Annotated in this window: 90 protein-coding genes, 1 tRNA gene and 8 pseudogenes; 42 read left to right on the top strand and 57 right to left on the bottom strand. The window is 60.3% G+C overall.

Annotated features, from left to right (window positions below; genetic code table 11):
- Window positions 1-143: 143 nt before the first annotated feature.
- The 12 genes and pseudogenes from RFM40_RS20615 to RFM40_RS20560 form a co-directional block, all read right to left on the bottom strand.
- A complete protein-coding gene (locus RFM40_RS20615) occupies window positions 144-2,441 on the bottom strand; it encodes a mannose-1-phosphate guanylyltransferase/mannose-6-phosphate isomerase (RefSeq protein WP_320278127.1) in 2,298 nt (765 codons plus the stop codon).
- Window positions 2,442-2,454: 13 nt separating this feature from the next.
- Window positions 2,455-3,039 (bottom strand): annotated as a pseudogene (locus RFM40_RS20610) (phosphomannomutase/phosphoglucomutase); the annotation flags it as partial.
- Between the two features lie 539 nt (window positions 3,040-3,578).
- The gene (locus RFM40_RS20605) at window positions 3,579-4,799 is read right to left on the bottom strand and encodes a glycoside hydrolase family 16 protein (protein WP_320278126.1); all 1,221 of its coding nucleotides are present in this window, start codon (window positions 4,797-4,799) and stop codon (window positions 3,579-3,581) included.
- A 242-nt stretch (window positions 4,800-5,041) separates the two neighbouring features.
- The gene (locus tag RFM40_RS20600; protein ID WP_320227014.1) at window positions 5,042-5,257 is read right to left on the bottom strand and encodes a hypothetical protein; all 216 of its coding nucleotides are present in this window, start codon (window positions 5,255-5,257) and stop codon (window positions 5,042-5,044) included.
- Between the two features lie 13 nt (window positions 5,258-5,270).
- Window positions 5,271-5,975: an SIS domain-containing protein gene (locus RFM40_RS20595; protein ID WP_320227015.1), complete on the bottom strand. Its 705-nt coding sequence runs from the start codon at window positions 5,973-5,975 to the stop codon at window positions 5,271-5,273.
- On the bottom strand, window positions 5,972-6,973 hold the full coding sequence (locus tag RFM40_RS20590; RefSeq protein WP_320278125.1) for a GHMP family kinase ATP-binding protein: 1,002 nt from the start codon (window positions 6,971-6,973) through the stop codon (window positions 5,972-5,974). The genes RFM40_RS20595 and RFM40_RS20590 overlap by 4 nt, the downstream gene beginning before the upstream one ends.
- Complete coding sequence (locus RFM40_RS20585) at window positions 6,970-8,898, bottom strand: HAD-IIIA family hydrolase (protein ID WP_320278124.1); 1,929 nt, start codon at window positions 8,896-8,898, stop codon at window positions 6,970-6,972. Before RFM40_RS20585 ends, RFM40_RS20590 begins: the two co-directional genes overlap by 4 nt.
- Entirely contained in the window at window positions 8,898-9,875 is a 978-nt protein-coding gene (locus RFM40_RS20580) for an NAD-dependent epimerase/dehydratase family protein (RefSeq protein ID WP_320278123.1), read from the bottom strand. The genes RFM40_RS20585 and RFM40_RS20580 overlap by 1 nt, the downstream gene beginning before the upstream one ends.
- Before the next feature lie 422 nt (window positions 9,876-10,297).
- Window positions 10,298-11,197 carry an NAD-dependent epimerase/dehydratase family protein gene (locus tag RFM40_RS20575; protein WP_320278122.1) on the bottom strand — a complete coding sequence of 300 codons (900 nt, stop codon included), beginning with the start codon at window positions 11,195-11,197 and terminating at the stop codon, window positions 10,298-10,300.
- A 7-nt stretch (window positions 11,198-11,204) separates the two neighbouring features.
- A complete protein-coding gene (locus RFM40_RS20570; RefSeq protein WP_320278121.1) occupies window positions 11,205-12,821 on the bottom strand; it encodes a Rossmann-fold NAD(P)-binding domain-containing protein in 1,617 nt (538 codons plus the stop codon).
- The gene (locus tag RFM40_RS20565; protein ID WP_320278120.1) at window positions 12,822-13,982 is read right to left on the bottom strand and encodes a glycosyltransferase family 2 protein; all 1,161 of its coding nucleotides are present in this window, start codon (window positions 13,980-13,982) and stop codon (window positions 12,822-12,824) included. It lies immediately after the preceding gene.
- 309 nt (window positions 13,983-14,291) lie between these two features.
- Window positions 14,292-15,533 carry a glycoside hydrolase 5 family protein gene (locus tag RFM40_RS20560; RefSeq protein ID WP_320278119.1) on the bottom strand — a complete coding sequence of 414 codons (1,242 nt, stop codon included), beginning with the start codon at window positions 15,531-15,533 and terminating at the stop codon, window positions 14,292-14,294.
- 108 nt (window positions 15,534-15,641) lie between these two features.
- Here RFM40_RS20560 and RFM40_RS20555 point away from each other — a divergent pair, with 108 nt between their 5' ends.
- The 7 genes from RFM40_RS20555 (at window position 15,642) to RFM40_RS20525 (ending at window position 25,237) form a co-directional block, all read left to right on the top strand.
- Window positions 15,642-17,327: a glucosamine inositolphosphorylceramide transferase family protein gene (locus tag RFM40_RS20555; RefSeq protein WP_430691715.1), complete on the top strand. Its 1,686-nt coding sequence runs from the start codon at window positions 15,642-15,644 to the stop codon at window positions 17,325-17,327.
- A 602-nt stretch (window positions 17,328-17,929) separates the two neighbouring features.
- A complete protein-coding gene (locus RFM40_RS20550; protein ID WP_320278117.1) occupies window positions 17,930-18,730 on the top strand; it encodes a glycosyltransferase family 2 protein in 801 nt (266 codons plus the stop codon).
- A 5-nt stretch (window positions 18,731-18,735) separates the two neighbouring features.
- Window positions 18,736-19,881 carry a glycosyltransferase family 4 protein gene (locus RFM40_RS20545; protein ID WP_320278116.1) on the top strand — a complete coding sequence of 382 codons (1,146 nt, stop codon included), beginning with the start codon at window positions 18,736-18,738 and terminating at the stop codon, window positions 19,879-19,881.
- Window positions 19,881-21,857: a hypothetical protein gene (locus RFM40_RS20540; protein WP_320278115.1), complete on the top strand. Its 1,977-nt coding sequence runs from the start codon at window positions 19,881-19,883 to the stop codon at window positions 21,855-21,857. Before RFM40_RS20545 ends, RFM40_RS20540 begins: the two co-directional genes overlap by 1 nt.
- A complete protein-coding gene (locus tag RFM40_RS20535) occupies window positions 21,844-22,617 on the top strand; it encodes a hypothetical protein (protein ID WP_320278114.1) in 774 nt (257 codons plus the stop codon). Before RFM40_RS20540 ends, RFM40_RS20535 begins: the two co-directional genes overlap by 14 nt.
- Window positions 22,614-23,894 (top strand): glycosyltransferase family 4 protein, encoded by a 1,281-nt coding sequence (locus tag RFM40_RS20530; protein WP_320278113.1) that lies wholly within the window; start codon window positions 22,614-22,616, stop codon window positions 23,892-23,894. Before RFM40_RS20535 ends, RFM40_RS20530 begins: the two co-directional genes overlap by 4 nt.
- Window positions 23,885-25,237, top strand: coding sequence for a lipopolysaccharide biosynthesis protein (locus RFM40_RS20525; protein WP_320278112.1), 1,353 nt, complete (start codon window positions 23,885-23,887; stop codon window positions 25,235-25,237). Before RFM40_RS20530 ends, RFM40_RS20525 begins: the two co-directional genes overlap by 10 nt.
- 326 nt (window positions 25,238-25,563) lie before the next feature.
- Here the strand turns inward: RFM40_RS20525 and RFM40_RS20520 are convergent, their stop codons facing one another.
- The 7 genes from RFM40_RS20520 to RFM40_RS20490 form a co-directional block, all read right to left on the bottom strand.
- On the bottom strand, window positions 25,564-26,733 hold the full coding sequence (locus tag RFM40_RS20520) for an acyl-CoA dehydrogenase family protein (protein WP_320278111.1): 1,170 nt from the start codon (window positions 26,731-26,733) through the stop codon (window positions 25,564-25,566).
- 84 nt (window positions 26,734-26,817) lie between these two features.
- On the bottom strand, window positions 26,818-28,839 hold the full coding sequence (locus RFM40_RS20515; RefSeq protein WP_320278110.1) for a non-ribosomal peptide synthetase: 2,022 nt from the start codon (window positions 28,837-28,839) through the stop codon (window positions 26,818-26,820).
- 42 nt (window positions 28,840-28,881) lie between these two features.
- A complete protein-coding gene (locus RFM40_RS20510) occupies window positions 28,882-29,922 on the bottom strand; it encodes a thioesterase domain-containing protein (RefSeq protein WP_320227032.1) in 1,041 nt (346 codons plus the stop codon).
- A 228-nt stretch (window positions 29,923-30,150) separates the two neighbouring features.
- On the bottom strand, window positions 30,151-31,026 hold the full coding sequence (locus RFM40_RS20505; protein ID WP_320227033.1) for a 4'-phosphopantetheinyl transferase family protein: 876 nt from the start codon (window positions 31,024-31,026) through the stop codon (window positions 30,151-30,153).
- 304 nt (window positions 31,027-31,330) lie between these two features.
- Window positions 31,331-31,415: transfer RNA gene (locus RFM40_RS20500), tRNA-Asn, on the bottom strand.
- A 22-nt stretch (window positions 31,416-31,437) separates the two neighbouring features.
- Window positions 31,438-32,793 (bottom strand): GNAT family N-acetyltransferase, encoded by a 1,356-nt coding sequence (locus tag RFM40_RS20495; protein ID WP_320227034.1) that lies wholly within the window; start codon window positions 32,791-32,793, stop codon window positions 31,438-31,440.
- Window positions 32,794-32,956: 163 nt separating this feature from the next.
- Window positions 32,957-34,813: a polysaccharide biosynthesis/export family protein gene (locus RFM40_RS20490; protein WP_320227035.1), complete on the bottom strand. Its 1,857-nt coding sequence runs from the start codon at window positions 34,811-34,813 to the stop codon at window positions 32,957-32,959.
- Between the two features lie 608 nt (window positions 34,814-35,421).
- Here RFM40_RS20490 and RFM40_RS20485 point away from each other — a divergent pair.
- Window positions 35,422-36,213, top strand: coding sequence for a response regulator transcription factor (locus RFM40_RS20485; protein ID WP_320227036.1), 792 nt, complete (start codon window positions 35,422-35,424; stop codon window positions 36,211-36,213).
- 73 nt (window positions 36,214-36,286) lie between these two features.
- A pseudogene (locus RFM40_RS20480) lies at window positions 36,287-36,430 on the top strand (carbohydrate ABC transporter permease); the annotation flags it as partial.
- A gap of 37 nt (window positions 36,431-36,467) precedes the next feature.
- Here the strand turns inward: RFM40_RS20480 and RFM40_RS20475 are convergent.
- From RFM40_RS20475 to RFM40_RS20460, 4 genes and pseudogenes are all read right to left on the bottom strand, one after another.
- Window positions 36,468-36,590: pseudogene (locus RFM40_RS20475) on the bottom strand (carbohydrate ABC transporter permease); the annotation flags it as partial.
- A 64-nt stretch (window positions 36,591-36,654) separates the two neighbouring features.
- Window positions 36,655-37,401: a response regulator transcription factor gene (locus tag RFM40_RS20470; protein WP_320227037.1), complete on the bottom strand. Its 747-nt coding sequence runs from the start codon at window positions 37,399-37,401 to the stop codon at window positions 36,655-36,657.
- Between the two features lie 271 nt (window positions 37,402-37,672).
- Complete coding sequence (locus RFM40_RS20465; RefSeq protein ID WP_320278109.1) at window positions 37,673-38,374, bottom strand: Crp/Fnr family transcriptional regulator; 702 nt, start codon at window positions 38,372-38,374, stop codon at window positions 37,673-37,675.
- A gap of 290 nt (window positions 38,375-38,664) precedes the next feature.
- Window positions 38,665-38,889 (bottom strand): hypothetical protein, encoded by a 225-nt coding sequence (locus tag RFM40_RS20460; RefSeq protein WP_320278108.1) that lies wholly within the window; start codon window positions 38,887-38,889, stop codon window positions 38,665-38,667.
- 700 nt (window positions 38,890-39,589) lie between these two features.
- On the opposite strand from RFM40_RS20460, the gene RFM40_RS20455 reads away from it, so the two are divergent.
- Entirely contained in the window at window positions 39,590-39,799 is a 210-nt protein-coding gene (locus RFM40_RS20455) for a beta-barrel domain-containing protein (RefSeq protein WP_320227039.1), read from the top strand.
- Between the two features lie 463 nt (window positions 39,800-40,262).
- Here RFM40_RS20455 and RFM40_RS20450 read toward each other — a convergent pair.
- Together RFM40_RS20450 and RFM40_RS20445 are read right to left on the bottom strand one after the other, a co-directional pair.
- Window positions 40,263-41,171 (bottom strand): annotated as a pseudogene (locus RFM40_RS20450) (2-hydroxyacid dehydrogenase).
- A gap of 34 nt (window positions 41,172-41,205) precedes the next feature.
- A complete protein-coding gene (locus RFM40_RS20445) occupies window positions 41,206-41,796 on the bottom strand; it encodes an amino acid synthesis family protein (protein WP_320227040.1) in 591 nt (196 codons plus the stop codon).
- A 166-nt stretch (window positions 41,797-41,962) separates the two neighbouring features.
- Here RFM40_RS20445 and RFM40_RS20440 point away from each other — a divergent pair, with 166 nt between their 5' ends.
- The 10 genes from RFM40_RS20440 to RFM40_RS20395 all read left to right on the top strand — a co-directional run bounded on the left by RFM40_RS20440 (window position 41,963) and on the right by RFM40_RS20395 (window position 52,720).
- The gene (locus tag RFM40_RS20440; protein WP_320227041.1) at window positions 41,963-43,777 is read left to right on the top strand and encodes a helix-turn-helix domain-containing protein; all 1,815 of its coding nucleotides are present in this window, start codon (window positions 41,963-41,965) and stop codon (window positions 43,775-43,777) included.
- A gap of 145 nt (window positions 43,778-43,922) precedes the next feature.
- A complete protein-coding gene (locus RFM40_RS20435; RefSeq protein WP_320227042.1) occupies window positions 43,923-44,909 on the top strand; it encodes a flavin reductase in 987 nt (328 codons plus the stop codon).
- A gap of 20 nt (window positions 44,910-44,929) precedes the next feature.
- Window positions 44,930-46,441 carry an aldehyde dehydrogenase gene (locus RFM40_RS20430; protein WP_320227043.1) on the top strand — a complete coding sequence of 504 codons (1,512 nt, stop codon included), beginning with the start codon at window positions 44,930-44,932 and terminating at the stop codon, window positions 46,439-46,441.
- A gap of 41 nt (window positions 46,442-46,482) precedes the next feature.
- The gene (locus RFM40_RS20425; RefSeq protein ID WP_320227044.1) at window positions 46,483-47,562 is read left to right on the top strand and encodes an LLM class flavin-dependent oxidoreductase; all 1,080 of its coding nucleotides are present in this window, start codon (window positions 46,483-46,485) and stop codon (window positions 47,560-47,562) included.
- 1 nt (window position 47,563) lies between these two features.
- Window positions 47,564-48,373, top strand: a complete 810-nt coding sequence (locus RFM40_RS20420; protein WP_320227103.1) for an alpha/beta fold hydrolase — start codon at window positions 47,564-47,566, stop codon at window positions 48,371-48,373.
- The gene (locus tag RFM40_RS20415; protein ID WP_320227045.1) at window positions 48,370-48,684 is read left to right on the top strand and encodes an NIPSNAP family protein; all 315 of its coding nucleotides are present in this window, start codon (window positions 48,370-48,372) and stop codon (window positions 48,682-48,684) included. Before RFM40_RS20420 ends, RFM40_RS20415 begins: the two co-directional genes overlap by 4 nt.
- A 271-nt stretch (window positions 48,685-48,955) precedes the next feature.
- The gene (locus tag RFM40_RS20410; protein WP_095781397.1) at window positions 48,956-50,098 is read left to right on the top strand and encodes a quaternary amine ABC transporter ATP-binding protein; all 1,143 of its coding nucleotides are present in this window, start codon (window positions 48,956-48,958) and stop codon (window positions 50,096-50,098) included.
- Window positions 50,091-51,029: an ABC transporter permease gene (locus RFM40_RS20405; protein ID WP_320227046.1), complete on the top strand. Its 939-nt coding sequence runs from the start codon at window positions 50,091-50,093 to the stop codon at window positions 51,027-51,029. The genes RFM40_RS20410 and RFM40_RS20405 overlap by 8 nt, the downstream gene beginning before the upstream one ends.
- A complete protein-coding gene (gene proX / locus RFM40_RS20400) occupies window positions 50,977-52,224 on the top strand; it encodes a glycine betaine/L-proline ABC transporter substrate-binding protein ProX (RefSeq protein ID WP_320227047.1) in 1,248 nt (415 codons plus the stop codon). Before RFM40_RS20405 ends, proX begins: the two co-directional genes overlap by 53 nt.
- A 205-nt stretch (window positions 52,225-52,429) precedes the next feature.
- Complete coding sequence (locus RFM40_RS20395) at window positions 52,430-52,720, top strand: hypothetical protein (RefSeq protein WP_210213105.1); 291 nt, start codon at window positions 52,430-52,432, stop codon at window positions 52,718-52,720.
- 352 nt (window positions 52,721-53,072) lie between these two features.
- Here RFM40_RS20395 and RFM40_RS20390 read toward each other — a convergent pair whose 3' ends face one another.
- The 12 genes from RFM40_RS20390 to RFM40_RS20335 form a co-directional block, all read right to left on the bottom strand.
- Window positions 53,073-54,056 carry a beta-ketoacyl-ACP synthase III gene (locus RFM40_RS20390; protein ID WP_320227048.1) on the bottom strand — a complete coding sequence of 328 codons (984 nt, stop codon included), beginning with the start codon at window positions 54,054-54,056 and terminating at the stop codon, window positions 53,073-53,075.
- The gene (locus tag RFM40_RS20385) at window positions 54,053-55,318 is read right to left on the bottom strand and encodes an adenosylmethionine--8-amino-7-oxononanoate transaminase (protein WP_320227049.1); all 1,266 of its coding nucleotides are present in this window, start codon (window positions 55,316-55,318) and stop codon (window positions 54,053-54,055) included. The genes RFM40_RS20390 and RFM40_RS20385 overlap by 4 nt, the downstream gene beginning before the upstream one ends.
- Entirely contained in the window at window positions 55,315-55,953 is a 639-nt protein-coding gene (gene bioD, locus RFM40_RS20380) for a dethiobiotin synthase (protein ID WP_320227050.1), read from the bottom strand. Before bioD ends, RFM40_RS20385 begins: the two co-directional genes overlap by 4 nt.
- The gene (locus tag RFM40_RS20375) at window positions 55,950-57,092 is read right to left on the bottom strand and encodes an 8-amino-7-oxononanoate synthase (protein WP_320278107.1); all 1,143 of its coding nucleotides are present in this window, start codon (window positions 57,090-57,092) and stop codon (window positions 55,950-55,952) included. Before RFM40_RS20375 ends, bioD begins: the two co-directional genes overlap by 4 nt.
- Window positions 57,089-58,084 (bottom strand): biotin synthase BioB, encoded by a 996-nt coding sequence (gene bioB, locus RFM40_RS20370; protein WP_320227052.1) that lies wholly within the window; start codon window positions 58,082-58,084, stop codon window positions 57,089-57,091. The genes RFM40_RS20375 and bioB overlap by 4 nt, the downstream gene beginning before the upstream one ends.
- Before the next feature lie 143 nt (window positions 58,085-58,227).
- Window positions 58,228-59,076, bottom strand: a complete 849-nt coding sequence (nadC, locus tag RFM40_RS20365; protein WP_320227053.1) for a carboxylating nicotinate-nucleotide diphosphorylase — start codon at window positions 59,074-59,076, stop codon at window positions 58,228-58,230.
- Between the two features lie 2 nt (window positions 59,077-59,078).
- Complete coding sequence (locus RFM40_RS20360; RefSeq protein WP_320278106.1) at window positions 59,079-60,632, bottom strand: L-aspartate oxidase; 1,554 nt, start codon at window positions 60,630-60,632, stop codon at window positions 59,079-59,081.
- The gene (nadA, locus tag RFM40_RS20355; RefSeq protein ID WP_320227054.1) at window positions 60,629-61,603 is read right to left on the bottom strand and encodes a quinolinate synthase NadA; all 975 of its coding nucleotides are present in this window, start codon (window positions 61,601-61,603) and stop codon (window positions 60,629-60,631) included. The genes RFM40_RS20360 and nadA overlap by 4 nt, the downstream gene beginning before the upstream one ends.
- A gap of 66 nt (window positions 61,604-61,669) precedes the next feature.
- On the bottom strand, window positions 61,670-62,596 hold the full coding sequence (locus RFM40_RS20350; RefSeq protein WP_320227055.1) for an NUDIX hydrolase: 927 nt from the start codon (window positions 62,594-62,596) through the stop codon (window positions 61,670-61,672).
- A 380-nt stretch (window positions 62,597-62,976) separates the two neighbouring features.
- Window positions 62,977-63,831, bottom strand: coding sequence for a carbohydrate ABC transporter permease (locus tag RFM40_RS20345; RefSeq protein ID WP_292375152.1), 855 nt, complete (start codon window positions 63,829-63,831; stop codon window positions 62,977-62,979).
- A gap of 17 nt (window positions 63,832-63,848) precedes the next feature.
- Entirely contained in the window at window positions 63,849-64,733 is an 885-nt protein-coding gene (locus RFM40_RS20340) for a carbohydrate ABC transporter permease (RefSeq protein WP_320227056.1), read from the bottom strand.
- A gap of 146 nt (window positions 64,734-64,879) precedes the next feature.
- The gene (locus RFM40_RS20335) at window positions 64,880-66,523 is read right to left on the bottom strand and encodes an ABC transporter substrate-binding protein (RefSeq protein ID WP_320227057.1); all 1,644 of its coding nucleotides are present in this window, start codon (window positions 66,521-66,523) and stop codon (window positions 64,880-64,882) included.
- A 336-nt stretch (window positions 66,524-66,859) separates the two neighbouring features.
- On the opposite strand from RFM40_RS20335, the gene RFM40_RS20330 reads away from it, so the two are divergent.
- Entirely contained in the window at window positions 66,860-67,966 is a 1,107-nt protein-coding gene (locus tag RFM40_RS20330; RefSeq protein ID WP_320227058.1) for an ABC transporter ATP-binding protein, read from the top strand.
- 165 nt (window positions 67,967-68,131) lie between these two features.
- On the opposite strand, the gene RFM40_RS20325 is transcribed toward RFM40_RS20330, so the two are convergent.
- Both RFM40_RS20325 and RFM40_RS20320 read right to left on the bottom strand, forming a co-directional pair.
- Complete coding sequence (locus RFM40_RS20325; RefSeq protein ID WP_320227059.1) at window positions 68,132-68,506, bottom strand: hypothetical protein; 375 nt, start codon at window positions 68,504-68,506, stop codon at window positions 68,132-68,134.
- 650 nt (window positions 68,507-69,156) lie between these two features.
- Window positions 69,157-69,423 carry a hypothetical protein gene (locus RFM40_RS20320; protein WP_320227060.1) on the bottom strand — a complete coding sequence of 89 codons (267 nt, stop codon included), beginning with the start codon at window positions 69,421-69,423 and terminating at the stop codon, window positions 69,157-69,159.
- A 621-nt stretch (window positions 69,424-70,044) separates the two neighbouring features.
- Between RFM40_RS20320 and RFM40_RS20315 the strand changes: the two genes are divergently transcribed.
- The 3 genes from RFM40_RS20315 to RFM40_RS20305 all read left to right on the top strand — a co-directional run bounded on the left by RFM40_RS20315 (window position 70,045) and on the right by RFM40_RS20305 (window position 73,826).
- On the top strand, window positions 70,045-70,500 hold the full coding sequence (locus RFM40_RS20315) for a YybH family protein (RefSeq protein WP_320227061.1): 456 nt from the start codon (window positions 70,045-70,047) through the stop codon (window positions 70,498-70,500).
- A 331-nt stretch (window positions 70,501-70,831) separates the two neighbouring features.
- Window positions 70,832-72,583, top strand: coding sequence for an adenylate/guanylate cyclase domain-containing protein (locus tag RFM40_RS20310; RefSeq protein ID WP_320227062.1), 1,752 nt, complete (start codon window positions 70,832-70,834; stop codon window positions 72,581-72,583).
- A 1,042-nt stretch (window positions 72,584-73,625) separates the two neighbouring features.
- Window positions 73,626-73,826 carry a hypothetical protein gene (locus tag RFM40_RS20305; RefSeq protein ID WP_320227063.1) on the top strand — a complete coding sequence of 67 codons (201 nt, stop codon included), beginning with the start codon at window positions 73,626-73,628 and terminating at the stop codon, window positions 73,824-73,826.
- Window positions 73,827-74,323: 497 nt separating this feature from the next.
- Here RFM40_RS20305 and RFM40_RS20300 read toward each other — a convergent pair whose 3' ends face one another.
- The 10 genes from RFM40_RS20300 to RFM40_RS20255 form a co-directional block, all read right to left on the bottom strand.
- Window positions 74,324-76,069: a GMC family oxidoreductase gene (locus RFM40_RS20300; protein WP_320227104.1), complete on the bottom strand. Its 1,746-nt coding sequence runs from the start codon at window positions 76,067-76,069 to the stop codon at window positions 74,324-74,326.
- Window positions 76,070-76,072: 3 nt separating this feature from the next.
- Entirely contained in the window at window positions 76,073-76,801 is a 729-nt protein-coding gene (locus RFM40_RS20295) for an SDR family oxidoreductase (protein ID WP_320227064.1), read from the bottom strand.
- A 163-nt stretch (window positions 76,802-76,964) separates the two neighbouring features.
- A complete protein-coding gene (locus RFM40_RS20290) occupies window positions 76,965-77,696 on the bottom strand; it encodes an SDR family oxidoreductase (protein WP_320227065.1) in 732 nt (243 codons plus the stop codon).
- Between the two features lie 54 nt (window positions 77,697-77,750).
- The gene (locus tag RFM40_RS20285) at window positions 77,751-78,479 is read right to left on the bottom strand and encodes an SDR family oxidoreductase (protein WP_320227066.1); all 729 of its coding nucleotides are present in this window, start codon (window positions 78,477-78,479) and stop codon (window positions 77,751-77,753) included.
- A gap of 47 nt (window positions 78,480-78,526) precedes the next feature.
- Window positions 78,527-79,285: an SDR family NAD(P)-dependent oxidoreductase gene (locus tag RFM40_RS20280; RefSeq protein WP_320227067.1), complete on the bottom strand. Its 759-nt coding sequence runs from the start codon at window positions 79,283-79,285 to the stop codon at window positions 78,527-78,529.
- 20 nt (window positions 79,286-79,305) lie between these two features.
- Window positions 79,306-80,574: a D-tagatose-bisphosphate aldolase, class II, non-catalytic subunit gene (locus tag RFM40_RS20275; protein WP_320227068.1), complete on the bottom strand. Its 1,269-nt coding sequence runs from the start codon at window positions 80,572-80,574 to the stop codon at window positions 79,306-79,308.
- A complete protein-coding gene (locus tag RFM40_RS20270; protein ID WP_320227069.1) occupies window positions 80,574-81,560 on the bottom strand; it encodes a tagatose kinase in 987 nt (328 codons plus the stop codon). Before RFM40_RS20270 ends, RFM40_RS20275 begins: the two co-directional genes overlap by 1 nt.
- A 39-nt stretch (window positions 81,561-81,599) precedes the next feature.
- On the bottom strand, window positions 81,600-82,817 hold the full coding sequence (locus RFM40_RS20265; RefSeq protein WP_320227070.1) for an ROK family transcriptional regulator: 1,218 nt from the start codon (window positions 82,815-82,817) through the stop codon (window positions 81,600-81,602).
- A gap of 144 nt (window positions 82,818-82,961) precedes the next feature.
- The gene (locus tag RFM40_RS20260; RefSeq protein ID WP_320227071.1) at window positions 82,962-83,489 is read right to left on the bottom strand and encodes a substrate-binding domain-containing protein; all 528 of its coding nucleotides are present in this window, start codon (window positions 83,487-83,489) and stop codon (window positions 82,962-82,964) included.
- A 64-nt stretch (window positions 83,490-83,553) separates the two neighbouring features.
- Window positions 83,554-84,441, bottom strand: a complete 888-nt coding sequence (locus RFM40_RS20255; RefSeq protein WP_320278105.1) for a sugar phosphate isomerase/epimerase family protein — start codon at window positions 84,439-84,441, stop codon at window positions 83,554-83,556.
- A 348-nt stretch (window positions 84,442-84,789) separates the two neighbouring features.
- Here RFM40_RS20255 and RFM40_RS20250 point away from each other — a divergent pair, with 348 nt between their 5' ends.
- The 7 genes from RFM40_RS20250 (at window position 84,790) to RFM40_RS20220 (ending at window position 91,126) form a co-directional block, all read left to right on the top strand.
- Window positions 84,790-86,178: an extracellular solute-binding protein gene (locus RFM40_RS20250; RefSeq protein WP_430691714.1), complete on the top strand. Its 1,389-nt coding sequence runs from the start codon at window positions 84,790-84,792 to the stop codon at window positions 86,176-86,178.
- Window positions 86,179-86,297: 119 nt separating this feature from the next.
- The gene (locus tag RFM40_RS20245) at window positions 86,298-87,176 is read left to right on the top strand and encodes a carbohydrate ABC transporter permease (protein ID WP_320227074.1); all 879 of its coding nucleotides are present in this window, start codon (window positions 86,298-86,300) and stop codon (window positions 87,174-87,176) included.
- A 5-nt stretch (window positions 87,177-87,181) separates the two neighbouring features.
- Window positions 87,182-88,018 carry a carbohydrate ABC transporter permease gene (locus tag RFM40_RS20240; protein ID WP_320227075.1) on the top strand — a complete coding sequence of 279 codons (837 nt, stop codon included), beginning with the start codon at window positions 87,182-87,184 and terminating at the stop codon, window positions 88,016-88,018.
- Between the two features lie 16 nt (window positions 88,019-88,034).
- The gene (locus tag RFM40_RS20235) at window positions 88,035-88,274 is read left to right on the top strand and encodes a DUF2160 family membrane protein (protein ID WP_320227105.1); all 240 of its coding nucleotides are present in this window, start codon (window positions 88,035-88,037) and stop codon (window positions 88,272-88,274) included.
- Between the two features lie 5 nt (window positions 88,275-88,279).
- Window positions 88,280-89,329, top strand: coding sequence for an NAD(P)-dependent alcohol dehydrogenase (locus RFM40_RS20230; RefSeq protein WP_320227076.1), 1,050 nt, complete (start codon window positions 88,280-88,282; stop codon window positions 89,327-89,329).
- Window positions 89,330-89,348: 19 nt separating this feature from the next.
- Window positions 89,349-90,410 (top strand): ABC transporter ATP-binding protein, encoded by a 1,062-nt coding sequence (locus tag RFM40_RS20225; RefSeq protein WP_320278104.1) that lies wholly within the window; start codon window positions 89,349-89,351, stop codon window positions 90,408-90,410.
- A gap of 14 nt (window positions 90,411-90,424) precedes the next feature.
- Window positions 90,425-91,126, top strand: coding sequence for an HAD family hydrolase (locus tag RFM40_RS20220; RefSeq protein ID WP_320227078.1), 702 nt, complete (start codon window positions 90,425-90,427; stop codon window positions 91,124-91,126).
- A gap of 375 nt (window positions 91,127-91,501) precedes the next feature.
- Here RFM40_RS20220 and RFM40_RS20215 read toward each other — a convergent pair whose 3' ends face one another.
- Window positions 91,502-91,807: a hypothetical protein gene (locus RFM40_RS20215; protein ID WP_320227079.1), complete on the bottom strand. Its 306-nt coding sequence runs from the start codon at window positions 91,805-91,807 to the stop codon at window positions 91,502-91,504.
- Window positions 91,808-92,327: 520 nt separating this feature from the next.
- Here RFM40_RS20215 and RFM40_RS20210 point away from each other — a divergent pair.
- A pseudogene (locus RFM40_RS20210) lies at window positions 92,328-92,718 on the top strand (ABC transporter substrate-binding protein); the annotation flags it as partial.
- Window positions 92,719-93,267: 549 nt separating this feature from the next.
- Here the strand turns inward: RFM40_RS20210 and RFM40_RS20205 are convergent.
- The 6 genes from RFM40_RS20205 to RFM40_RS20180 form a co-directional block, all read right to left on the bottom strand.
- Window positions 93,268-94,287 carry a ScyD/ScyE family protein gene (locus tag RFM40_RS20205; protein WP_320227080.1) on the bottom strand — a complete coding sequence of 340 codons (1,020 nt, stop codon included), beginning with the start codon at window positions 94,285-94,287 and terminating at the stop codon, window positions 93,268-93,270.
- Window positions 94,266-95,039, bottom strand: a complete 774-nt coding sequence (locus RFM40_RS20200) for a formylglycine-generating enzyme family protein (RefSeq protein ID WP_320278103.1) — start codon at window positions 95,037-95,039, stop codon at window positions 94,266-94,268. The genes RFM40_RS20205 and RFM40_RS20200 overlap by 22 nt, the downstream gene beginning before the upstream one ends.
- Entirely contained in the window at window positions 95,005-96,069 is a 1,065-nt protein-coding gene (locus RFM40_RS20195; RefSeq protein WP_320227082.1) for an ABC transporter ATP-binding protein, read from the bottom strand. The genes RFM40_RS20200 and RFM40_RS20195 overlap by 35 nt, the downstream gene beginning before the upstream one ends.
- Window positions 96,070-96,072: 3 nt before the next feature.
- Window positions 96,073-96,921, bottom strand: coding sequence for a carbohydrate ABC transporter permease (locus tag RFM40_RS20190; protein WP_320227083.1), 849 nt, complete (start codon window positions 96,919-96,921; stop codon window positions 96,073-96,075).
- A gap of 7 nt (window positions 96,922-96,928) precedes the next feature.
- Window positions 96,929-97,747, bottom strand: coding sequence for a carbohydrate ABC transporter permease (locus RFM40_RS20185; RefSeq protein WP_430691713.1), 819 nt, complete (start codon window positions 97,745-97,747; stop codon window positions 96,929-96,931).
- 237 nt (window positions 97,748-97,984) lie between these two features.
- Window positions 97,985-99,241 carry an ABC transporter substrate-binding protein gene (locus RFM40_RS20180; protein ID WP_320227085.1) on the bottom strand — a complete coding sequence of 419 codons (1,257 nt, stop codon included), beginning with the start codon at window positions 99,239-99,241 and terminating at the stop codon, window positions 97,985-97,987.
- 283 nt (window positions 99,242-99,524) lie between these two features.
- On the opposite strand from RFM40_RS20180, the gene RFM40_RS20175 reads away from it, so the two are divergent.
- Together RFM40_RS20175 and RFM40_RS20170 are read left to right on the top strand one after the other, a co-directional pair.
- Window positions 99,525-99,794, top strand: a complete 270-nt coding sequence (locus tag RFM40_RS20175) for a hypothetical protein (protein WP_320227086.1) — start codon at window positions 99,525-99,527, stop codon at window positions 99,792-99,794.
- A gap of 215 nt (window positions 99,795-100,009) precedes the next feature.
- Window positions 100,010-100,480: a phasin gene (locus RFM40_RS20170; RefSeq protein ID WP_320227087.1), complete on the top strand. Its 471-nt coding sequence runs from the start codon at window positions 100,010-100,012 to the stop codon at window positions 100,478-100,480.
- Between the two features lie 138 nt (window positions 100,481-100,618).
- Here the strand turns inward: RFM40_RS20170 and RFM40_RS20165 are convergent, their stop codons facing one another.
- Complete coding sequence (locus tag RFM40_RS20165; protein ID WP_125007292.1) at window positions 100,619-101,041, bottom strand: CBS domain-containing protein; 423 nt, start codon at window positions 101,039-101,041, stop codon at window positions 100,619-100,621.
- 477 nt (window positions 101,042-101,518) lie between these two features.
- Here RFM40_RS20165 and RFM40_RS20160 point away from each other — a divergent pair, with 477 nt between their 5' ends.
- The 8 genes and pseudogenes from RFM40_RS20160 to RFM40_RS20125 all read left to right on the top strand — a co-directional run.
- Window positions 101,519-102,034 (top strand): hypothetical protein, encoded by a 516-nt coding sequence (locus RFM40_RS20160; protein ID WP_320278102.1) that lies wholly within the window; start codon window positions 101,519-101,521, stop codon window positions 102,032-102,034.
- A gap of 42 nt (window positions 102,035-102,076) precedes the next feature.
- A pseudogene (locus RFM40_RS20155) lies at window positions 102,077-103,203 on the top strand (site-specific integrase).
- A 257-nt stretch (window positions 103,204-103,460) separates the two neighbouring features.
- Window positions 103,461-103,655, top strand: coding sequence for a DUF6494 family protein (locus RFM40_RS20150; RefSeq protein WP_127241541.1), 195 nt, complete (start codon window positions 103,461-103,463; stop codon window positions 103,653-103,655).
- Window positions 103,656-103,728: 73 nt separating this feature from the next.
- The gene (locus RFM40_RS20145) at window positions 103,729-104,229 is read left to right on the top strand and encodes a transposase (RefSeq protein ID WP_320278101.1); all 501 of its coding nucleotides are present in this window, start codon (window positions 103,729-103,731) and stop codon (window positions 104,227-104,229) included.
- Between the two features lie 287 nt (window positions 104,230-104,516).
- Window positions 104,517-104,735, top strand: a pseudogene (locus tag RFM40_RS20140) (methyltransferase family protein); the annotation flags it as partial.
- A gap of 1,124 nt (window positions 104,736-105,859) precedes the next feature.
- Window positions 105,860-106,534: a helix-turn-helix domain-containing protein gene (locus RFM40_RS20135; RefSeq protein ID WP_320227106.1), complete on the top strand. Its 675-nt coding sequence runs from the start codon at window positions 105,860-105,862 to the stop codon at window positions 106,532-106,534.
- 299 nt (window positions 106,535-106,833) lie between these two features.
- Window positions 106,834-107,730: a class II glutamine amidotransferase gene (locus RFM40_RS20130; RefSeq protein WP_320227092.1), complete on the top strand. Its 897-nt coding sequence runs from the start codon at window positions 106,834-106,836 to the stop codon at window positions 107,728-107,730.
- Window positions 107,731-107,735: 5 nt separating this feature from the next.
- Window positions 107,736-108,198: pseudogene (locus tag RFM40_RS20125) on the top strand (protein GlxC); the annotation flags it as partial.

Genomic DNA, 108,198 nt, shown 5'->3' with positions numbered 1-108,198 from the left:
AAAGCGGCCCGCATCTGACCCTGCCTCTGTCAACCAAGGACAGCCGTGCGGTGCTCGTGACGCTTACAATACATCAGAGCCGACCTAGCAATCTTGATTGTCGCGGCCAAGCTAGCAGTCGCGTTCCACGTGGCGACGGGCAGTCAGGCACGGACCTGCCTGAGAGACGTGCCTATCTCCGAAACTGGCAGCGGGAAAGCTTCGACCTGTCCCGCAGTCTTGTCCAAATACTGCATCAACGCCGTGACCAGATGGTAGAAGATGCTCGCCGGGACCTCCGTAGCCACTGACCTTCCGCGCTCATCAATCCTGTCGACCCATAAGCCGAGCGGTGCGGGATCAATATGCCATCTGAAGAGCCGGGCGACGCGCGCTTCGATCTCGGGTTTCAGATCAGGTCCGCCAATACCATCCAGGGCGACCGCCGCTTTGATCGCCTCGCACTGCGGCCAGCTTCGCGAAAGCCGGGCGAGGGGCAGCCCATGGCGCGACACGGCTGCATAAGCGAGACCGGTGGCTCGGTTCAGACCGCTTGCGACCGCCGAGGAATAGAGCTTTCTCGCGTATGCAACTAAGTCCTTCTGGCCGCTGGTCCGCGCGAAGTCGACGAGGAGGGACGCCCATTCGAAATGGTGCCCTGGTTCAGTCCACTGTCCCTCATCCCCTGGCAACGGCTGCCAATCGCCGTCGAAGCGCTCTCCTAGTGTCCAGCTTTCCTCGTCGAAGAAATGGCATCGAAAGAGATCGATGACGCGCGCCGCACGACGCAGATATACGCGGTCGCCCGTGACCCCATGCCAGGCAAGGAAGGATTCAAGCATATGCATGTGGGGGTTCGAGAACCGCACCCCGTTCCAAAGGGGGCTCTCGAGGAAGCCATTGAGACTGCCGGCCTCCAGATGCGTGTCGATGAAATGAAATGTCTCTTGCGCAAGGCGCAGGGCATCTTGGTGGCCGCATCGATGAGCATGTGCAAGCGCCAGCAGCACGCAGGCGTGGTCGTAAGCGTCCTCCGCCGGGTCAGCTACGCTGCCGTTGCAATTCATGGAGCGCACCCAGCCGCCGCGATCGGTGCGGCCGTATTTCGCGATGAAGTCGATCCCGTGGTTGATAAGGTCGTCGGCGGGTCCGGTCCAACCGCGTTCCTTGGCCACCGCGAATGCGTAGATCTGTCGAGCCATCGTCCGCATGCGCTTCGGCTTGCGTAAGGGTCTGGCGTCAAATCCGAGCGACTCATGAAATCCGCCGTACACGTCGTCGACGCCTGCAGTCGACCATACCGGCAGGGTTTCGTCGAAAAGCCAGTGCTCGACGCGCTTGCGCCACGACCCGCTGACGATGACCTGGTCTTCCGACGCTGTGAACTTGGTCTCGAGCCGTCCGCTTTTCTCCAACTGTTCGACAACCTTCTTAACGTTCTGGCTGTGGCTGACTGGAGCGATGAATACCGCGTCCGAGGTTGCCACCACGGCTACATCCTTCATTCCAATGACGGTCAGCAGCCTGCCCTGGCTTCGAAGATAGGAACTGCCGCAGTCCATCGCCACGACGTCGCCCATCACGACATTGCCGTCGCTGTCGGTCGGGCTGGCTTCGAGCAGCGATTGCCACGATCCAAGGTCATTCCAGTGGAAGGATGCCGTAACCATCGCGATGTCCTGGGCATGCTCCATGACTGCGTAATCGATCGAGGTTGACGGGACAGCTGAGTAGAAACTCGGGGGCAGGTAAATTCCCGAAACGTCGTGCCGTGCGGTCTTATGGGCCCGTTCGCAGCTGACCCAGATGTCTGGCCGGAACTCGAGAAATGCTTGGCGCATCGTGTCTGCGCGAAACAGGAAGATGCCGGCGTTCCAATAGAACCTTCCCGAAGACACATATTGGCGAGCTGTGTCGGCATCGGGCTTCTCGACAAATCGCGCAACGGTGGCCACGTCGTCGGCACTTGCCGCTACCTCGATGTAACCGTACCCGGTTTCGGGGTGTATCGGCTTGATGCCAAATATGACAAGTCTGCCTGACTCGGCGACCGGGCGGCCTATTTCGACCGTTTCCCAGAATTGCGCGTCGGTTGATATCTCATGATCGGAGGGAACCACGAGCACAAGCGCGTCGGCGCCATACTCGACGATCGTCTGCAGGGTGGCTATTGCGACCGCCGCGGCGGTATTGCGGCCAACTGGCTCAAAAATCGATCTGCCGCCGTCCAAGCCGAGGGGACTAATGTCGGAGACAACGCGATCGGCATGCCGCTCGGACGCTATCAGGTAAATTGGGGTACCACCTTCGGGCCGGGCCTTGAGGCGCCGGACGGTCTTCGCAAGCATGGATCCGTCGCCGTAAAGGTCATGGAATTGCTTGGGATTGTCTTCGCGCGAAAGCGGCCAAAGCCGTGAGCCCACGCCCCCACTCATGACAAAACATACGATGCGGCCCGGCATGGTCCAGTTCCTCTCAGAATGTCTGATTGTACGCGCCAACTTCCGGATTGCGGCGCAGGACAGCATCCAGAGCCAGGAACATCTCCCGACGGCGCTCAGACGAGACGGGGCTTTCCACCACCACGACGATTTCCGGTTTGTTCGACGAGGCTCTGACCAGGCCCCAGGTACCGTCTTGGGCGACCACACGCACGCCATTGACGGTGACCAGATCAGCAAGTGGCTGGCCAGCGAACTCCATCCCATCGCTCTTCATTTTCAGGAATTCCCGGACAACGTTGGCAACCACACTGTATTTCTCCTCATCGGGGCAGTGTGGTGACATCGTCGGGGTACCGTACGTCACCGGCAGATAGCGGTAGAGGTCGGCGAGCGTCTTGCCCGGGTTGCGGTCGAGCATCTCGCAAATGGCAATCGCCGTAACGAGCGCGTCGTCGTAGCCCCGTCCGATCGGGGGGTTGAAGAAGAAATGGCCCGATTTCTCGAAGCCGGCCATGGCATGGAGTTCGGCAACGCGCCTCTTGATGTAGGAGTGCCCGGTCTTCCAGCAGTCGATCAAGGCATGGTTCTGCGCCAGCGCCAAGCCGATGTCCTTGACGCGCGCCCCGGCCGCCATCATGCCGGCGACGAGCGCCATCTTGACGGCCATGGAAACTTCGGAAGTCATGGCCGGTGACGATGTCAGGGTCCATACCCATTCGACGGATCAGGGTGCCGAGCGCCATACCGAGCACCTGTACTCCCAGCAAATTGAGCTCGGGCTCTTTCTCGGAGCCTGGATGCCCGAACCACCAGCGTGCGTCGTATTCGCGGAAGCCAGTGGCCTTGATGAGAGGACTGGTTTCAAAGAGGAGTGTATTCGGCTTGGCCTGACCGACTATGTTGAGCGTCACAGTTTCGTCCCACAATTGCGCGGCACAATCCTAGCACGCTGTTGGGTCCACGCCGCTTCATGATTGGGGGTAGCCCTTACGCTCCGGTTCGCATCTCATCGTCCGCCAGGAGCATACTTGCCGATCGGTTGAAGAGCACGTTCTCTTGCAAAACGACGCGCGGTCGACGATGCCGGGCCGGTTGGGGTTGGCTGTGAAGCCGGGGGGTTTGGCGAAGATGCCGCGTCGGTTGAAGTTGGCGACGTCAATCGCCCATCGTCGATGACGTCGGATCGACCTGCAGACCGGGGAACGTATCTACCGCGCCGTCCAGATCCGCTGCCACACCGCTCGCGTCCTTGATACTCGCGCCGCTCGGAAGATTGACCCCGGTAATAGCCAGCGCCGAGGTATTCGTGTCCGTCGACGCGACGGTGGTGCGGAAGGTGAGCGCGTTCGTGCCGGAGCCACCGACATAGCTGGCCGTTCCGCCATCATTGAGCGACAGTGCAGGCGTACCGGTGACAGTCACGGCGCTGTTAAAGTCAACTCTCAATGTGATGACATCGCCGGTATGCTCGGTTCCCGTTGCCGGTGAAGTGGCGACGTGCGTAACTGCCGGCTGGATCGTGGACACCGCCGAGGGAGTGACGTTGGCACCCCTGACTGTGTCGCCGCTGCCCGCCTTTTGATAGAGGTGAATCTGGTCGATCTGCATCTGCAGTGACGAAGGGGTCGAGCTATCGAGAGCTGTATGCCACCCGGCCGCGTTTGAATTCGCGACCGCATTGTTCATGATCAATTGCATCGGTTCATCCGGGATCACGACCTGTGCGCTGGTCACTTGCGCCATCTGCTTCCCGTCCAGATACCAAGTGATCGATTTACCAGGATCCCAGTAGATGCCGTACGTGTGGAATCCGGCCGTGAGGTCAATGCCGCTGTCGATGGTGTCGCCGACCCACCCTGACGGCCCGTGCAGGTGCCAGGAAAAATTCTGGTCCGCCGGCCCAGAACCGGTAAATCCACCCTCCTGCATGTCGAGCTCGAAATTGTCGCCGCTGCTGCCCGCGCCTTCTCCGGGCATCAGCCAAAGGCCCGGCCATGCGCCACCGCCGCTCGGCGCCTTCATGCTAATCTGAAGGTAGCCGCCGTTGAATTCGAAGTTGCCATAGCTGCTGACAGCTCCGGACGTGACCGGGAATGTCTGTGCCGTTCCCCCCTGATTCGTGCCGCTGATGGACTGTCGGATCGCCGTCAGATCTAAGGTCCCGTTGCTCACAGAAACTTGGCTCGCCCCATCGTACTCGGCATTGTAAGGGCCGCCCGGGGTACTTCCTCCCGAGCCATCGGTATTCCATGGCCCGCCCTTGGCCGCATTGCTTGTGACGTAGGCGTGCCAATCACTGCCGAGCGTCGTACCGGAGAAATTCTCCTCGTAGACGAGGTCGCTAGAAGTGAACCCTGCGGGCGCGGAAAGAGCCATTCCGTGATCCTTCTGTGGCGTTGAAAACAGGGAATCCCACCGCTCCGCATCGCCAAGTGCGCGGCATGCCGCAGGCTCACAGTCCTAGGAAACGCGAGCCCGTTTCAAGCTCGCAGCTAGGCGACCCGAACTGATTTCAAACTCGCAGTTAGGCAACGCGAACTGATAACAAAATAGCGGATGTTTGGATATCATCGCGCCAGACATTATTGTCGCGCGAGCTCAACGTTAAACCCACCATTCTAGCGTGTGCCTGCATCAGGATGATATTTCTCAAGACCAGAACAGCGCGGATTGTCAAACTTCAACCGCGCAACCAGTCGCCAAAGCTCCACCTCGTGGCCGTCTGCTAACCGCCTGGCCTGCTCTTCCGCAGCAACGTCGTCTGTGCAGGCAAGGTTGATCCCGCCCATGAACTGGCCGCGTTCGTCAAGAACGTAGAGCCGATACTGCTGCATCGCTTGTTCTCGATCAGGATCGCAAACCCGGCTCGACGCCAGCTCCATTTGCACCGAGGCCCCCAGCGGCGCTGCGCTGTTGACGCCGATCGCTCCACTCTTGTGTACTTGCCAAACAAAGACGCTGCATAACGACATGCCCGAACATAGAATGAATGTCTTCAGCTAGTTGCATGTCATTCACATTGACCCAGACAACGTGTTGGGCAATCTGTCTGAGCGTTCCCCCGCCATATCCACAAAGACCTAACGTGACTGCGCCGTGATTGTTAGCGTATCGAACAGCACGCAAAACGTTTTCCGAGTTTCCGCTTCCCGAAATGGCAATGACCAAGTCGCCATCGTTGAGGATGTTCTTCAGCTGCTCGACGAATACGTCTTGGAATGAAACGTCGTTCGCGTACGCAAATGTAAGGCCAACATTGTCCACCAGCGTCCGGCCACGAAAGGGGCGTTTCGTAGAGAGGTAGATGCTCTTATTCCAGTCCGTGATGAAATGGAGCGCCGTAAGTGAACTCCCACCATTGCCCAGCGTGATTACCTGCTTGCCGTCTCTTTGTGCCTCTGCGACCAGCGCAACTGCACTGTCAAAGCTTTGGTGATCTAAAGAAGCCAGCACTGTCTCAAGTTTCTTGAAATAAGCTTGAGCACTGCCGCCAGGTGTTATTGTGCGGACACCGACCTCGGTTGAGTGAGCACTGCCGCTAAAGTGTTTCATTGAGCAATCTCCGATGTCGGTTGGTAATGAACTATGCGGCTCCCGGCGAAATCAAACTTCACAGGGAAGTGCTTTAGCACCCCGAGAGCCAATTTGATTGCGTCGTGGCGGTCGGGAGGTGCGAAGAACATGAGAAAACCTCCTGCGCCGGCTCCGAGCAGCTTCCCGCCCGTGGCGCCTGCCCGTAACGCAGCCCGGTACCAGCCATCGATCGCATCGTTCGAGATTTCTTCGGAAAGGCTCCTCTTTAAGAGCCAGTTCTCGTGGAGGATTTCGCCAAAGGCGTTGAGATTGCATCGATGCAGTTCATCGCGGAGATGATACGTGAGCTCGACCATCCGCCTGAGCGCCTTGCGTTTGTCCGGTGCTTTAGCGATGCCTTCCGACTGTCGGACGAGAATGTCCGACGCACTGCGCGTCATGCCGGTGTAGAAGACAAGAACTTGCTTCTCGATCGCAGCGATAAATTCACGTGGACATATGAGCGGCGACACCGAGACGCTATCATCGGAGTGAAACTCGATAAGATTCAGCCCACCGAAGGCGGCGGCGTATTGATCTTGTCTTCCGATGGGTGCGCCACAACGCTCAATCTCAATGCAGCAACTATCTGCACCGAGCTTTGCCTTCGAGACATACTGCCCTCGAAACGCGTTCAGCGCGTGCAGAAGACCAACCGTAAAGGCGCTTGAAGATCCAAGACCCGTTCCCTTAGATGGAATGTCAGCAATGGTCGTTATCTCAACGCCGCCGCAGATTCCGAGGTATTCCATCGTTGCTTTCACTATAGGGTGCTGGATATTCTCGACAGTCTCTACCTCTTCCGTTTTGGAGTAAGCGATTCGAGTACCGTTATCGAACTTACGGTTCACATTCACGTACACGTATTTGTCGATAGCAACGCTCAGGACGGCGCCACCTTCCTCCCGATAGAAGGCAGGAAGATCGCTGCCACCTCCCACGAAGCTGACGCGAAGCGGCGTCTGACTGATAATCATGCGGCCGCCTCAATCAGCTCGATCGCCCGCAATCGAATGCAACGATCAGCAATCGCCCGCGATGCCAGCACAATCGGTGCCTCATCCTCTTGGCGAGAACTGTAGATACGCGCTGCAGCCTCCCGATCCAATCCGCGCAGCGAGTATTCTCGCGCTACTCGGTACCTCCTCAATTCCTCATCAATATCAACGAAGAACGTGTGTGCCCGGCCGCGCAAAACCACATCGGACAGCGAAAGCGCGACGGCTCCTTCCACGATCAGGACGGTTTCCGGAGAGATGGTCATCTTTTCTGATCCTGGATGGGATACCCGGCTCAGCTTTTCGTAATAGGGAAGATCGTGCGTCTCGCGAGAACGAACGCCCACCAAGCGGGTTAGAACCGTCCTGATCTCGTTCAGGTCGTAGCGACCCATCACCGTTGGTCCGCGATCAGCGGCGGACCGTATCCAGCGATCAAGAGCAACGACTTGCGCATCAAAGCCGCGCCCGCGAAGGGCCTCCCCGATTGCGCTGGAAAGAACACTCTTTCCACTTCGTGAGAGCCCTCCCACAAAACAAACGTCACCCGGCTTCACATGCGCGACCAGGTCAGACGCTGTTTCTATCAAGTTCGGATGAACGGTGAGAATGAAATTGGCAGCCGCGAACAAGTCTGGGACGGTATAGTCAGGCATGACATGAAACTTGCTATCCAACCCGCCTGCACCCGTCTCGACCAGGATCGATCTGATCCCAGACCGTTTTGCGAGTGCCATGTCCGTAGAAGAATCGCCGATGATCCAAGATTGACCTCGATCGATATTGAACGCTCGCACTGCATCATCAACCAACCCGCTAGAAGGCTTGCGGCATTCACACCGGACCTTCAGCGCTTCCACCTCACCGGCAAAGCCGCGATCTGGATGATGTGGGCAGAAATAGATGGCATCGACAAAAGCTCCGCGGTGCCCAAGCTCAGTTTCCATCTTGTTATGGATCATCCGCAAGTCTCGTACGGAGCAATCGCCTCTCGCCACAACGGGTTGATTAGTGACGACGATTGACCGGTATTCGGCCCTGTTGAAACGTCCGATCGCGGCCGCGGCCCCCTCGATCAGTTCGAAGCGTTCGGGACGATCGATGTGTCCATAGTCAGCATTGATGCACCCATCCCTGTCCAAAAAGACTGCTTTCTGCGGAAAGGCGAGTGAAGCCCGATCTATGCGGCCGGATTCAAAATCGGCGCAAACCTTGTCAAGTCTCGCCGGGGTTCCAGCATCTTTTATGTACTCGTGGCTACTGTAGCTTCTGATTTCCGTGCCATCCAGAAGCATTGCAGGGAACAAGTGCTTGCCAAAGTCGATGGGAGTTACTGCTGAGCGCCACCGAAGAAGCGCTTGTTTTCGAATATAATAAAGGGCCGCGCTAACTTTGTTGGGATAATAGGAACCCGGCTCGTGTGGATAGGGATGGAACGCGGCAACCATGCCGTCTTCTGACACTTCTATCAGATCGGAATCATGCGGGTGATCATTCGGGTGGGTGAAAACTGTTGCCGCTGCCGCCTTGTGCTTGTCATGGAAGCTCTTGAAGCGGGTCAGATCGATGTTGAGCATCGTGTCGCCATAGATCGTAAGGCAGTCGTCATCGAGCAGATCCAAAACGGCCAAAACTGCCCCAGCTGTCCCGAGAGGCGCACCGTCATTCACGCAACGAACGTCAATCCCCCAGTTTTTGCGCTGATTGCAAAATTCCACAATTTGCTCGGACGCGTGGTTCACCAGGATCAAGATCCTCTCGATCCCGTGTTGCTTAGCGAGGAGGATTTGATGCTCAAGAAGTGGCTTGCCACAGATGTTGGCCAATGACTTAGGCAGATCACCTATACGGCCCCTGAGCCGCGTCCCTCGACCACCCGCAAGTACAACGGCCTGCGCCTGCATCACAGGTGTCCTTCCTGCTGCACGATTTCTACGACGGCTTTTCGAACAGCGTCAGCCGAACCAAGTTGGGGCCGCCAACCGAGCGCACGCAGTTTTGCTATATCGTATGAAAATCGGGGAACATCCCCAGTCCAACCGCGATCTTCAAGTCCGTATTCAATCCCTGCGCCCGGCGCGACAGCCTCGACAGTCGTTTCCGCTATGAAGCTAACGGTTACCCCTTTGTCCTCCGGGCCGACATTGTAGCAGCCAAACCGCTCTGATGCGTTTGCGCGCAAGTAGACAATCGCATCGATCAGATCATTGACATGAAGATATGCCTTCCGTTGCCGCCCCGATCCCAAAACATTCAGCTTGGTTGGTGAAGCCGTTAACTTTCGGACGAAATCCAAAATGACACCATGCGTTGCCGGAACGCCGATCACGTTCGGAAAGCGAAAAATCAAGGCCCGGGATAACCAGTTCTCGACGGCAGCGCTGATTAGCGCCTCCGATGCGAGCTTCATCGCACCGTAATTGGAAATAGGCAGCAGCGGCCCGATATCCTCTCTAATCGGAGCCTCTCCCAAATCGCCGTACACGGCTGAGCTGGATGCAAAAGCTAGTAACGGGACTCCCGCCTCCTTCATTGCGTCCAACAGGTTGAACGTCGATAGAAAGGTATCGCGTAGATCAACAGAGGCATCGGCGATTCCTGCAGGAATGTCCGAATTAGCAGCCATGTGCCAGACTTCGGAAATCGGAATGCGCCTGTGACAATTCATAAAGCGGCTTCTCAGCTCACCCGCGTCCGAGAGATCCACTTTCTCAAAAATGAACCTCTCATGCGTGAGAAGCCCGTTCAGGTTTTCCCGAGAACCTCGCGACAGGTTGTCAAAGCCAAAGACTGGAAATCCACGATCGACAAAGATCCTTGCAAGCCTGCTTCCTACGAAGCCCGCAGCTCCCGATACAAAAATGGCGTGCTGTTCACCCAACGGGATTGCGCCTTCCTCTTGTGCGCAAGCTTTTGCGTCTCAAGTCATCCGGATGCTGCAATGCCAACTTCAGTTTTCAAGCCTTCACCGCTGGAGGGGCGGGAGTCGACCGAGCTGGGCGTCAAGCTGTACTCTCGTCGCTAAGATCATGCGTTTCATACGTCTTTCTGAATCATCGCATGGTTTTCTCCGATCCGCGATTGTTCCTCAGGGGGTAGCCCCTTTTTGCAGATGAGGACCGAATTGCGCCACGCGATGCGACGACGCCCACGACAATCCCCAGGATGGTCAAGGCGCGCGGCAGGTTCTTCGAAGGGCTTGCGCGACGATACGGCAGGTGTGGATACCGCCGCGAGTCCTTGGGATCATGCCGGCCGCACACCTCGCCGTTTGCGTCTCTGGCGCATCGAGCTGGTCTTCGACTAAGAATATTGACCCAACGTCCCGGATGATGGTCGATCGCCGTTCAGCGAGAAGGTCCGAAATCCGATTCCGAGTTGCTTGAGCGGCTCTGCACCGGGAACCTCTGCGGCCGGGTGCACGAGCCCAAGGATGGAGTCCGATCGGAACGGTAGCGGGACATGCAGGGCCTCGGTCGCCTTGAGGACGCCACTTACAAGTTGCCAGGGCACAGAGACGGCGCGCTGTGTTCTGCCTTGTGATGCGGCGATCTCTTTCATGAGCCGTCGGAACGGAACCGGTTCGGGGTTGGCCAGGCCTACCGGTTCCGACAGGGGCATGTCCGACTCGGCAATTCGCACCATCGCGGCTGCCATGTCCGCTTCATGCACGGTGAACTGGTAGGAGCCCGCCCCGATCAGAGGTGTGACCGGCAGTTTGGTCAGCCTGCGGAGCGCGCCTGCCATCCCGCCCCAACCGGGGCCGTATACCAATCCGAGGCGCGTTGAAACCGCTCCCAGACTGCTGGCGGTGTGCTCGCAGGCAAGTTTCGCCTGACCGTACAACTGTCGTGTTCCTTTGTAGGCGGACATTGAGGAGATAAAAATGACCCGGCGAACCCCCGCGTCGACGACATTGCGGAGGAGGTGCTGCGAGCCCGATACATTGACGTCCCAAACATCGCCGGCGCTGACGAGGGTCAGGTCCCAGGCACCGTGGATGAGCACATCTAGGTCGCTGAATGCGGCCCGTGACGGCGGGCGCTTGATCTCGAATGGGCGCCATTCGGCGCCACCCAAGGCAGATTCGGAGGTCATCCGGTTCGAACGGGCGAAGGCGATTACCTCATGCCCTTTTTCGGCGAAGGCGGCACGCAGGATGGTCCCGACATATCCATTGGCCCCGGTGATACCGACCCGCATTGAATGCTCAACCCGTCAACTGCATCGCTTCGCAGGCGATGCGATGGGAATTGGCCATCACTGTCAGGGTAAAGGTGGTAGCTGGAATACTTGGGAAAACCGATCCATCGATGAGATGGATTCGGTCCCAGCGCGCCAGCCGCCCAAGGCGGTCTGTCGTCGAACGTCCACAGTCCGGTTCAACGGCGTGGGGAAAGCTGCCGCCAAAATGGTAGCTTTTGGCGCCGCCCGACCATAGCATTTGCGGCGTGACTGGCCACAAGTCAAGGTAAGGTGCCGCCTTGCGGATCCGCTTTATTGCGTCCGACAGCATCGGAGGCACCTGCTTGCCCCGAACCTTGGCATCGCTGAAGCCCTCCGAAGTTAGGGTGATCTTGGGTAGCTCATCATGAGCTGCGGAAATCTGGGCGCTGACCCGAACCTTGGGGGATTCCCAAGACGGCAAGTAGCCCAGGCCTACCGTCAACCGGCTCAGGAGCCGATTCGTCGCGAAGGCGGCGGCGCGGTGTTTAAGGAAGCCGGGAAGTGCGTCGTAGTAAGCCTGATTGAACGGATAGAAGTGAATCTGCGAGACATCGAAGGCCTCATCGTCTCGGACGATGACCATGGTGAACTGGTTGAGTGTGAACTCGCGCCTTCTACGTGGGTCGGGGGTCGGCCTCATGGAAATCACTGGGAGAACGAACTGAGCCGATTCCGCAAGATGTACCGGCTGGTCCAAGCCGAGCGACCCAAGGATCAGCCGCGTGGTCCCGATTGCGCCGCAACCCACGAAGACCCTGTCGGCTGTAAATCGGTGGATCCGGCCGCTGGACAGCTCCCGGGCCTGCACGACGGCCGTCTCGCCCTCCTGGTCGACTCGCACCGCAAGCAGCCCGCTGTGGTAGTCGATCCGCCCGCTGCGCCTGAAACGATCGAAGCTGTGCGAGGCCGAAAAGATTAGCGAGCGCGGGCACCCCGTCATGCATAGGCCGCAGGGCTGACACTCGGGTGCCGAGAAGGCGAGCCGGGCGCGGCCTATCGTTATTCCCGTGGAACGCACTCGATCGCGGTGCCGGTCGTAGTTGGCCAGGACCATCTGCGTCCGTGGCGCCAGCGGAGGGAGCGGGTCCGGGGATCCAATGAGCGGGAACCATTCCTCGAGGTCGTCAGACTCTCCAGCGAAAGGAATGTGACCCAGGATGGTCCGATAGTGCTTCTCCATAACCGAGAAGTCGAACGGCCATCCCTTGAACGTCGCCGCGCTAAAGGGCATGATCTGCGCCCCCCAGACATTGCTGAAGCCCCCGTAGGCGCCTGATATGACGGCCGGGTTGACTCTACCTTCGCAGTGGACGCCGTCGAGTTGACCCTTGTTAGCAAACGGGAAATCGGATCCGTAGCTTCTCTTCTCGGGCAGCGAATCGGATTGGATCCGCTTGGGTTGCATGCTGACCCGGCGGACGTCCTCCTCACCCCAGTTCTCGACACGCAGTTTGGACAGCTTGGAGATTACCTCCTGTGCCTCAATGTCCAGCACGGTGCCTGGATCGAAAACAGTTATCTTCTCGCCCGGTTTCTCGGACAGCGCCAATACGGCGGCGGCTGCAGCCGGGCCCGAACCAATGATTATCGAAGACGGCATTTACTTCCCGCGCCCGTCAGCCTGCGCGGCCGTATCCAGTATTTGCATTATTGCCTGTCGGCGCCGCCGCACAAGCTCGATCCGGCCAACGACGTGACCTGCCGCGGCCAGCCCCACGCCAGCGACTATTGCCGCGAACCGAGCCAGCCCGGCTGCGTCACCCTTGGCCGCTTGCCAAATCTCCCGCGGTATGCCCCTGGTAAGCGCGTACCAGACGAAGCGAGCCTCTGCACCCAGTGTGGCGGCTTGTCCCATCTGAGCAAAGGCCCCGACCTTCCCCTTGTTGACGAAGAAGCAGCGGCGCCAGAAGTACTTCCATGTCGGCCGCGAGGCCGGTACAAAATGGCGGACAGTTGCCGCCGGTTCGTAGACGACCGCGTCACTGCTCGTGATGTGCGCCACGCGATGGCACATGTCCATATCGTCGTGATTGTCGGAATGGAAGCCGCCCACCTGCTCCAGGAGGGTCCGCCGCACCGACATATTCGCTCCTATAAGGTGAGCCAAAGGGCTGCGGCTGGTCGGAAGGCCATCATAGGCGCATCCGAACACCCAGTCGAACTGCACAGGGAACCAGGCAGGGCGGCCGGTCTCGAAAACCGGTATGGGGCGCCCGCCGACCGCGCCGATGCGCTCATCCTGGTAAGGGCCGGTGAGGATCTCGAGCCAGTCCTTGTCGGCCGCTGCATCGTCATCCAGGAATGCCAGAATCTCTCCGGTGGCTGCCTCAGCTGCGGTGTTGCGGGCCGACCCCAGGTGCCCGTCATGCTGGTTCTGGATCACCCGCACCGGAGGGGTGGCTGCCGCGAAGTCAGCCCAGTACGCGGCACAACGGCGGAACAGGGGCTGGTCGACGCATATGATGATCTCGCAGGGTATGAGGGTCTGCTCTTGAACCGAGGCCACCGATTGCAGCATCAACTCCCATCTGTGCTCAGTGTACGCACAGATAATCACTGAAATCGTGGGAAGGCGCGGGATCTGCGCGCGCTCGCTGCCGACGCCATTGTTGGGCTGCCCCGTTCTCGATCCGGGCTGAGTGGTTGTAGCAGCGGCAACATCATGACCGCGGTGGGCGAGATCTGTGCTTACGTTGCGAACGTGGCCCTCCTGGCCAACGCCAATCGGTGGATAAGATTGCGCAAGCGTCACAATACGCATCTAGAAATTCTCCCAACTTGAGCTGCTGATGTGTGCCCAAACCATGCGACGTTCGTGGTTTTGAAACGTCAGGCTTACGCGCGCTGGATCCGGCTCGCGTCGTGCGACTGCCGCACAGTCTACGCTTACTAGGTGGTGACGACGACACCCTCGATCTCTGCCGGGCGTGCTCCAAGAGCGCCTCATTATTGCCGACGACGAGGATGATCTCGCGGGCGAGGGTAGTGTGGAGGCGCACCGCCGCAACGGCCGCGTTCAAATCGTCCCGGCGACCAAGTGAGTAGGCACAGATCGCGACGGGGACTTCGGTCATGGCGGCTGCCGGCTGGTTTCCGAGGCCTGGCCAGTTTCGCGCGTCTGCGTCGCCCGAGCCGCGGCGGCTTTGAGGATGTTCCAGAGCGCACCGCCGTCGTGGTGGATATCGAACTGGTCGTGTTCGTCGACGGGATAGCGTCCGCTGTCCTGCCGCGAGACCAGCCGCCATACCAGCCAACCCGCGCAGTTGCGATCACGGGTCAAAGTGTCGAGCCACATGGCGTAAGCTTCAGTCACGTTCTGATTGGAGCGGGCATGGCCGAATTCCTCCAGAAGGACCGGCTTGTTGTCGCGGACCCCCAACTGGCAGAACTCAGGGATCATGTCGTTGAATTGCTGAATCGTGAGGTCGTAATAGACCGGGTAGCCGTGCCAAGTCCCGAAATCGAGAGTCGGGATCGTCAAATCCGCCAACTTGGGATCGAAAATGTTGGCATTTCCTGAGCTGACAAGGTGATTGGGATCGAGGGACTTGACGTAAGCTGACATTTCGGCGGTCCAGGCCAACCGCAACGCCTGCGGCTTTGCATTGCCTTCGTTCATCAGCTCCCAAGCCATGATGGTCGGGTCGTCCCGGTAGGCAAGTCCGGTGAGCGGGTTGACGCGCTGCACGACGTGGCGGACCCAAGCCCGGTAGTCCTGCTTCGTGCGCGGGTCATTGAAGAAAAACGTGGACTCGTCGCGGCTCCCGTACCAGGCCCGCATCTGCTGGGCGCCGCCCGTGAAGGCCCAGAAATCCAGGACAGCTATGATCAGCCTCAGGTGCCGCTTGCCGGCCTCGGCGATGACGAAATCAACCTTCTGCATGCCGTTGACGCCGTCATTGATCGCCATCTTGTTTTGGGTCGGATCCCAGTAGAGTAGGTAGGTCCCGTTGACAGCGAGATTGCTGGCTTCGCCTTCAAGCTGCCAGTCCCAGATCGTGACGACGCTGCCATCAAGCGAGCCGATCACCGGCTGGAGGAAGATGCGGACCACATTGGCGCCCATCGCCACCGCGTCATCGAGAACGCGGGTGACCTCATCCTTCGAACCGTAGGTCAGATAGTGATTGTTTACACCGGTCACGAAAAACGGCCTGCCGCCCAACGTGAAGTTCGTTCCGGAAGTCTTGATGAAGGAGGTTGCCGATGGGTCGTAGGCGGGGCTCGCGATTGCCAGTACTGGCACGAACACGAGCACGCACAATCCGGCATTGCGCAGCCAATATTTCGCCCGTTGCCAGCCAACTATCATTCCTGCATGTGGCTCTCGCCTGGCGCCAAGTGCAACCGCCCCTAAGGATTACCTCCTCTGGCCTCGCACAGCCCAGCGTCAATCGGGCATTATGGCGCCTTGCTGGGAGTGCTCGCCAAAGCTGTCGTCTTCGTGAAATCCACCGTGAGAACAACAATGTGCATCTGCTTGAGTCTCGATCCATCGCGGCTGATGCGCTGGCATCTGTGGCTGGCGGAGGCGCTCGCTGACGTGCCCGGTAACGATGTGTCCTGCGCTTTCGCAGCCCGCCGCCGCCCGCTGCCGTTGATCCTCCGCCTGCTGCTCGAACTCGAACGACTACTCTATGGCTATCGCGTGAACGGTGCCACCTACTCAATCGAGGCGTCGCTGCTGTCCCTGCCGCCGCCCCCGGCCGACCAAGTGGATGTGGTGATCGATTTGAGCGGGGGGGAGCGGCTCCCCTCTGGGCGGCGCGTGCTCACTCCGCTCTTCAATGGCCTACCGGGCGAGATCGGAGTCATGGCGGCCCTGGCGAATGATCAGGACCTTTTGGTCGAGCTGCACGATACGGCTCGTCCGTCGCAGCCGTGGATTGCGCGTCCGGCCAGCGTGGACCGTGAAGTGTTTGCAGCGGGTCTCGACAGCGTCCTCTCCTGCGCTGTGGCGCTGATCCTAAAAGCCTTGCGGGAGGAAACCAGTTCAGCTCAGTCCGGTGTCCCCGGGCCGCCGATGGCCGCGTCGTCGCTCGGCGTACTTTCGGCCATTGCATGGGACACAGGCAGGGCGGCATCGAAGGCAATCGATTTGTTGGACACATTGGCGAGAGGCGGCAGATCGTGGGGGATTGGCTGGCGCTCCGATCAAGCAGCGAGCCTGCTCGATAAAGGCGAAGCAGCCTTCAGCGTGCTCACCGGGGGCACCGGCAGCTTCCTCGCCGACCCATTCCCGTTCCGGCATCAGGGGCAGGATTTCATCTTCGTCGAACAGTACCTTTACTCAAAGAACCGGGGGTGCATTGCGGTCGTAACAGTGGACCGGAGCGGGATTGCCGGCGCACCCCAGATCGTCTTGGAAGAGCCACACCACCTCTCGTACCCGTTCGTGTTCGAGCAGGACGGGCAGATCTGGATGATCCCGGAATCCGGGGCGGCAAGGAACGTGAGTCTCTACAGGGCAGTCGACTTCCCATATCGGTGGACGCGGGAGGCCTGCCTCCTGGAAGGGATCGAGGGCTACGATACAACGCCCCTGCGTCATAAGGGTGGCTTTTGGTTTTTCGTCAGCCCGAGGTTGTGGAGGTCCACATCGTGGGATGTGCTCAGCCTCTACCGTGCCGAGAGCCTGACGGGGCCCTGGACGTCCCATGCTGCAAACCCCGTCCTGCTCGATGCCGCGCTCAGCCGCCCCGCTGGCGCCGTCATCCAACACGGCGGATGCATGCTACGCCCCGTCCAGGACTGCGCGCGCGGCTATGGCGGCGCGGTGACATTCTGCCGGATCGATGCGCTCGGCGCGTCGGAGTTTGCCCAGACCCCAGTCGGTCGCATTTGGTCCGGAGCGTTCCGGTGTCACACCTACAATCGCCGGTCTGGCCTTGAAGTGATCGACCTGTTCGGTCATGTCCGCGGTTTGCGCCAGGTCACGACCTCGTATCGGCTGCTTGCACCCGACGCGCCGGCCTCAGCGCCGCATGGGCGGCTCCTTCCCTGGCCGATAGCTCGTCCCGGTCAGTTAGCGTGGCCAGTTGGTCAGGCCCGCAGCGCCGCCTGCGAAGGGCCGGACGTGCTCGATCCTTCTCGCGCACGGGATTAACTCGCAACTCTGACCTGTGGCAATTCCGGCGTCGCGGGATATCGCGCCAGTGATTTTCGCTGCATTTCCGCTGCCTGCTCGAAGACCCTGTCGCCTAGAATCTGTATCCCGGCCGCAGGTTATGATTCTCCTACTGGCATGGACGCATCGCGCTGTGGTCCCCTCAGGTCCGCATCCAGGGGTTTGGCAGCGCTGCCAACGCAGCTGTTGACTGTCATTGTGCCGCTGCCGTGCCATCTGGCGCCGGTGGTTTCGCTCCAAAAATAACCTGAAGGGATAACCACAAAGAGCTAATCACCCATGGTTCTTTCTAACCATCTTTTGATGCTTCCATTGCCAGGGCGCATCAGCAATGCTCGCTTAACTCGGCCGAGAGGCTAAGTCGTTTCAATCTCTCATCTTCGTTCATCTCATTTTTTCGTCATGTCCGGGAGTCTGCATATTATGAGGATAGTTGAACTTGGAGATGTGGCTGGAATTCTATGTCGGTTCCTTTCTGGGAGCTATCATTCGGCCCATCATCTCACCGGACGACTATCGGCAGTCTTGGCGAGCCTCCAGCCCGGCCGCTGCTTCCCATCGCTCGATCTTGTAGCGCTGCCATGAATGCCAGTCTATCGAGCGTTCTCGGCCCCGTCAGTGCCATATCGCCGCCTAACCCAATCGATTTCGGGCTGCAGCAATCGCTAGCTCTACCGCGGGTCAGCTTCATCGTGCCGACGCTCAACGAAGCCGAGAACCTCCCTTGGCTTTTGCCGCGCATCCCCAACTGGGCGCACGAGATCATCATCGTGGATGGTCGTTCAACCGACGACACAGTCGCGGTCGCACGGCGCCTACGCGAGGACGTGAAGGTTGTCATGGAGCCCCGACGAGGCAAGGGTGCCGCACTGCAAGCGGGATTCCGGGCCGCCACAGGCGACATCATCGTTATGCTGGACGCTGACGGCTCCATGGTCCCGGAGGAGGCGATCGTCTTTGTCAGTGCGCTGATGGCCGGCGCGGATCTCGTCAAGGGTTCACGCTTTATCCAGGGCGCGGGCACCGACGACATGTCATTGTTTCGGATGTTAGGCAACAGGGGGCTGACCCTGTTCGTGCGGCTCCTCTATGGCGGTTGGTTCTCCGATCTATGCTACGGATACATAGCCTTCTGGACCAAGCACGTCAGCACGCTCAATTGCGACTGCGATGGATTCGAGATCGAGACCCTCATCAACGTGCGGGCCCTGAAGAACCACCTCAATATCGTCGAGGTGGCGAGTTTCGAGGCTCCTCGCATTAGCGGTGTGAGCCATCTGCGCGCCATCCCAGACGGCTGGCGCGTCCTCAAGACCATTTTGCGTGAATGGGTGTACCAACCACACGGGCGGGGCGCGATAGCCTGTGATGACGGCGGGTAAGCCTGATGCGAATCCTGATGGTTGCCGCTCGCTGCCACCCTTTTATGGGCGGCACTGAAACTCACATCCAGGAAGTCGGTCCCCGGTTGGTGGCGCGCGGCCACGAAGTCGACGTGCTCACTACCGATCCCTCGAGAGAATTGCCGGTTGAGGAGGAGGTGTGCGGCATGCGTGTGCGGCGCGTCCCGGCCTGGCCAAAGGAGCTGGACCTCTATGTGGCGCCTGGCGTTTACACCGCCATCCGGCGCGGGGCTTGGGATTTGATCCACTTCCAGGGTTATAGTTCTTTCGTGGTGCCGATCGGGCTGCTCGCTGCCGTCCGCGGGCGGCTGCCGTTCGTCCTGACCTTCCACAGTGGCGGCCATTCCTCGCGGCTGCGGAACACCATACGCGGCACGCAGCATATGCTGCTCCGGCCGCTCGTAGCACGGGCCGCGCGGCTGATCGGCGTCTCCGAATTCGAAGCCGACTTCTTCAGCCGGAGGATGAGCGTGCCGCGGGAGCGGTTTGTCGTTATACCGAACGGCGCCGCGATGCCGGCTCCAAGCCCTGGCGTCAAGGTCGATCCGCACCTGGTCGTCTCGGGTGGCAGGCTGGAGCGCTACAAGGGCCATCACCGGGCGATCGCAGCCTTGCCGGAACTGATCCTCCGGGTACCGGACGTTCGACTGCACATCGTCGGTACCGGCCCTTACGAGGGAGAATTGCGGCGCCTCGTGGAGGCGCTCGGCCTCGAGGGGCGGGTCACAATTGCGGGTATCCGTGGATCCGAGCGCCAGAAAATGGCAGATCTCTTGGCGAGCGCCGCATTGTTTGTGCTGTTCAGCGAATATGAGGCCCATCCGGTCGCCGTGATGGAAGCCCTGTCGCTGCGCCGTCAGGTTCTCGTCAGCGACACGTCCGGTCTGAGGGAACTGGCCGCCAATGGCCTGTGCCGGGCGATTCCGGGCAACGCCAGTCCGGGGGAGCTGGCCACCGCCATGGCCGACGAACTGGAGGCGCATCGGCAGGTCCCGGATTTGGCGCTGCCCGACTGGGATGCCTGCGCGCAAGCGCTGAGCGACCTTTATTGTGATGTCCTGAGCAGCCGATCCACGGCCCGCTCGGCCCCCCGCGGCATGAAATTGTGGCCTCCTGCGACGAGGGCGTGATGTTGATGACGCCGGCTCATTTCACCGCGGGAACCAGTCTCAGACCGCTCCAGGCCGGGATACGGTTCGTGTCGGCCATTATCGGTCCCGACCTTCGCGACCGCAGCGCCGATGCCCCGCCCCAGCCGGTCAATTACGGATGGATAGCGATTCTATGCCTGACCGTCGCCACAGCGCTGCTGCTGGTCGTGGCCGGACACGCAGCCGGGCGCCGGGAGTATGACGCGGCGCCGCCGCTCTTCTGGTCCGGCATCATCCTCTTGGTCGTTCCAACCAGCCTCCGCATTGCCTGGCCAACGACAGCCCGACGTGAGCGCCTGTTCCTCCTGTTGCTGCTCGCCGAAGCTCTGTACTACTGCAAGAAGGTCTATTCCCCGACCAGCTTCAGCGGCTACGACGAGTACCTGCATTGGATCGCAGCCGAAGATCTCATCACGGCGCGCCGACTGTTCCTGTCCAACCCGCTTTTCCCGATCGGGCCAACTTATCCAGCCCTGGAAATCCTGACGACGGCGATCGTTGATCTGACGGGACTTCCCTTGTTTGTGGCGGGGACGCTCTTATTGGCCGTCCTCAAGGGCACGTTCATCGGTGCCCTGTTTCTGTTCTTCGAAAGCATCGCCGGATCGCCGCGTATCTCGGCGATCGCCTGTCTGGTCTACATGGGCTGCTCAACCTTCTTCCTCTTCGACGCAAGTTTCTCCTACGAGAGTCTCGGCATCGTGCTGTGTGTGTTAGCCTTCGCGGTCGAAGCAGCGTCCAAGGATCTCGTCGGACGACCGAGGCTGACGTCACTCGGGCTAATTGCCGTGCTGCTAGCAAGCCTCGCGGTCACGCATCACGTGTCGGCGGCCTTCGCCGCCGTTTATTTCGGAGCGTTGGCCGGTCTCGAGGCTTTGCGCCGGCACGATCCCACGCGGATTGAAACCAGGATCGGCGTGAGTCTCACGGCGATCCTGGCCATAGCGCTGCCATTCCTGTGGATGCAGGCTCGTGGAATCCCTCTCGCAGGCTATCTCGGCCCGGTGATCGAGGCAGGCTTCAACACATTGCTCGCGAAGATCCTTGGCGCGGCCAGCCCAGTGTCGGAACACCTCGAAGCGCCGGCCAAGCCCCTCTACCTGCAACTGACCACCTTGCTGGCGCTCCTGCTGTTGGCAATCGGCCTGGCAACGGGGTTCTTTCGGTCGCTGGCCATGGCAGCGCTGAGTAGCCCGCGGTCAGGTTGGCGTCCTATCCACCACATTTTGAAGTGCCGCTGGCACGACAGCCGCCTCGTGCTCCTTACCTTGCTCGCCTTCGGGCTCCCGGTCTCTGTGGCCTTCCGACTGACCGTGATCGGATGGGAAATCGGCAACCGCATGGGCACGTTCGTCTTCATCGGTGTCGGGCTGGTCGTCGCGGTGAGCATCGTCCACTTCTGGCAGGGCACCACGCCGAGCGCGTGGCGCCGCATCGTACCGGCCGTCGCTCTGGCGGTCATCGTCTTGGGCGGCGTCACGAGCTCCACGATCAATCCGATCGATGGGCGCTATAGGGTGGCGGCAGATCAGGAATCAATCGAGCCCATGGGGATTGAAACGGCACGCTGGGCCAAGGAATGGCTCGGAGCCGGCAATCGCTTCATCTCCGACCGCATCAACAGCATTCTGCTTGCGAGCTACGGCCGACAGGACGTCAGGATCAAGATCAAAGAAGGCGTAGATTCCGCGGGCATATTCGAGGCCGAGACGTTGGGGCCAGGGGAGTTTTGGGGCTTGGCGGGAAGCGACATCGATTTCCTGCTGGTGGACAGGCGCCTGAGCACGGCTCCGCCGGTACTCGGCTTTTACTTTCAGCCCTGGCAACGACGGCAGGGAACGCCGATCTCGGCCGCAGCGCTCCTCAAGTTCAATGACGTCAAGGGCGTCACCCGCATCTACGACAACGGCTGGATTGTCATCTATGACGTAAGGGAATTGCATGACAACTTCTAGCAAGCGGGACCTTCTGGCAGCGTGCCTGTGGGCGGCGGCCGTGGTGGCGGCCGTTGGTTTCAGCGACAGCGTGCTCCTCCGTGCTGCCCTAGGTGCGCCCATGGTTTTTCTAGTGTCGGGCCACGCGGTGCTGCGGGCCATTGGCGTCAGGACAACCTCCGCGTTGCAACACGTCGTCTACGCGGTCGGAGCAAACCTCGCCGTCGGCATCGCCGGGGGCTTTGCCCTGAACGCCGCAGACTTCCTCACGCCGCTCGGCTGGGCGATTTGGTTCTGGGCCGTGACGGTCGCCGCCGCACTGGTGGCCGCCATCCGCCGCGACACTCCCGATCTGCCGGCTTGGCCGGCTCGGGCGCGGGTCCGGCTCTGGCAGGGGACCGTGCTCATGCTAGCGGTGTTTGTGGCGACCGGGGCCTATGCGCTGGCCGTCCGGGACGAAGCGGCTCACCGGGAATTCAAATACACCGAATTCTGGTTGTTGCCATCGGCCAGAGGCGAGGCCGGCCGGATCACGGTGGGCATCAGGAGCGCCGAGACCCAAGCTCAGCGGTTCGACGTCGAAATCACCCTTGATGAGCAACCACTCGCGGTTCTCCGGTCGGTCGCCGTCGCGCCGGGCGGCACCTGGACGCGAGATATCCCCGTGCCCGCCTTAGCAACTCCCCAAAGGGCCGAGGCCCGGCTGTATCGCCCGGAAGATAACCGGCTCTATCGGAGCGTTTCGACGCTGGTGCCACGTAGCTTGAATGAGGCTCGATGATGCGCATCCTGCTACTATCGCAGTTCTATCCTCCGGTCATCGGGGGAGAGGAGCGACACGTGCGCAATTTGGGCGCAGCGCTGGCGCAGCGAGGCCATCATGTCAGTGTCGGGACCCTAATGCACCCCGGATCGCCCGAAACCGAGCTGGACGGCGCGGTTCGCGTGCATCGACTGCACGGCACACTCCAGCGTCTGTCGGGCCTTCACACCGATCCCGAGCGCCGCCATGCACCGCCCTTCCCGGATCCCGAACTGGTGCTTGCACTGAAGCGGCTGGTCACCCAGGAGCGGCCGGACATCGTTCACGCCCACAACTGGATTTACGCGTCTTTTCTGCCGCTCAAAGGTCTGAGGGGGGCCCGCCTCGTGATCACTTTCCACGATTATGGCCTAGTTTGCGCCAAGAAGAACTTCATGCACTTGGGGTCCCATCTGTGCAGTGGCCCAGCGCCGGCCAAGTGCCTGCCTTGCGCTACAGGACATTACGGGGTGGTGAAGGCAGCCGCGACCACGTTGGGAAACTGGGCGTCGAGCATCGCCGCTCGGCGCTTGGTGGATCGCTTCATCGCGGTGAGCCACGCGGTGGCCCGTCACAACGGACTCACCCAAGGTCGCGCTCCTTACAAGGTGATCCCCAACTTCGTGCCCGACGACGTCGGAGTGCTTGGCCCAGAAGATGCCTGCCTGCGGGAGCTCCCCAAGGGTGAATTTATCTTGTTCGTTGGTGACTTGACGCGCCTCAAGGGTATCGACGTTCTCCTGCAAGCCTATGCCAGCCTGGAGCGTGCGCCGGAACTGGTCCTAATCGGACGCCGGGTCGCCGATACGCCAACCCAATTCCCGTCTCACGTTCGAGTCTTCAGCATGTGGCCGCATTCCGCCATCATGCATGCATGGCGGCGCTCCCTGTTCGGCGTGCTGCCATCGGTGGGACCAGAAGCCTGCGCGACGGTGATCATGGAGGCGATGTCATCGGGCAAGGCAGTCGTTGCAACCGACGTCGGCGGCATGCCGGATATCGTCGACCATGGCGAAACAGGCCTTCTTGTGCGGAGCGGCGATGCGCACGCCCTCGCCAACGCAATGCAGATACTTCTGGATGACCGCGGCTTGCTCACCAACCTGGAAGTGACAAGTCTCGCCAGGGTCGAGCGTCTCAAGGCCGGAGCGGTCGTGACCCAAATCGAGCAGGTGTACCGGGACGTCCTGAGCTCAGAGATCAGCAGGTTCGCAGCGCCGGCGCAGCAAGGTTTGGGACAACCACCATGTCGGTAGACCGCGCCGGGGCGGCCATTACTCGCGTGCGCCGGGAGCTTCGAAAGAGCGCAGCGCTCGTGATGAATTCTGGCGCTCTGGCAATCGGAACGGTTGCAGCGGCCGGTCTCGGGTTTGTCTATTGGTGGCTCGCGGCGCGGCTGTTTCCGCCGGAAGTGATCGGCAACACCTCCGCACTCCTGTCGGTGATGGGGCTTATCGGCACGCTGGGGGAGGCGGGGCTCGGGACCATGCTGGTGGGCGAGATCGTCCGGAATCCTGGCAAGGAGCGCGGACTGGTGGCCGCAGCAGTATGCGTCGGGGTAGCGCTGGCGGTGGGTCTGGCCTTGTTGTTCGTCTTTGGACATGCGTACTTCAACAGCTCGACCGCGCTGATCGGCGGGTGGCTAGAGGGGGTCACGTTCGTCTTCGGTTGCGGTCTGACCGTTCTCGCCATCCTGGCCGACCAAGCGTTCCTGGGCAACCTGCGCGCCACTGGAAAAATGATCCGACAAGTGCTGTTCGGCACGTTGAAGCTGATGCTGATCGCCGCCGCAGCCGCTGGCGGCTACACCTCCCATGCCGCGCTTCTTCTTAGTTGGGTGGCCGGCCTCCTGGCGTCCGTCGCCGGCGTGGATCTGCTGACCCGGGGAGGTGCTCGTCGCCTCGTCGGGCCTCCCGATTTCCAGCTGCTCAATACGCTCCGAATCAAGGTGTTCGACCACTACGCGCTCGACGTGGCCTTGCAGGCCCCCGGCCTCATTATGCCCTACCTGGTTCTGACTCTCCTGTCGCCAGCCATTAATGCCGCGTTCGTATCCTTATGGATGTTGGTCTCCATCGCCTCGTTGATTCCCGCAGCCATGGCCACGGTCCTGTTCCCCGTGGTGAGAGCGAGCCCGAAACAATCCAGACCCAACATCCTTTTATCGGTGGTGACGTCTTTGCTCTTCTCGCTGGTCTGCGCAGTCTTCATCTTCACCTATTCGCAGACGATCCTTGCAGTCTTCAACCCGGCCTATGCTGAGATCGCCGGTTCGAGTCTGCGCCTTCTCGGCTTTAGCTTGCTGGGATCGACGCTCAAATTCCATGCCTGCACGCTGGCGCGGTTGGGCGACAAGATGCGCAAGGCATCTCGCTGGTTCGCCCTTGGCGGATTTCTGGAGCTAGGCTTTGTGATCGAGGGGGCAAAGCTTGATGGGCTTCAGGGCCTGGTCCTGGGCTGGACGCTCGCCATAAGCATTGAGGGTGCATGTGCGGCCCTGATTTTAGCCTTCGCCATGAAACTGAAGTCTATCGCCGGCCACGCGCACGACCGACCGACCTCGCCGCCGCTCCAGACTTGTCGTCCACGGAGGCCATGATGCGATCCTTGAGCTCGTGTTCGCAAGCGACGCGGCTTGGGCGGCAATCTGGACGGAACTGAGTTGGCGCACCGGAACAAAAGGCCGTCGACGCGCTGCGCGTCCGCATTGCCGACGGCACTCGATCACGTCGAGGGCCGCTACTTGGCAGGGTCTGCATCGAGCGCGTTCACAACCATGATCGCTTATGCTTTTGTTTAGCGCCGCCTGAGAGAGGGTGGGCGAAAAAAGAACATCCGATAACTCCCTCAGCCAATCCTGTGCGACGTGCGAAGACTCGCCCTCCTGCAATCACCAGGAGCGGTATCCTCACTGCCGCATCGCGCTCACGACATCGACGCGACCACTTCCAGCATGACCTCCGTCGCGCCGCCGGCGATGGATAGGACGCGGGCATCACGCGCTATGCGTTCGATTGGACTCTCTCGCATAACGCCCATAGCGCCATGGAACTGCGCGCACGCATATAACACTTCGTTGACAAGTTCACCGCAGATGGCCTTCAACATCGAAATTTCGCGCAGGCAATCGTCGTCCGCCGCCATGCGCCAAGCGGTGGCATAGAGAAACCCACGGCCAGCTTCCACCTTCGCCGAGAGCATCGCGAGACGTTGGCGGATCGCCTGCATCTCCCATAGGACGCCACCGAATGCGCGCCGAGTCTTCACGTAGGAGAGGGTAATATCGATCGCCGCTTCGGCCATCCCTATCGCCATCGCGGCGAGAACAAGGCGCTCGTTCTGAAAGTTGCGCATGATGGAGTAAAAGCCCTGCCCCTCAACGCCGAGCACGTTCTCGGCGGGGATGCGGCAACAGTCGAAGACGAGCTCCGCCGTATCGGAGGAGCGCCAACCGGACTTGTCCAGCTCGCGGGCGACGCTGAAGCCTGGCGTCCCCTTTTCGACGAGGAACATGGTGATCCCGTTGCTTCCTGCCGAGGGATCAGTCTTGGCTGCAACACAGTAAAGATCAGCGTGGACGCCGTTGGTGATGTAGAGCTTCGTGCCGTCGAGGACATAGAAGTCGCCATCTCGCAGCGCGCGCGTTCGGATGGCCTTCACGTCCGAGCCCGCATCCGGCTCCGTGATGGCGACCGCGGTGATCGCCTCGCCCCTGATGATGCTCGGCATCCAGCGTGCTCGTTGGGCTTTGGTGCCGTCGTGAAAGACATACAGGGAAGCCATGTCGGTATGGACAAGTATTGCATCGGCGACGCCGCCATACGTCGAACGCCCGAGCTCCTCGGCGAAGACCGTCGATGCGACCGAGTCCATGTCGGCACCACCATACTCGGACGGGTAGCGGATGCCGAAAAAGCCGAGCTGGCCCATGCGGCGCAGGATCGGACGGGGGATGAATCCGTTCTCTTCCCAGCGATCCGCACAGGGCTTGATTTCCTCCTTGACGAACCTGCAGATCTGATCCCGTAAGAGCTCATACTCTGCCGCCACCCAAGGCAGCCCCGGTTCTCGCGCCGATACCCAAGCTTTGTTCATCTTCTTCGCCCGCTCTGCTATGAGTGAACGCCATAAGTCCCCCGTCCGGATTGGCGCCCAAGGCCGAACGGGCCTTCCGATAGGCTAGAGTTCGACCTCCTCTCTCGGTCCCTCCGAAAGGGAAGAGGCTTTGGAATCAGCAATCCAACGCATTCCGTCGATCACTTCGGCCAGTTCGGCGAGTGTCGGGCGCTCGAAGAGGTTGCGAAGTTGGACATCGACGCCGAAGACCTTCCGCATGCGCGATACCGCCCGCATTACGAGGAGCGATTTCCCGCCCAGGTCGAAGAAGTTATCTAGACGTCCGATCGACTCGATCTTCAGGAGATCGCACCACAGCGCGGCCAGAGTCTTCTCAGTCTCCGTCGAGGGGGCGGCGAATTCTTGCGCAGACTGGAAGTTTTCCGCTGTCGGCTCTGGAAGCGACGTGCGGTCGATCTTGCCGTTGGATGTGAGCGGCATCCGTTCGAGGCAAACATAGTGCGTCGGAATCATGGACTCCAACAGTTCTTCGGCGAGGTGGGCCCGTAGGTCTGCCACGGTCAGCGGTTTCGACGAGACATAGTAGGCCACAAGTCGTGCGATGCCGTCGTCGGCCTTTGACGGTTCGACATCGCCGATTTGGGTCACTATTGGTGTCGCTGGTTTCGTCCTCGAGTTGGCGGTGGCGGCGACAGCGCATTGCAGAACGTGGGGGTGCTTGAGAAGCCGCGCTTCAATCTCGCCCAGTTCAACTCGCGCGCCACCGACCTTCACCTGATGATCGGCGCGGCCGAGAAATTCCAGTCGTCGTTGCGAGCTCCAACGAGCGAGATCGCCCGTCTGATACAGCCGCAATTTCGAAAAGCCATCTCGTGGATCGACGACCGTGCGGAAACGCTCGTCGGTTAGGTCACGGCGATTGAAATAGCCTCTCGCAAGACCGTCGCCGGCAATGAAAATCTCGCCGATGATGCCGGGGCCGACGGGCTGATATTCTTTGTCGAGGACGTAGATTCCCGCATTGGCGGCCGGAACGCCGATCGGCACCGATACGGATTGATCCCGGTCGATGTCGAAACGGTGAATCATGCAGCCGACTGTGGCTTCGGTTGGTCCATACTCGTTGTAGATCTCGATAGGATGGGGAATAACGTTCGTGATTTCGCGAGCCAATCCGGCCTTGAAGTCCTCGCCGCCCACGATGAATTTGCGCAGTCGTGTAGTTTCAAGGTTGCGGTCGCGGATCATCGCGAGATGCGCCGGCGTCAGCTTGATGATATCGACGGCATTGTCGTCGATGACCTTCAGCACGACCATGCTCTGCAGTCCGGGATCACCAAGATAGACCACGATACGGCCGCCAGTGATCAGGGGTGTAAAGAGCGACGTAACGGTCAGGTCGAAGGCGAGGGATGAGAAAAGGGGCCACGCGTCACCTTCGACGGAACCATACACCCTGGCGGCCCACCAGATGTAGTTTACTAGGTTCCGGTGTTCGATCACGACTCCCTTGGGCGTGCCGGTCGAGCCGGAAGTGAAGATGATATAGGCGGCGCCGCCCGGAGTGGCTGCAGACGGTTGGGCCGAGTCCAGCTGATCCAAAATCGACCCGAAATCCGCGTCGAGCACGAAAATGTCGGCAAGGTTCGGGGAAATGACGGCTTGCAGGCGTGCCTGAGTGATCGCAACCGGCACCCGCCCGTCCGTGCCCTCGGCAATGTCATTCAGTATTGTCGCGACACGCCCCTTCGGCGTTTCCGCATCCACCGGCACATAGGCCGCGCCGGATTTCAGGATGCCTAAGATCGCGACGACCACCTCAATGGAGTGCTCCATGAACACAACGACGATCTGACCCGGCCCAACGCCGGTCGAGCTCAGAAGCGTGGCCATCTGGTTGGATCGTTCGTTGAGCTGCTGGTACGTCAGCGTCGCATCGCCGAAGCGGATCGCTTCGGCGTGAGGACTACGCGTTACCTGATCGTGGAAGAGATCGATGATGGTTCTGTCCGACGGGTAGGGCGCTGCGGTGGCGTTGTACTCGACAACCAGCGCCTGATGATCGGCATCTTTAAGTAGGGGAACCTCTACGCCCCTCGCCGCAATCGGTAGGACTTCATTCATGAGATACGCTCTCCATCGCGGAAATCACAAGAATCCATCACGTCAATCGTTCAGCTTTTGACTTGCCTGGCGATAAATTTCTGCGATGGCCGGTGCGTCCGGTTCCTCCAGCATAAGGGTGTCGTTGCAGTCCTCGGGCCCGAAATAGAATTCGGCATGGGGTACAACTCGAAGCCATCGGCGCGGTGCTGCACCCGATCGCAGCCAGGACCTGTTCGGAAGAAATATGCATACTCGACCCGAATATGGAGTGGGAACATATCGCCGCAAAGCCGTGATCGCGGCGGACTTGAGTCGAGCTCTGCTCGCCAGCACCGGATCTGTCGTGACAGGCTCTTCGCTCTTGCGAAGGAGGGACACGAGGGCGCGGAGGCGCTCGCCGAGATTCCGGAGGCGACTGCCAAAATATCGGAGACGGGCGCCGAATGTCGGCAGTTTCGCAATGTCTCGTAGGAATGAATCGGCACTACGCCTGGCAAAGAAATACAGCAGACGCGGCAGTTTCTGATAGGTGGCAGGGTGAAGTGGGCCGAACAGTGCTGTGCACGGGACCTCCGCACCCCATTGACCGAGGATTTTTGCCAGTTCCAAGGCGGTTGCAGCGCCGGAGCAGTAACCAGCGATGATGTACGGACCGGAGGGCTGATATTCGACAATCTGGCGTGCGAAGTACTCGGCGATATCTTCGACGCGGTCCATCGGCTCGCTCTGCCCATCGAAGCCAGTCGGTTGGAGGGCGTAAAACGGTTGATCGTCGCCGAGATGCTTCGAGAGATCCGAGAATGAGAAGGGCGCCCCGATATGCCCAGGCACGGCATAGATGGGGGTACGTGTTCCGCGAGACTGCAGCGGAATGATTGCAGGCTGTTGCCTGGCCGCCGCCGTGGCCATGTTCAGAAACGCGATGATCTCGCTCTTCCGTTCTCGTAACTGGTCGCGAAATTCCTCCGTCAGAGCGCCAACTGGGGCGCTGCACCTCAGCCGACCCCCGTCTACCCAGACCTTTATGTCCTTGACCGCTAGGTCTGCGAGAAGCTCCGGGAACTGCATAACGTCCGCCGACATAAGGGCCTTACCGTTCATTCACGACGGAGCCTAAGTGGTCCCCGCGTCCCAACTCCTCCAGCACGGCGTTTCATCGATGAAACTGCCGCCTTTCCTACGCGCGGGACATACATGAAGTGCTGTCCCGAGTTCTCGCCCGCGACCCAGCACGAAGGATGGGAAACAACTGCGGTTCGAATGAACTTGCGTGTGTTTGCATCGTAAGTGAATGATGGGACCGCGGACACTTCAATTCCGGAGTACCACTCAATTCCGGACTACCACCGTCCCGATGTACCCGGGTTTCGGTACGAAGCTATGGATCGCCCAATCCGCTTCCTGCCAAGAAGGGGGCTGTCCTAGGCCGCACCCCAGGGCCTTAGAGATAGCCTCCAGGCGGGTCCAGCGCCTCAAGAAGCCGTCCAGCCGGTCTTGCGGACTAAGGGCGCTGTAGGACCTGTACTCGGACGCGCGAAAGCAGAGCGCTGCAATCTCGTCGGCTTCGGGCACAGGAAGAACTGCCTCGATGTCCACCCCTACCTCCTGCCTGATCGCGAGAGCGACGACCGCGACATCTCCGGATCGTGAGAGGCTGAAGCGCAAATCGCGAGCAGGCATGCGGTGTGAGAGATGGGGTTTGCCTGTATGTCCATATTCTAGTTCGACGTCGGACGGTGAGATTCCCAATCTGGAAGCGAGGACTCCGCGCAGCAGCCTCCGAGTGGCTTCAAAGCGGCGGCGGTCGCGCTCCAGTCTCAATTTGTCGGCGCGCCGACGTTCCCCTTCGTTGAGGCAAACACCTATCTCGTGGACGACGTTCTGCTCAGCATCGAGCATGAACACCAGGACTTCCAAACCATCATTGTCGAGTACCGGAATGATGATCCCCGGTCTCTGTTCGACTTTATCCAAAAAGTCTGGATGGGGCGGTGCCGGCTCCACAAAAGGCCGACTGAAGCCGAATCTAGGGTTCGCATTAATTGATGTCCCGCCGAGACAGCATGACAATTCCAGCTCGCATCCAATGCGACCCCGCCCGCACCAGCAAATGGGGAAATCGAGCACAGGGCAGCGATCAGAAGTCATACGTGGATCCCGCTCGCTCGGAGCGCTCATGCGCACAAAAATGGCAACGCCCTTCATGCGGAGTCCGGATGAAACAGTTTCGCAAGATCGAAAGCAAGGAATGCCGGGTGGAAATTTCGATGTAGGGGACGGGCTACACAGAATCGCCAGGCTGCTGCTCGCAAGGGTCTCCGGAAGCCAAACTGCCAAACTGAATGTTGCTAGTAATGAACTCGCTCCAGATCTCTGCTCTGGTAAATAAGGCCTGCTGCGGTCCGCGCTTCACTTGCGCGGCCGAGTGACCGCCCGGATAACGGCCTTTGCTGATGACCCTTTCTAGCGAATGATCAGCTCCGGGTGCCGGTGATCTATCTGGAATCTATGGCTCCAGCGGTAGGGGTCGAACCTACAAGCCTTTCGGCGTCGCATTAACGGTGCGGTGCGTCTACCAATTCCGCCACGCTGAAACATAGATTAGACTAACCCAACCTACCCCTCGGTCCTCGCCTGCCGCCGGCCGAACCCGTCCGATCGATGGGCGTTGCTTCGAACTTGATACAGAGTGACAGCTCCATTTTTAAGCCGCGGCCTTCTCACCTGAGTAGCAATGGTGCCTAGCACCCGCTTGGCACCGCGCAGCTTGGCCTCGATGCGTCGCTCTGGACTGTCTTTGCCTATTGCGATCCACGTCAGGGGATGCTCCGCATTAGCCAGGTGGGACTTGTGCCCGGCGGAGCCGGCCAGAAAATCGTAGCCGCACTCCCCGCGGCCGATGCTGTCCTCAACAGCCAGCACATGGCTGATAAGGCCCGGTTTGAGCCGGCCATCGCGCTCAAACAGAAAGCCGCTTTGATAGTTGAGAACATGCCCGTCATGTACGAAATTGTACAAGACTCCAATTGTCTGGTCTCCAGCCAAGGTCCGTGAGATGCGAACGGTCCCCGTGGGAACTCCGCGCGCAATGAGGTCCTCGTGAAACAGGCGGAAACTCGGATTGGCAAAGGATCCCTTTTGTCCCCACCGCGCCTGATGAAGCTCGGCGAGTAGGTCAAGCGCGACGAGCGCCTCCGACGTCGTTTCCAGGGTTCGAAACTCAAGGGGGCCGCGTTCTGCGTACAATCGCATGGCACGACTTATCGCTTGGCGAGTGTTGCGGCCTAATGTGGCGCGGTAATTCCCGCCTTTCTGGCGGACCTTGGCGAAATCGATCCACCGTGCCGTATCTTCTGCTTTCACCTCGGTAATGAACCCAGCCCGGCCCGCGGTGCGACAAGCGGCCATCTCGAGGTCCGTATCAATTCCGGAAAGCACCAGCTGATCAGAGTAGCGCAAGTGATGCGCCAAGGCCTCGAGACATGCCGCTCTAGTGGCATTGGCCAAGGATCGCTCCGCAAGAATATTGTTGTACTCAATAAACAATCGATCGAAACGACCGTCTCCGGTTTCATTGAGTAACCAACGTGCCCGCGCATGCCGCCCGAAACCCCACGCCCTCCGCCGGCAAATAATCGCCAAGCCAACGATTTTACTGGGCGTCCGGGCGACCAAAACATGTGGTTGTGCCCGCGCTGGGAGATGCCGGAGCCAAGTTCCGATCCAAAGCCAGGACAAATAGAATGAATAAGTTGCTCGCGCTTCAAGCTCCTTCCAATCGGTCTCAAGTCTCGCCATGTTATGCAAGGGCTCGATAGTAACATCGATAACTGCATCCTGCGGCATGGCATGCTCGTCTGGAGTTACACGATAGCGTTTCGCTTCGATAAAGGAGACATTGGAAGATGGTGACTTCGCCACTTGAATAGGTTTTCCGTTACGATCAAACATTGAAGCAAGGACGAAGGACAAGGACGAACCACTGAGCCACCTCTGATGCGGCCGCCTCTGTCCTGACACCGTGTCGGCGGCCAACACCCCGCTTTGGTTTCAGCGCGCGTGACTAGCGGTGTTCCGCTAGTATCCAGCCCCCGGAGGCGAATCGCCGTCCCCTGGGTAGCCCTTTTGCTAGGCATCAATTCGGACCAATCATCATCTGATCGGCCAGCACGCGCCCATGCCCGACATCGTTGAGGGTATTCTCGGCGGGCAAGGTGTCGCCCTCCGGTGACGAGGTTGGGATCGGCGAACCGACCGGCCCTCTTGGCTGGCTTTCGCCCACGATGATGTTCACCAGGTCACCTGGCCGCAACAGGGTCATCCCGGCAGACTCGATGCTGATCGGCCCGGTTGGCGATTGCCGCACGATTTGATAGGTCACCCTGTTCGCATCAGTCGCGAACTGGGCCGCAAACTGGGCGCGAGTCACAGGCAAAGTGTACAGGACGCCCTCGCTCGCGTTCAACTCGCGCACATTGGCCGCGATCTGGCTCTCCGTCGTTTCGATCTCGACCTCCAGATCGTGTCTGAGGTCGGCACGCGTTTGTAGTACCTCCGCCTCGAGCGAAGCGACGCGCTGCTTGGCGGTCGCGTACTGGTTGCGGGCGTCCTGTCGACGCTGTTCGGCGTCGGACAACTCGCTCTGGGCCTGGTCTATCATCGTCGTGCTGAGAACTTGGCGGTTCACGAGGGTACGCATACTGTTGACGCGCTCCTGGCGCAGCTTGACGAGCTCGTCCAGCGATTCCATATGCCCGTACGCGACGACGTCCTGTTTGGCCGCCTCCAGCGCGGCCAGGGTCGCGCGCTCCCGGTACTTGCGGGCCATGGCGACAGCACTACGGCGGTCGCTCTGTTCGTTGACGAGGCTGGCGGCTTGGATCGCGCCGGCCAGTTCGAGCAACTGGGACGGGATCTTGGGCGCCGTACCGTCGCGCTCGGCCTCCAGCACCGCCGTGCGCGCGAGCAATTTCACCATGGCATCGATCGCCCCGCTACGCTTCTCGGTTTCACGCACAGCCTCGATCTTCTGCCACGGCTCGCTCTCACCCTGGTTGAGCCCGCCGGCCAGCGCGATGGCGTGTAGGATAGTCATGCCAGGCGCGTACTTGAACGAGCCGGGGTTCTTGACCGGACCTAGGACGTAGATGGGCGAGCGCTCCAGGGAGAGGATGTTGACCAGCCCCTTCCGGCCGAGCACTTGCGCGAAGGTTTCTGCCAGGTCGGCCTGTACTTGTTGCCCCGACCGCTCGGCGACCGGAATGGAGCCGAGCAAGGGCACGGAAATCGTGCCGTCCTCTTGGACAGTATATTCACCGCTCAGTTCCGGACGTGGCAGGAAGCCGCTCATGGCCGAGGCCGAGGATGCGTCCACCCACTTGTTTTCCTCGACGTCGACGCGCTCGTAGAACGCGACCTTGAGCCGGTCGCCGACGCCGAACAGGCCCCGGGTTGGCACGTCTGGCGCCATCCTGAGCGTTCTGGAGCGCTCGGAATCGGTGGCGATCGCAGGAGCTGGGTTCGGTTCGATCAACGCCGCAGCAGTCGAATCCTGTCCCGTGTTGAGAGTTTTGGAGCGCTCGGCATTGGAGAGGGAGGGCGAGGCTCTCCGCTCGACCAAACTGGCGGCCAGCGCATCCACCCCCGGCACGATCGCATGGGAAGGTTCAGCCCTGGTTTGTGCTGGTTGATCTTGCCAGCTATCGATAGCAGCAGACGCCTTCTGCACCAAGGCTCCGGTGACATGCTCGATCCCGTGCACCAAGACTTCGGAGACGTCCTCGGCTTTCTGCATCACGGGTCCGGAGGCATCTTCGACCCTCTGCGCTAGGGCTCCGGAGACTTCCTCGGCTTTCTGCATCACGGGTCCGGAGGCATCTTCGATCCTCTGCGCTAGGGCTCCGGAGACTTCCTCGGCTTTCTGCATCACAGGTCCGGAGACATCTTCGATCCTCTGCGCTAGGACTCCGGATCCATCCTCGACCTTCTGCATGACGGCCTCCCAGTTTCTGATTGCGCCCGCCCCCACGACGGCGACGCCAGAGAGGACCATAACAAACAGAACGGCATTTAAGCCGCTTCGGGCCGAATGTGATGAGGAAGTAACCTGGTCGGAATTGTACTTTGCATCCATGGCCATGACGCGTGTCTTTCGTTATCTAACGTGGCCAATCCCGTCCCGAACTGGTCGAACCGAGCAAGGCTCCGCATTATCGTGAGCCTTCACAGCTAGCGGCACAACTCTCTCTTTGTGGGCACTCCTTCCGGATTAACATCGCTTGGAGAATTCGTTCAACGAGCGACCACTGCGCCGCAGCAGGGCCTCTGAAGGCCATGAGACAGGGCGCCGGCGCACCGCGCATGTGGGCCTACCAACGGGAGCTCTCGAACGTCTGCGGCCCCACGATCGCCGGACGGGTGGGCAATGTCCAATTTCATCGTCCAAGCCTTGGAGACCAGGCGATCCCTATCTACGTCTCCTACCCAAATCCGAATAGACCTCGACGACTCCCTTACGCCTAAAGGGGGTATGCGCCTAAAGAGGGTATCCTTGGTTCGCGGCTTCCTGGCGTAAGGTAGGACACATTCAGGGGATGTGCGATGACAAGACAATCCTTTACAACAGTGCTTGTCGGGCCCAACGGGTTACTCCGAGAGGGCCTTATTCGAATCCTCGGTGCAGAAAAGTTCCGTATTCTTTGCTCTGCGGCTTGTGTTCGCGATCTCTTGCAGAAGCCGCTGCCACAGGACCGGTCGATTCTCCTCATCGTGGATGTCGACGCCACTGACGTGGATGCTGGAATCGCGCAAATTGCAGATTTTAAGGCAGTTTATCCGACCAGCCACGTCGTTGTGCTAGCCGATCACTCTCGATCGAACGATATAGTTTCAGCCTTCCGCGCGGGGGCTGACGCGTATTTGACAAAAGTCGCCGGGCACGAAACTTTCGTCAAAGCCATCGAATTGGTCATGCTTGGGCAGACGGTGTTGCCTGCAGAAACATCGACTTATATTAAAGATATTTGGCTTGGCCCGAAGTATGATGAAGTGGACGAGTCGATCAACACGGCGATGAAACCGGAAGATTATGAGAGAGAACTGTCAGGTCTGTCAGTTCGTGAGAAATGTATTCTGCGTTGCCTGATCGAAGGGGAGTCTAACAAGACCATCGCGCGCAGAATTAACATCGCTGAAGCTACGGTGAAAGTACACGTCAAAGCCATCCTTCGAAAGGTTCGGGTCCGCAACCGTACTCAGGCTGCGGTTTGGGCGATGAACCATGGCGTGCTCACCGGCAGTGCCGTATCGGGGAACGAAAAGATCGCAGTGCCGCCCTCTTATGATCAGCAGGACTTAAATAAAAGTTTTCTCGGGAACGCTCGTGCCATGTGACCGCCTGCTCGTGTGAGCAGGCCCTCGCCGCCAAGGCCGTTCAGCCAAACGTCGGCGCTGTCACACCCCTCCAATGTTCCTGACGCCGCTGGCATTGATCTGGCTCTTCCCGCTATGGATGATGGTGGTGTTTTCCACCTTGCCCCACAACGGCATCTTCAGTCCCGGCATCGAGCTTCTGCCGCATGACCGCTTCCTCGACAATTTCAACAATTTGTAGCGCAACACCAATTTCGTCGGCGCGATCGGCATCTATCACGCGCCAACATGATGAATTGCGGGATCAGCACCATGCCATACGGAAGCGTGATGGTGCCGAAGATGATCGCCACCACCATGCCCTTGCCGAGGAAGTCGTAGCGCGCCAATGCCCAGCCTCAAACGGAGGCAATCTCATCCCGCTCTTATTCACGGCAGCGACGTCCCTCGACTTGGGATTCGTCACTTTCGCTGAGTTCCTTCCCCGAAGAGGTGGTTGACCTTGTAGGCGACTTCAGTGCGGTTGGTCGCCTTTAACTTCTTCATGATATTTCGGACATGTATCTTCACGGTGCTTTCGCGCAGGTTCAGTTCGTGGGCGATGGCCTTGTTCGCCTTGCCGCGTCGGAGAGCTTGGGCGACTTCAGCCTGCCTGAGCGTGAACATTTCCGCGAAAGGCTGCTTGTCGCTACTGCCAGGGTCCATCAAGTGCCGCGCAGAGAGAACGCTGTTGGCTGGAACAAAGGTACCCCCAGCTGCCGCAAGGTTGATTGCCTCGACACAGACATCAACGCCCACGGAGCTCGGAATGTAGCCGCGGGCGCCGCAATCGAGAGCCATTAGAATCTGTGCAAGATCTTCATTGTCGGCCAGGATAACCACAGGGATCGTTTTGAACTCAGACGATATGTGCCTGATTTCGTTTGCTATGGCGTGCTCGGTCACCTTCCGGCCGCCAAGGTTGAAAAGTATAGCAGCAAGGATATGGCCCGCCTCCTCCTTCTGGCGCCATTCTTCGATCGAACCCGTGGCGACGACCGCCATGCCGAGTTCGTGGTCTACCAACGCAGATGCGAGGCATTCCCGGTCTAAGGCCCTTCCATCAAGGATGAGAAGGCATTCCTTGCCGTTGATCTTTTCTGCCCCATTGGATGAAATTTTTGGCGAATTTCCCGACTCGTGTTTGTGCAGCCCTCTTGTGGAACCCATGCTACCCCACCCTTTCACACAAGCCGCGTTCCGGCGGCCGACATAACCCCCCCGTTCTCTAAGTTTTTGAAGGCGCTTTCCCCGCGTTCGCGAAAGCTTGAAATCGCAGCGAGTTTAGAGCTTACTTATATGCGGTCGCTAACATAGGTTAATTTTCGGTAAATTTCTGGCCCGAAAGCAGTCGCCGAACTCGGTCCTAAGAGGCTACAATACGTCTGTGGAAGGAGACAATCGGCCCTCGACGCACTGCGGACTGGCGCCGCACGCCCGTTTACCTGAGATATTCTTTATCGAAGCCGGCTAATATAACCAGTTTCTTACGATTGATCACCTCAACATGGCCTGCCTTGAAGGATACTAACCCGGCCCTGCGGAGTTCCCTCAATGTACGGTTGACGTGAACGGTAGTCATTCCGAGGATGTCGGCTAGCTCATGCTGAGCAAGGGGACACTCGTATCTTCCATGGGACGAGAGTCCAACGTTGGAGAGCCTCTCCTCTAATTCGAGCAAGAAATGTGCCGTGCGGCTCAGCGCATTCCGGCGTCCGGTATTCACGAGATGTTCGGCAAGAATGGCGTTCAGGCGGGCTAGAGCGCAAGCGATCTTGTTGCCGAAACGGCCGTTCGACAAGATGCTTTCCACCAGTGCCTTCCTGGAAAATTCATAGACGGCTAGTTCGGTTATGGACGCCAGCGTTGCGAAACGGGGTCCGTCCACGGAACGGAAACCGACAACGTCCCCCCCGAGAGGCGTGTCGATGACCTGCCGCTCTCCATCTAGCAGTCCACGATAAAGAATGGCCCAACCTGACTTAACAATGAACACCGTATCGTCGTCGTCATCCTGGCGGCACAGGACCGAGTGGGCTTTGTAAATTTTTGCGGGAATGCCGAGAAGGTCGTTCCCCCAATCGTTCTCGACGATGCCCTGCTCCCCGCGCCGTGAGTATGTGAAGTGCGACGGTATCTGCATCGAGACCGGCCAGTCTGCGCCATTTTCCGAGTGCAACCTACAATCGTTGCTCCTCAAAGGCCAGCCCGATCCGGCTTTCGTTCCGCTGCGAGCCCAATTCGGACCATGCTGGCAGCCAAGAAAATCAGCCGGCGAGGGCTGAAATCACCACTCCTCGCTGCTTACAGGCTGAACTTGGAAACAAAGCAGGGCCTCCGGCGGTCACGCTTTGTCCGCGGCGAACACGGGCAGATTCCCAGATAAATTGAAGACTTGTGATCCGCCCGAAAGCGGGTGCTTGAGCGCGGAACTCAGGCGTGTCCCTGCGGGTCTGTCTCGTTCAACCACCGCGTGTTTAGGACTGTTCCGTCGGGCCCGATCACAGCTTCGAAAGCGTCGATCAGCTTTCTGGCGGCTCTGCCCGCAACGTGGGACTCCGAGTACTTGGCGTGCACGGACCGGGCGCGGTCATAAACTTCCTTGAGCTGTCTGACTTCCTTCGCGCCGAATGCGCGATATATGACCTGAGCGCTCATTACCGTTTCTCCTCCCCGTGGTCGGAATGCAAGCAAGCCGTCCGCTGCCTAGCACTCGACGCGTGATAGTTTACCAAAGGGGGCGCAATCTTGCGAGGCCAACTGCGTTTATCCACCGTGTGTATTCCGCCTGCCCGCGGCTATTTCGGAATCCGTTTTCCGCAAGCCGGAAGGACCAAGAATGACAATTGCACGCCTGCGACCCTAAGCAGTTTAGGAGCGCTGGGTTATCGGCTGCCCTTGTAATCGGCGACGTCCGGAAGGCGTTGGCCGGCAATGGCTGGAGGATGTCCGAAATTCTCCCGCCCTGCGGGCTCCCGCCCTGTGGAGCCACCAGATCTGCAACCGCCAAAACAAGACAGGTCGCCTGTCACGGCAAGCGCCACCGATCAACCAGAACCATAGCCAAGGAATGATTTGATGTCCTTCGCGGCCTATCGGGAACTATCGGAAATCCACTCTAAGTCGCTGATTTAAAAAGCAGAAATCTTCAGCATCTATCGCAGACTATCGCGTGCAAAAGGATCGATCTGCCGGTCTTTTTGACCGTATCCGTTTTCTTGTCCGAGCGCCAAAATCGCAATACCGTCAGCCCAATTCGGCTGATGACGGTCTTTTTTTGGAAGCTAACGCTCTGAATTCGTTATGAAAATAGCGTTCCAGCAGCCCAAGTTTTGCCTGACGGTCTTTTAGACCGCAAATGGGTCGATTCGCTAACGACGCGCAAGTTGGAGGCTTCTACACCGTCCGCGTCGGCATCTCGCGCGCGGAGCTCAAAAAGCTGAAAGGGCTGTCTCTCGCTCCTGGCCTGCCAGTGGAGGTCTTCTTTTCGACCGGCAACCGGACAATGCTTTCGTATCTGGTCAAGCCACTGGCCGATCAAATCGACCGCGCATTCAAGGAGGAGTAATGTAGGGCCGACGTCGAAATGCGGTCTTAACGCTTTCTCAGATTCCTCCACGCACACATACCGGTATCGCAGTGCTTGCGGGAAGGGAGGTTTATTCCTGCCCTTCATCTTAGGTTCGCCAGACCATACGAGATCGTACGAGGAATATTCGTGGGCGAACCATCCGCCAACATATTGACTCTTCACTGAAAACGTCGTCCCTCAGTGCCCATCATTATCGTTATTTATCAATGATTTATTGACCGGTTCGCCAAAAGGATCGCCAGGCTGTGGTTTGCGCGTCATCCCTAGAGGACGGGAGCCGCTCCGAACGCCGTGGAGGGTCGTGGCCCCTGCCGAAGAAATCGCGCGGTTGGGTTCCGGCGCGCGCCAATTCGCTCGGTTGTCATGCGCCTAAGGCAGTCTGGGACCCGTGCGTAGCGGCACGGCGGTGCGCCTCCCTTTTTTTGCGGCTTGTCTGACCTCAATATCCACGGTGGCGGTCTACGAGACCGATTAGTGGCTGTCCGGCCTGATGCCGGCGGATATTGTTTATCACCACCTCGACGGCCGTTTCCGGTTGGGTCATGCTGGCTACGTGCGGGGTGAGCAGCATTCTTTCATGCAGACGCAAAGGATGATCGGCCGGCAGGGGTTCCGGATCGGTGACGTCGAGAACTGCGCCGGAAAGCCTGCCACTGTCGAGCGCGACGAGAAGATCGGCCTGCACCAAATGGCCACCACGCCCGCAGTTGACGATCGCCGCGCCGGGCGGGAGTTTTGCGAACAACGCACCATTCAGAATTCCGGCCGTCTTGGATGTCAGCGGAAGCAGGCAAACGAGGGTATCGCTCTGACTGAGAAACTTATCCATCTCGGCTTTACCGGCGAAACATATGGCGCCTCCAATCGACTGGCGAGAACGGCTCCAGGCGTTCAACCGAAAGCCGAAGGGCTGAAGCGCCGAAAGTGAAGTCTTCGCGAGCACGCCGGTTCCGAGCACGCCGATGCGCGACGCACCTGGCGGCCGGAAACGCAAGGGCTGCCAATCGCCGCCCGCCTGTTGCACACGATAGGCGAGGAGATCACGATGCAATGCCAGTATTGCCAGCGTGACGTATTCTGCCATCGCGTCGGAAATGCCCGGCTCGATCATCCGCACGACAGGCGTCGAAATCGAACTGGTCGCCCCCAGCTCCCAGCGAAAACAGCACCTCAAGGTTCGGGTACTTCGCGCTTATGTCTGTGGGCGGATGCCAGACGCCAAGATACTTCACCGAACGCGGGTCGATCGCGTCCGCGCAATAGTGGAAGCGATTTCGGGAGCACGTTCGGCAAAGAGCGCTGCCCACTCGGCGCCGCGTTCGGCATCGGCATCATAGAGGAAGGTCATTTCGGCGCCCCGGGATTGCTGCGAAAGACGAAGCTCAGCGTGCCTGCCCCTCAGCTTCCATTTCCGCCATGTCCTGGAACCTGTCGCCGATACGTGGATGCGCCCGCCCGCCATCACAGGCGCCAATGGCGATCAGCACCTCATCCGCACCGGGTGCGTCCGGAACCTGGAAGTTGGCCGTCAGGAAGTGGGAGCGTTTGCCGGTTTCGCTCTTGTGGGTCATCGGCAGGGAAAGAAGGGCGCCGGGCCCGTTGCGGGTATTCGTGAAGCTCAGATAGGTCGTGCCGTTTACCGCCGTGCGGAACATATTGCCGAACCGCAAGGTATGGATCAGCGCCGATGCATGTTCGATCTCGCCATTGACGCCGACCGAAGCCGCCTTGCCGTAAGCCTCAACCTTATCCGCCGACAAGAGCGCCACCAACCGTTTGGTCATTTCGGCGCCAAGACCCGGCGCCAACCGGAGAATCTCAGGGCGCAAATTTTCAACGAACCCTTGACCGGCCCACGGGTTCTTCAATACGGCTGCGACCACCACCATGGAGATCGGTTGGTCGGCTTTCTTGCCACCCTCGACGAATACTTCCTCGATGAATGTGCAGATCTTTCTCACTCCGAGATCCATGGATTCCTCCTCTGTTTCGCTGGATTGTGGCGCAACCTAATGAGCAACGACGGTGAATGTCTTCCTTCGTTAAGGAGGAAAAGCGGAATGACCGGCACTTCGAAACGATGTAGAATTCAGCTTCCGCGCATGCCTAACTCAGCGGGTCGTGGCGCAGGGAGCGATCGTGGACAGGAAGGCTCAAATCTCGGTTCTCAAAGACGTCGCGAGTGAGATCAATTCCGGCGGCGATCTTGTCATGATCCTCAAGCACTTGGTTTTCGCCGCCTGCCGCCATGCGGGCTGGACGCTCGGTTCGATCATGTCGATCGATGCCGCTCATGGTTATGCCCATGTGATGGTTCGGCATGACCCGACGTTGATTCAGCGAACGCTCCCTGACCGTTGGGAACTGGCGACGAGCCCCTCGCTGATCGCCTTGAAGCGGAACGAGCCAGTCTACATCCGCGACGTGCGCGAATCCGAAGAGTTTCCAGGTTATCGCCGCGAAGCTTTCGAGCGAGATTACCGTACCGTCCTCGTCATGCCTATGAACTGCAGCGACTTCGAGGGCCGGCCAATGGTGCTGAGCGTCGTGTCGCGGGATATCATGGAGGTTCCGGAAGAGGACTTGGCGTTTCTGGGTATGATCGTCCATCTCGGCGCCATCGCGATCGAGAGGGAGCAGCGGCTGGAAGCCGAACGGCAGGCCGGAGACAGGTTGCAAAAGGCGCTCAAGGCGCACACCTCACTACTTGAACACGTGCTTGCAGACGGCTCCGTTTCTTCATTGTCGGCGATGGTCGGCAGCCTGCTGCCCAATCCGGTCGTCGTCGTCGATTTTACTGCGAACCAGATCATCGCCGGCCGCTCGCCAAGCGAGGTGCAGTTCGATGATGCCGCTTGGCAATCAGCAGCGGCCGGTCCGCTGAGCCGACAACTGGGAAAGGCAGCACGCGATACAATTGAACGGGGCGGCAACAGCGGGGCGTCGCTTTTTCTCGATGACGGCTGCTCCCGGGTCAATCTCGCCGCCCGCATCGAGCCCTTGACGGTCGACCGCCAACTTGTCGGGGCATTGATCATCTTTTCCACGTCGCGTGCCTTCAGCGACCTGGACCAGTTGTTGCTTGACAGCGCCAAGTTTGCGCTCAGCGTCCAAATGATGCGCAGTTTCATCCGATTCCGTTTCGAAACCCGCACGCAGACCGAGCTTTTCTTCGAGGTCGTGGAGCGGCGTTGGCGCGACGCGGCAGATGTCCAGCAGCGGGCCCAGCGGCTCGGCATCAATTTCATGACAACCCAGCAAATCGTCGTCGTCGACTTTCCCGAGAGCGCGAAGAATCTTGGCGGAACGTCCGTCGATCTGCATCACAGTCTCGCCCGTATCATGCAGCAAGCTTCCGTTCCCGCGTGCGTCGTGGCCATCGATGGCGGGCTGGTGTGCCTCATTCCCTATGACGAGGTCTGGAAACAGGAGCGGACATCGAAACTGATGCGGCGCATCGCAGCGGATCTTGGCCAATATTTTGACGAAGAACCGATCGTCATCGCCAGCAACGTCTGTGCCACGCTGACGGATTATCCGTTAGCTTGGGATCGCTGCAGTCGCATGATTGCCATCGCCCGTTCGTTCGGTCGCACCGGTGCGCTGTCCGGGCAGGATTTTGGGCCGTTGCCGATGCTCGTAGCAGCCGCGGGCGTCGACGACGTACGCGCTTTCGTGCAGGAAAGCGTCGGCGCCATCGCCGCCCATGACCGCCAGCATGGCACGCCCTATCTGAAAACGCTGTCGACTTATCTGAGGGAGGGCTGCCGCAGCGGCGCCTGCGCCGATGCGATGGGACTGCACGTAACCACGCTGCGCTATCGCCTGTCGCGAATCGAGGAAATGTTCGGCATCGATGTCGAGACGCCAGAGCGGCGCTTTGCCATCGAATTGGCCATTCACCTGCATGGTGTCACGGAAGGTCGTTCCTTGGCTGAAGATCAATCGATCTGACCCTCGGGACGGCAGATCGGCACCCTTCCTCTCTTACCGCAAACAGCAGCAATATTTTCCGTGCTCTTCCGGCTGAATGAAGGAAGAAGGTCGCTCTTCTTGCGATTAGCCTTCCCGCTATCAACCACCAGGAGGCGCTGATCCCATGTTGACCACGGGAACCGCAAAGATTCCGACGGCCATCGACCCAATCGCGTTGCGTCGGGCTTTCGGAACCTTTGTCACCGGCGTCACCGTCATCACCACGCGGGACACGGACGGCGATCCGCGCGGCATGACGGCTAATTCCTTCACCTCGGTTTCGCTCGATCCGCCGCTGCTGCTGGTCTGCGTCGCAAAATCGGCGTCAAGCTTTGCTGCCTTTACGACGGCGGATTCCTTTGCCGTTAACCTGCTACATGAGGGACAGGTCGACATCTCGGCGATCTTCGCCTCGAAATCCCCCGATAAATTCCAGTCCGTCAATCACGACCGCGTTCATACCGGCGCGCCAATCTTGACGGACAGCCTTACCTGGTTCGACTGCACGATCTACAACAGGGTCGATGCAGGCGATCATGTCATCCTGATCGGCCAGGTGCAGGCTTTCGGTACGAGCCCTTCAGCGCCGCTCGGCTTTTGCCGCGGCCGATACGCCAGCGTTAAGGATCCGCTGCCGTCCGGCTGGCTGGCCTCGCACAACATGATCATCGGTTATCTGATCGAAGCCAGCGGTGAGATCCTGCTGCGAGCGGATGGAAGCGGTGGCTGGGCTCTGCCAACGGCCAAACGCCGTAAGGCCGGCAGCGAACTGCCGCTCGACGACGGCAAATCCCTCAAGCTGCTGTCGGACAACACCTTTCTTTACTCGATCTTCGATGTTGCCGACTGCGACCCCGGTTATCTAATCTATCGCGCCCGACTTGCCGATGGCGGACAAGGGCGCGACCTGCCGGAAGACCTGCGGTTCTTTGCCATTGACAAGCTGCCCTATGACCTCATCCCGACCCGGGAATTGCGGGCGATGCTTCGCCGCTATGTCCGCGAGCGCAAGCAGGAACGCTTTGGCATCTACATGGATTCCGGCGACGGCGGGCGACTGGCAATGATCGAGGGCGAGGCCCGTTCGTGGCATCAGGCCTTTCAAGACTAACCCGAAATCAGGAAGCGACGATGAAGACGACGGTGAAATCGCTCGAGGGAATGCGCCTCAACCTCTTTATCGACGGCCGGTTTGTCGAACCGACATCCGGTCGCTACCTGGACAGTTTCGACCCGACCACCGCGGAGGCCTGGTATCAGTTTGCGGAAGCCGACGCCAACGATGTGCGACTGGCGGTTGAGGCGGCGCAAAAGGCATTCGTCAATCCTGCCTGGCGACGTATGACGCAAACCGATCGCGGAAAGCTGGTGCGCAAACTGGCCGATCTGGTTCTTGCCAATGCCGACGACCTAGCGCTGATCGAAACACGCGACAATGGGAAGTTAATCAAAGAAATGCGGGCGCAGATGCGCTCGATCCCGGACTCTTACACTTACTTTGCCGGCATGGCTGACAAACTGCAGGGCGATACGATCCCGGTCAACAAGCTGGACCAGCTCAACTTCAACATGCGCGAACCGATCGGCGTCGTCGGCATGATCACACCCTGGAACTCGCCGCTGATGATGTTGACAGGAACGCTCGCTCCCTGTTTGGCGATTGGCAACACCATCGTCATCAAGCCTTCCGAGCACGCGACGGCCTCGACGCTGGCCTTGGCCGAGCTAATCATGGAAGCGGGGTTTCCGGCCGGCGTTGTCAACGTCGTCTCGGGAACGGGTGCGGTAACCGGCGACGCGCTGACGCGGCAAAAGGGCATCGCAAAATACGTCTTCACCGGCAGCACCGATACCGGCCGTAAAATTGCTGCTAACGCGGCGACCAACCTTGCGCAGTGCCAGATGGAACTCGGCGGCAAATCTCCCCACGTGATCTTTTCCGACGTTGATATCGAAAAGGCCGTTAATGGGGTCGTTTCGGGCGTCTTCGCCGCTGCGGGCCAGACCTGCGTCGCCGGCTCGCGCTGCTTCGTGGAGGCCAGCGTCTACGACCGGTTCATCGAAGCGTTGGTGGAACGCACCAACCACATCACCGTCGGCCACCCATTGGAGGACAAGACGGATATCGGCCCGCTGGCGCTGTCGGCGCAGCTGACGAAAGTCGAGTCCTACGTTGCTTCGGGCGTCAAGGAAGGGGCACGGATCGCGTCAGGCGGCAAGCGTCCTCAGGCGGAAGAACTCGCCCGCGGCTGGTATTTCGAGCCGACCGTCATGATCGACGCCAAGAACGATATGTCCTTCATGCGCGATGAGCTTTTCGGACCGGTCGTTGGTGTCATGCCCTTTTCCTCGGAAGAAGACATGATCGAACTCGCCAACGACACACGCTACGGCCTCGCGTCCGGGATCTGGACCCAGAATATCGACCGGGCGATGCGCTTCGCCAACCGGATCGATGCGGGTACCGTTTGGATCAACACCTACCGGTCAGCAGCCTACATGTCCGCAAATGGCGGCTTCAAGGAAAGTGGTTACGGCAGGCGTGGCGGTTTCGACGTCATGCGCGAGTTCTCCAGGGCAAAAAATGTCGTCATCGACTATTCCGGCGCCATGCAGGATCCCTTTGTCATTCGACTGCGCTGACCGTCAGAAACACTGGGACAAACCATCCAAGGGAGATTGAAATGAAATTTGCCGTCTCATTGGGCATGGAGCGTTTCTCGCCAGAAACCTCGATGACGGCCGTAATGGACAATCTGCTGCAACTTGCCAAAATCGCGGACGCCGGCGGGTTTGAGACGATCTGGACGCCGGAGCACCACACAATCGAGTGCACGATATCACCCAATCCGTTTCAGATCCTCACGTGGCTATCCCAGCATACGAGCCGTATCCGCCTGGGAACGGCAACGCTTGCCGCCGCCTATTGGAATCCAATCCGTCTCGCTGGCGAAGCCGCACTGTGCGATCACCTTACGAACGGGCGCCTGGAATTCGGCATCGCCCGCGGCGCCTATCAGTACGAGTTCGACCGAATGGCGCCGGGCGTCCAGCAGCAGGAGGGCGTCGGCTACATGAAGGAACTGGTGCCAGCGGTCCAGAAGCTTTGGGCCGGTGACTATGCGCATGAGGGCCAGTACTGGAATTTTCCGCGAGCGACCTCGGTGCCGAAGCCGCTGCAGAAGGGAGGTCCTCGCATCTGGGTCGCCGCCCGCGATCCTGGCACCTTCGACTGGGCGATCGGCATCGGCGCCAACATCCTCTCCACGCCGCTCTCGTTTCCGGCGGCGGAAATCGGCGTGCTCGCCAGCAAGTTCAACAAGGCGGTCGCCGATCATCCCGAGGTGAAACGCCCAAAATTCATGATGCAGCGGCGCACTTGTGTCTATGACAGGGCCGACGACTGGCATCTCGCCGTCGAGCACAGCATGAACTATGGTCGCTATTTCGAAAACCTCATGCAGAACATTGGCACCGTGAAGAACGGTTTCCCGGAGGCCGTGCCCTTCGAAAGCGTTAAGGGCCGCGACAACTACAACCCGGAAAATATCCGCAAGAACCTGATGTTCGGAACGCCCGACGAAGTGATCGTGAAGCTGCTCGACTACGAAGCAGCTGGCGTCGATCAATATTGTCTCGGCCTCAGCTTCAACCTGCCCTTCGAACTGCAGAAGAAGACGCTTCGCCTGTTCACAGACGAGGTCATGCCCTTCTTTGCGCAACGCGAGCGCGAAACCCAGCAACTGGCCGCGGCAGGGTATTAGGATGACTGATACGCAGCGTCATACGGTCGGAGATGTGGTCCTGAACTATAGGGTTGACGGCAATGGGGCAGAGCCGTTGGTGCTCATCCACGGTGTCGGTTCCTACCTTGAAGCCTGGAGCGGGGTCGTCGAGCGGCTGAAGCATCGGTTCACCATCCTGACGTTCGACCTACGGGGTCACGGAAACTCGTCGCGCGTCAAAGGCCGCTACGAGATCGACGATTTCGTTGCCGAAACACTTGCATTGGCGGACAGTGTCGGCTTCGACCGTTTCCATCTGGCCGGTTTTTCGCTTGGCGGGTTGATCGCACAGCGGTTGGCACTGACGCATCTTCCGCGCATTCAGCGCCTGATTCTCCTCTCGACGGTCGCGGGACGCACGCCCGAGGAGCGGGAGCGCGTTCTCGCCCGCCTCGCCGCTCTTCGCAGCGGCGAACCGGGATCGCACTATGACGCATCCCTGTCGCGTTGGCTGACTGAGGATTTCCAGAAGAAGAATCCCGATCTGATCGCAACGCTTAGGCAGCGAAATTCTCAGAACGATCCGGACTGTTACGCTTCTGCCTACCGGGTTCTCGCCGAGACCGACTTCGGCGGTTTTCTCGACCAGATTCGCTGCCCGACGTTGATTGCAACCGGCGAGGAGGATGCCGGCTCCAATCCGCGCATGGCAAGATATATGCATGAGCGCATCCCAGGCTCCGATCTCCGCATCCTTCCGGGGCTGCGGCATTCAATCCTGACGGAAGCACCCGATCTCGTCGCATCGATGATGGCGGATTTTTTGACCGTGCCGGAGACCGTGAAATGATCGTTGAAGAGCGTATCTATCGCATAAGATCGGGCAAAACCTCCGAATATCTGAAGCTTGTGCGCGAGAAGGGGCTGGCAATCCAGGAACCGATTCTCGGCGGACTGATCGGCTATTTCGTCACCGAGGTCGGGCAGCTGAACCAGATGGTCCATCTTTGGCGATATGCCGATTTCGCCGATCGCGTGGCGCGCCGGCGCACGTTGTCGGAAGATGCGCGCTGGCGGGTCTTCATTCCGAAACTGACGGCGCTGATCGAAAGCGCGGAAAACCGTATCCTTCTGCCGACCGATTTTTCGCCACTCCAATAGGACCAAGGGGAGGGTAAGGCAAAACCCTGAAGCCAACCGCGCACGGTGGAATTGAACTGCCATTAACGCACCTCGGATCGGAGGAAGGGGAGGGGCGAAAATCCTCCGTGTTAGCGGAAGACGATCTCGCTGACATGCCCCTTAATTGATCCTCGTCAAAAAATTGCGGATCGGGAACATCCGTATCGTTGAAACATGGGAGCCATTGGTGACAGAGCGATTGAGAGTAGAGAATCTGTATAAGATTTTCGCCCCTTCACCCACCAGAGCCATGACGCTGCTCGCCACCGGCGCGGATAAGGCTCGTGTCCTTGCGGAGACCGACGCCGTCGTCGGTCTGAACAACGTCTCGCTTTCCGTTCCCTCGGGCGCCATCTACATGGTCATGGGCCTTTCGGGGTCCGGCAAATCGACGCTGGCGCGTTGCATCAACAGGCTGAACGAACCAACGGCAGGCAAGATCCTGCTCGACGATATCGACATCGTGCCGCTACGCGAGGACGCGCTTCGCGAATTGCGGCGCACGCGCATCTCCATGGTCTTCCAGCATTTTGCCTTGTTGCCAAACAAATCGGTGATCGAAAATGCCGAATTCGGCCTGAAGTTGCGTGGCGTTTCCGCCGCGCGGCGACGCAGGCGCGCTGAAGAGGTGCTGGCGATCGTCGGTCTCGCCAAATGGGCCTATCATCGCCCGCATGAACTCTCCGGCGGCATGCGCCAGCGTGTCGGCTTGGCGCGGGCCCTGGCGACCGATGCCGACGTCCTCATAATGGACGAAGCCTTCAGCGCCCTTGACCCGCTGATCAGGACCGAGATGCAGGATGAGTTGCTGCGGCTGCAGCACACGCTGAAGAAGACCATCCTCTTCATCACTCATGACTTCCAGGAGGCGCTGAAACTCGGAACGCGCATCGCCATTATGTCCGAAGGCGAATTGGTACGCGAGGGAACACCGCAATCGATCGTGCTCGAACCAGGCAGCGATTATGTCGCCGCCTTCACGCGCGAAGTCGACCGGTCGCGATTGTTTGACGCACGGTCGGTGATGCGCACCGGTTCGACGGTGTCGGGCGATGGTTCGGCGCGGATCGTCGGCGACGCCGAGCATCCCGAGGCTATGAGTTTTGCCATCGACGCGTCGAACCGCATCGTCGGCTGTCTCGATGCTGCAGCCCTGCAACAGGTAAAGGCTGGCAAGCCGGTCGGTGACCTTTTGACGCGTGATTTCGTCGCGGTGAGCGGCGCCACCAAGCTCGTGGATGTCGCTGGCTTGTATCAGAGCGGCAAGGCAATGGCCGTCATTGACGAGGACGGCCGCTTCCTCGGCATGCTTGAACCCGAACATATCCTTGGACGGATCGCCTCGGCGGCGAGATCGCCAGCGCCTGCTTCGATGGGAGGCCACAATGCTTGATGCCGATGATCTAGCCATCTTTCCGGTGGACCAGTGGATTGCAGACGCCGTCCAATGGGTCGCGCTCCACCTCCGTCCACTGTTTCTTGCAATCAAGTGGCCGGTCGAAAACCTGTTGTCGTTCAACGATTACATACTGCACGAAATTCCGTTTCCGATCTTCGTCGTTCTGGTGTTCTTGACCGCCTATCGGCTTGCCAGCATCGGCATCGCGGTGTTCAGCGCCATCTCACTTGTCGTGATCGCAGCCATCGGTGTCTGGACCGAGGCCATGACAACGCTTTCGCTGATTACCACGGCCATCGTGTTTTGCACCGCCATCGGCGTGCCGACCGGCATCTGGTGTGCTCGTAACGACAAGGTCTGGAGCGTGGTGCGGCCGGTGCTCGACATTATGCAGACCACACCGACGTTCGTTTACCTCGTGCCGGTCGTCATGCTGTTCGGCGTCGGCACAGTGCCGGGCGAAGTGGCGGTCGTAACAGCAGCTGCACCGCCGCTAATCCGCTTCACCAATCTGGGTATTCGCATGGTAGAGCAGGAAATGGTCGAAGCAGGTCTCGCCTTCGGCGCCGATAAGCGCCAGCTTCTGTGGGAAATACAGCTGCCGTTGGCTATCCCCACCATTCTCGGAGGACTGAACCAGACCGTGCTGACTGCGATGGTGATGTCCGTAGTCGTCGCCATGATCGGCGCGGAAGGCCTTGGCCTCGTGGTTCTCCAAGGTCTCGGACGTCTCGATGTCGGTCGCGCCGCCGTCGGTGGCATCGCCATCGTCCTGCTCGCCATGATGCTTGATCGGATCACCCAGCAGCTTGCCCAGCCGACCGACCGCAAGCGCAGGTCGGTGCTGCGCTACCTTTTCAATCTTTTCAAGGGTGAGCGATCGCACGAGGCCATCGCAACATCCGCAGCGAACCGCACGCATTGAGCGGAATCGCTCCGGCGGCAACCACCACCGGAATGACGACAGACACCGGCGGCTCGTTCCGCCGGCCAGGAATTCACTTGCCTATCCCTTGCAGCGCCCGCGTTACAGCCGAACCTCGAACTCAGTGAAGTCCAAAGAAAAATCCAGAAGGAGAACATCGATGAAGCACAGCCTGAAAACCTTTTCCCTTTTTGTCACCGGCATGGTGCTGGCGGCCTCTCTAGGCCAAACTGCTTTCGCCGAAGACCTACCTGGGAGCGGCAAGACGGTGCGGTACGCCCAGTCCGACAGCCTAGGCGCCAATTATGTCGTTGCCCAGATCGGCATGGCGGCGATGAAGGAACTCGGTTACGACGTCAAGCTTAGCACGCTCAACACCACCTTGTTCTTCCAGGCGGCGGCCCAGGGCGATCTCGATATCGCGACCGATATAAACTTCCCGCAGCGCGAGCCGGGTTACAAGAAGGTCGAGGCGGAGGCGGAGATCGTCGGCGGTGGCCTAATTCAAGGCGGCGGCATTAATGGCTATCTGATCGACAAGAAAACCGCCGACGCAAACAACATCACCACGCTCGATCAGATGAAGGATGCGAAGATCGCAGCTCTTTTCGGCACGACCGGCAAAGCCGACCTCATCAATTGCGATCCGGGCTGGAGTTGCGGCGACGTCGTCGACTTCCAGCTTGAGAAATTCGGACTCAAGGGCAGCGTCAATTCGGTCCGCGGCAAATACGAGGCGCTGATGGTCGAGGCCGTCGCCCGTGTCAAGCGCGGCGAGCCGGTATTCTTTTATGCCTGGAGCCCTTCGTGGATGAACAAGGCTCTGGTGCCCGGCAAGGATGTCGTCTGGTTGCCGACGCCCTTCGATGCCTTGCCGGAATCGGTCCCTAACAAGGGGTCTGCCCTGGTGCCAGGCGTCAGCGGTTGCGCTGGCGGTGCTGATCCATGCCGCATGGCCATGGCGGCATGGAACTGGAACGCCGTCGCCAACCGGAAGTTCATTGCAGCCAATCCGGCAGTCAAGAAGCTCGTGGAGCAGATGTCGTTCCCGCTGGCCGACTGGTCGACCTGGGAACAAACGATCAGCGAAAAGGGCGGCAGCGACAACAACATCAAAAAGCTGGCGCATGAATGGATCGAAACCCATCAGGAACAGTTCAATGCCTGGGTTGACCGTGCCAAAATTGCAAGCTGATCACAATTCGCTGAAGTAGCCGCGCCAGGCCGACCCGACGCCGGGGTTTGACGACGCAAAGAAGCTCCGGTGGCGCAAGCCGCCGGGGCAATTCGATCTTGCCATTACTGCGGTGCTTTCGCTACTGAGTCCCTTGAGCCAAGCTAGGTAGCCGTGGAGCCTCAACAGGTTTGCACCGCATTCGGACGAGTACCGTCTCGCCTTCATGGTGATCAAAGCCTACCGCAAGCCCTACAATGCGGAGCAGCCCGAACAGGTCGGCGAAGGTTTCGAACTGCTGGACAACCGGTCGCTTGCCTCCGTTTCCGGCTGGTGGCTCGCGAAACGACGCGCCGCGCTCGGCGTCACCGACGATGTCCTGGAGCGCCTGAAGGCACGGCTCCCACGATCGAAGCACTACGCGCTGGGCGCGGAACCCGGCCACGCCGTGCTCGTCGAACCGTGGCGCGTGCTGCTCCCGGCGCAGACCGTCGACGCCGCCTTTGAAGGCGTCTGATGGTCGCGTCGCGAGAAACCCTTCAGGACCTCGCAGCCGAGCGCGAGCCTCGAAGCTGCCAATCCGCTTCTGGCCCAAGACAGCCGCGCTCGCACCCTTATGGTCAACACGGGTTCATCGACCCCTTTTGTAGGATGAAAGAGACACCGCGTGCATGGAATACTAGTCCTCCTCCTGGTCGTTAGGTTCGCCAGACCATACGAGAGAATACGAAGGATATGGGTTGGCGAACCAGCCGCTAACATATTGATTTTGTGTAGAAGACGCTGACCCTCCGGGTCTGCCAAAACGGCCTCAAAGGTGACACAGGAATTGTAGCCCCTGCACGCACCAAGACAATGGGCGGCTCGGGTTAAACGCCAAGCACCAATGCCCCGCCGGCGAGGCCAGCTCCGGCTGCCGCCAGCAGCAGTTTCTCGCCCGGTCGAAAGGGTTTGGCGTCGTGGGAAACCGACAACGACAGGGGGATCGTCGCGGCCGACGAGTTGCCATAGTCGGCAATGGTCTTGACGATGCGCTCATCCTCGATGCCGAGCGACTTGCCGACAGCGTTGAAGATGCGGGCATTTGCCTGGTGCGGCACGAAACGGGAGACGTTGGAGGCCGAAAGTCCGGCGGCTTCCAGGGCCTCGGCCGAGCAGCGGGTCATCATCTCCACAGCCTTGACGAAGACCTCACGGCCGTTCGCGATGGTCATGCGGGTTTCGGCGATGTCGATCTCTTGTGCGAAAGGACGGTTGCTGCCGCCCGCCGGGATATGGATCAGGCCATAAGCGGACCCATCGGAGGCAAAAGAGGAGCCGAGTATGCCGTGGCCGGGATCGCCGGACGGTCCCAGCACCACGGCGCCAGCGGCATCGGCGAAGAGCACGGCGCTTGCGCGCTCGGCCGGGTTGATCCGGCGGCTCAATATGTTGGCCGCGATGACGATGGCCGGCTTATTGTGCAGGCGCACGAAGCCGTCGGCGAAGGTCATGGCATAGATGAATCCCGCGCAGGCACCCGCGAGGTCGACCCCGCCGGCCTTTTCAAGGCCAAGCATGTGCGCCACCAACGGCGCGCTTGGCGGGAGCATATGGTCCGGCGTCGACGTGGCGAGCAGCAGCAGACCGATTTCCTTGCGGTCGATGCCTGCGGCCTGCATCGCCATTTCGCCTGCCTTTGTCGCCAGTCCGGACAGCGTGTCGCCTGGCTCTGCCCAGAACCGTGTGCGGATACCGGTGCGCCCTTCGATCCAGCCCGCCTCCAGCCCGAGGCTTGCCTCGATCTTGGCATTGCCGACCCTGCGCGCCGGCACATGATGGCCAAGGCCTATGATGCGCGCTGTGCGGTTCATAGGCCATCACCCGCAAGCTCGGCCGCCTCGTCGATAGCGTCGTAAAGCTGGTCGAGCTCGTTCGAGGTGACGCAATAGGGCGGCAGCACATAGATGACGTTGCCAAGGGGTCTCACCAGCAATCCTCGTTCGAGGAAGAAGGCGCGCAGTTTTGGCCCGACCTCTGCGAGATAACCTGCGTTGCCGACGCGGAGATCGAGTGCTGCGATTGTGCCGGCCGTGCGTACATTCTCGAAACGCGGATCCTGGCTGAACCGCGCAACCTTCTCAGCTTGCATCCGCGACAGCGCAGCCACGCGTTCCGCCACAGGCTCGTCATTCCAGATACCGACATTGGCGAGCGCTGCCGCGCAGGCGATCGGGTTGGCCGTGTAGGAGCTCGAATGGAAGAAGGTCCTGGCCCGGTCGCTGGAATAATGCGCGCGGAAGATCGCATCGGTGGCGAGCGTCGCCGCAAGCGGCAACGAGCCGCCTGTCAGCCCCTTGGAGGTGCACAATATGTCGGGCGCGACCGCTGCCTGCTCGCAGGCAAGTAGGGTGCCGGTGCGGCCCCAGCCGGTCATGACTTCGTCGGCGATGAAAAGCGTCCCGGAACGCTCCGCAATGCGCTTGAGTTCGGTGAGCACCCAAGCGGGATACATGAGCATTCCCCCGGCGCCGAGCACCAGCGGCTCGACAATCAGCGCGGCAACCTCGCGGTTGCGCGCCAGCCGTTCGAAGGCGTCGAGCGTTTCCTGCTCCCGGCCTGCGGCGGGGAAGGGGATGGTGTCCACCCCGAACAGCAGCGGCTCGTAGGCGGCGTTGAAGACGCCGCGCGCGCCGACGCTCATCGTGCCGATGGTGTCGCCGTGATAGCTGTGTTCCATGACGACGATGCGCGAGCGCGGGAAGCCATTGTTGCGGTGAAAGCCAAGCGCCATCTTCAGCGCCACCTCGACGCTGGTGGACCCGCTGTCGGAGAAGAAGACCCAGTCGAGGCCCATCGGCGCCATGTCGACCAATGCGGACGCCAATCGCTCGGCCGGCTCGTGGCTGAGGCCGGCAAAGATCACCTGATCCAGCGTCTCGGTCGCGTTGCGGATCGCCGCCGTGATCTTCGGATGGCGGTGGCCATGAGTGATGACCCACCAGGAGGAGACCGCATCGAGGATGCGCTTGCCTTCGCGCGTCTCGACATAAGCGCCTTCGGTGCGCGCAATCGTCGGCGGAACCGGCTCGGTGGCATGTTGGGTGAAGGGATGCCAGACAGCAGAGCGGTTCATGCCCTGGCCTCCATGAACTCGGTGACGTTGAATGCGGCCCGCATGGCTTCGGAAAGTGCTGCGGGCGTCAGCGGGTCGAGGCGCGGCAGGCGACCAAGCACGCGGACCTTGCCCATTTCGCCGATCGTCCTTTGCGTATCGGCCATCTCGTCGCCGATGAACGCGACGCCGAGCAATGGAATGGAGCGGGCACGCAGGGCCTCGAGCGAAAGCAGGGTATGATTGATGGTGCCGAGCGCGGTGCGCGCGCAAAGAATGACCGGCAGCTGCCACTCCCGGAAGATATCGATGAACCTCGTCTGCCGATTGAGCGGCACCATCAGTCCGCCAGCCCCTTCGATGATGAGCGGCCCCGGCAACTCCGGCAGCGAGAGCTTTGCCGCCTCGATCGCGACACCATCGATTTCGGCCGACCGATGCGGCGACAGAGGCATCTTCAAACGGTACACTTCAGGCAGGACGCGCCCTGAAGGTAGGCCAGAAAGCCGGGCAACGATCTCGGCGTCGGTTTCCTCGTCGAGCCCCGATTGCACCGGCTTCCAGTAGAAGCCGTCGAGCAGGCCCGCGAGACCGGCCGAAAACACGGTCTTGCCGACTCCGGTGTCAGTGCCGGTCACGATGAAGCGTGCCGTCATTGCGTGCGCTCCCATTCCCCGGCAAGAGCATCGAACAGCGCCGAAACGTCTGCCTCGCCGACATTCAACGTTAGCGAGATGCGCAGCCTCGCCGTGCCCTCTGGCACGGTTGGTGGGCGGATGCCGCGCACGTCGAAGCCGTGCGCCTGCAAAGCCTGCGCCAGCGCCATCGCGCGTCGATTGTCGCCGACGATGATCGGCAGGATCTGCGAACCGCTGGTAGCCAAGCCAAGGTCCTCGGCCCTCTTGCCTGCAAGCGCGACCAGCCGAGCCAACCGTTCGCGGCGATCCGGCTCCTCGGCGATGATGTCGAGCGCCGTTGCCGCCGCCACTGCCATCAGCGGTGAGGGCGCGGTGGCGTAGATGAAAGGCCGGCATCGATTGATTAGATAATCGCTAAGAACCTTCGGCGCGGTGACCAGCGCGCCGGATGCGCCGAGCGCCTTGCCGCAGGTGTGCAGCACCACGACATTGTCGCGGCCTTCGAGATGGTGCGCGAGACCGCGCCCGTCCGGACCGTAGACGCCAGTGGCATGCGCCTCGTCCACGAACAGGAATGCGTCGTGCCGATCCGCGACCTCGATCAGTTCGCTGAGGGGAGCCCGGTCGCCGTCCATACTGTAGAGGCTCTCGACCACGATCCACGGCCGGCCAACGCCGCCTCTTGCGCGCCAGGCTTGGATTGCATCGTCCACTGCCGCAGCATCGTTGTGCGCGGCTGCCGTCACCTCGGCGCGGCCGGCTCGCGCGCCTTCATGCGCGCTGGCGTGGACGAGTTCATCCAGAACGATCAGATCGCCTTTCTGGGGCAAGGTTGTGAGCACCGCGAAATTGGCGACATAGCCGACGCCGAAGAACAGCGCGCGCTCGGCGCCGAAGAAGCAGGCCGCCTTGGCTTCGAGCGCCTCGTGTTCGGGGTCGTTGCCGCGCAGCAGCCGCGAGCCGGTCGCCCCGACGGGGGTGCCGGCGGCAAGTGCCGCCGCGACTGCCCCTGTCATACGTTTCGAGCGCGCGAGGCCGAGGTAGTCGTTGGAGGCGAAATCGAGCCCCGAACGGGTGCTCAGGGTCCTCAGACGATCCTTGCGGGCCAGCTCGCGCAGGCTGGCCTCGTAGCGGTCGAGCAAGGCTCGCCCGCTCACTGGGCTTCGCGCTCCATCGGCTTGATGCCCAGGCGGCGGAACAGTGCGCTGTCCTTGTCCTCGCCTGGATTCTCGGCGGTCAGCAAGGTGTCGCCGACGAAGATCGAGTTGGCGCCGGCGAAGAAACACAGCGCCTGCATCTCGTCGCTCATCGCCGTGCGGCCGGCCGATAGCCGCACATGCGATTTCGGCATCATGATGCGGGCAAGGGCGATGATGCGCACGAACTCGATCGGTTCGATCGGTTCGGCCTCGCCGAGCGGCGTGCCCTCGATCGGGATCAGCATGTTGATCGGCACGCTGTCGGGCGGCTCCGGCAGGTTGGCTAAAGTCACCAGCATGTCGATGCGGTCGGCCTTCTCCTCGCCCATGCCGACGATGCCGCCGCAGCAGACCTTGATACCGCTGTCGCGGACATTGGCAAGTGTGTCCAGCCGGTCGGCAAAAGTCCGCGTCGAGATGATCTCTGCGTAGTAGCGCTCGGAGGTGTCGATGTTGTGATTGTAATAGTCGAGACCGGCCTGCTTGAGCCGCTGCGCCTGGTCGAGGTCGAGCATGCCGAGCGTCATGCAGGTCTCCATGCCGAGCGCCTTCACGCCCTCGACCATGGCGACCACCGCGTCCAGGTCGCGCTCCTTGGGGCTGCGCCAGGCGGCGCCCATGCAATAGCGTGTGGCACCGGCATCGCGCGCCTTCCTGGCCTCGGCGATGACACGCTCAACCTCCATCAGTTTCGAGGCCTTGAGGCCGGACTGATGATGCGAGGACTGGCTGCAATAACCGCAATCCTCGGGACAGCCGCCGGTCTTGATAGAGAGCAGGCGCGACAGCTGCACCCGATTGGGATCGAAATTCTCGCGATGTATCGACTGGGCTCGGAATAGCAGGTCGTTGAAGGGCAGGTCGTAGACCGCTTGGGCTGCCTCTCTGGTCCATTGGGAGGCCCCAGTGATCAGTCCCAGGGCGGCGTTCAGCTGCAATTCCGCGTTCATTCCACCTCCATCGTCTAGATGTCCATTCACAACTGGTTCCGATGAACGAGCATTGAGGCTTCTGTTGGTCAATCAGCCAGTTTTTGCCGGCTCACGAGCGCCGGTTTCTGTTCAACGGCCGCATGATCGAAAGACAGCTAGCGCTAAGGGCAATCCAGCCCAATATCAAGGATCGGCGCGCTGTGCGTGATCCATCCGACCGATATCAGGTCGACGCCGGTTGCGGCGATCGCAGGTGCCGTCTGCGCGGTCACCCGGCCAGAAGCCTCGGTGATCGCGCGGCCGCCGACCATCGCCACCGCCTGGGTCAGCTGCTCGACAGACATGTTGTCCAGCAGCACTGCGTCGACGCTCGCCGCGAGCGCTATGTCGACCTGTTCAAGTGTGTCGACCTCGACCTCGATCTTCACCATGTGGCCTGCGGCCGCCCGCGCTCGCTCGATGGCCGTGCGGATATCGCCGGAAATCGCGATGTGATTGTCCTTGATGAGCACGGCATCGTCGAGGCCGAAGCGATGGTTGGCGCCGCCACCGGCGCGCACGGCGTATTTCTCCAAGGCACGCAGGCCGGGTGTCGTCTTTCGCGTGCATACGATCTTGGCCTTGTGGCCTCGCACGACTTCGACAACCGCCGCGGTTTGCGTGGAGATGCCGCTCAGATGGCAGAGCAGATTGAGCGCCGTGCGCTCGGCCGTGAGCAGCGCACGAGCGGGCCCGCGCACCGACGCTATGATGTCTCCCGCGGAGACGCCGCTGCCGTCCGAGTGGATTATGGTGATTTCGGTTCGTGGATCGATCAGTTCGAAGGCGAGGGCGGCGACATTGAGACCGGCGATCACGCCCGGCTGTCTTGCCGCGAGCACCATCGTCGCCGTGGCATCCGCCGGAACGATCGCGTCGGTGGTGAGGTCGCCGGCCCGGCCCAGATCTTCGAGCAGGGCGGCGCGCACCAGCGGCTCGAACAACACGCGCGGCAGCGGCGTCAGCGCCATGGTCAAGCCCTCCTGTCGAGCAGCGATTCGGTGTCGGATTTCGTGTCGGAAAGGATTGATGCCGCCTCGAATGCCTCGTCCACAGTCAGCCGCAGCGATCGCGACTGCGCATCGCATTGGAGGAAATCGGTCCGGAAGTGCGAGCCTCGGCTTTCCTCGCGGCGAAGGGCGGCGATCGTAATCATCAGCGCGACCAGCGCGGGATCCGACGCGGCATCGCGACCGGCGACAATCGGCGCCAGGGCCTTTGCAGCTTCGCGCAGCGTCTCGCCGTCCCGCTCGATGCCGAGCGCGCGCGAGGCGATCGGGCGGATGCGCGAGGCGTCCGGTCGCGGCGGCACAATTGTCGGCTTCAGCCGTTTGTGCGCGCCTGGCGACGCGGCAGCGACGCTTGCCGCGACCCAGGCGGCCGATGTCACGGCTTCGATGAGCGAATTGCTGGCAAGCCTGTTGGCGCCGTGCAGCCCGGTCCGGGCGACCTCGCCGCAAGCCCACAGGCCGCGAAGCGAGCTGCGGCCCACGGCGTCCACGGCCACGCCGCCCATGTGATAGTGAGCCGCGGGACGCACGGGGATCGGCTCTATGGCGGGATCGATGCCGGCCTCGCGACAATGCGATGCGATCGCGGGGAAGCGCTCGCCGAATCTCGCGCCTAGACACTGCCGCGCGTCGAGGAACACGCGATGTCCAGCGCCGAGCTGCCGCCACACGCCGCGCGCCACGACATCGCGCGGCGCGAGTTCTGTGCCCGGCGTGCCGGCGAGGAAGCGCCGGCCGCTCTCGTCGACGAGGATCGCGCCTTCGCCGCGAACCGCTTCGCTCACCAACGGCATCGGGCGCCGCGAGCCGTCGAGCGCGGTCGGGTGGAATTGCACGAATTCGAGATCGGTTAGTTCGGCACCCGCACGTGCGGCAAGCGCCAGGCCCTGGCCGAACGAACCGAGCGGGTTCGTCGTATGATGGTACAGGCCGCCCATGCCGCCGGTCGCAAGCACGACGCGGCCTGTCGAGAGCGTGGTTACGTCGCCATTTCCGACGGCGAGCACGCCGGCAATTTCGTCATCCGCGACGAGCAGTCGTAGGACCTCGAGGCCTTCGAGGATCGTGATCGAAGGCGTCCGTCGCACGGCGGCGGCAAGTGCGCGGACCAATTCACGGCCGGTGACGTCGCCGCCGGCATGGACAATCCGACGGCGCGAATGCGCGGCTTCCAGCCCGAGCAGCCACGTGCCGTCGGGCGCTTGATCGAAAGCAACGCCCAGCCGCGCGAGATGTTCGATCGCTTGCGGTGCCGCCTCGACGACTCGCCTCACGGCCATCTCGTCGCAAAGCCCGTCGCCGGCCGCGAGCGTATCGGCAAGATGCAGGTCCGCGCTGTCATCACTGCCGAGGCTCACCGCGATCCCTCCCTGGGCGAGCGTACTCGAGGCTTCGTCCCCCAGCGAGGTTTTGGAGATGAGCACGACCGGTTCTGGGGCGAGATGAAGCGCCGTCATTAGGCCCGCGATGCCGCCGCCGATGATGACCGGCCGGCCGTGGAGATGGTCCATCGTCATACGGCGAGCATCCGTTCCACCGCCCGGCGCGCGCGGTCAGCGACATCCGGGTCGATGGTGACGACATGGCGGTTCTCCTCGAGCGCCGCGCGGATATTGGCGAGCGTGATACGCTTCATGTGCGGGCAGAGGTTGCAGGGACGCACGAAGTCGACCTCGGGATGCTCGATGGCGACGTTGTCGCTCATCGAGCATTCGGTCATCAGCACGACACGCGCCGGCTTGTGCCGTCCGACATAGTCCGACATCGCCGCCGTCGAGCCTGCGAAATCCGCTTCCGCGACAACCTCCGGAGGGCATTCGGGATGGGCGAGCACCGTGACCCCGGGATGCGCCTCGCGCAGCTCGCGTATATCGGCGGGCGTGAAGCGCTCATGCACCTCGCAGTGCCCCTTCCAGGCGATGATCTCGACCTTTGTCTGCGTCGCAATGTTCCTTGCCAGATATTCGTCGGGCAGCATGATCACTCGCGGCGTGCCGAGCGATTCCACGATCGCCAGCGCATTGCCCGAGGTGCAGCAGATGTCGGACTCCGCCTTCACGGCGGCGGAGGTGTTGACGTAGGTCACGACCGGCACGCCTGGATAGCGTTGCCGCATCAGGCGCACATCCGCAGCCGTGATCGAGTCGGCCAGCGAGCAGCCGGCGCCGAGGTCCGGGATGAGCACGGTCTTGCCGGGATTGAGCAGCTTCGCCGTCTCGGCCATGAAATGCACGCCGGCGAGCACGATGACTTGCGCATCGACCGTCATCGCCTTGCGGGCGAGCGCCAGGCTGTCGCCGACGATATCGGCCACGCAATGGAAGATCTCGGGCGTCTGGTAGTTGTGCGCCAGGATGACGGCGTTGCGTTCGCGCTTGAGCGCCAGGATGGCGTCGATGTCGTCGGAGAAGGCCGGCCATTCGATCGGCGGGATCACCCGCCGGACGCGATCGTATAGGGATGCGGCGGTCGAAAGAGAAATAGACATCGGCGCTCCAATTATTCTCTAAGTGAGTATAATTTAGATATATTCTTAATATGAGAATAAGAACTGTCAAGCGCGCGAGAGTGGCAATTTCGTCCCTGCGGCAACCCGTTCGCCGAGAACGGCGTGGCGGAAGCGGAACAGCTTCGCCGGTCGCCCGACGGTGTCGGCGGTCGTCTCGCCTGTCTCCTCGACCAGTTCCTGCTGCTCGATGAGGCGCCGGAAGTTCGGCTTGTGGACCAGCCTTCCGGAGAGCGCTTCCACGGTGCGCTGCAACTGGAGGAAGGTGAAGACGGGCGGCATCAACTCGAAGACCACCGGCCGGTATTTGATCTTGGAGCGCAGCCGCGCGATCCCCGTTGCCAGGATGCGGCGATGGTCGGCAATCATCGCGACGCCGGGTACCGGTGGCGGCGATGCGCTTCGCTCCGACCCGCGGGTCGCCTCTTCGATCAGACCTGCCTCGTAGAGGAGTTCGTAGCGCTGCAGGACGAGTTCCTCGTTCCAGTGACGGCCGTCAAAGCCAAAGGCGATTGTGGCCCGCTGCCGGCGCTCGCGCCTCAACGAATCGTTACCAGCCTCGTCCGCCCAGGCCAGCAGGCGCGACTGCAGTATGTCCGAGACCATAGGCGGGGCGCCTGAGCGGTGGTCTTCCCAAGGGAAATAGTCGTACCAGCTTCGCCATGCGCGCCTCGCCGATCCGGCGGCGTGTTCGGCGCGCGTCAGGGCAAGATAGCTGATCGAGATTACCCGCTGCTGGCGCTGCTCGCCGATCCGGTCGCGGTCCGCGAACGTGTAGAGCTGCTCGATATAGCCGAGCTGATGGCCGGTCTGGTGTTCCACCCATGCTCTCAGGCCGGACTGCAGGGAACGATGGCCAAGTTCGAAGGGACCCGAGGGCAAGGCGTTGGCCTGACCGACGGTGAGAACGCTTGGCCCGTGGTCCGTCATCGCCACGACAACCGCGATCAGGTCCACGTTCGTATCGTGGGCCATGCCCGAATGCGTTGCTATGCTGCTTGCAGATATGTGGCCTTTCATATTCCCCCGAGCTATTCGGCCAGCCGCTCTGGGAAGGCTGGATCGAATCCGCTGCGAAATTGGACCGCGCTCGTTCGCCCGTCAACGTTCCAGCGCTATTCGCTCCGCCCAGGGGAATGGAAGATCAAGGAAAAGCGGCTAGTGTCGTTTCGACTATCGACGATCCCATCATCTCCAAGAAGCATACCTACTGGGAAAGCAACGGTCAGGTGACGCGACGTGTCAACATTCACTGACTGGCGGACAGCCGTTATCAAACTGTCTGAGATCGAGGTGACCCCATGTTTTTGGCATGGGGTCACCCAAGTCCGACAAATTAGATCGGGACCTGCCCGTCAGCCTTTCACTGCGCCGAAGGAGAGGCCGCGCGCCAGATAGCGTTGCACGAAGAAATAGAGGATGACTGGTGGAACGATGCCGATCAGCGTGTTGACTGCCGCGACATTGAAGTCGACGCCGCGCGTCGAGCGCGAGGCAAGCACCAGCGCCGAGAAGGTCGTCGCGCTCTGCGAGGTGAGCGCAGAGGCAAACAGCGCCTCGTTCCAGGTGAAGGCGAAGACAAGGACTGCGGTCACCACCAGGCCGTCAAGGGAAAGCGGCAGCGAGATCTTCCAGAAAATCTGCCAGGGTGTTGCGCCCTCGACCTTCGCCGCGTCCTCGATCTCCGTGCTCACGTCGCGGAATATGTCGCGCATGATGACGACGGCAAAGGCGAGGTTGAAGGTGGAGTAGCAAAAGATCAACCCCGTCCAGGTATCGATCAGCCTGAGATAGACCATCAGGAGATAGAACGGCACCAGCACCACGGCGGGCGGCAGGACGCGCTGGGACAGGAACCACAGCGCAATGTCGCCCGAACCGATCGGGAAGCGGAAGCGGGCGAGCGCATAGGCGGCCGGTACGCCGAGAACGAGCGCGAAGGCGGTGGTGCCGACGCTGACAACGACGCTGCTGACGAAGGCGTTGATGGCCTGCGGATCGGAAAGGACGTTGCGCCAGGAATCGAGCGTTGGCTGGAAGGTGAGGAAAGGAATGAAGGCGCCGGGCTCGAAGGTCGCCGTGCTTGTCTTGATCGAGTTGATGAACGCCCACAGGAAGGGCAGCAGCGTGATGACGGCGGCGAGCGTCAGCAGCACGTAGACGACCAGCTTGGAAAGGGGTCCGGCCCGCAGCCACAGAATGTTGATCATCTTCTCGTGCGTCCGTGTCAGCCGAGCCGCTTGCGCATCTGCTTGAAGAAAACGGTGATGAGCGCGGCCACCATGATGAGGAAAGCGATGCCCATCGCCGAACCCTGACCGAAATTGAAAAACTGAACCGTGGTCAGATAGTCCATTGCACTGAAGACCTCAGTGCTCGTTCCCGGCCCGCCGGTGGTCAGCGCATAGGGGATCGCGAATACCTTCAGGCATTCGATCGTGCGAAGCAGAATAGCGATGGTTGTCACCGGCCAGGCAAGCGGCACGCCAAGCCGCCACATCACCTGCCAATGATTTTTGGCGTCGAGGATCGCCGCGTCATAGAGATCACTCGAGATTCCGGCGAGACCGGCGAGCACGATGACGAAGACGAACGACGTCCAGCGCCAGATGTCGAGGAGGATCGCCGCTGCGATCCCGCCTGATGCGGTCGACAGCCACGGCACCTCGATCCCAGTAAGCCCGAGAACGACCGGAACGATACCGCCTTGGGAACTGAATAGCGTCACGCCGAGATAGCCGATGGCGACTTCCATCGTGAAAAGAGGGATTCCGATCACGGTGCGGAAACCGCGAGACCAGGGTGCGCCGAGATTGACCAGCCATGCCGCAAGGAAGCCGAGCACGACCTCGACCGGGACCGAAATCGCCACGTAGATCGCTGTGACCATGATGGCGTGCCAGAAACGGGCGGATGTGAGCACGTCGACATAATTGCTGAACCCAACGTAGCCCGTGATGCCCATGCCAAGCACATAATTGGCGAAACTGTAATGGATGACGAAAAGGAGCGGGAAGAATGTGAACGCGATGACCCAGAGCACGGCAGGGAGGAGCAGGACATATTTAAAGACCGCGCCATATTCGCGTGGCCTCGCAGACAATGCTGCCATGATACGCTCCTTGGGCTCTGCGCGGTGGCGCAACTCATTCGTTTGCTCCGCAGCCGCATCCAGGAATGACAGACGGAGCGGCGCCGCAGCAGTGGAACCATTCTGATCGGCGCCGGAACCCTGGAACGGCTTCCAGCGCCCTACAATCACGCGAACGAGGCCTGGTAGAGCGCCTTCTGCTTGTCGCGTCCATAGCGGTCGGTGATCTTCTCCCAGGCCGCCGCCGTGGCATCGAGCGCGGCCTTCGGCTGCATCTGGCCGCCGAGGACGGCGGAGACGTTGACGTCGAGCTCGTGCCAATATTCGGCCGTGCCGGGAATGCGCAGATACTCTTCCTGCACCAGCGCGCTTAGGACAGAATAATAGCCCGTCAGATATTCCTTCACGTCGTCGGCATTCCAGCCTTGCGCCTTGAACTCGTCGATGCTGGCGCTGCCGACGGGCGGCAGATACTCGAATTTCATGCCAGGTTGCACGCCGGTCCAGCCGTTCGCAGCGTTGAAGAACGCATTCTTCTTGTTGGCCATGAAGGCGAGGAAGTCATAGGTCGCCTCCTGCTTCTTGGAATTGCTTGAAATCACGCAATGCCACGAGCCCCCATTGGTGTTGCCGACCTGGTTGAGCTCGTATTTCTTCCATTCGCCGGTGATCGGATTGAACGCGTCGGTCGTGCCGGGAATCCCGGCCGCCCCCATCTTGCCTTGGACCTTCGACGTCTTCGGGTCCTGGGCGAGGGTCGGCAGGTCGCCCCAGGTCGGTTCCATCGCCGAATGGCCGGCGAGGAACAGGTTCCAGCCTTGTCCGAGCGTCCAGCTTATCTCTTCGCGAGGACCGTCAGCGGCGAGCTTCACATAGTCCTCGAGCGCCCTCAGATGCCCCTCGGAGTTGATGAGCGGCTTCATGTCCTTCGGGTTGAAGAAATAATATTTGTTGTCGGGCGAGACCACGTAAGGCGCCGACAGCGACAGGAAGTGGAAGAAGCCCTGTTCATTGACCTTGGCGTGCAGCGCAAGGCCATAATCCGCGCTGCCGTCGCCGTTCCAGTCCCATCCGGTGAAGAAGGCGGCGGCGTCATGCAGTTCCTTCGTCGTCTTCGGCGGGTTGGGCAGGGCGTAGCCATATTTGTCCTTGAACTTCGCCTTGTTCTTCTCGTCGGAGAAGATGTCCTTGCGGAAGTACAGGGCCTGCGCGTCGCAGTCGAACAGAACGCCGTAGAGCTTGCCGTTCCATTCGTAGAGCTTACGCATGGATGGCAGCCACTGGTTGGGATCCCAATAGGGATAGCGTGGATCGCTCAGGAACTTGTCGATCTCGACGATGTAAGGAGTTTCGGGAACGAAGAAGTCGCCATAAAACCATGCGCCCGTCATATAGGCGTCGTAACGACCAAGACCGCTCGCAAGGTCGGAGAAAATCTGCTGGTGGAGCGTCTCGATCGGCACCTCGGCGACATTGATCTTGCCCCCGGTCTCCTCTTCCCAGTGCGGCACGTGATATTTTAGCCCATCGCCGACCGTCGCCTTCAGAACCATGACATTGATGGTGGTCCCCTTGAAGGGTTTGGTATTCAGGAAATCGACGCGCTCCTTGGTGACCGGTGATTCATAGGGCGCTGCCGGCGCTGAATCCATGAGATTGGCCGCCCGGGCCGGCCCTGCGAGCTTTGCCAAAACCGTGAAGGAAAGGCCAAGCTGCAATCCGCCCAGGATGAAGTCCCGTCGGCCGATCCTTCCCTTCAGATATTGATGTACGAGATATTCGAACTTCCCGACGTTTCCTCCATTCGGCATTTTCTCCTCCTTTGCTTTGCCTTGCGGCATCAAGCCCGCCATCCGGAACGGATCGCGAATTCCTCCCTGCAAGCAAAGCGGAAATGAAGTGTTGGCCAAGACCTCCGATCTGCGATCGACAAGCTCCGGGGGTCACGTATGTGACCGGGGCGCAACCTTTCATTCAGTTTAGTCCCGCCTTCAGGACGCGGTCAATGGAAACCGCAGGCCGCAACTCCACCTGCGGCCTGATGTCCTCATGGACACAGGCGACGACGATGTGTATCAATCTCAGCATAGCCGGTTTCTGATGTGCTTTGCGGGCCGCGGCTCCTTGCAGGAGGCACACGGGGAACGATGGCAAGAGTGGAAGTCAGACACGTCTCCAAGAGCTTCGGCAACATCACGGCCGTCGAGGACTTCTCGCTTGTCACCTCGGACGGCGAATTCATCGCTCTCGTCGGGCCTTCGGGATGCGGCAAGACCTCGATCATGCGCATGATCGCCGGTCTTGAGACCGTCAGCGAGGGACAGGTTCTGTTCGACGACAAGGACGTGACGAACGAGCTTCCGCGCGACCGCGACGTCGCCATGGTGTTCCAGAACTATGCGCTCTTTCCGCATCTCAACGTGTACTCCAACCTCGCCTTCGGCCTTCAACTCAGGAAAACGCCAAAGGCGGAAATCGAGGCGCGGGTGAAGAATGTCGTGCGCATGCTCGACATTGAGGAGCTTCTTTCTCGCCGCCCGCGTGAGCTTTCCGGCGGCCAGCGCCAGCGCGTTGCGCTGGGGCGCGCCATCATGCGGGAGCCGCGCGTCTTCCTGATGGATGAGCCTCTGTCCAACCTGGATGCCGCCTTGCGCATGGAGATGCGCGCCGAGATCATCAAGCTGCAGGAGCGCCTCGGCATCACCACATTCTATGTCACCCACGACCAGGTCGAAGCTCTGAGCATGGGCGACCGTGTCGTCGTCATGCGCAGCGGCAGGTTGCAGCAGGTCGGAACCCCGATGGAGCTCTATGAAAGGCCGACCAATTCCTACGTGGCTGGCTTCATTGGCAGCCCACCGATGAATTTCCTCGCCGCGCGGGCTAATGGCAGCACGCTCACGCTCGAGGTGCAGGATGTGGAACTCGAGCTTTCCGGCCGGCTGTCGGCGGCGCTGCGGGAGTCGGGCTCTGCCAACATTCTTCTCGGCGTCCGTCCGGAACATGTCGCACTTTCCGATCATCCTGCGAGCGACGGACTTTACAGCCTCGAAGCGACCGTCGATACGGTCGAACCGCTCGGCCACACGATCCTGGTTCGGACGAAGCTTTCCTCGCAGCAGCACATCAACGTGCTTGTCAGCGAAAAGATTCCATGGCGCGCAGGCGCTGGCGTCCACCTGATCTTCCGGCCGGAGCATATCTATCTGTTCGACAAGGAGGCAGACCGCCTGCTCTGCGGCCTCCCTGCCTGAACGATCGAAGGAACTTCACTCGCGCCCAAGGCTCGCCGGCCGCCGCCAGGCCTTTTCATGGGCGATAGCCGTCCAAGGAGAAGACGACCAATGCCCGAGCCGAGAAGACCCTGGACATCAAGCTCGCCCGCATCCGTGCGGGACGCTACACGCCGGCCGATTTCATTATCGCCGACGCCAAGGACGGCGATATGGGCTTCGGCGCCGGCGCGCCAGGACCGGCCTTCGACGCGAACAACCGGCCGACGGATCGCGTGCGGCTGCGCCGGCCACTTTCCTATCGCCGCTGATCGGGCGTGTTCGGATGGTTCGTGAATGCCAGGTTGCGATCAGGGCGCCTCGCCTCCGGTATTGCTGGCAGTACAGCACCTTGATCAGATCCCAGTGCAGGCGGCCATAGTCTTCGCCGAGGCGACGAGCTAGCGTCGGCACGTCGAGCATGACGTATCGGTGGCAGGTCAGACAGTCGACCGAGAGCCCCAATCCGATCTGAAGCGTCTTGCCCAGGGTGTCTTCGACGAAAGGAAATTTCATGGTCATGGCGATCTTCGTTAAAGATCACCGCACCGACAGGATGTGAATCGGCTGAAAATCCGTTTCGACCGTCAGGCAGCCATATTGCGATATCGTGACGGTACTTTTTGACAGACCGGATTGTCCGCGGCTGGGATTGTTAAAGTGATCAGAACGCCCGATTTATCTCGATAGTCCGCGAAACCTCGAAAAAATTTCGTCGGAAATTTCCCTTTAAAATCAATACTGCAGGATTTTGGCGGCCTGTGTGAGGGCTTCTTTGGCTCCGGCAAAGAAAAAGCCCAGCTAGATCAATATTTTAGCTGGACTAAAAACGATTGAGTGGGAGTGAGGGATACGGCAATAGCAAAGCTTCGGCGGCGATTGTCGCTTTGCCGCGCCGTTCCATTTCTTACTTCCGCTAGGCTGGACATTTCTTTCTCTCTGAACTTGCAGGTTCGATCTGCACCTAGGTCGCGGTTGATGTAAATCCGTTTCAAAGGGCGAGAGGGCTCTGGCGTAGAATGGCGTGCGCAAAGGCGGGTCCGCTTTGCGCACCATCTCGGTCGTGGGATTGAATAATGTGGATGCCTTAAAACAGACTTTGCGGAAACCACACCGAACTAGCGCCGCTTGGCACCATGTGCTCGTGCTAGATGCCGTCGGGCTAGCGAGGTTCAAGGATTTCGTTCGCTAGTAAGTTCCTGTATTTTCTCGAGGAGGTTTTTGACGAGTAGCTGGTAGACCTGCGTGAGTTCGCTTGGCGATAATTCAACTCTGATGTCGTACTTGCCAGAATAGTTCACCTGCAGATCAACGGTCCCGAACAGCGTCGTAGCGCCATCGCGAATGTCGGTCGCTACGATCATATTCGGCAACGGCTGATCCAGCAGAATGACGCCCGGTTCTCCGGGGTGATTGTGCGTTGTCGTGCGTATTTTCACAACGTCAAACCTCCTTTGAGACGAGAGCCCGCCTCTCCACATCAGCATTGGCTCTGTCCAAAATAGAAGCGATCCCCTCAAAACGCGAGGAACAAAAAATCGATGGTATCGGCGGAGCTGCGAATCTGTGCTAAGCGGCCGCCCAACCAACCAAAGGACGACACCTGTGAGCGAACCGACCGTGGCCGAGGCGACCGTGGTCTGGCGAACCCGGAGAGTTCACAAGCTAGATGAAGAAGCTTGGTCATTGAGTCCGAGGAATTCATAGTACCGGTGGATAGACTAGAAGGGGCGCTCCATCCATCCGGGTGGCACTGCCTGGCCCGCCAACTTGGCGAATGTCATTGCCTGTGGTTGGCGTCCTTGAGCCGCGGGGGCGGAGTGCTTGGTGACTTCAGCATTGAAGAAGGACGGTCGATAGTCCGCGCTATGTAAATGCATTTCTGCTAATATGAACCGTCTCGCGCACTCACACGTGACCAATATGGAGGACGCACACAACCCGGCTGAGGCTCCGAGGTACAAAATGATCATCGCGCAGAAAATTTTGGCACCGGCGCTTTGGATCGAGAGATCACGCCGAAGAAGGGTGGATGTCGATCAGCAAAAAGGGAGGACGAGATGAGACTGGTTACGTCATTTGCATTTGCCGCAGTGCTGCTTCTTTCGTTTGCAATGTCTGCGACCGCCCAGTCGGCTCGCAAGGACATCGAAGCGGCGCTGACGAAATTCACTGACGCCTTCAACAGCGGAAACGCAGCGGCGGTGGGTCAAATGTATACCGAGGATGCCGCCGTGCTGCCGCCCGATGGCAAGCGCGTCGACGGCCGCAAAGGCGTGGAAGAATTCTGGCAGGGTGCGATCAAAGGCGGGATGAAGAATCTCACTCTGAAGACGCTGGAAGTGGAAGAGAGCGCAAACCTCGCCTACGAAGTTGGCGCGTTTACGCTCGATGTGCCGAGCAAAGCCGGCGCCCTCTCCACCGTTGCAGGCAAATACATTGTCGTCTGGAAAAAGGGCGACGATGGGACATGGCGCCTGCATCGGGACATCTGGAATTTAGGTGCGGCCCAATAGAATCCGCTGGATATCGAACAGACGGCGTACAAACCCAATTCTTCCGGATGCCAGGACCGACGCCAGCGTGAGGCGGAAGACGGCTGCTCACGACCTAACGTCAGTCAACGCCGTGGCCGAGACACTGCCGACTTTTCAACAATACCGACCCCAAAGTAGCCCTTCGGCAGCACCCGCGATCGGGCCATAAACCACGCCATGTGAGGAATGGCCAAAGGGACGTGGTGAGTTGATCGCTGCTGGCGCCGGCACTGCACGCTCGCATTCGAGGTAGGACTAGAATACGCTCGCCGCCCGGAGCTTCGACCTATGGAAGAGGCAGGACACAAGCATGGAGCGACGCCTCACCGCAATCCTTGCTGCCGACGTCGTCGGCTACAGCCGCCTCATGGGAGCCGACGAGGTTGGCACGCTCGCACAGCTGAAGAAGCTTCGCGCCGAAGTGATCGAGCCCAAGATCATAAAGTCGCACGGACGCATCGTCGGTTCCGCTGGCGACAGCCTTCTTATCGAATTCGCCAGCGCAGTCCACGCGGTGCAGTGTGCGGTCGAAGCCCAGGAGGGATTGGCCGCTCACAATGCGAGTTTGCCCGAAGACAAGCGCATGACTTTCCGCATGGGCGTGAATTTGGGCGACGTGATTGCAGAGGACGATACGATCTACGGTGATGGCGTGAACATCGCCGCGCGGCTCGAGAAGCTTGCAGAACCTGGCGGCGTCTGCGTCGCGAGCAACGTCTACGAGCAGGTCAAGAGCAAACTAGACTATGCCTACACCGACCTCGGCAGCCATCAGGTCCACAACATCGTGGAGGCGGTGCGCGCCTATCAGGTCAGTCGAGCAAAACCAACTTCGGTATTCTCAACAAGGGAGAGGCTGACGCTTCCCGAAAAACCGTCCATCGCGGTCTTGCCATTCGACAACATAAGTGGCGACCCCGAGCAGGGCTACTTCGCTGACGGCATGGTGGAGGAGATCATCACCGCGCTGTCCCGGACGCGCTGGCTGTTCGTCATCGCGCGCAACTCGAGCTTTACATACAAGGGCCGGGCAGTGGACATTAAGCAGGTCGGGCGCGAGCTTGGTGTGCGCTATGTGCTTGAAGGGAGCGTGCGCAAGGCGGCGAGCAGGGTGCGCATCACCGGGCAGCTCATCGACGCGGCAACGGGCGCACATCTATGGGCCGACCGTTTCGACGGCGGGCTGGAGGACGTTTTTGACCTGCAGGAGGAAGTGACCCGGAGCGTCGTCGGAGCGATCGGTCCGAAGCTGGAACAGGCAGAGATCGAGCGGGCCAAGCGCAAGCCGACTGAGCACCTTGACGCTTACGACTACTATCTGCGCGGGGTAGCAAGTCTTCATCAGTTGACCAGGGAATCCAACGCAAACGCCCTTCAGTTGTTTTACAAGGCCATCGAACTCGACCCTGAATTCGCCTCGGCATACGGCATGGCCGCGTTGTGTGCCGTCATGCGCAAGGCGAACGGCTGGATGGCCGATCGTGAGCAGGAAACCGTCGAGACAGAACGCCTGGCTCTGAAGGCAGTGGATTTGGGCAGGGATGACGCGGTTGCGCTCTCACTCGGCGGGGAAGCGCTCGCGTTTGTCGTGGGCAACTACAATAGCGGGGCAGCGTTCATTGATCGCGCGCTTGCGCTCAATCCGAACCTGGCTACTGCGTGGCTATTCAGCGGCTGGGTCAGAGCCGACCTCGGCGATACGGAAACCGCCCTCCAGCACCTGGCCACTGCGATACGCATGAGCCCAGTCGACCCGTTCATGTTCGATATGCTGAATGCGGTTGTAGTGGCTCATCTCTTAGCTGGTCGATTTGAGGAGGCATCATCTTGGGCGGAAAGGTCGTTGCGGGAAAAGCCGGACTTTTTGCCCTCGTTGCGCTTTGCGGCTGCAAGCTATGCTCACGCTGGCCGAACCGAGGATGCGCAAAAGGTGGTGAGCCGAATTCTCGCCCTCGATCCTAGCCAACGAATTTCCAATCTCGCCGACGTCGTTTCAATCAGGGGTGCGGCCGATATGGCTCTGCTTTCAGAAGGTTTGCGAAAGGCTGGGCTGCCCGAATAGCGCTGCCAGGCTCGCGCATCGATCCCGAGTTGGGAACGGACCGAGATCGCAAAGATCGCATCCGTGGGTGGCGTCGGCCCTCGCACGCTAACGATGGGCACAAATCGCCATAGGGCGCCGTACAAGCGATCCCGCGTCATGTCAGGGGGGGTCACTCATCCCAACTCGTCGCGTGGGCTAGCGATTGGGGCGCCTGTGGCAAAGCACCTGCTCGATCCCAAGCCCTGTCGGCGATCCGTAGGACATAGGCAATGGCATGTGGCAAAGCGACGAACCCTTAGCCAGAGTTCGTCTAGTGTGCTTCAGCAGGACAATGGCTGATCGTCCGGTTTTGGAGCCTGGCTGTGTGAAAGCGCGGTCCGCTCGCAGAGGATAGAACGCCCTTCTAAGTTTGTCCGCCGCCAGATGGGGGATGGCTGTTTTGCGCCAGGTCCAGCCATTCCGACATAGCGTAGCTTGACCGTGCGTTGCCCACTCATCCTGGTATTGCCGCGGTTCGTCTACCCAGTGTGGTGGGCGGGCAACGCGCTCGTCGCCCACAGAGGCCTTGCGGTGAAACAGGTCGAGATTGCAGTTCTCAAGAATCCGTGAGATTCTTCAAAAAGCCGCACGAAAATAGCGTGCGAAAAACAAGGCGCCCCGACATCTTCAGGGCGACGGAGCGTTTTGCGCGCTCGCTGCCGATCTTCCGAGTTGATCCCGACATTCCGGATCGCTTCAAAGAGCTGCTTAAGCAATTAGGCCGCGTAGACCGCGCGAAAACGCAGCCCTCGTTTAGTTATGCATAACCAGAAGTTCGTGATCAATCAACCGGTGCGAAGCGGCGATAGAAGCACATGTCTCGCCAAAGAAGTTTCGAACACATCTGACTCGCGGCGACGTCTGAAACAGCATCGGGACGACTGGTCTATTGACGGCGCAGTGCAGGAAAGTTCCTTGCGAAGCTGCGCGCCCCGGCCTGTCGAGCCGATCAATCCGCGGCGCGGGGTTTCTCAGCGGTCGATTGCCGTAATTGGCGTAAGCCTCGAACTGGCGAAACGCAATGTCGGGATCGACGCCGGACATGGACTCTTCCGGTTGCTTCGGAACCCTGGTCACACTGGCGGCGCATGGCATCGCGGTCCATGCTGGAGCAAGTTTCTCGACGCAGCCGACGAGCGCCATCCGCGTCGTGACGAGCATCCTGCGCGAGGAGCACGTCGAGCACGTTGCTACGTCTGTCGCGCTTGCGGTCAATATTTAGCGATGATCCGGTCGGCACCTTGTCGCTGATCTCTACCGCCGGGGTCTACTAGAATCGCCGTGCAGCCTTTTCGGCTTCGTCATTTCAGCTTCTCAAGCTGTGACAGGTAGATCGCCTATGGTCTCCGGGTTGTGGATCGGACCAATTCTGAGGCGCTCGGACTCATAATGCCCTTCGCAGCGTGCGCCAGACATGCACTGCATGGCCGCTTGCCCCAATCGTTGCGATCTGTGGCGGGAATTCATCTCAATGACCGCTTTTGAGATCGTTTGCCAACCGACGCGCTGGAGCATCTCCGCATAAACGGGGCCGCAAGCAAACTCGCCGATACATCGCAGCCGATACGATCCGGATGGAGCTGAAGTGTCCGTATTGTCGCTCAGCCCTTCCGCGGCTTCGCGTCCAAGCCCTACGACCGAGCACCACTGGATCCGAGGCGAGGGTGGCAACCGGCGAGTTGATCGGCCATGCCAAGAGGCGCATTGACCAAGCTGAACTCACTTCTGCTTCGGATTTGGTCGCCAGTCGCCCTGGCAGCCAGAGGCTGTGCGGAAGAATGACGAACCAGCCTCCCGCTTGATTAGATCCGCCGCCTTCTCAGCAAGGCAATAGGTCGCCGCGACGGTGTTGGCCGAAACGATGGCCGGCATGATCGAGGCGTCGATCACCCTTAGCCCGCCGACCCCGTGAACGCGCAGCGTTCGCGGATCGACCACCGCTTCCGCCCCCAGACCCATCGCGCAGGTGCCGACCGGGTGGAACAGCGTGCCGACGCGTTCCCGGATGAAGGCGTCGATGGCGCCGTCGCTCTCCACGTCGGGGCCGGGATCGACCTCCGCGTCGAGATGTGGCGCGAAGGGTTGCTGTGCCATGATCTTTCGAGCCAGCCGCAGGCCGGCGCGCATCACGTCCATGCCGCTTTCACCGCGAAAGAAATTGTAGAGGATCGACGGCTGGTCCGCTGGATCGGCGCTTTTCAGCGTGACGCGGCCGATGCTGCCCGGCCTGAGCTGACAGACATGCATCAGGAACCCGTGCCCGGTGAAGCCCGAGGCGGACTGTGTGTTGGCCCGGCCCGTGCAAAAGAAAAGCTGGATGTCAGGTCGCTCGCTGTTCGGATCGGTCGACAGAAAGCCTCCACCGTCGGCGGTTGTCGAGGCGAGAAGCCCGCGCTTGCGCAACAGCCAGTCGAGCACATGGAGGATGTTTCGCGGCAACGCTTTCCACGAGATGCCGTATGGTGTGATGGATTTGGCGCGGTATTCCAGCGTGATGTCCAGATGGTCCTGCAAATTTTCGCCGACGCCAGGTAGGTCCTGCACGAGCGGAATACCGTGCCTGGCGAGTTCGCGCGCCTTTCCGATGCCCGACAGCATCAAAAGCTGGGGCGAAGCGAAAGTGCCGGCCGAGAGGATGATCTCCCGTGCGGCGATTACACCGGTCTCGGCGCCGCGTTTCCACTCGACCCCGGTAGCCCTCCTTCCGTCGAACACCACTTTGGTAACTTTCGTGTTGCCTATTATCGTGAGATTCGGCCGGTGCCGCACCGGATCGATATATGCGCTCTCGGCGGTGACGCGCTCCCCGTTCTTCTGGGTGAAAGTGTAGAGCCCTATACCGTTCTGCCGTGGTCCGTTGAAGTCGGGATTGAGCTCGTAGCCGGCGAGTTGCGCTGCTTCGATATAGGCGTAGGCGAGCTTGTTGACGCTGCGCATCGGCGCGATATTGACCGGACCGTCCGTGCCATGCAGAGCCGGATCGACTTGCTCGGCCAGTGGCCGTGTCCCCAGTCTAACATGCCGGCTGGATCGGGGGGCAGCGAGCGGTTCGAAGCGCTCGAGCTTGCGGAAATAGGGCAGCAGATCGTCAAAGCCCCAGCCCGGATTGCCGCGATCCCTCCAGCCGTCGAAATCCTCGCGCTGACCTCGGATGAAGACTTGTCCGTTGATGTTGGTGCACCCCCCGGTGCCCTTGCCGCGCGGCAACATCATCGACCGGCCTTGGAGCCCGGGTTCCGGTTCGCTCGTGAGCCACGTCATGAATTTCGGGCCGCCCAGAAACGCCAGCGCCGGCGCCATAAAGGTGACCATGGCGAGCGGAATTCGTACGATTGCCTTGCGGGCATTGTGATCCGGCCCGGCTTCAATCAGCGCGACGCGGACTGCGGGATCTTCCGTCAGCCGGTTGGCAAGCACGCAGCCTGCCGGCCCGGCGCCGACAATGACGTAGTCGAACGGATCCATCACCTAAATGTCCTGGTTCTGCGGCAAGATCACCAGGTCGCGGATCGTGACGTTGGCCGGCCGGGTCAACATGTAAACGACTGCATCGGCGACGTCCTCCGATCTTAGCCCTTCGCGGCTCTCCACCTTGGCGTCGATCGCGGCCGCGTCGGTGTAGCCCCACAATTCGTTGAGGACGACGCCGGGCGCGACCGCGCCGACGCGAACATTGTGCGCTGCCACCTGACGGCGCAGCCCATGAACGAAGGATTGGATCGCGTGCTTGGAGGCCGAGTAGACCGGCTCCCATTGAATGGCCTGATGGCCGGAGACCGATGACGTGATGACGATGTGGCCGGCCTTGCGCTCGATCATCTGCGGGAGTACCGCGCGCACCAAGCGGAATACGCTGTTGACATTGATCGTAAGCAATTCGTCCCAGGCATCGGGATCGCCGTCAGCGACGTCACCGGCAATGTAGAGTCCGGCGTTCGGCAGCAGAATGTCGATCCGTCCGAACCGGCTGCCGACTTCGGAGACGACCCGTTCGACTTCACCTGGCTTCGTCAGATCCGCGGCAATTGCAGCAGCGCCGTTGCCGATCCGGTCGGCGATCGCGCCGAGACGCTCGGCGGACCGACCGACCAGGGCAAGTCTCGTCCCCTGCGCCGCCAGGGCCATCGCCATGGCGCGCCCGATGCCGGAACTGGCCCCAGTCACCAACACCACCTTGTCGGAAAGGTCCTGCTGCATTTTCATTTCCTCCTATGTCACCATCCCGCAGCCACTCCACACCTTTTGACTTGAAGCCGGTGGGATTTGCTGACCAGACCGGCGTCACATCCAGATGACTGCGGCAATTCGGGAGCGTTCAGAAATGACCGGCCAGCAAATACTGGCGAGAGAGATAGAGCCTTTATTTGACGCTGAAACCGCCATCGGCCATCAGCACCGCACCGTTGATGACTGCTGCTTCGTCTGATGCGAGATAGCGTGCGGCCGCTGCGATTTCGGAAGGCTTGGCGAAGCGTCCGATGGGAATATCCTTTTTGGCCTTTTCTCCCTTTTCTCCCGACCAGCCGATAAGCGCCATCGGCGTTTCGACCACCGTTGGAGCAATCGCGTTGGCGGTGATGCCAAATCTGGCCCACTCGATCGCCATCACCTTCGTCAAATTGATCAGGCCTGCCTTGCTGGCGCCATAGGCCGCATGCTCATCGAGGGCGATGACGCCGGCCTGGGAGGAGATATTGATGACGCGTCCGCGGCCTGAGGCCTTAAGATAGGGCAGGGCAGCGGCGGCCATAAGCCAGGGGCCGCGCAGGTTGATCCGCATCGTCTTGTCCCAGGCCTCGAAATTTGGTTCCCCGACAGGGAAAACAATGCCGAACCCGGCATTGTTGATCAGTATATCGATGCCCATCGTCACGCCGATGTGCTCGACGACGGAAGCGATGGCGCCGGGGTCTTCAAGATCGAGCACGAAGCTCCTATGACAAGCACCAAGGCGCGATGCCAGCTCCGAGGAATCGTTGAGATCAAGAAGGGCCAACTGCGCACCGGTCGCAGCAAAACCTTCCGCCATGGCTTTGCCGATCCCGCCGGCAGCGCCGGTGATTAGTACTGTTCGACCTGCCAAATCGTTCATCGGGACGCTCGCTCCTACACAATGAGGGAAGGCTTTTGGCTGCTCGGTTTCGGTTCAGATGTCGAAATTGGTCGGCAGGACGATCATGTCACGGATCGTCACATTGCGCGCCCGGGTCAGCATGAAGATCACTGCATCGGCGACCTCTTTCGGTTCGATCAGACTGCCGTTTTCCTTCGCCTTGCGAAGATTTTCTTCCGGCCAATCGGCAAGAAGGGCGGAGATGACCGGGCCCGGCGAAACCTGTCCGACGCGGATCCCGTGCTTGTTCAACTGGCGGCGCATCGTCTGCACGAAGCATGTCATTGCCCATTTGGATGCCGAATAGACCGGCTCCCACGGCACGGGGAAATGACCCGCAACCGAACTGGTTACGATGATGTCGCCGGTGCCGCGTTCGATCATATGTGGAATGACGGTGCGGACGTTTTTCATCACCGCGTTCACGTTGAGGTTCAGCATCCGGTCAATCGCATCGAGATCCGTCTCGGTCAGGTCGCCGCCGATATAGGAACCGGCGTTGGCATGGAGGATGTCGAGATGCCCCGCCTTCTCGATGATCCGATCCAGGATCGTTGCGCAGCTTGCCGGATCGAGCAGGTCGACCTCCAGCGGGATCACCTTGTTGCCCAATCTCTCGCAGAGGGTTTCCATAGCCTTTTGGTCGCGATCGACCATGACCACGGTTGCGCCTTCGCCAAGCATGGCTTCCACGCTCGCCAATCCGATCCCTGAGGCTCCTCCGGTTACTGCTGCAATCTTGCCTTCGAGTTTCCCAACCATGATATCGATCCTATGTTGAGGCACGCCTCGGCGTGCGGTTTGTTCGTTTAGTGGGTGGTGTAGCCGCCATCAGCCGTGAGAACACTGCCGGTGACGTAGCTTGCGGCGTCCGAACATAAAAACAGCGCGCAGGTGGCCATTTCCTCGGGCTGACCGAAGCGGCCCATGGGCGTGTTCTCTGTCCAAATCCGGTTCCAGTCCTCGTTTGCGATCCCGCCCTGCGTCATGTCGCTGACGACATATCCAGGAGCGAGTGCATTCACCCGGATGCCGCGGGAAGCATATTCGAAGGCCATGACGCGGGTCATCTGATGCACCGCCGCCTTCGATGCATTGTAGGCCACCTGCAACTGCGGCTTGTTGGCCACTTCACCCGAGATCGAGCCGATGTTGAGGATCGCTCCGGCTCCCTTCTCCAGCATTGGCATCACAGCCGAACGCGCGATGCGGAAGGGAGCGATGAAATTGGTGTCTGTGATCGCGGCGAGGCGGTCGTCGCCGAATTCGTGAAAGTTGCCGTGGTCGGCGATGCCAGCATTGTTCACCAGAATATCGAGTGCACCGAGCCGATCGAGCGTCGCCTGCACGATCCGTGCCGGTGTTGCCGGGTCGGTCACATCGCCCTGCACCCAGCCGTAGCTTTCACTCTTGCACAGGTCTTCGGCAGCATCGGTGAGCGTTCGGCCGGTCATCATCACCTTCGCCCCAGCCTCTCCAAAGAGTTTGGCGATGGCCAGGCCGATGCCACGGTTGCCGCCGGTGACCAGAGCGACTTTGCCGTCCAGCCGGAATTGTTCAAGTGCCATGATGCTCTCCAGTCTTTCGCTCATCCATTGCAGGCGGCGTGATAGGCTTGCAGGCTTTGCGTCACGCGCCAGATCAAAAAGGTCTCGGGCTCGAGCGGCGCATCTGCGAAGTCTGTGGCGGCGGGCAGGTATTGCCACATCAGGGGAAGCGGGATGTTCCGCCCCGTGAGCGCTGCGATCAGACGGGCGACCGCCTTTTCGGCGGCCTCGGTTGCCCAGTAATAGCGGATACGATCGGACAGCGAATAATGCCGCAGCACGGCTTGGGTCGCTGCATCTCCGTAATAATGCCGGTTCCAGTTTCCAGGATCGGCCAGCATCAGCCGTTCCATTTCCCGCTTGAGCGGCCGCTCGCCATAACCCGGCACCAGATCGGACGCGATCAGGTCCAGCGCGTAAAGCGCCTCGCGCAGGACGAAGGTCAGTTCCGGGCCGACCTTGAGAATGGCAAAGCCGTCTTCGACCAGTCCGGCCAGAGGCTTGGCGCCCTGGTAGTCGGTGGAATGTGCCTCGAAGACGAGCCCCGGCTCGCCATCCAGCACCCGCACCAGCGACTGAGCCTTCTTTCGGTCATAGAAAATGACGTTGCGGTTGCCGAATTCCACGCCGGGCTGCACCACGATGCCAATGACACGGTTAAAGGCATCCGCAAGCCCGGCTTGCGCGAAGGCCTCCCGATGCACGGCAAGGGTCTGGCGTACGGCTTCGGGCGCGGTGGGTATGATGGTATCGAGCGCATGGTCGGCGCCGCCCGGGGGCGGCACTTCAGTACCGATGATGTAGCAGGGCATGTCCCCGCCGACCTCCTTCGCGGTTTTCTCGGCCACGGCAGCCAGTCGAACGGCGCGCGCGGCAGTCACGGCGTCGTCGAGCGCCACCGGCTCGTCCTTGCACCCCATCGAGGCGTCTAAATGAATCTTGCGGAAACCCGCCGCGACATAGGCTGCAACCATTTTTCCTGCCTCGGCCATGGCGGCTTCCGCATCCCGGTCGCGCCAGGGGTTCGGACCCAGGTGATCGCCGCCCAGCACGATCTGCTCGACCGGGCAGCCCTCCTCAGCGGCAATACGGCACACCAGAGCGACAAAATCGGCAGGCTTCATGCCCGTATAGCCGCCCAGATGATTGACTTGGTTGCACGTCGCCTCGATGAGCACCGTCGCCCCGCACTGCAGCCCATGCCGGAGCGCGGCGCGCAGGATAATCGGATGCGCGGAGCAGACCGAACTAATGCCGCGCGGCGTTCCGGACGCCCGGTAAGCGGCCAGTTGTTCAAGTTTCACCTGCATTACGTCAGTCTCTTCGTCGTTCTGATGAAATCGTCCAGCTCCGCCCGCGTGCCAGCACCTTCCATTGGGCCGCGCACCGTCACATTGCGTGCGCCGGCGGCACAGCCGTAGAGCAAGGCCTGCTCGACGGGCATGCCGAGTCGGCGGCAGGCGATATAGGCGCCACCGAAGCAATCGCCGGCCCCGGTCGGATCAATCTCTTTGACATCAAAGGCGGCGGCGTCTACGCGCGTTCCATCCCGCAGGAAGCAGCTTGCTCCCTCGCGTCCGCGCTTGAGAACGATCTCGCCGACGCCAAGCTCGAAAAGCCGGGCGATACTGGCAGCCTCTCCCTCGACGCCCGCAGCACGCTCGAGCTCGTCGCCCGAGGGCAGCAAAAGGTTGGACATCGCAACCAACTGGGCGAAGCGCGCTTCGGTCTGGTCGTCGTATTTCAACTCCTTGCGCAGGTTGGGATCCAGCGACAGCGTGCCGCCTCGAGCCTTAATCACCTGCGCGGCCTTCTCAATGACTGTCCAGGCGCTCGGCATGGATAAGGCCGACCCCATGACGTGCAGGTGGCCCGAACGGGTTACCAGCGCCTCCACCTTCTCCGTCCAGCTGAAACGGGCGGCCGCAGAGGTGCCAATGTTATAGACGAAGTCGCGCGAGCCATCGGTGCGGTATCGTACGAACGCACTGCCAGTCGGGTAATCCGGCGAAACAGCAATAGCGGAAACGTCGACCCCGTCCCTCTTTAGACGTTCGATGTTGACGAAGCCGAAATCATCGCTGCCGACGGCCCCGATCAAAGCCGCGCTGCCACCGATGCGTCCGCACTGATCGACGAAGATCGCAGGCGCGCCGCTAGGGAAGGGGCCCAAGAGCTCGACAGGCTCCCTGAACCCGACGCCGATTTTCGTAGCGACGATCTCTACCAGTATTTCTCCGACCGTTACCGTCGGCCCTAGTGAATCCGTTGCCAGTGATTTGGAGGGTTCATCCATCAGCCATCAAAATCCCGTATGTGTTGCTGATTCACATTTTCAGGCGGCGGAATTGCCTGGATCGGAAACCGCGTCCCTATTCAGCAGCTGGTTGTCGAGCGACACGAAGCGCTGGTGCATCATGCAAGCAGCTCCGAAGGCGGATCCGTAGGCGGCGTTCTCGTCGAAAATGATCTCGGGGATGGGAAAGGTCGCAGCCTGAAGATCGCGGATGTGGGCGTCCACGCGAGCGGCAACCAGCGGGTAGAGTTCCGCAACAGACCCGCCGAGAACAATGCGGTTCGGGTCGATCAGTCTCGAGATCTGGACAACGGCAAAAGCCAACAGGCTGGACCACTCTTCGGCAAACTGCACGGCCTCGGGAACACGGTCTCGGACATCGCTAAGGAACGCGTCCAAGTCGGCGTCCGGATCGAATTGGCGATAGGAAGAAAGGATTCGGTCACGGCCGAAAGCCTGCTCCAGATTTCTGTATTCCGAGTTTCGTGTCTTCAGGTGCCCCACCTCACCTGCCAAGCCGTTGCCGCCGCGAAACAGTTTGCCGTCGATCACGATTCCGCCGCCAACACCGGTTTCGATGACCATGAAAAAGGTCACGCCGTTCGCCGCTTCGTGCTGACTATAGGTGGTGCCGATGCCAAATGCGTTGGCGTCGTTCTCCGCTGAGACGGGGACTTCGGCCGGGAGAAAGGTGCGAGTAAGGGCCGGGAGATCAAGGTTGCGCCATCCGAGGATCGGTGCGACATGGATGAAGCCATTCCGGTCCATCTGCCCCGGCACGGTAATGCCCAGGCCTTGGCATCTCGTCAGGTCGTCCTTCCCGATCTCGGAAAATGCCTGGTCGATGGCGGTGCGAACCGCTTCTTCCGGGCCGCTGTTGCGGCCTTCGAAACATCTCGTGCTGCTGCGGACAATCTTACCGGCAAGATCGATCTCGACGCACGTTATGTGCTCGACGCCAATTTCGATGCCGACAAAGAAGACAGCGTCGGGCACGAGCTCGACAAGTATTCCCGGCCGTCCGGCTCTGGGCTGGGCGGCCGAATTTGCGGCCTCGTTCTCAGGCACTTCGCGAACGAGCCCTGCCTCGACCAATTCCAAAACGATATTGCCGGCGGACGAGCGGTTGACCCCCATATGCCTGGCTAGTTCTGCCCGGCTTAACGGACCGAAGCGGTGGAGCGCGTTCAATGTCGCTACCGCGTTACTCTGACGGATCCTGCGTGGCGAGCTGCTGGGAAAGGTCACGCGAGTCATGGCGGGCTCCTGCAAATTCGTTCCCCGGCTATACTTCGCCCGAGCGCCGTTTTCCTCCTGGCGACGCGGAATCTCGGAACTTTTCATTTCGATGAGCTTTTTTGTATGAGCGGCAAGCAGGTCATTGTCGTTCCTTATGTAGCCTCAACTGTCCCGCACATGCGAAGTACAGCCAAATTCCTGCGAGGGGTCATCGAACATTTCATCACATGGAATTGCCTGCGGCTTACTCATCGAACATTCCATGGGGAGGCTGCCATTGACGTCCCAGACGGCGGCGCGCGGCTTGTCGTTGTCGCCTACGAGCTTATGCAGGACGAGGTCGATTGCGCCCTGTGCCTGGCCGTGGGCATCCTGCAGGCTGGACATCACCTGCTCACCGCGCTTTACGGCTTCAAGCGCACCCAACATCTCCCCGGCTTCGACATCGTTGGAGTTGATGTAGGCGTCGTGGAGGGCAGTGTTTGAGACCATCGTATTGGAGCCGGACACGGGAATGCCGGCTGCCTTTGCGCGCTCGATCGGCTCGTTGCCGGCATCGATGTCGAGCGGGGTAAAGGTGATCGCGTCGTATCCATCAGTGATCGCGGTGTCGAACAAGTTGGACCGCGTCAGCAAATCTTGGCGACCGCTGGCGTCGCTTTCATCAGCAATGCCCAAGGCCTGCCTCATCTTCCCGTCCTCCTCGGGCATCAGATGGTGCGGGCCAAGATGAGCCCGCGGCTTTCCGGTCCTTTCATGCAGCCTCGTTGATCTCGGCCCGGCGCACGGCCTCCGACCAATGGCTTTCGATGAAGGCTCTGGCATGCGCGGCGAGCGGATTGTTGTCGTCCCATGTGTCGCGCCAAATGCCGCAGGCGCGCGACAAAGCCTCATCGACGATGGCGCTGGAGAAGCTTTCGAAGACGACGTCGCGATTGTGGAAACCGATATCGACCAAGGCTGAAAAGATGCTCGGAAAGTCGATCGTTCCGGTCCCGAGATAGCCACGGTAGTTTTCGTTGAAGTGAAAATAGCCCAGCTTGTCTCCCGCCATACGGATGGCGTGAGCCGGACTGGCTTCCTCGACGTTCATGTGGAAAGTGTCGAGATGCAGAAGGACGTCATCGCGACCGGTATCCTTGATAAACTTCATGCCTTGGGCGGTCGTATTCAACAGGTTGGATTCGAAGCGGTTCACCACCTCAAGGACGATCTCCACACCGCAATCCTTGGCAACCTCGGCGGTCGCGGCGACAGTCTCGGCGCTGTTCATCCAGCCGATGCGTGTTGGCATCCGCTCATACTTGCCGTGCATCGAATAAAGGATGCCGCCCAGCCGGATGCCGCCGATGTCGCGGACAGCCTTGACCGCGTCGGACAAGAGCGCTCTGCCTTTGGCGACCACGGCCTTGTCCTCGCTCGACACGTCCGCATCCGCGCTCAGGCCCATCGTGACCACAATCTCGATATCCAGGTCCTTGGCCTTTTTTGCCAGGCGATCGAGATCGAATTTCTCGGGGCGCAGATAGGCAAACTCGATCAGGCGGTAGCCATGCTCGGCCGATTTCTCCATAGCCATTTCCAACCCCTCTTGGGACTGGCCGTTTGTCCAGACAAACGAATGGATACCAAGACGCCGCATTCGCATTCCCTCCCAGCAATTTTGCATGCTAAACATACAAACGTCGCCCTTCAATGCTCCAATTTTGACGTCGGCGCAAGGGCCTCTCTCCGTCGCCAACGGCAGTCAACAAATTCAGATCAAAAATTATTCAGCTTAATCAATGCAATAGCTGATGTCGTTGAGCGATTGAGAAATTCCGCCTTCGCAGCCGCAAAAAGATAATATGCATCTTTACGCAACAAAACCTTGCAAGGTACCGCCTTTTGCCGTATCAGGGCAGGACGGCAAGGAGCCGTTCGTTTTAATAGGGAGGAGCAGATGAACGTTCGAATGAAACTCGGCGTGGCTGCCATTGCGGTCGGGCTGATGTCCGGAACTGCGCTTGCGGACAGCAATGACGACTTCTGGGCAAAGGCCGCCGAATCCTACAAGGGCGTCGTCCTGCATGGCGTGACGGAAAGCACGCCTCCGTCCAACTACATCAAGGATGTTCTGGCGCCCGAGTTCGAGAAGAAGACGGGCATCAAGGTCGAGATCGAGACCACCTCGTGGGACCAGATGTACGACAAGGCCATCAAGGACATGGAAGCCGGTACGGGCATCTACGACATGGTCTATATCGAGCAGGACATCATTTATTCGTACCTGGCGCGGAACTTCCTGGTCGACATAACCAAGGAGCTGAAGGACAACCCGTCGCTGAAAGCGCCGACCTACGACGACGCGAATTTCACCACCTTCGCAGACTACTTCAAGCAGAAAGATGATCTTTACGGGGTGCCCATGGAGGCGTTCATCAAGATCTATCTCTACCGCAAGGACCTGTTCGACGATCCCGAGATCAAGGCGGCGTTCAAGAAACAGACGGGCCACGACCTGGCGCCAGCGACGACCCACGAGCAATACACCGAGATCGCTGACTTCTTCACCAAGTGGGGTAAGGATCATGACATGCAGCTCTGGGGCTCGACCGCCCAGGCGCATACGGGACACCCGGCCTCGTGGTACGAATACTTCGAGTCGGTGGCGCCGACGTTCGGGGTCTACAACTGGGGCATCAACGCTGCCGACAACTACGGCGCCACGGTCGAGCATGGCGGCCAGATGAACTCGGACAAGGCAAAGGCTGCTTTGAAGTGGTGGCTGCATTTGCGCGATGTCGCTCCGCCGGAATCGGTGCAGTCGACCTGGAGCGAGGTTGCAACGACCTTCGCCGCCGGGCGCGCTGCACAGGGGTTGGTGTACGGCGAGAATGCCGCCTGGATCCAGGCCGACGAGTCCAAGTCCAAAGTCGTCGGCAAGGTCGGCTTCGCGCTGCCGCCGCTGTCGCCCGGCGTCAAGGAAGGTGCCGAATCCCACAAGGGCTATATCGGCTACTACGACGGCGGCGCCTTCGGCATCCCGGTCAGCTCGAAGAACAAGGAAGCATCAGCATTGTTCCTTGAATACATCGGCCAGGACTCCGTGCAACCCGGCTGGGCGATTGCGGCGCCGCGGATCACCAACAAGGCGACCTACGACGACCCACAGGTCAAGGACATGGACAAGAAACTGGGCGGCTACTACACGATGCTGAAGGACGACGGGCATCTGTTCGCCGGCGCCCCGCCCTATCCGTTCCACGCGCAGGTGCGTGAGGCCACCGCGCCGATCTTCTACAAGATCCTCACTGGCGAGCTTGGCGCCGACGAGGGGCTCGATCAAATGGCGGCCAAGGCGGAAGAAGAGCTGACAACTCTGGGCTACCGCAAGTAGTCTTCGCCTCCCTGAAGACTGCCGCCGGGGGGTCGTCACCTGAGTTGGTGGCGGCCCCACCCTCATACGCCCTATGATACGGGCCGGGAGTTTCACATTGCTACCGGGGAGGATGACCGATGCAATCCAAGACACTGGGCTGGATACTGCTGGCCCCGACGATGATCATACTGTTCTTCTTCGGCGTACTGCCCTTCATTTACGTGGTGTGGGTATCATTCCACCAGTGGAACCCGTTCGCTGCTGACCCAAGCATGATCTTCAACGGCGCGGACAACTACCGTCACGTTGTGTTCGATCCGGCCTTCCTCGCCTCGCTCGGCGTGACCGTCCTCTTTGTATTCTTTGCCGTGCTCACCGAAGTGATCCTCGGCTACGTTTTGGCGCAGGCGTTCATGAAGGACTTCCCCGGCAAGGCGATATTCCGCACTATCCACACGCTGCCGCTAATTATGGCGCCGATCATCGTCGGCTCGGTCTGGAAGCTTATGACGACGCCCTCGATCGGGATCATTCCGCATTTCCTCAAGGCTTGGATCGGCTTTGACCTGAACATCGGCCAGAGCGCTCTGGCGGCTTTCGTCGTCACCGTCGTCATGGACGTCTGGCACTGGACGCCCCTGGTCACGCTAACTCTGATCGCCGCGCTGGTCTCACTTCCAGCCGACCCGTTCGAGCAGGCGCAGATCGACGGTGCGGGCAAGCGCCAGATCTTCTGGCACATCACTTTGCCAATGATCGCGCCGGCGCTGATCGCCACAGTCTTCATCCGACTGATGGATGCGCTGCGCATCGTCGACGAGGTCCTGATGCTGACCGGGGGCGGCCCCGGATCGGCCACCCGCTATGTTGGCGTGCATATCTTCAGGGAGGTCTTCCCGCGCACCAACTATGGTTATGGGTCGGCGATCTCCGTCGTCGTCCTCTACCTCACCATCGTGGTCTGCTGGCTGCTCTACACGGGCTTGCTTGCACCGCGGAACCCGAAGAAGGGGTGAAGCTTATGAAGAAGCGAAACCCTTGGATACGCACGCTGTTCTGGGTCTTGATCAGCTTTGTGACGCTGTTTCCGATCTACTGGCTGTTCGTGATCTCGGCGACGCCGGCGATGGAGCTGTTTTCGACACCCGATGTCATCCTGCGCCACATCTACTGGCAGAACTACATCGACGTCCTGAACAATCCGACGCTGCGCGGCTACATGCTGAACTCGCTTGTCATCTCGTCGGGCAATGCGCTTGTGTGCACCACGTTTGGCTTCTTCGCCTGCTACGCGCTGTCGCGCTTCAATATGAGCGGCAAGGAAAGCATCTTCTTTTGGACAATCACCAACCGGATGGCGCCGCCAGCCGTGTTCCTGCTGCCGCTGTTCCTGTTGATGACCCAAGTCTACAAGGTCGGCAGTTTCACGCTGCTGGACACGCGCATCGGCATGATCATGGTCTATTGCACCTTCAATCTGCCTTTTGCGATCTGGACATTGCGGCCGACGGTCGATGGCATTCCGCGCGAGCTTGACGAGGCGGCCTATGTCGATGGCGCAAGTCCTTGGAAGGTGATCACCGAGGTCGTGTTCCCGCTTTGCCGGCCGGGATTGGCCGTGACGCTCATTCTCACCTGGGTGTTTGCCTGGAACGAATATCTGCTTGCGGCGACGCTCACCAATTTCAACGCCCGCACGCTGACGACCGGGCTGTCCGAATATGTCACGACCACCGGCACGGCGTGGGGCATCATGGCAACGATTTCGGTTTTCACGCTGATCCCGGCCCTGATCGTTTTCAGCATCGTCCAACGTCACATCGTCGCCGGTCTCACGTTCGGCGCAGTTAAGGGCTGATGGCATGGCCAGCAAGATGGAAAGTATCGAAAAGCCGATCGATATCCTTGATGACGGGAATGCTCGACCGATCCTGCAAAAGAGAGGCTTTCTACCTATAGAAACGAACTGGTTCGACCGCCTTTTCATCTCCGTCGTCATTTGGGTCGCGCTGTCGCTTCTATGGTTCCGCCTGATGGAGCCCATGGGGCTATCGATCTGGATCTCTAACCTCATCGCGCTTGCTCTGGCAGCGTTCATCATAGCGAAAGGCTGAATCACATGAAGGCGCTTGTTCTCGAGAAAAAACTCGATCTCTCGCTCCGCGATTTCCCGATTGAGCGTCAAGAGGAAAAGCTCGGTCCGCGCGACGTGCGCATCAAACTGCATACGGTCGGCATCTGCGGTTCGGACGTCCATTACTATACCCATGGCAAAATCGGTCCCTTTGTCGTCAATGCGCCGATGATCCTCGGCCACGAAGCCTCTGGCACAATCATCGAGACGGGCTCCGAGGTGACTACGCTGAAAGAAGGCGACCGCGTCTGTATGGAGCCCGGGATACCGGATCCGTACTCAAAGGCGACACGACTTGGAATGTACAATGTGGACCCGGCCGTGCGCTTCTGGGCAACGCCACCTGTGCATGGAATTCTGCGCCCGACCTGCGTGCATCCCGAAGCGTTCACTTTCAAGCTGCCCGACAGCGTTTCTTTTGCCGAGGCGGCGATGGTCGAACCGCTCGCGGTCGGGGTCCATGCGGCGACGAAAGCTCGCATCAAGCCAGGCGACATAGCGATCGTGCTTGGCGCAGGCCCAATCGGGCTCGTCACCGCGCTGTCCGCGCTGGCAGGCGGTTGCGCGCGGGTCTATGTGAGCGATCTTGCCAAAAAGAAGCTCGACATCGCCGAGGGCCTGAGCCCCGCCATCACCGGAGTGCAAGCGGACAACGACGACATCGTTGAACGCGTGAAGCGTGATACCGATGGCTGGGGCGCGGACGTGCTGTTTGAGGCGACTGGCTCGCCCAAGGCCGCTGCCAGGGTCTTCGAACCGCTGGCGCCCGGCGGATGCGTTGTGATGATTGGCGGCCAGCCCGAGCCGATTGCCTACGATGCAGGCGCGGCGATGATCCGCGAGGCGCGCGTGGAAAACATATTTCGCTACGCGCATGTCTTCCCGCGCTGTGTGGCGATGTTGTCGTCGGGTGCGATCGACGTCCATCCGCTGATCACGCGCAAATTCGAATTCAAGGACAGTGTGCATGCCTTCGAGATCGCCGCCTCGGCACCCCCAGCGGACGTGAAAATGCAGATCGAACTGCCGCAATAACGAAAAGGGAGACTGGCCCGTGGCTGATGTCAAAATCGAAAAAGTCTTCAAGCGGTACAGCAACTTGGAGGTCATGCACGGTGTCGGTGTCGATATCGACGATGGCGAGTTCGTAGTGCTCGTCGGGCCCTCGGGCTGCGGAAAGTCCACGCTGCTACGCATGATTGCCGGTCTCGAAGAGATCAGCGAGGGCACGATCAGGATCGGCGGCCGCATCGTCAACGACGTGCCGCCGAAGGACCGCGATATCGCCATGGTGTTCCAGTCATATGCGCTCTATCCGCACAAGACTGTTTTCGACAATATTGGGTTCCCGCTGAAGATGGCCAAGCGCCCCCAAGCGGAGATCAAGGAAAAGGTCCACAAGGCGGCCGATATTCTCGATCTGTCGAAGCTGCTTGACCGCTATCCGAAGCAACTTTCGGGCGGTCAGCGTCAGCGTGTCGCCATGGGCCGAGCCATCGTTCGCGATCCGCAGGTCTTTCTGTTTGACGAACCACTGTCGAACCTCGACGCGAAACTGCGCGTGACGATGCGTGTCGAGATCAAGGAACTGCATCAGCGGCTGAAGACCACGATCGTCTATGTGACTCATGATCAGATCGAGGCCATGACAATGGCAGACAAGATTGTCGTCATGCGCGATGGCCGGGTTGAACAAATCGGCGCCCCCCTCGATCTTTACGACCATCCTCGAAACGTTTTCGTCGCCGGCTTCATCGGGTCTCCGGCAATGAACTTCATTCACGGCACGATCAAGAACATAAGCGCGAGCAAACAGTTCGTGTCCGAAAGCGGGCTGACGCTTCCGATTCCACCGACGGATGCCGCGGACGGCCAGACGGTCACTCATGGCGTCCGGCCTGAACACATTTTGGTCGGCGCCGGCGGTATTCCGGTCAAAGTTGTCGTAACGGAACCGACCGGATCGGAGACGCAGATTTTTGCAAGGGCTGGTAAGGACATGATCGACGCCATCGTCAAGCAACGCATCTCTGCCGCCCCGGGCGAGGAGATCGGCTTCATCATCGATCCGGCTAACGTGCATTTGTTCGATCGCAAGACCGAACAGCGCATATGAGAGAACAAGTTTGCATGAGTAAGTCCGCGATCAGGGCGGTCATCTTCGATGTGGATGGCTGCCTGGTGGACAGCGAACCGCTTTCGCTCGAAGCGGTGGCGGCCGAAATACGCGCATCAGGACTGTCCGAGATGACTGCGGATCGTGTTCGGGAGAAATATCTCGGCATCTCTATTTCTACGATCTGCCGGGAAATCGGAGAGAGCTTGGGCCAGGCGTGTCCAGAAGGTTTCGCCGAGCGCGTGGAAGATCGTCTGTTCGAAGCTTACCAGACAGGGCTACGGCAAATCGACGGCGTACCGGGGCTGTTGGAAGCGCTGGATCGTGCCGGCATCGCTGTGGCGATTGCGACAAGCAGTTCGGTGCGGCGGCTGGAAAAGACGCTTGAGATGTCGGGCCTTGCTGCGCGTTTCGGTGGTAGGGGCTTTAGTTCCGATCAGGTAGAGCGGGGCAAACCCGCCCCCGATCTGTTCTTGCTCGCAGCTGAGAAGCTTGGCGTTCACCCGACCCAGTGCGCCGTGCTGGAGGATTCGCCGCACGGCATCAAAGGCGCCGTCGCGGCCGGCATGCGCCCTGTAGGTTTTGTCGGCGGAAGTCACCTGAAGGGGCGCGAGGAGGTTCAAACGGCAGTCTTGCGATGTGCCGGAGCGATTGAGGTGATCGACCACCTTTCTAAAGCACACCGAGCGCTCGCACCCTATCGGACTGCAAGTTGATCGAAGACGACGGGCGCGGCAATTCACGGCTGCTATGCGGACGATCTGCTGTTACGCGGGGTGGGTAAAAGCGAAGCTGTTCTCGTCATCGCGCGCGACCATAGCAACCTGGGGCTGACGTCAGCGACTACGTCATGGATGGCAGCGACGCAGCCTCACCAATCATCGGCCGCCTCGTCGACTGAGGACGTGCCAGAAAAATTTGCCTGCGGATGCAAGCATCGGCATCCTCTCTCGAATGCCGCTCCTCGGTCATTCCATTGGCTATTGCCGTTCACAAAAGCCGACATAGCTGGTTAGCCACTACTGGCGGCTTCGTGTCTGATCCAACCGCATGAATCAGCTTCAGAAACGGCCCGTTCGAGCACCTCGCAACTACTGCGCGCCGGGCGTCCATTCAGGCAGCGGCGCAAGGCTGCGGTTGAACTGCTTCCACCACATGGACTGATCTATCTCGCAGCAGGCGAGAAGCATGGCGTGCGCCTTCTCGAAAGCCTGGGTGGCGATATCGTCGAAGGTCATCTGCGCGTCATACGGAACCGACACCACCAGTTCCTGACCGGTTTGTGTGCCGTCTTCGTCGACCTGAAGATAAAGCCAGACCACGAAATGCGCGCCCTGGCCACTTGCGTCCGCGTTGCCGATCTTGATGCGGTCGATGCCTGCTGCGGTGACTTTCATGCCGAAGTTCCTTCATTTGGGGTTCATCACATTGGTTCCCGGAAGTCCGCAGCAGTTGGAAAGGTTCCGGAACCGCTATCTCTATGGTGAACTCTTGATAAAGAGCGGCCATGGGCTGCCGCGGGAGGCGAGCCGCTCGCGCTCTCACCTTCGCAAATCGATCGGAACTTCATGAAGTGCAGAAGCGACGACCGAACAGGGGCAGCCCGAGTCTCAACAATGAGGTTTTTGACCACAGGGGGCAGGCCAGCGCGGAATCTCTCAGCGTGCTCGCGGAAGCCGACATTCCGGTTGGTGTAGTAGAGGTCGGCTTCGCGCCGCCAAATCGGCGATAGGCGATCAGCTTTGCCGACTACTGGAAGCAGACGTCGTTCGACCAGAATGGCGGCCGTGCTGGCGGGATTGGCTGAGATTCACAACCAGAGACCATGGTTGTGCTTTATCGTGCCTTCATGCGAGGGGCGCGCCTATCCACTTGTTGCTTGCGAATCCCCTGCAGTCGGCCGAAGGCAGGTTGCCTGCCCGAAGTTGGGCGCTGCGGTCCGGGCAGGTCCACATCATCAACGGTGTCGATCCGAAGATCGCCAAGCTTCTTGGCCGCGCGCCGAATGTCGCGGTCAGGAATGTTAAGGGGCGGCCACTACCCGTTCGGCATGATGTGCGACACCGCACCCTTCAACAACAATGATCTGCGATTGGCATTGAAATACGCAATCAACCGCCAGGAGATCCTCGACAAGGTGTTGACAGGTTATGGATCGGTCGGAAACGACTTTCTCATCAACGTCGCCTATCCACTGTTCGACGCCTCTATACGACAGCGCGAATTCGATCTCGACAAGGCGAAGTTTCATTACACGAAATCCGGGCACGACGGCTCGCCCATCGTATTGCGTGGATCAGACGTGGCATGCTGGTTCACGACTTGACGGTGAAATTCCCAGCGTGGTGAGGCAGCCGCTCGCGATTGAGCGGCGTGGCTGTTCAGTGCCGAAAAGGGAAGGGGGCTACCGCCAAGACAGCGCGGTTGTCGAAATCGTTTGTTGAAACGGACTTTTTGGGTCGGCTGCCGCCGAAATCGCGGCCCTCGATCGTCCGCCCGGCTTTTGGAGCTCTATGTCTTTCGCGCCTGCGCACGAACGGCTTCCGGAAGGTCCGGCAACGCAGATGGACGGCAAGCTCTCGGTTCCGTTTGTAACCGATTGGGATTCCACCACCAATACCCTAAAAGCACCAAGCCCACCTTCTGTCCGATTGATGGATGACGTTGGTCGCGAGCGGTGCTAATGTTTTCGATACACATGGTCCGCTGAGCCTAGCAGCGCCCATGGAGTGCCGGTTGGGAGACTCCTCCTTCCTACGAGTTGCTGGTGCACCGACGCATTGGATCTATAGATCTCGGCAACTCGCCGGCGCTGGCGTACATCCTTGTAGGGCCGGCGACGCATCGATCGCAGATTTTAGGGGTGCAGCTGGGCAGGTCCTGCCTGTCTGAGAAAGACGAGCTTCCCGTCCAGTTGCGAGATGACGATACCATCGTTGTCGAGAGGGAGCACGTCGACCGGGCGGGTCAGACCGTCGAGAAGCACCTGCCTTTTTCCCGATGCCAGGTTCACACTGAGAAGCCTTCCGCTTTCGGAAGCCCATCCACGGGATTGATCGAAAGTGCCGTGCTCTAGGACCAGCATCTCTCCCGCCTTTTCGAAAACGACATCGATCGGAGCATTTAAGCCGACGGCCTCGATGCGGGCGACGCTTGTTTGGCCGGCCTGCGGCAGCGAGATGATTTGGCCACTGCCGGCAACGAAGGGAAACCCGCCAAACAGGGAGATGTAAAGCCGGACGCCATGCACGGCGAGGCCGGTTGGAACCGCGTCGAACTGGTATTTTTGCTTGTCGCCGAACTCGGTCGGCGACAAGGCCGTAAGGGACTGGCCGCTGGTGCTCAGCCGAGCGAAAGCGAAGAGTTGTGTCCGGCCGCTGCCGTCGAGCAAAAGGCGTTCGACGGAGTTTCGCGCGGCGTCTATGACGTAAAGCGTGTCACCGGACACGGCGAAGTCGTACGGGTTCCAGAAGTCGTTGCTGAGGACCTTCGTGACGGCGCCATCGTCGACCTCGAGCATCGCGTGGTCGTTGGGGCCTTCGTCATGGTTCGCCGGCGTCCAGCCCTGGGCGACGAGATAGCCGCTGCCATGGCGCTCGACCCGATACGGCCCGGTCGGGTCGCCCATGACATCGGTGCCATGCGGCAGGACGGGCCCGAAAGCGGTGAGACGGCCGTTCTGAGTTTGCCTGTAGAGGCGGCCGTCGGCGAGGTCCGTGACCAGAAGGGCATCGCCGTCGCGTGCGAGGCCGGCGAAGATCGCCCCCGGCTTTTGCACGGTTTCGACTTCGTATCCCGGCGCCGCCTTCGGCTCCGCCAACCCGTCCGTTGCGATCATCATGAGCGAAAGGGCGATCAATCCGATGAGCGCACGCATCGGAAGCCTCCATTGGCAGCGAATCGAAAATCCGGGTCGTAGGCAAGCCGGTAGGTCGTGCTCAGGCGAGTGGGGTCGCTGTTCCATGCGCCACCGCGAAGCACCCGATACTTTCCGACAATTTCGGGCGATGCTTGGCCGTTGTAGGGCACATAAAAGTCGCGGGTCCATTCCCACACATTGCCGACCAGGTTGAGCAGGCCCTCCCTGCTTGCCCCTAGCGGAAACGATCGGGCCGGCGCCGTAATGTCATCACCATCGCAACAGGCGTCGCGTCCATAATTGGCCCGTGCCGCGTCTACGGGCGCATCGCCCCAGGGAAAGCGCGCTCCCTGCGGCCCGCGTGCCGCGCGTTCATATTCCTGCTCGGATGGCAGCGTCAGGCCGTAATGGGCGCAAAACGCCTCGGCATCGGCAAAGCTGACGCCGACGACCGGGTGATCGGGCAGGCCCAGGACTGGATGCCGGTCGTAGAAGGCGGCCCGATGGCCCGTCGCCGCGACGAAGCGTCGGTATTGCACGTTGGTGATCTCGGTCTGGTTCATGGCGAAGGCCCGGCCTTTGACGATGTGCTCCGGCTGCTCGTTTTTATTGCCCGTGTCGTTGCCGAAGACGAACGGACCTCCGGGTATTTCGACAAGCGGGTTGTCCGCGATAACATCATCGTCGGCCGCGGCGGCTCCGGCCCATATGAGTGCCGCGACGGCCAGGAGCTTTCTAGAAATCGACACGTCCCTGACTCTGGCGATCAAACAGGAACACCTGTTCGGGCGCAAAGCGGACATTCACGATCTGATCGAAGTCGCCCACGAAGTTCTTGTCGGCGCGAATGGTGAGCAAGGTCGCTCCGGCGCGCACGGTGACCAGCGTGTTTTCGCCGGTCAGTTCGACCGAATAGATCGGGGCGGCGACATTGGCGTTTGCGCTCGCGGCGAGAAGGACGTGGATGTCCTCCGGGCGAGCGCCGAGCACAGCCCTTGCAACGCTCGCGCCCCCAAGGCCGTCGACCCTGATGCCGCCGGGGCTTGTGAAGACACCATCCTTCACCTCACCCTCGATAAGGTTCATCGGCGGCGAACCAATAAAGCCGGCGACGAAGAGGGTTCGCGGGTCGTTGTAGATCTCCCTCGGCGTGCCGAGCTGCTCGATCACGCCCTTGTTCATTACCGCCACCCTGTCAGCGAGTGTCATCGCCTCGATCTGGTCATGAGTGACGTAGATCGTCGTCACCTGAAGCTCGTGCTGGAGGTGCTTAAGTTCGGCCCGCATCTGGACCCGCAACTTGGCGTCGAGATTGGACAGCGGTTCGTCCATCAAGAAGACCTTTGGTGTGCGGATGATGGCGCGGGCCAGTGCGACGCGCTGGCGCTGCCCGCCAGAGAGCTGCTTCGGCAGCCGGTCGAGGAGGCCGTCGAGCTCGACCCGGCGTGCCACCTCAATGACCATCCGGCGCCGCTTGTCCTCCGGCACCTTCCGGATCTTCAAGGGGTAGCCGATGTTATCCGCGACACTGAGGTGGGGGTAGAGCGCGTAGGACTGGAAGACCATCGCGACGTCGCGATATTTCGGCAGCACGTCATTGACCCGGTCGCTGCCGATGAAGATCTCTCCGGCCGTAACCTCCTCGAGGCCGGCTACCATGCGCATGGTTGTGGTCTTGCCGCAGCCCGAAGGTCCGAGCAGGACGAGGAATTCCTTGTCACGCACCTCTAGATTGAGGTCGCTGACCGCGGTGAAGGTGCCGAACTTCTTGACCACGTCCTGGAAGACGACCGAGGCCATGGCTCACCCCTTGACCGCGCCGAACGAGATGCCGCGAACCAGGTGTTTCTGGACGACGAAGGCGAAGATCATGATCGGGATGCAGGCAGTGAAGCCGGCGGCGCTGATTTCGCCCCAATAGGTGTTGTACTGGGTGACGCGCCCGGCAATGCCGATCGGCAGCGTCTGCGATCGTTCGGTCAGGGTCAGGATGAGGGCGAGCAGGAACTCGTTCCACGAAATGATCAGGCAAAAGATGGCGGTGGCCGCCAGCCCGGGACGGGCGAGCGGCAAAGCGACATGCAGGAACGCGCCCCATCGCGTGTCGCCGTCGACCATCGCCGCCTCCTCGAGCTCGACCGGCAGGTCCTGGAAGTAGCTCTTCATCATCCAGGTAGCGAAAGGCAGGTTGAACGCCGTATAGGCGATGATCACCGCAGGTTTCGTGTTCAGCATGCCGAGATAGTTAAAGGCGATGTAGAGCGGGATGATCGTCACAATGGGCGGCATCATGCGCGTAGACAGGATCCAAAAGGAGATCTGGTAGCGCCATCTGCCCGGATACTGGAAACGGGCGAGCGCATAACCGGCCAGGGAGCCAAAGACGACCGAGACGAGCGTCGTCGAGACCGCGATGATCAGGCTGTTCAATGCATAGATCAGGAACGGCCGCTCGACGAAAGCAGCGTGGTAATGCTTCGATGTCGGATTAGCGGGGACCCATTGCGGCGGTATCGAGAAGATGTCGATGTCGTATTTGAACGAGTTGGCCGCGATCCAGTAGACCGGGAAGAGGGTGACCACGAGCGCTACGGCGATCGTCGCATAGGCGGCGATGCGTTGGATTCCGATGCGCTTTCGGCGGTGCGCCATAGGTCCTCTAGTCGGCAAGCCGCATGCGCTTGATGAACCAGGTGCTGAACGCGACGGTCGTGAACAGCACGAAAAGCGAGATGGCGGCTGCATAGCTGGGGTCGGCGAAGCGGTACGCCACTTGGTAAATGTAGAGACTGAGCGTCTTGGTCCGGTCAGCGGGGCCGCCGCCGGTCAAGATGAAGACGAGGTCGAAGAGCCGCAGCGCGTCCATGATGCGCAACAGCAGCGCGATGGCGATGACCGGCTTCAAGAACGGCAGCGTCAGATCCCAGAACTGTCGCCAGGCGGAGGCGCCGTCAATCGCCGCTGCCTCGTAGGGCTCGTCCGGCAGGCTGGCTAACCCGGCAAGCATCAGTAGGAACATGAACGGCGTCCATTGCCAGACGTCGGCGACGATCACTGAGAACATGGCGAGCCTGACGTCGCCGGCCCAGGCCTGGAGAGGCAGGCCGAGCCGGAACATTATCTCATTGAGCACGCCAAATTGCGGCTCATAGATGAGCTTCCAGGTGATCGCGACCGCAACCGGCGGCAGCATCATCGGCAACATCAGAATCGTTTTCAGGAAATTCAGGCGCCGGACATATCGGTCGAGCAGCAAGGCGAGGCCGAGGCCGAGAAGGAACTCGGTGCCGACAGCGAAGACGGTAAACACTAGTGTGTTCCACAAGCCGACATGAAACTGCTCGTCGGTGAGAAGCCGCAGAAAATTGTCAGCACCGGCAAATTGCCAGGGCAGGTCGGGATTCGGGCTGATCCGTGTTGCTGCCGCAACGATCATGTAGATCGACGGGAATATCGTGAGCGTCAGGAGCACAAGCATGGCTGGCGCAAGCATCAGTACCCGGAGGTGGAGCTCAAACCACCGCTCGAACGAATTTCCGAACTTCGCACCGACAGAAACGGTCATCGGAAGTTCTATCCGTCATATTCGCCGATCATAGCATGGCGAACCCGAGAGCCAAAGCCGGCGCGGATGCGCTTGTGCTTACCCTGAGGCTGATCCGGCAAAATGGAGCGGCATCACCGATGTCGCTCCACCCAAATCACAATGCGGCAGCTACTTGATGCCGGTTATCTCTTCGACCGCCGCTTGGGACTTCTTCAGCGCCTCCTCCGGCGCTTCGGTGCCAGCTACGGCTTTGGAAAGTTCGATCCCGAATGCGTTCTCGATCTCGGGCCATTTCGGATGACGCGGACGCGGCGTCGAGGCTTCGATCGCTTGCATGAGCACTGGATAATGCCGAAATTTTTCCTGTTTGGTCAGGCTGGCATCGGTGAAGATCGACTTGCGCACCGGCGGGTTGCCGCGCTGGGCCGAGATTTTCATCTGTTCCGGCGAGGTTGCCCACAGCATGAAGTCGAAAGCCTCCTGCTTGTTCTTGGCCGCGGCCATGATGCCCATCGTCCAGTGGCCTATTTCCGAGCTGCCCGGTTTGGTGCCGGCCGGAATCGGCGAGTAGGAGATCTTGCCGACCATCTTCGACTGGCTGGGGTCTTCGAAAGTCGCGACCCAGTTCGGCCAGTTGATCGAGGAGGCTGCGGTGCCCGCCGCGAGAGCTTGGCCGACCTCGTTGGCGTTGTAGCTCTCGACACCCTTCGGGGAGACGTCACGCAGCGCCATGAAGGTCTTCATCGCCGCGGCGCCTTCGGGCGTGTCGATCGTCACTTTTGTCCGGTCACCGTTGAACATGTCGCCGCCATAGGACCAGAAGATCGGCATGAAGTCGGCTACGACAGGGTTGCCCTGGCCGCCCCGGAATACGTAGCCGAAATAGCGGCCACCGCCTTTTTCGGAGAGTGCCTTGGCAGCCTTGAGCACGTCGTCCCAGGTCTTTGGTGTCGCGACGCCTGCTTCCTTGAACTTGGCGGCGTCATAGAAGAACATCTGCGCGTTTCCGACATAGGGCAGGCATACATAGGGGCCCTTGTTGTAGGGGTTGCGGCAGACCGCCAGAGACTTTGACAGGAAATCGTTGTCCGGACCTTCGAGCCCGGCCTTCTTGAAATATGGGGTCAGGTCCTCCAAGTGTCCGTTCTCAGCGAAGAACGGAATCCAAGGATCATCCATCAGTACGATGTCGAAGGCGCCCGATTTGGTCTGGCCGGCATTGGCACCCTGTTCAAAAACGTTGCTATAGGGCGCCTGAACGATCTCGACTTTGGTGCCCTTCAGCTTTGCATAGTCGGCGGCAGCGGCTCTCAGGCCGTCGCCCTCGCTTCCCGAGGGAACGAGCACAGTTATGTCGGCCAATGCGTGCGTCGCTATTAGCGACGACAGCGCGAGGACTGCGGAGAAAAGAAATTTTCTGACCATCGTATTCCTCCCTTTTCCGCTCCAGCCTGTCGGCGGGGCCGATGACAGAACCGCTCGCACGCGTTTGACCGCTCACGAAGCGCAGGAGCGCTCCGTCGCAGTCGGCAACGTCTGAAGGGGAATGCGAACGGCGCAGGGGGCCACTTGGACCGCCAAAGCATCAATACTGCAGGGCAACTGGTGGGTCGTCACAACCCACATCTCCCGCAGGTGCACCGAGGTGCGCTACGCCTCATTTTAACAGCTTGGCTGCTTCAATTGAAGGGGATGCGGGCTCTACGGTGTGACGATTGCGTCCCGGTCGGGTCAGCACGAGATTGTCGGTCCCCGCGGTGGCGGCACTAGCCAGGAGAGCACCGTTGTTCGCAACGAACCGCTTCCTGTCCGCGCCGAAGACGTATCGTTCGCGCTGATGGCCGTGCTTGAACGCCTCTTCCCGCTGGAGCGCGTCGTGTTCGTGTTGTGCAACGCGTTCGATCTCACCTTCGACGAGATAGCCTCAGTGGACGACCTGGAGGACCGCAGCCTGACTTTCAAAAAAGACAGTTTTTGATTTCTGGAATTGGTTAAAGGATCGGGGAAAAATCTGAATGGGAGGCACGCGAGTGCGCTAGGTTCCGTTTCCGCCAGCGATTGTAGGCGCCGCCCCGCCTTCAGCGTTTGGTTGCGTAGGGGAAGAAATTCATGGTGCAGCGCACAAAAATATTGCTATTGGGTTGTGTCGGTTTCATAAATGAACGAGGCGTTTTTGGGGGTGTCCGCTGAAGGATGGAAACTATGTCCACCGCTGAAAAAACCCCTGACACCATTGAAGGCACCGCCTTGCCGACCTTCGATCCGTCCAAGGCTGCGGCCGAGTTCCGCGCTGCCGCTGAAAAGGGCGTCGAACAGTCAAAAGAAGTTCTTGCCAAATTCAAGGCGGGCTCTGAAGACGCCCAGAAGGCTCTCAAGTCGAGTTTCGAAACCGCCAAAGCCGTTGGCAGCGATCTGTCGTTGAAGACAATTGCCGTTCTGCGCGCCAATACTGAGGCCGCCTTCTCGCACTTTGAAGCCCTGGTTGCCGTTAAGTCGCCTTCCGAATTCGTTGAACTGCAGACCGCCTTCGTGCGCAAGCAGGTTGAAGCGGCCGTCGAGCAGGCCAAGGAACTCCAGGCCGTCGCGACCAAAGCCGTCGAGGACGTATCCAAACCGATCAAGTCCGCCTTCGAGAAGGCGGTCAAGGAACTCAAAGTCGCCTAGCTTTACGTCGGGCGAGAGGCGGTCCAGCTTGGCCAGTACCGGACATTTCTGCCGGCGCGCTGTGGCCGGTTGAGGTCTTCAATCGAGAGCGTGGGCGAAGCCCGACGGATTTCGACTATCCGCCGGGCGAGCAGCCCTTCAGTGGTGGTGGGCGGAAACGCTCTTGACGTATTCGGACACAAGTTCCCTCGGCGCCGACTGACCGACGTCGCCGACACTGAGGATGCCGACCATCCGCATACTCTTGTTAATCACTGGCAACCGGCGGATTTTCAGTTCCTCCATGTGCCGCATGGCCTTGGCCAGATCGTCGTCTTCGCGGCAGCAGTGAATGCCGGTGGTCATGACATCGCGCGCCGTCGCGGTGCGGCTGTCGAAACCATCCTCCGCCAGTCCTTTGCAGACAATGTCGCGGTCGGTCACCATTCCGATCAGCCGGTCGTTCTCTCCGATGGGAATCGAACCGATGTCCTCTGCTCGCATCAATTTCGCAAGTTCGGTGACGGCGGTTTCGGGGCTGACCCAGTCGACACCCTTGTGCATTGCGTCTTTGACTTTCATGGCGGACCTCCCTTTCTGAGGTTGGTGCATGTCCCTCTGTCTCATGTTACCGCGGACTGGATTTTCTGGAAACATGATGAGGTGCGCCGACACTGAACTGCTGGAGCATCGACGAGTACGTTGAGTGCGTACCGATCGCCTTCTCTTCAGACGGTCCAGCGGCTATTTCCTTGGGCCCCCCGACGCCATGCCTCGGGTTAGAAAAGTTCCTCACATTCGACACCTGCCAGTGACCGGCCCGAGCGGTGCGGACGCGGCGTTGGTTCAGCGCCATGGCGATGCTTCGAAGGCTTATGATACCGAATCCCCGGATGGACGGGATAACCGGCCGAATGGCTTCGGCGAAGCGGCGGGTTCACGGATGGAGACGGGGCGCCCACGTGTAGCCGCTTTGTCTCGCACAGTCTGGCGCTCAGGTCGTTAGCGGATGGTACATACTTAAGTCATTCTCCGAACGACCCAGAGCGAGCGGCCCGCATGAGCGGTCCCGGACAACAGTCGAAGGCGAGGATCATCTTTGAGCAGCTCAGCCTCGTCCACATCAAGAAGCAGAACCTGCTGATCGGTCTCGTTGGCGTTCGGCGTAATCCACCAGCGCCGATCCTCGCAGCAAAGCCCGGCCTCCGGATGTTCCTGGAGGTATTCAATCGCATATTCGGCATCCACCTTTCTCGGTACTGCATCCACGGACATTTGCTCTTTCCTCCGCCGTCGGCGATCGCTTTGGGACTATACCTGATGATGGAGTCTGTTGCAGTGAGAACCTATCACGTCCGGCGGACGGAAGGATCGGCCGCGCTATCAGCTGCTGCCCGCGAGATGCAGCTGGTCGAGATAGCGCGCGCCTTGCTCATCGATGCGCCGGTCCTCGTCTTGGATGAGCCGACAGCCTCACTGTCGGATTCGGAGGCGGCAAGGCTCCTCGACATCATGGTCAGGCTTCGCGACAGCGTGGCGAGCGGCAGGGACCGCGCCAGCGCCAGCGCCAGATAGACTGCATCGTAGGCGCTCAGCCCATGCGCCTCGGCGAGCGCAATGACGATCGACGCGCGCCTCTACGAAGCCCTCGACGCGCTGGATTCGGTGTTGCCCTTTGATCGCCGCGACTTTTTGGCCGAGCTCCTCACCGACGAGTTCTCCCCAAGACCTTCCTTGGCGAGGTGCCGAAGTGTGGCGACATCGTTGCGCGCGCGCGTCCGACCTCGGCTATCTCGAAGCGTGGTCTCTCGCGGCGACCGGAAACCCCCTGCCCTGGCCGGCGCCGGAGGCGCTGCTGATCAAGTTTGTCGCCCACCACCTTTGGGATCCCGCCAAGCGCGAGACCGATCCGACGCACGGCATGCCCGAAGAGGTGGCAGCCCAGCTGCGCATCGAGGGTCTCTTGCGTAGCGAGGGCCCGCACGCGCCGGCCACCGTGCGCCGGCGGCTCTCCAGCTGGTCGACGCTGACGAAATGGCGGGGGCTCAAGGGAAGATTCAACGCGCCGGGGCTCCAGAGCGCCATCAAGCTCGCAGTGCGCGCCAGCGCGCGGCCGCAAGAGCCGCAAGGCAGTGACCGCCGACGTTCTCGTCACCCTGCTGAAGGCCTGCGCGGGCGATCGTCTTGTCGACGTCCGCGACCGCGCCCTGCTGCTCACCGCCTTTGCCTCCGGCGGCCGCCGCCGCAGCGAGGTCGCCAGCCTCCGTGTCGAGCAGCTCAGGGACAAAGATCCGGTCCAGGTCGAACCGAAGGATCCGGACAGCGAGAAACTGCCGTGCCTGTCGATCCACCTCGGCCGCACCAAGACGACCCAAGCCGATACCGACGCCTTTGTGCTGCTCATCGGTCGGCCGGTTTCGGCCTTAAAAGACTGGCTCGCGCGGGCCGGGATCGCCGACGGCGCCGTCTTCCGCGGTATCGACCGCTGGGGCAATCTCGAGCCGCGCGCCCTCACCCCCAGGCGTCAACCTCATCCTGAAACGCCGCGCCGCCCCGCAGGCCTCGATGCGCAGCTGTTTTCCGCGCACGGCCTGCGCGCCGGCTACCTCACCGAAACCGCTCACCGAGGCATCCCCCTCGTCGAAGCCATGCAGCCGTCGCTGCACCGATCCGTCCAGCAGGCTTCGCGCTACTGCAACGACGCGGAACGGCAGCTGGGACGCGCGTCAAGGCTGATTGTCTGATGCTTCCCCAGCCGTTCTCTCGGGAACATTGCTGCCCGCACAAAGACGGCCCCTGTGCATTATTTAAGACACCGATTCACGGTAGCGGCTTGGCAGCAAGCGCCCACTCTTCCTCCTTCCAAAGGCCGATCAAGTTCAAGGACCCGACGCCTCGTCCCGGCTCGGGATCTGTTTCTATGGGACCGAGCGTCACCGTCCTGCTTCCTTGATCCCTTGCCTTCCCTTACAATCTCTTCCGGACACAGAGGAGTTCCGCCATGAGCGAAGACGCCTTCAACATGTCGATCCGCAAGTTCCTGAAGGAAGTCGGCGTCACCTCCCAGCGCAAGATCGAGGAGATGGTGCGTGAAGGGCAAATCGGCGGCGAGAAGAAGTTGAACGTCCGCATGACGTTGACGGCGGAAGGCACTGGCCTCAACCACGTGGTGGACGGCGAGATCGAACTTCCATAAGCCGGGCGAAGCGACCTAGACTAAGGTTAAGGGATAGACGTCTGGAATCGGAATGTGATTCAAGATCCGGATGTTGATTCGACCCGATATTGTGGATCACTGGTCGGAGGTGCAGATGCACCTGCCGGCTGGGTTTGAACTCGCTGCGCTTGTCGCATCCGGACGGCCCGCATTCGACCTCTTCGCGGCGCTTGCTGCCCAGACTGAGCAGGAAGGCGAGGTCAGCGTTCGTATCGACGAAGGCACCGGTGAGCGGCTGATCCTGCGACTGGTCATTCGGCGCGAGAGCCCTGAGCAAGCGCAAGCTGAGCAGGAGCGCCTGCTCAAGGCGGCCAAGAAGCGTGGCAAAAAAACCGACCCTCGCAGCCTGGAGGCCGCCAAGTACATCCTGCTGCTGACGTCGCTGCCGTCTAACATCTTCCCGCCTGTCGATGTGCTCGCGCTCTACCGCTTCCGCTGGCAGCTTGAACTCGCCTTCAAGCGCATGAAAAGCCTCACCGGCCTCGAAGATTGGCGGCCAAGAAGCCGGAACTCGCTCGCGCCTGGATCTACGCCAGGCTTATCATCTTCCTGATCGCCGAACGCAGCGCCCGGCAAGTCCCGGACTCTTCCCCCTCTGGGCGCCAGCCGAACAGCGGCCAGCCCCTCGCGATGGCGCCTCGTCAAGCTGGCTCTGGCAAGCCTGCTCGCCGCCGTCCGAGGTCCATCGCCATGGCAACTCCTTTGCGCCGCACTCACCCGCATCTACCGGCATCTCCGTGAGCACCACGCAAGCGAACCAAACAGTCGGACCGGTTGATGATATGCTTAACCTTAGACTAGCGAAAACGAGGCCGCTCGGCCTGTTGCGGACTGCGCGCCGGTCCCTATCGGTGGACCCGCAATCCCATGTATCTCGGCATGGCGCTTATCTATGCCGGCCTTGCGATCGGCTTCGACGGGCCGATCGCCTTCGCCTTGCTCCCGTTGGTGCTGATCGCGATCCAGACGCAGGTGATCGCCCGCGAGGAGCGCTATCTCGAAGCGAAGTTCGGCGACGACCACCGCCGCTACAAGGCCGAGGTTCGCCGCTGGCTCTGACTATTCCGCCGCTGCCGCCTGCGAGGCCTTCTGATAAACCAGCACCGGCTTCCTTGCCGCGACCCCTCCGGGAAGAAGTTCAGCAAGTGGAGGGCGCGACATTGCACCTTGAACCGTGCTGTCGCGCCCTCGGAGCGGGTGGGTCTTGAGGTGTCCAGTTTATGCTGCCGGGAGTGTCCAGTTTGCACTGACAGCGGTATCCGTTCACCTACAGACGGAGAGGCATGGCGCTTGGATGACGCTGGCGCGGCGGGTCGCGTTGTGGCGCGCGCTGTGGTATGAAAGTTAGCGACGGTACTTTCTTCGTTCGCTGTGAAACCCACTTGAGTTGCCCAAAGTGGGTCCGGAAAGGCGATCGACTTCGATAGATACCGAAACCGCACCAAAAATTTTCGTGTTATTTTTCCCTTTGAAATCAAGACTGTAACGTTTTGACGGCCCATGGGTCGGCTTCTTGCGCGGCAACGAATAAAAAACCTAGTTATATCAATGGCCTAACTAGATTTAGAACAATCGAGTGGGAGTAGGGAAAACGGCGGCAATAGCGTAGTTTCGGCGGCGATTTTCGCCGCTGCATAATTGGCTTCATGCAACTGTCAGACTTCCGCTGAACTGACATTCTTTTCTCCGATCTCGCAAGCCTGATCTGTGCGCACATCCCAGGTCAAGTAAAGTGCCTTCGAAGGGAGGAGAGGGCTTTAGCGTAGAATGGCGTGCACAAAGGCGAAGTCTGCTTCGCGCCGCAAGTCGGCCTTCTAATGCATGTCGCGCAAAAGTGCGCAGCGGTTTTGCGAAAACGACATGCATAAAAACAAAGACCTAAAGCGCGTCGCCTGAATCCGTTTCAGCGCGACGCGCTTTAGGCGGCTGGTCCACCTCTTTGTCGATCGGAGGCTGCCCATACCTTCATCGCCTAGCCCTCTTCACGGCAAGACATGAGGGCCGGTGGCGCCCGGGCGCCGCGCCTTCTCGTCAATTATCCTGCGTTGTATCTCCAGCTGAAAATATTTACTGTTGGTAAAATGAATCAGCAAACGGCAGTGAACATGGCGACGGCTAAGGCGGGTAAAATGCAGGCGGTAAAGGCGGAGAAGAAGGGCAGCAAGGTGCTGACTCCGGTCAAAATGGCAGGACCGGTAATCGTCAGCCCGCCGCCACCGGCGCGCGGCAAGCCTCTCAGTCAGGATCCCCACGCTGTCCGCGACACTCGCGAAAATGTGCTCGAGGTTGCGATCGGCCACGAGGTTCGCTCCTTTCGCAAGAAACTGGGCATCACCGTTGCCGATCTCGCCGTCACCACGGGCCTTTCGGTCGGCATGCTGTCCAAGATCGAGAACGGCATCACCTCGCCATCATTGACCACGCTGCAGGCACTATCGCGCGCGCTAGGCGTGCCGGTGACTGCATTTTTTCGCGGTTTTGAGGAAGAGCGGAAGGCCGTCTTCGTCAAGGCGGGATCGGGCGTGGACGTCGAACGACGCGGCACGCGTGCCGGACACCAGTATACGTTGCTGGGCCATATCGGTTCGGATTCGAGCGGAGTTGTCGTCGAACCCTATCTCATCTCGCTGACAGAAGACTCCGATGTCTTCCCGACCTTCCAGCATGACGGCATGGAATTCCTCTACATGCTGGAAGGCGAGGTCGTGTATCGCCATGGCAGCAATCTTTACCGGATGACGCCAGGTGATAGTTTGTTTTTCGACGCCGACGCCCCGCACGGCCCCGAAGAATTAACGCATTTGCCGATGCGATATTTGTCAATCATCTCTTATCCCCACGGGCGCGGAAACGGCTGACGTAATCCGCCGTTCATTCCAACACTGGCCATTTATGAACGCGCGGGCTGCGCAGGCGCCGTCGCGTGTCCAGCTTCGCGCGTCAAACCTACGCGCCGTCATCTGCCGCTCTTTGAGTTGCCCTGCGGCAGACGTCACGGATCTCCGCCAGACCGGTGACTTTCAACGCGAGGGTCCGGATCTTAACCGGTTCCTACGAGTCCGTGTTTTTCTAGAGGAAAAAAAAATTCATGACAGTTGAATTGCGATAGGAGACCTGCTAGCCTCCATGTCAACTAACAACCACTGGAGGTGACGGGATGTGTGGGATCGTTGGACTGTTCCTGAAAGACAAATCGCTTGAACCGAAGTTAGGCGCGCTGCTGTCGGAAATGCTGGTGTCGTTGACCGACAGGGGGCCGGACAGCGCCGGCATAGCTATCTATGACAGTGGCGCCGCCGGGCACGGCAAGATCACCATCCAGTCATCAACCCCCAAGGCTGATTTCGAAGGGCTCGAAGCCGAACTCACCAGGAAGATCGGGGCCAAGGTCTCGTCGATCGTGAAGTCGACCCATGCCGTCCTCGATGTCCCTGCCGACAAGCTCGAGGAAGCCCGCGCTGCGATCGCCGAGCTACGCCCAAACGTGCGCCTCATGGGCGTCGGCGAGGCAATCGAGATCTACAAGGAAGTCGGCCTGCCTGCCGACGTTGTCAAGCGGTTCGATTTGGCCAAGATGAGTGGCAGCCACGGCATCGGTCATACGCGCATGGCGACCGAGTCCGCAGTCACCACGCTGGGCGCGCATCCCTTCTCGACCGGCCCGGACCAGTGCTTGGTGCATAACGGCTCGCTCTCGAACCATAACAATCTTCGCCGCGAGCTGATCCGCGACGGAATGCGCTTCGAGACCGAAAACGACACCGAAGTCGCGGCTGCCTACCTGTCGTCCAAGATCGCTCACGGGCAGAATCTCGGCGAGGCGCTGCAGAGTAGCCTCGACGACCTCGACGGCTTCTTCACTTTCGTCGTCGGCACCAAGAACGGCTTCGGCGTGGTGCGCGATCCGATCGCCTGCAAGCCGGCCGTGATGGCCGAAACCGACCAGTACGTTGCCTTCGGTTCGGAATATCGCGCGCTGGCCAAGCTGCCTGGCATTGAGGAAGCCACGGTTTGGGAACCGGAGCCGTCCACCGTCTATTTCTGGGAGCACTGAGGATCATGAATATTTCGAATGTTGCCACGGCGCCATCGCGTGAAGTGAGCTTTGCGCGGCGTGTCTTCGACCTAGGCGAAAATTCGCTGCGCGAGCTGAACCAGGCGCTGCACAAGCTCACCCCCGGCTCCAACGAGACCGCCTGGGAAGTGCTCCATCCCAGGGGCAGCCATTCCGTCGCCGTCGGCGTCGACCAGCCGGTCAGCATCGATGTGCGCGGCAGCGTCGGCTACTACTGCGCCGGCATGAATGATGGCGCCGCGATAACGGTGCATGGCTCTGCCGGACCAGGCGTCGGCGAGAACATGATGTCGGGCTCGATCGTGGTCAAAGGGGACGCCAGCCAGTATGCCGGCGCCACCGGCCGCGGCGGCCTTTTGGTCATCGAGGGCAACGCCTCCTCGCGCTGCGGCATCTCGATGAAGGGCATCGACATCGTCGTGCGCGGCAATATCGGCCATATGTCGG

It is taken from the genome of Mesorhizobium captivum, assembly GCF_033977165.1.
GTDB lineage: Bacteria > Pseudomonadota > Alphaproteobacteria > Rhizobiales > Rhizobiaceae > Mesorhizobium > Mesorhizobium captivum.
Note: the sequence above shows the minus strand (reverse complement) of the source record. Positions and strands in the feature narration are given on the sequence as shown.

Excerpts from the sequence above, each read along its gene's own strand:
- RFM40_RS20615 (WP_320278127.1), bottom strand. The coding sequence starts at position 2,441 with ATGCCGGGCCGCATCGTATGTTTTGTCATGAGTGGGGGCGTGGGCTCA.
- RFM40_RS20605 (WP_320278126.1), bottom strand. The coding sequence starts at position 4,799 with ATGGCTCTTTCCGCGCCCGCAGGGTTCACTTCTAGCGACCTCGTCTAC.
- RFM40_RS20600 (WP_320227014.1), bottom strand. The coding sequence starts at position 5,257 with ATGCAGCAGTATCGGCTCTACGTTCTTGACGAACGCGGCCAGTTCATG.
- RFM40_RS20595 (WP_320227015.1), bottom strand. The coding sequence starts at position 5,975 with ATGAAACACTTTAGCGGCAGTGCTCACTCAACCGAGGTCGGTGTCCGC.
- RFM40_RS20590 (WP_320278125.1), bottom strand. The coding sequence starts at position 6,973 with ATGATTATCAGTCAGACGCCGCTTCGCGTCAGCTTCGTGGGAGGTGGC.
- RFM40_RS20585 (WP_320278124.1), bottom strand. The coding sequence starts at position 8,898 with ATGCAGGCGCAGGCCGTTGTACTTGCGGGTGGTCGAGGGACGCGGCTC.
- RFM40_RS20575 (WP_320278122.1), bottom strand. The coding sequence starts at position 11,197 with ATGCGGGTCGGTATCACCGGGGCCAATGGATATGTCGGGACCATCCTG.
- RFM40_RS20570 (WP_320278121.1), bottom strand. The coding sequence starts at position 12,821 with ATGCCGTCTTCGATAATCATTGGTTCGGGCCCGGCTGCAGCCGCCGCC.
- RFM40_RS20565 (WP_320278120.1), bottom strand. The coding sequence starts at position 13,982 with ATGCGTATTGTGACGCTTGCGCAATCTTATCCACCGATTGGCGTTGGC.
- RFM40_RS20560 (WP_320278119.1), bottom strand. The coding sequence starts at position 15,533 with ATGATAGTTGGCTGGCAACGGGCGAAATATTGGCTGCGCAATGCCGGA.
- RFM40_RS20550 (WP_320278117.1), top strand. The coding sequence starts at position 17,930 with ATGAATGCCAGTCTATCGAGCGTTCTCGGCCCCGTCAGTGCCATATCG.
- RFM40_RS20545 (WP_320278116.1), top strand. The coding sequence starts at position 18,736 with ATGCGAATCCTGATGGTTGCCGCTCGCTGCCACCCTTTTATGGGCGGC.
- RFM40_RS20540 (WP_320278115.1), top strand. The coding sequence starts at position 19,881 with ATGTTGATGACGCCGGCTCATTTCACCGCGGGAACCAGTCTCAGACCG.
- RFM40_RS20535 (WP_320278114.1), top strand. The coding sequence starts at position 21,844 with ATGACAACTTCTAGCAAGCGGGACCTTCTGGCAGCGTGCCTGTGGGCG.
- RFM40_RS20530 (WP_320278113.1), top strand. The coding sequence starts at position 22,614 with ATGATGCGCATCCTGCTACTATCGCAGTTCTATCCTCCGGTCATCGGG.
- RFM40_RS20525 (WP_320278112.1), top strand. The coding sequence starts at position 23,885 with ATGTCGGTAGACCGCGCCGGGGCGGCCATTACTCGCGTGCGCCGGGAG.
- RFM40_RS20520 (WP_320278111.1), bottom strand. The coding sequence starts at position 26,733 with ATGAACAAAGCTTGGGTATCGGCGCGAGAACCGGGGCTGCCTTGGGTG.
- RFM40_RS20515 (WP_320278110.1), bottom strand. The coding sequence starts at position 28,839 with ATGAATGAAGTCCTACCGATTGCGGCGAGGGGCGTAGAGGTTCCCCTA.
- RFM40_RS20510 (WP_320227032.1), bottom strand. The coding sequence starts at position 29,922 with ATGAACGGTAAGGCCCTTATGTCGGCGGACGTTATGCAGTTCCCGGAG.
- RFM40_RS20505 (WP_320227033.1), bottom strand. The coding sequence starts at position 31,026 with ATGAAGGGCGTTGCCATTTTTGTGCGCATGAGCGCTCCGAGCGAGCGG.
- RFM40_RS20490 (WP_320227035.1), bottom strand. The coding sequence starts at position 34,813 with ATGCAGAAGGTCGAGGATGGATCCGGAGTCCTAGCGCAGAGGATCGAA.
- RFM40_RS20485 (WP_320227036.1), top strand. The coding sequence starts at position 35,422 with ATGACAAGACAATCCTTTACAACAGTGCTTGTCGGGCCCAACGGGTTA.
- RFM40_RS20470 (WP_320227037.1), bottom strand. The coding sequence starts at position 37,401 with ATGGGTTCCACAAGAGGGCTGCACAAACACGAGTCGGGAAATTCGCCA.
- RFM40_RS20465 (WP_320278109.1), bottom strand. The coding sequence starts at position 38,374 with ATGCAGATACCGTCGCACTTCACATACTCACGGCGCGGGGAGCAGGGC.
- RFM40_RS20460 (WP_320278108.1), bottom strand. The coding sequence starts at position 38,889 with ATGAGCGCTCAGGTCATATATCGCGCATTCGGCGCGAAGGAAGTCAGA.
- RFM40_RS20455 (WP_320227039.1), top strand. The coding sequence starts at position 39,590 with ATGGGTCGATTCGCTAACGACGCGCAAGTTGGAGGCTTCTACACCGTC.
- RFM40_RS20445 (WP_320227040.1), bottom strand. The coding sequence starts at position 41,796 with ATGGATCTCGGAGTGAGAAAGATCTGCACATTCATCGAGGAAGTATTC.
- RFM40_RS20435 (WP_320227042.1), top strand. The coding sequence starts at position 43,923 with ATGTTGACCACGGGAACCGCAAAGATTCCGACGGCCATCGACCCAATC.
- RFM40_RS20430 (WP_320227043.1), top strand. The coding sequence starts at position 44,930 with ATGAAGACGACGGTGAAATCGCTCGAGGGAATGCGCCTCAACCTCTTT.
- RFM40_RS20425 (WP_320227044.1), top strand. The coding sequence starts at position 46,483 with ATGAAATTTGCCGTCTCATTGGGCATGGAGCGTTTCTCGCCAGAAACC.
- RFM40_RS20420 (WP_320227103.1), top strand. The coding sequence starts at position 47,564 with ATGACTGATACGCAGCGTCATACGGTCGGAGATGTGGTCCTGAACTAT.
- RFM40_RS20415 (WP_320227045.1), top strand. The coding sequence starts at position 48,370 with ATGATCGTTGAAGAGCGTATCTATCGCATAAGATCGGGCAAAACCTCC.
- RFM40_RS20410 (WP_095781397.1), top strand. The coding sequence starts at position 48,956 with ATGACGCTGCTCGCCACCGGCGCGGATAAGGCTCGTGTCCTTGCGGAG.
- RFM40_RS20405 (WP_320227046.1), top strand. The coding sequence starts at position 50,091 with ATGCTTGATGCCGATGATCTAGCCATCTTTCCGGTGGACCAGTGGATT.
- RFM40_RS20395 (WP_210213105.1), top strand. The coding sequence starts at position 52,430 with ATGGTGATCAAAGCCTACCGCAAGCCCTACAATGCGGAGCAGCCCGAA.
- RFM40_RS20390 (WP_320227048.1), bottom strand. The coding sequence starts at position 54,056 with ATGAACCGCACAGCGCGCATCATAGGCCTTGGCCATCATGTGCCGGCG.
- RFM40_RS20385 (WP_320227049.1), bottom strand. The coding sequence starts at position 55,318 with ATGAACCGCTCTGCTGTCTGGCATCCCTTCACCCAACATGCCACCGAG.
- bioD (WP_320227050.1), bottom strand. The coding sequence starts at position 55,953 with ATGACGGCACGCTTCATCGTGACCGGCACTGACACCGGAGTCGGCAAG.
- bioB (WP_320227052.1), bottom strand. The coding sequence starts at position 58,084 with ATGAACGCGGAATTGCAGCTGAACGCCGCCCTGGGACTGATCACTGGG.
- nadC (WP_320227053.1), bottom strand. The coding sequence starts at position 59,076 with ATGGCGCTGACGCCGCTGCCGCGCGTGTTGTTCGAGCCGCTGGTGCGC.
- RFM40_RS20360 (WP_320278106.1), bottom strand. The coding sequence starts at position 60,632 with ATGACGATGGACCATCTCCACGGCCGGCCGGTCATCATCGGCGGCGGC.
- nadA (WP_320227054.1), bottom strand. The coding sequence starts at position 61,603 with ATGTCTATTTCTCTTTCGACCGCCGCATCCCTATACGATCGCGTCCGG.
- RFM40_RS20350 (WP_320227055.1), bottom strand. The coding sequence starts at position 62,596 with ATGGCCCACGATACGAACGTGGACCTGATCGCGGTTGTCGTGGCGATG.
- RFM40_RS20345 (WP_292375152.1), bottom strand. The coding sequence starts at position 63,831 with ATGATCAACATTCTGTGGCTGCGGGCCGGACCCCTTTCCAAGCTGGTC.
- RFM40_RS20340 (WP_320227056.1), bottom strand. The coding sequence starts at position 64,733 with ATGGCAGCATTGTCTGCGAGGCCACGCGAATATGGCGCGGTCTTTAAA.
- RFM40_RS20335 (WP_320227057.1), bottom strand. The coding sequence starts at position 66,523 with ATGCCGAATGGAGGAAACGTCGGGAAGTTCGAATATCTCGTACATCAA.
- RFM40_RS20330 (WP_320227058.1), top strand. The coding sequence starts at position 66,860 with ATGGCAAGAGTGGAAGTCAGACACGTCTCCAAGAGCTTCGGCAACATC.
- RFM40_RS20325 (WP_320227059.1), bottom strand. The coding sequence starts at position 68,506 with ATGACCATGAAATTTCCTTTCGTCGAAGACACCCTGGGCAAGACGCTT.
- RFM40_RS20315 (WP_320227061.1), top strand. The coding sequence starts at position 70,045 with ATGAGACTGGTTACGTCATTTGCATTTGCCGCAGTGCTGCTTCTTTCG.
- RFM40_RS20310 (WP_320227062.1), top strand. The coding sequence starts at position 70,832 with ATGGAGCGACGCCTCACCGCAATCCTTGCTGCCGACGTCGTCGGCTAC.
- RFM40_RS20305 (WP_320227063.1), top strand. The coding sequence starts at position 73,626 with ATGTCGGGATCGACGCCGGACATGGACTCTTCCGGTTGCTTCGGAACC.
- RFM40_RS20300 (WP_320227104.1), bottom strand. The coding sequence starts at position 76,069 with ATGGATCCGTTCGACTACGTCATTGTCGGCGCCGGGCCGGCAGGCTGC.
- RFM40_RS20295 (WP_320227064.1), bottom strand. The coding sequence starts at position 76,801 with ATGCAGCAGGACCTTTCCGACAAGGTGGTGTTGGTGACTGGGGCCAGT.
- RFM40_RS20290 (WP_320227065.1), bottom strand. The coding sequence starts at position 77,696 with ATGAACGATTTGGCAGGTCGAACAGTACTAATCACCGGCGCTGCCGGC.
- RFM40_RS20285 (WP_320227066.1), bottom strand. The coding sequence starts at position 78,479 with ATGGTTGGGAAACTCGAAGGCAAGATTGCAGCAGTAACCGGAGGAGCC.
- RFM40_RS20280 (WP_320227067.1), bottom strand. The coding sequence starts at position 79,285 with ATGGCACTTGAACAATTCCGGCTGGACGGCAAAGTCGCTCTGGTCACC.
- RFM40_RS20275 (WP_320227068.1), bottom strand. The coding sequence starts at position 80,574 with ATGCAGGTGAAACTTGAACAACTGGCCGCTTACCGGGCGTCCGGAACG.
- RFM40_RS20270 (WP_320227069.1), bottom strand. The coding sequence starts at position 81,560 with ATGGATGAACCCTCCAAATCACTGGCAACGGATTCACTAGGGCCGACG.
- RFM40_RS20265 (WP_320227070.1), bottom strand. The coding sequence starts at position 82,817 with ATGACTCGCGTGACCTTTCCCAGCAGCTCGCCACGCAGGATCCGTCAG.
- RFM40_RS20260 (WP_320227071.1), bottom strand. The coding sequence starts at position 83,489 with ATGAGGCAGGCCTTGGGCATTGCTGATGAAAGCGACGCCAGCGGTCGC.
- RFM40_RS20255 (WP_320278105.1), bottom strand. The coding sequence starts at position 84,441 with ATGCGGCGTCTTGGTATCCATTCGTTTGTCTGGACAAACGGCCAGTCC.
- RFM40_RS20250 (WP_430691714.1), top strand. The coding sequence starts at position 84,790 with ATGTCCGGAACTGCGCTTGCGGACAGCAATGACGACTTCTGGGCAAAG.
- RFM40_RS20245 (WP_320227074.1), top strand. The coding sequence starts at position 86,298 with ATGCAATCCAAGACACTGGGCTGGATACTGCTGGCCCCGACGATGATC.
- RFM40_RS20240 (WP_320227075.1), top strand. The coding sequence starts at position 87,182 with ATGAAGAAGCGAAACCCTTGGATACGCACGCTGTTCTGGGTCTTGATC.
- RFM40_RS20235 (WP_320227105.1), top strand. The coding sequence starts at position 88,035 with ATGGAAAGTATCGAAAAGCCGATCGATATCCTTGATGACGGGAATGCT.
- RFM40_RS20230 (WP_320227076.1), top strand. The coding sequence starts at position 88,280 with ATGAAGGCGCTTGTTCTCGAGAAAAAACTCGATCTCTCGCTCCGCGAT.
- RFM40_RS20220 (WP_320227078.1), top strand. The coding sequence starts at position 90,425 with ATGAGTAAGTCCGCGATCAGGGCGGTCATCTTCGATGTGGATGGCTGC.
- RFM40_RS20215 (WP_320227079.1), bottom strand. The coding sequence starts at position 91,807 with ATGAAAGTCACCGCAGCAGGCATCGACCGCATCAAGATCGGCAACGCG.
- RFM40_RS20205 (WP_320227080.1), bottom strand. The coding sequence starts at position 94,287 with ATGCGTGCGCTCATCGGATTGATCGCCCTTTCGCTCATGATGATCGCA.
- RFM40_RS20195 (WP_320227082.1), bottom strand. The coding sequence starts at position 96,069 with ATGGCCTCGGTCGTCTTCCAGGACGTGGTCAAGAAGTTCGGCACCTTC.
- RFM40_RS20190 (WP_320227083.1), bottom strand. The coding sequence starts at position 96,921 with ATGGCGCACCGCCGAAAGCGCATCGGAATCCAACGCATCGCCGCCTAT.
- RFM40_RS20185 (WP_430691713.1), bottom strand. The coding sequence starts at position 97,747 with ATGCTTGTGCTCCTGACGCTCACGATATTCCCGTCGATCTACATGATC.
- RFM40_RS20180 (WP_320227085.1), bottom strand. The coding sequence starts at position 99,241 with ATGGTCAGAAAATTTCTTTTCTCCGCAGTCCTCGCGCTGTCGTCGCTA.
- RFM40_RS20170 (WP_320227087.1), top strand. The coding sequence starts at position 100,010 with ATGGAAACTATGTCCACCGCTGAAAAAACCCCTGACACCATTGAAGGC.
- RFM40_RS20165 (WP_125007292.1), bottom strand. The coding sequence starts at position 101,041 with ATGAAAGTCAAAGACGCAATGCACAAGGGTGTCGACTGGGTCAGCCCC.
- RFM40_RS20160 (WP_320278102.1), top strand. The coding sequence starts at position 101,519 with ATGAGCGGTCCCGGACAACAGTCGAAGGCGAGGATCATCTTTGAGCAG.
- RFM40_RS20150 (WP_127241541.1), top strand. The coding sequence starts at position 103,461 with ATGAGCGAAGACGCCTTCAACATGTCGATCCGCAAGTTCCTGAAGGAA.
- RFM40_RS20135 (WP_320227106.1), top strand. The coding sequence starts at position 105,860 with ATGGCAGGACCGGTAATCGTCAGCCCGCCGCCACCGGCGCGCGGCAAG.
- RFM40_RS20130 (WP_320227092.1), top strand. The coding sequence starts at position 106,834 with ATGTGTGGGATCGTTGGACTGTTCCTGAAAGACAAATCGCTTGAACCG.